This window comes from Prescottella sp. R16 (assembly GCF_030656875.1).
GTDB lineage: Bacteria > Actinomycetota > Actinomycetes > Mycobacteriales > Mycobacteriaceae > Prescottella.
In genome coordinates, this window is the sequence record NZ_CP130943.1 from 1,947,619 (window position 1) to 2,062,961 (window position 115,343).

Consider the following 115,343-nt stretch of genomic DNA (forward strand, 5'->3'; position numbering starts at 1 on the left):
CGGCGCTGCTGCCCGTGCACTGCTGGTTCACCGGCGACGGCTGGGGCTTCTCCGTAGACCCGCAGATCGACGTGTCCGGCGGGGTCGGACCGGCCACCCAGGCGCTCGCGGACGCGTTCGCGTCGAACATCGCCGCGCACCCGGCGGACTGGCACATGCTGCAGCCGCTGTGGCTCGACGATCTGTCCGACGCCCGCCGTGCCCGCATGGAGGCGCCATGAGGATCGGCATGGTCTGCCCGTACTCGTTCGACGTGCCGGGCGGCGTCCAGGCGCACGTCGTCGAGTTGGCGCAGGTGTTCATCGAACGCGGGCACAAGGTCAGCGTCCTGGCGCCCGCGTCGGAGGGCACCGAGCTGCCGGACTTCGTGGTGTCGGCGGGCCGTGCCGTCGCGATCCCCTACAACGGGTCGGTGGCGCGGCTGACGTTCGGACCGGTGTCGTACGCGCGGACCCGGCGCTGGATCGCCGACGGTGACTTCGACGTCCTGCACATCCACGAACCGAACGCGCCGAGCCTGTCGATGCTCGCCATGAAGATCGCGGAGGGGCCGATCGTCGCGACGTTCCACACGTCGACGACGAAATCGTTGGTGCTCAGTACGTTCCAGGGGGTGCTGCAGCCGTATCTGGAGAAGATCAGCGGACGGATCGCGGTGTCCGAGCTGGCCAGGCGCTGGCAGGTGGAATCGCTCGGCTCGGACGCCGTCGAGATCCCCAACGGGGTCGACGTGCCGGCGTTCGCGAACGCGCAGCCGCTGCCCGGGTATCCGCGGGCCGGTAAGACGGTGCTGTTCCTCGGCCGCTACGACGAACCCCGCAAGGGCATGGCCGTTCTGCTCGGGGCGCTGCCCGCGCTCGTCGAGACGTACCCGGACCTCGAGGTTCTCGTCGTCGGCCGCGGTGACGAGGACAAGCTCCGCAAGGACGCCGGACGGTACGCGAAGCACCTGCGGCTGCTCGGCCAGGTCAGTGACGCGGAGAAGGCGTCGGCGCTGCGCAGTGTCGACGCGTACTGTGCCCCCAACCTCGGGGGCGAGAGTTTCGGCATCGTGCTGGTGGAGGCGATGGCGGCCGGCGCCCCCGTCGTGGCCAGTGAGCTCGACGCGTTCCGTCGGGTGCTGCGCGACGGGACCGCGGGCCTGCTGGTGCCGGTCGGGGATTCGGCGGCGCTGGCGTCCGCACTCGACGCCGTCCTCGGTGACGAGGATCGTCGCCGCGCGCTGACCGACGTCGCGAGTGTCGTGGTGAGCGAATACGACTGGCCGGTGGTCGCCGAGCAGATCCTGCGCGTGTACGAGACGGTCACCGTCGGATCGTCCGGGGTCCGTGAGGTGCGGTCGTGACGTTCTCGGCGACGACGATCCTGATCGTCGCGCTGATCGCCGCGGTCGTCGTGGTGATCGGTGCGTGGGCGTACGCGACGGCGAACCGGCTGGACCGGTTGCACGTGCGGTCGGACCTGTCCTGGCAGGCTCTCGACGCCGCCCTGGCCCGCCGGTCGGTGGTGGTGCGGGCGATCGCGTCGGCGATGAACGGTCCGGTGGAGAGTCGGCGGCTGACGGCCCTCGCCGGGCAGGCCGAACGGGCCGACCGGACGCACCGGGAGACGGCGGAGAACGCGCTGTCGGCGGTGCTCGCGAACATCGACACGCACACCCTGCCGCCGCAGCTGGTGGCGGAACTGGCCGACGCGGAGGCCCGGGTACTGATCGCTCGCCGCTTCCACAACGATGCGGTCCGAGACACCCTCGCGTTGCGGACCCGGCGGCCGGTGCGGTGGCTGCATCTGGGCGGTACCGCGCCGCTGCCCACCTACTTCGAGATCGCCGAACGCACCGAGCCGTCGGGGCTGCAGCCCGACGAGGTACGCACGTCCGCCCGCGTCGTCCTGCTCGACCCGCGCGGTCGGGTCCTGCTGCTGCGCGGGCACGATCCGCAGTCCCCGGACGCGCAGTTCTGGTTCACGGTCGGCGGGGCCGTCGAATCGGGGGAGACGCTGCGGGACGCGGCGGTTCGCGAGATCGCCGAAGAAACGGGCCGGACACTGTCTCCCAGCGACTTGCGCGGGCCGCTGTGGCGGCGGGTCGCGATCTTCCCGTTCGCGGGTGACCTGATCCGCTCCGAGGAACTGTTCTTCGCCGTCCGGACCGACGAGTTCGTCCCGCACGGACGGGGTTTCACCGAACTCGAGCAGCGCACCGTCACCGAGCACCGGTGGTGCACGGCGGCGGAGATCCGGGCGATCCAGCAGGGTGGGGAGCCGGTGTACCCGCAGGATCTGGCCGATCTGCTGGGCGAGGCGAACCTCGTGGTCGTCCGGGTCGAGGACCCCGAGGTCCGGGCGATCCGCTGATGTGACCGACGCCATTGCGGTCCGGATATCCGGCACTGGCTATCGGTGCCGTGGCGGCGTCGTCCTAGAATTGCCCATGCGCTGCGGTGCCGAACGGGTCCGTGCGCACAAGATCATCCCCAGCCGGCGAGAACCCAGGAGATTGCTGTGAGCACCCCCGACACCACCCCCACTACCGGCACGGCGCGCGTCAAGCGGGGCATGGCCGAGATGCTCAAGGGCGGCGTCATCATGGACGTGGTCAACGCGGAGCAGGCCAAGATCGCCGAGGACGCCGGCGCTGTCGCCGTCATGGCACTCGAGCGGGTTCCGGCCGACATCCGCGCCCAGGGCGGTGTCTCGCGCATGTCGGATCCGGACATGATCGACGGCATCATCGAGGCCGTGTCGATCCCGGTCATGGCGAAGGCCCGCATCGGCCACTTCGTCGAGGCGCAGATCCTGCAGTCCCTCGGCGTCGACTACATCGACGAGTCCGAGGTCCTCACCCCGGCCGACTTCGAGAACCACATCGACAAGTTCGCGTTCACGGTGCCGTTCGTGTGTGGCGCCACCAACCTCGGCGAGGCGCTGCGCCGCATCAACGAGGGCGCCGCCATGATCCGCTCGAAGGGTGAGGCCGGTACCGGTGACGTCTCCAACGCCACCACCCACATGCGCAAGATCCGCCAGGAGATCCGCCGCCTGACGTCGCTGCCCGAGGACGAGCTGTACGTCGCCGCGAAGGAACTGCAGGCTCCGTACGACCTGGTCGTCGAGGTCGCCAAGGCCGGCAAGCTTCCCGTCACCCTGTTCACCGCCGGTGGCATCGCCACCCCCGCGGACGCGGCGATGATGATGCAGCTCGGCGCCGAGGGCGTGTTCGTCGGCTCCGGCATCTTCAAGTCCGGCAACCCGGCCGAGCGGGCCGCCGCGATCGTCAAGGCCACCACGTTCCACGACGACCCCGACGTCCTCGCGAAGGTCTCGCGTGGTCTCGGTGAGGCCATGGTCGGCATCAACGTCGACGAGATCCCGCAGCCGCACCGTCTCGCCGAGCGCGGCTGGTAATTCGCGTTCACCAGGACGAACAGGCCCACGCTGCAGAAGTCTGCAGCGTGGGCCTGCACTTTGTCGGCAGTGCCGGCGACGAAGTACCGTGGTCCGAAATGTGGTAGTTGCGTCGGGCTGTTCGCGGTGCGCCCGGGGCAGTGCACGATGCAGTGCCCGATCAGACTTCGGGTGACTGTCGCCCGGCGAAAGGACGAGTTGTGGAACAGGTGCCTTCCGGGCTTCCGATAGTCGACATGGCGCTGCTGAACGGCGATCCCGCCGACCGGTCGGCATTCCAGGAGCAACTCCGTCGGGCGACCCACGAGGTGGGATTCTTCTACCTCGTCGGTCACGGGTTCGACCGTGGCACGACGGACCGGTTGTTCGACAGCGCGCGAGCGTTCTTCGCCCTCCCCGAAGAGGACAAACTCGCGGTCGAAATGCTCGGCAGCCCGCAATTTCGCGGATACACCCGCTTCGGCGGTGAGTACACGCAGGGAAGCATCGACTGGCGCGAGCAGATCGATCTCGCGGCCGAGTACGCACCACTCGGGGACGAGCCCGCATATCTTCGACTCGACGGCCCCAATCAGTGGCCTCGGAACCTGCCCGGATTCCGCGAGATCATGACCGACTGGCAACATCGGTGCAGTGCCCTGGGGCTGCGCCTGATGCGCGAATGGGCGAGTTGCCTCGGTGCCCCGGAGGACATCTTCGACGACGCGTTCGCCGATCGCCCGTCCGCATTGATGAAGCTGGTCAGATATCCGGGCCGCGACAGTGCGGAAGACAAGCAGGGAGTCGGTGCGCACAAAGATCCCGGCGTGCTGACGCTGCTGCTCGTCGAGCCGGGCAAGGGCGGCCTCCAGGTCGAGTATCGAGGCTCCTGGATCGATGTCCCTCCGGTCGCCGATGCGTTCGTCGTCAACATCGGAGAGCTGATGGAATATGCCACGGACGGCTATCTCAAGGCGACGATGCACCGAGTCCAATCGCCCGATCCGGGTACCGAACGTCTGTCCGTGCCCTTCTTCTTCAACCCGGCGCTACCGTCGACGATGCCACTGATCGAGTTGCCGGCCGACCTGCGCGCAGATGCGCCCGGGGTGACGGAGGATCCGAACAACCGGATTTCGGGAACGTTCGGCGAGAACCTCCTCAAGGCGCGCCTTCGCGCCCACCCCGACGTGGCTCAGCGCTACCACGCCGATCTATTGACGTGAGCACGCCCGGTCGTCGACGATCCGGAGGCCGGCTTTCGTGCCGTGGAATAAGGGGCCCTCGTCCAGCGTGTCACTCATCGTGTCAGGCTACCGGTCCGGGGCCGTTGCTAGCCTGAGCGCACGTGCAGCGGAAGGAGTTTCGTGTCATGGCGAAGATCGAGGAGATTCTCGAGCTGGAGCGGCTCGAGAAGGACATCTACCGGGGTATCGCGACCGAGACGCTGTTGCCGCGCACGTTCGGTGGGCAGGTCGCCGGGCAGGCGCTGGTGTCCGCCGTCCGGACCGTCGACGAGGACTTCCACGTCCACTCCCTGCACGGCTACTTCCTGCGGCCCGGCAACCCGGTGATGCCGATCGTGTACCTCGTCGACCGGGTCCGGGACGGCCGCTCGTTCGCGACGCGGCGGGTCACCGCCGTGCAGGACGGGCAGGCGATCTTCACGATGTCGGTGTCGTTCCACGTCTTCGACGACGGCATCGAGCACATGGATGCGATGCCGGACGTGCCCGCACCGGAGGAACTGCCGGATGTGGCGAGCCTCGGCGGTGCGGAGCTGCACTGGGAGTTCCGGGAGTGGGCGGACTGGGATCTGCGTTACGTGCCGGCCGACCGGATCGCCCGCAAACCCGGTGTGCCGGTGCAGCAGCAGGTGTGGTTCCGGTCCCGGGAAGCCCTGCCCGACGACCCGGTGTTCCACATCTGCACGCTCGCGTACATGAGCGACATGACGCTGCTGGCGTCGGCGAGCACCATCCACCCGGACACCCCGATCCAGAGCGCGTCCCTCGACCACGCACTGTGGTTCATGCGCCCGTTCCGGGCCGACGACTGGCTGCTCTACGACCAGACGTCGCCGTCCGCCGGATTCGGCCGGGCCCTCACCGAGGGCCGGATCTTCGATCGTCGGGGCAACCTCGTGGCGGCCGTCGTGCAGGAGGGGCTGACGCGGCTGCTGCGCCGGGACTGACGGGCCGCGGCTGATAGCGTTTCCGTCTGTCAACGGCGTCGAACAGTGCAGGAAACATCTCTCGTGACCAATCAACCGACCATCGGCGTACTCGCTCTGCAGGGCGACGTTCGTGAGCATCTCGCGGCACTCGACTCGTCCGGGGCGCGTGCCGTGAGTGTGCGCCGGCAGGCCGAACTCGAGTCCGTCGACGGACTGGTGATCCCGGGCGGCGAGTCGACGACGATGAGCCGACTGCTCACGGTGTTCGACCTCCTCGAACCTCTGCGCGCCCGCCTGAAGGAGGGCCTGCCCGCGTACGGGTCGTGCGCCGGCATGATCCTGCTCGCGAGCGAAGTCCTCGACACCCGGCCCGACGCGGAACACCTCGACGGACTCGACATCACGGTGCGGCGCAACGCGTTCGGACGTCAGGTCGACTCGTTCGAGGCCGATCTGGACTTCGCGGGCGTCGACGGCGGCCCGGTGCGGTCGGTGTTCATCCGGGCACCGTGGGTCGAGCGGGTCGGCCCGGGCGTCGACGTCCTGGCCCGGGTACCGGAAGGCCCCGCCGCGGGCGCCGTGGTGGCGGTGCGGCAGGGCCCGGTGCTGGCGACGTCGTTCCATCCGGAGGTGACCGGCGATCGTCGCGTCCACGGACTGTTCGTGGACATGGTGCGCGGAAACTGACCCGACGGTGCGGGGAACCGTGGTTCCCCGCACCGGGTCACCGGCGTCCGGTCACCACGCGTTCAGCGTGTTGAGGATCTGGCCGCGGGACTTCCACAACTGCTCCGACCAGTAACCCCACGCGTGCGTGCCGCGCGGCGTGAAGTCGTACGTCGCGGGAATGCCGAGACTGTTCAACCGCACCTCGAACGCCTTGGTGTTGGCCAGGGAGATGGTTTCGAGACCCATCGCGGTGGACGTGTTGAACGAGGTGGTCAGGCCCGCGGAACCGGCCGAACCCATCGAGCCGGTGTCGGACGAGCCGAGTGAACCGAGGAACCAGCCGGGGGTGTCGTACTGGCCGGGCAGGCCGCTGCCGGACGAAATGTACATCGACAGCCCGCGCAGCTTGTCGGCGAACACGAACGGATCGTTGCGCATCCAGGCCGGATCCCACGGCGGGCCCCACATGGCGTCCGAGTTGTAGCGGCCGGCGTCGAGCATCGCGATGCGGATCATTTCGCGCATGCCGGGCGCGGACAGGTTGAGGTATCCGGAGTAGGAACCCGCGAACTTGAACTGGTCGCGGTGGTACGCGGCCAGGGTGAGTGCGGCGGATCCGCCCATCGACAGGCCGGTCACCGCATTGTTGGTGCGGGAGACGCCGCGGGTCTCGAGGTAGGCGGGCAGTTCCTGGGTGAGGAACGTCTCCCACTTGTAGGTGATCTGCTGGCCGTTGAAGTTGCTGGGCCCGTACCAGTCCGAGTAGAAACTCGACTCGCCGCCGACCGGCAGCACGAGGGTGATGTTGTCGTTGCGGAACTGGTCGAACGCGTTGGTCTCGAACGACCACGCATTGCGGTCGTCCCGTGCTCGCATGCCGTCGAGCAGATAGAGCGCCGCGTTGCCGCCGCGGGCCGCCCACTGGATCTGGACCTTGATCGGCCCCATGCTCGAATCGACGAACACCTCCTCGTAGCCACCCCACGGCGAGGCCTGGGCGGTTGCGGGCGTGGCAGCCACCGCGAGCCCGGGCGCCAGCAGGGCTGCCGCTCCGAGTCCGGCCAGCCGCTTCTTCCACCGTTCGGTGAAGCCCGGTCTGTGAGTGCGCATTCGTTCGCCTTTCCCCCAACGATGCCGTCGTCCTCGTCGTCTCACGCCCCCGCGCGGCGGACGTCCCGGCCCCGTCGATCTCGATGTCTCGTCAGTTTCGTCTCTGGAAGGGTGCTCTCGCGGACGGCGAGCGTCCGGAGAACACAACAAGTTCTACCCGATCGTGACCTTTCAGGGGAGTCGTGGATTCGGATTCGGTGTGTGGACAGGTAGGATCGATTTTCCGACATGTGTGCAGTGGTACCGCCGTGGGAGTCGTAGTTTCTGTCACGGCACGCTGCAGAAAGGGGCTCCCACGAATGGCCGGTCACTCCAAATGGGCCACCACCAAGCACAAGAAGGCTGCGCTCGACGCCAAGCGCGGCAAGATGTTCGCGAAGCTGATCAAGAACATCGAGGTGGCAGCTCGTATGGGTGGTGGAGATCCGGCGGGTAACCCCACGCTGTTCGACGCCATCCAGAAGGCCAAGAAGAACTCGGTCCCCAACGACAACATCGAACGGGCCCGCAAGCGTGGTGGCGGCGAGGAAGCCGGCGGCGCCGACTGGCAGACCATCATGTACGAGGGCTACGGCCCCAACGGTGTCGCCGTCCTGATCGAGTGCCTCACCGACAACCGCAACCGTGCAGCCGGCGAGGTCCGGACCGCGATGACCCGCAACGGTGGCAACATGGCCGACCCGGGTTCGGTCTCCTACCTGTTCACCCGCAAGGGCGTTGTGGTGCTGGAGAAGAACGACCGCACCGAGGACGACCTGCTCGAGGTCGTGCTCGAGGCGGGTGCCGAGGAGATCAACGACCTCGGCGACACGTTCGAGGTCGTGTGCGAGGCCGGCGACCTGATCCCGGTGCGGACCGCACTGGTCGACGCCGGTGTCGAATACGAATCGGCCGACCCGGACTTCCGGGCGTCGGTCGAGGTCCCCGTCGACGCCGAGGCCGCCCGCAAGGTGTTCAAGCTGGTCGACGCGCTCGAGGATTGCGACGACGTGCAGAACGTCTACACCAACGTCGACATCTCCGACGAGGTGCTCGCGGAACTCGACGCGTAACGAGACCTCGAGCGGTCCGACCGCCGACGAACTCCCGCCGGGGAACGGGTGACCGTTCCCCGGCGGGAGTTCTGCGTTCCACGGTCGGGCCGGCCGCGCGGACGACCCGCGAGTGACCGATGTCACGAACTCTCCCGCCCGGCGGGACGCGTGATGGCCGCGGCCCGGTCCCTGTCCCTAGCGTTCAGCGCACTATCCCGAGAACAGGAGAGTGCCTGTGAGCAACAGTCGAGAGCCGGCCCCCACACCCGCCCGTGACATCACCGTCGACCTGCTCGTCGTCGGGGCCGGGACGGGAATGGCCGCCGCCCTGACCGCGCACGAACTGGGCTTGTCCACGCTCGTCGTGGAGAAGACGAAGTACGTCGGTGGTTCGACCGCACGATCCGGTGGCGCGTTCTGGATTCCCGCGAATCCGGTTCTGCAGGAAGCCGGTGCCGGCGACACCCTCGAACGCGCCCGCACATACGTTCGTTCGGTGGTCGGAGACTCCGCCCCGGACAGCCGCGGCAGCGCGTTCCTCGACCACGGCGCCGCCACCGTCGAGATGCTGCGGCGCACCACGCCGATGCGGTTCTTCTGGGCCGAGGAGTACTCCGACTACCACCCCGAACTGCCCGGCGGATCGGCGCGGGGCCGCACGTGCGAGTGCCTGCCGTTCGACGCCTCCGTGCTCGGCGCCGAACGTGCCCGGCTCCGCCCCGGCGTGATGGAAGCCCCGGTCCCGATGCCGACGACGGGTGCGGACTACAAGTGGATGAACCTCGTCGCGCGGGTGCCGTCCAAGGGGCTGCCGCGGATCGTCAAGCGGGCTGCACAGGGGATCGGTGGCCTCGCCCTGAAGCGGGAGTACACGGCCGGCGGACAGGCCCTCGCCGCCGGACTGTTCGCCGGCGTGCTCGCCGCGAAGATTCCGGTCTGGACCGAGACGTCCCTGACCGGGCTGGTCACCGACGGGGACACCGTGACCGGTGCGGTCGTCGAGCAGAACGGTCGGGAGGTGACCGTGACGGCCCGGCGGGGCGTGATCCTGTCGACCGGCGGCTTCGACCACGACATGGGCATGCGCCACAAGTTCCAGTCGGAGAACCTTGCCGATCACGAGAGCTTCGGAGCGGAGGGCAATACCGGTGACGGCATCCGGATCGCCCAGCAGGTGGGCGCGGACATCGGGCTCATGGACCAGGCCTGGTGGTTCCCGGCCGTCGCCGCGCTGCCGGGCCGGGACCCTCTGGTCATGTTGGCGGAACGGTCGCTGCCGGGCTCGTTCGTCGTCGACCACACCGGTCGCCGGTTCGTCAACGAGTCCACCGACTACATGTCGTTCGGTCAGCGTCTCCTCGAACGCGAACGTGCCGGGGACCCGGTCGAGTCGATGTGGATCGTCTTCGACCAGGCGTACCGCAACAGCTACATCTTCGCGGCCGGGATCTTCCCTCGCCAGCCGCTGCCGCAGTCCTGGTACGACGCCGGTATCGCCCACCGGGCAGCGGATCCGGTGGCGCTCGCCCGCTCGGCCGGACTGCCCGAGGGGGCGTTCGCGGAGACGTTCCGCCGGTTCAACGAGGCCGCGGCGGCCGGTGTCGACACGGACTTCCGGCGTGGTGCCAGCGCCTACGACCGTTACTACGGTGACCCCACGATCACCCCGAACCCGAACCTGCGTCCGCTGACGAAGGGGTCGTACTACGCGGTGAAGATGACGCTCAGCGATCTCGGCACGTGCGGTGGTGTCCGGGCCGACGAGCGCGGTCGAGTGCTCCGGGAGGACGGGAGCACCGTCGCGGGCCTCTACGCGATCGGCAACACGGCGGCCAACGCCTTCGGGAACACCTACCCGGGTGCCGGCGCGACGATCGGGCAGGGACTCGTCTACGGGTACATCGCGGCCCACGACGCCGCGCGGCGCGCCGACTGACCCGGTCGGCCGGGGGTCGTCCGCAGTGCCGGGAGTCGGCGCCGCGGACGGCCTCGTGGCCGGGTGGCGCCGGCGGACGGTAGTCGGGCGGGCAGTGTTCCGGTGGGTGGAATCTCGTGTGGTGATCGGGTCCCCCGGCCCGCGAGCCTCGTCTAAGACAGCTCGACTTACTCGGTGCTGCGGGACGTACGCGGCGCGACGACGAGGGATGGGCGCCACGGTGGCGACTGCGGACCTGGACGTCGCACACCCGTCGTTTAAGACGCTTTGTATTAATCAAGTGCTCGAATGTGCATGCACAAGGAGGCCTGGATGTACCCGACGAAAAGATCGATCATCGGAATCGCCGCACTGCCGTCCGTTCTCACGCCGATCGGTGGGTGCGGTTCGGCGGCATCCGGCGAAGCACAGGCAGGACCGATCGACTCGGCGCTCTCGGGCGAGGAGGTCGCCGCCCTGACCGAGGAGGCGTTCTACTGGGGCCTGAACATCGCCGGCTACTACGAGTTGCGGTACGTGTACACCCAGCTGGAGGGGCAACCCGCCTACCGGGGTGTCAATCGCATGCAGCCGCAGATGAACCTGTTCGACGCGAAGACCCGGTTCGCCACGACGGTCAACGCGTCGACCCTCTACAGCGGCGGTGCTTTCGACACGTCGGCGGAGCCGATCGTGATCGAGACCCCGGCAGTCACCGACGGCCGGTACTGGAGTCTGCAGGCCGGCGATCAGAACGCGGACTACTTCTTCAAGGCGGGCTCCCAGTTCACCGGCAACGACCCGCAGCGGTACGTGATCGTCGGTCCGTCCTGGCGCGGGGACCTTCCGGCCGGCTTCAAGGGCACCGAGATCATCCGCGCGACCTCCGACTCGTTCACCCTCGCGGTCCGGGTCGCGGTGACGACCCGCGACGACGCCGACATGACCGCCGCGCGGGAAACGGTGGCCGGGGTCCACGCCGCGCCGCTGAGCCTGTGGACCGCGAACGGGGGACGGGTACCGCCGCTGGCCGAGCAGCCCGTCGTCAAGGGCGACTACCGCACCTTCCCCCGCATGGACCAGATCTCCGACATCGGCAAATCGATGACCGCGATCGACTACCTGCAGCTGCTGAGCCTGTCGATCAACGATCCGTCGCTCACCCGACGCACCGACTCGGTCAAGGAAACCGAGACGCTCGAGCGGCTCGCGCGTCTCGGTCTGGAGGAAGGGGTGATCTTCGACCCGGCACAGGTCACCGACGAACAGAAGGCGAGCATCGACGAGGGCTTCGCCCGCGCCCGCACAACCGCCAAGAAGGCGTTCGAAGACACCCAGATCGACATGAACGGGTGGAAGCTGCAGTCGAGCCTGTTCTTCGACGATCTCGACTACGTCGCCAAGGCCGGCGCCGACGACGTCGCGTGGGGGACGCCCGTCCCGTACGACTCCCACACCATCGCATACGTTTTCGACGACAGCGAGGGACGCCCGCTCGACGGGAGGAACAACTACACCCTCACCCTCGACACGAACGACCTGCCGCCCACGACGGAGTTCTGGGAACTGCCGGTCTACGACTCGGCCGGGTACTTCATCGACAACCCCGTCGACCGGTACAGCACGACCAGCGAACTACTGAAAGCAGGCGCCTACTCCGTCGTGGACGGCAAGGTCACCTTCTACCTCCAGCCCGACCCTCCGACCGACCCCGAGCAGGCCCGCAACTGGCTGCCCACCTCACGCGACGACGCATTTCGGCTGGCCGCCCGCTTCTACGGTCCGACCACGGGCCTGATCGACGGCACGTACCCGATGCCCGGAATCGTCCGCGTCCGGTAGCCGGGGTCGCCGACCGACTGCGTGTCGGTACCCGCCCGCGCCCACCTCCCGCTATGCTCGAACAACTGTTCGGAAATGGTGTGAGAGGTGGGCGCGTGCGTGTCTTCGGTGTCGACCCGGGCCTGACCCGATGCGGTTTCGGAGTCGTCGACGCCGGCCGGGGCCGGGAGGTGCGGCCGGTGGCGGTCGACGTGATCCGGACGCCGCCGGACATGGAGCTGGCGTCGCGGCTGCTCGGGATCTCGAATGCCGCCGAGGAGTGGCTCGACCGGTACCGGCCCACCGTCGTCGCGGTCGAGCGGGTGTTCTCGCAGCACAACGTGAGCACCGCGATGGGTACGGCGCAGGCGGGCGGGGTGGTGGCCCTGGCGGCCGCCAAACGCGGAATCCCGGTGTGTTTCCACACACCCAGCCAGGTCAAGTCGGCGGTCACCGGCAGCGGCACCGCCGACAAGAAGCAGGTCACCGCGATGGTCACCCGCATCCTCGGACTCGACACCGCACCCAAGCCCGCCGACGCGGCCGACGCCCTCGCGCTCGCGATCTGTCATTGTTGGCGCGCCCCGATGCTCGACCGGATGGCGGCCGCGGAAGCCGCCGCGGCCGAACAGAAACGACGCTACGAGATGCGACTGGCGGCCATGCGCACGCAGGCCGGGAAGGCTGGAACACGGTGAAGGCAGGAATGCGGTGATCGCGTCGGTACGGGGCGAGGTCCTCGACATCGGACTGGACCACGCGGTGCTCGAGGCCGCCGGCGTCGGCTACCGGGTCAACACGACCCCCGCCACGCTCGCGACGCTGCGCCGCGGCGAGGAGTCCCGGCTGCTGACGTCGATGATCGTCCGCGAGGACTCGATGACGCTGTACGGGTTCGCCGACGCCGAGTCCCGCGACCTGTTCGGCCTGCTGCAGACCGTGACCGGAGTCGGCCCGCGGCTCGCGATGGCCGTGCTGTCCGTCCTCGAACCGGATGCGTTGCGGGCGGCGCTCGTGGACGGCAACATCACGGTACTGACCCGGGTGCCCGGCATCGGTAAGCGCGGCGCCGAACGGATGATCGTCGAACTGCGCGACAAGGTCGAGTCGGTGGCGACGGCGACCGGTCTGCCCGGCGCCCCCGGCGGATCGTCGACCGGGTTGCGCGACCAGGTCGTCGAGGCGCTCGTCGGGCTCGGTTTCCGCGCCGATCAGGCGGAGAAGGCCACCGACACCGTCGCCGCCGCCGACCCGGACGCCACCACGTCGGCGCTGCTGCGGTCGGCGCTCGCGCTGCTCGGGAAGACACGATGACCGAGGACTTCGGTGACGAATCCGCGGTCACCGCGGAGTTCGTGCACTCCGACGGCGAGATCGAGGCGAGCCTGCGCCCGAAGTCGTTGTCCGACTTCATCGGTCAACCGCGGGTGCTCGAACAGTTGCAACTCGTGCTCACCGGCGCGAAACTGCGCGGTGGCACCCCCGACCACGTCCTGCTGTCCGGTCCGCCCGGTCTCGGCAAGACGAGCATGGCGATGATCATCGCCGCCGAACTGGGGACGTCGCTGCGGCTCACGTCCGGTCCGGCCCTCGAACGTGCCGGGGACCTGGCCGCGATGCTCAGCAACCTCGTCGAGGGCGACGTGCTGTTCATCGACGAGATCCACCGCATGGCACGGCCGGCGGAGGAGATGCTGTACCTGGCGATGGAGGACTTCCGGGTCGACGTGGTCGTCGGCAAGGGGCCGGGTGCGACGTCGATTCCCCTCGACATCGCCCCGTTCACCCTCGTCGGTGCGACGACCCGGTCCGGTGCGCTCACCGGGCCGCTGCGCGACCGGTTCGGGTTCACCGCCCACATGGACTTCTACGAGCCCGACGAGTTGCAGCGCATCCTGCTGCGGTCGGCCGGGATTCTCGGAGTCGAGCTCGGCGAGGAGGCGAGCGCGGAGATCGCGGGGCGCTCCCGCGGCACCCCGCGCATCGCGAACCGGCTGCTGCGCCGGGTGCGGGACTACGCGGAGGTGCGGGCCGACGGTGTCGTCACCCTCGACATCGCGAGGGCAGCGCTCGAGGTGTACGACGTCGACCCGCTCGGGCTCGACCGGCTGGACCGGGCCGTGCTCGGTGCGCTGGTGCGCAGTTTCGGGGGCGGGCCGGTGGGTGTGTCGACGCTCGCGGTCGCGGTCGGGGAGGAGCCGAGCACCGTCGAGGAGGTGTGCGAACCGTTCCTGGTGCGGGCCGGCATGATCGCCCGCACCCCACGTGGCCGGGTCGCGACCGCCGCCGCCTGGTCCCAGCTGGGGTTGACGCCGCCGCCGGACGCCGCGATCGGGGGGATCGAGGTGCGGGCGCGGGAGCCGCATCCGGGCCTGTTCGACGGTGATGTGCCCGATTGACCGGGTGCCCAATGGCACACTGGAACGGCGTGGCGCCGACCCGGCTCCGCGACGTGGCTCCGTGGCCACACCCGTGTGACGAAAACCGAGGACTGACTTCCTGATGGAGATGCTTTTTCCGCTTCTGATTCTCGTTCTGCTGGTACCGATGTTTCTCGGTATCCGGCGTCAGAAGAAGGAGATGCAGAAGACCGTCCAGTTGCAGGATTCCCTGTCGATCGGTGATCGGGTGATGACGACGGCGGGCCTGCACGCCACCGTCGCCGGTCTCGCCGAGGGAACCGTCGACCTCGAGATCGCGCCCGGTGTCGTCACGACGTGGGCGCGGATGGTCGTGCGCGAGCGCATCACCGACAACGACACGGACGACGACGCCGGGACCACCGATGCGACCGGCACGTCCGGCGATCCGGCCTTCCCTCGCCGCGAGGAGTCCCCGGAGGACACGCAGCGTCGTCTCGACGGCGAATAACGCAGTATCCGCCCTCTCCGGCAGGCCCACAGATCCTGCCGGAGAGGGCGTGTTCACGCGGGGCCCTGCGCGCGTGGACACCGTCATCTGCTAGCTATTGCTAGCTGTTTGCGTCAATCACGAAGAACGCATCGAGGAGACTGACAGACCGTGGCACCTTCGACAGGATCGGTGCACCCAGTGCGCACGCTCACCGTTTTCGCGGTGATCGTCGCGGCACTGTATGCCCTGGTCTTCTTCACCGGAGACAAGTCCCCGACCCCGGAACTGGGTATCGACCTGCAAGGCGGGACACGCGTCACCCTCACCGCCCGCACCCCGGACGGCAGCACCCCCAGCCAGGACAGCCTGCGGCAGGCCCAGCGGATCATCGAGACCCGCGTCAACGGTCTCGGTGTGTCCGGTTCCGAGGTCGTCGTCGACGGCGACAACCTCGTGATCACCGTGCCCGGTGACGACAGTTCGCAGGCCAAGTCGCTGGGGCAGACGGCCCGGCTGTACATCCGCCCGGTCCTCGGCTCGCAGCAGGCGCCCGCACCGGGCAGCGTGCCCGCACCCGAGACGGGGACGCCTGCCGAGGGGACACCCGAACCCGGTTCGCCGGAGGCCGCGGCCGCCGAGATCACCAAGGCGCAGGAGACCCGGCAGAGCCAGGACCCGACCGTGCAGCAGCAGGCGATGGCCGCGCTCGACTGCTCGATCCCGGACCCGTTGCAGGGCAACGACGATCCGGCGCTGCCGCTGGTCGCGTGCTCGACCGACGGCACCACCGTCTACCTGCTCGCCCCGAGCATCATCGACGGTCAGGAGATCTCGGACGCCACGTCCGGATTCAACTCGCAGCAGTCCCGCTACGAGGTGAGCCTGAGCTTCAAGTCCGGTGGTAGCGAGACGTGGGCACAGTTCACGTCGAGCAACATCGGCAAGCAGGCCGCGTTCACGCTCGACTCGAAGGTCGTCAGCGCGCCCGTCGTGCAGGGCGCCACCCCGGTCGGCAGTTCGACGTCGATCACCGGCCAGTTCAACCAGACGCAGGCGCAGGAACTGGCGAACACCCTCAAGTACGGGTCGCTGCCGCTGTCGTTCTCGGCGTCCGAGGCCGAGACCGTGTCCGCGACCCTGGGCCTGGCGTCGCTCGAGGCCGGCCTGATCGCCGGCGCCGTCGGCCTGGTGCTGGTGCTCCTGTACTGCCTGGTCTACTACCGCATGCTCGGCCTGCTGACCGCGCTGTCGCTGATCCTGTCCGGTGTCATGGTGTACGCGGTGATGGTCCTGCTCGGCCGTTACATCGGCTTCACCCTCGACCTCGCGGGCATCGCCGGCCTCATCATCGGTATCGGTATGACCGCCGACTCGTTCGTCGTGTTCTTCGAACGCATCAAGGACGAGATGCGGGAGGGTCGCAGCTTCCGTTCCGCCGTCCCGCGCGGCTGGGCGCGGGCCCGCCGCACCATCCTGTCCGGTAACGCGGTCAGCTTCATCGCCGCCGCGGTGCTGTACGTGCTGGCGATCGGCCAGGTCCGCGGCTTCGCGTTCACCCTCGGCCTCACCACGATCCTCGACGTGGTCGTGGTGTTCCTGGTGACGTGGCCGCTGGTCTACATGGCGTCGAAGTCCAAGTTCTGGTCGAAGCCGGGCATCAACGGTCTCGGCGCCGTCCAGCAGGTGGCGCGGGAACGCAAGCAGGTCGTGGCGTCGGCCACCACCTCGTCCGAGACGGAGGCATGAGCATGACCGAGTCGAACACCTCCGCGACGGTGCTGCCGCACCACAGTTGGCTGCAGCGGCTGTACACCGGCACCGGCGGATTCGAGGTCGTCGGGCGTCGCAAGTTCTACTACTGGCTGACCGGCGTCATCGTCGGCCTGTCGCTGCTGAGCATCGTGGTGCGCGGCTTCACCCTCGGCATCGAGTTCGAGGGCGGTACCCGTATCCAGTTCCCCGCCTCGGACGGGGCGAGCACCTCGCAGGTCGAGACCGTGTACTCCGACGCGCTCGGCACCGACCCGGTGTCGGTGCAGACCGTCGGCTCCGGCGCGAGCGCGTCGGTGGAGATCCGCTCCGAGGCCCTCGACGCGGGCCAGGTGAACACGCTGCAGAACGCGCTGTTCGACGCCTTCCATCCCGCCGACAAGAACGGTGAGGTGTCGAAGAACGCGATCAGTGTCGCCGACGTCAGCGAGACGTGGGGCGGCCAGATCACGCAGAAGGCGCTCCTCGCGCTCGTCGTGTTCCTCGTGATCGTCAGCATCTACATCGCGATCCGCTTCGAGAGGGACATGGCGATCGCGGCGATCGTCTCGCTGTTCTTCGACATGATCGTCACCGCCGGCATCTACTCGATGGTCGGTTTCGAGGTCACCCCGGCCACCGTGATCGGCCTGCTCACCATTCTCGGTTTCTCGCTGTACGACACGGTCGTCGTGTTCGACAAGGTCGAGGAGAACACCCGCGGCATCCTGCACCTGAACCGGCGCACGTACGCCGAGCAGGCGAATCTGGCCGTCAACCAGACTCTGATGCGGTCGATCAACACCACCGTCATCTCGGTCCTGCCGGTGATCGCGCTGATGGTGGTCGCGGTGTGGCTCCTGGGCATCGGCACCCTCAAGGACCTGGCCCTGGTGCAGCTCGTCGGCATCATCGTCGGCGCCTACTCGTCGATCTTCACCGCGACACCACTGCTGGTGTCCATCAAGGAACGCTGGGGGCCGGTGGCCGCACACACCGAGAAGGTGCTCGCCAAGCGGGCCGCGGCCGGTGAGCGGACGGGTACGGCGGCGTCGGCCGCGGCCGCGGCGGCGGTCCGGGCAGCGGCCCCCGTCACCCCGCGACCGGGGGCGACACCGACAGGAAAGCGCAACAAGAAGAGGCACTGAGACGATGACCAGCCCACACCGTCCCCGCCGCCGCGTCCTGCGGGCGTTCGGCGCCCTGACCGCCGCGACGGCGGTCGGGGCGGGCGTCGCCGCCTGCAGCGAACCCGCCGACCAGGTGCCGTCGTTGGGGTACGCGATCGACAACGTCGTGACCACCTACAACGCCAACACGGTGGAGGGGGCGGCCACCGGTACGGCGGCCGCTCTCGGCCGGGTCCTCACCGGCACCAACTACATCGGCCCGTCCGGTGCCCCGGTCGCGGACACCGACTTCGCCACCGCCGGCGTGCTGCCCGGTGACGGGCTGGCCGTGCAGTACCGGGTGTCCCCGGCGGCGGTGTACTCCGACGGGGTCCCGATCTCGTGTGACGACTTCGTGCTCGCGTGGGCGGCCGGCAGCGGACGGTTCACCCGGCCCGGCCCGAACGGGCCGGTGCCGATGTTCGACGCCGCGAGCCACGCCGGGTACGCGGACATCGACCGGGTGGACTGCGCCCCCGGTTCGAAGGAGGTGACGGTCGTGTTCGCCCCCGGCCGGCCCTACCTGGACTGGCGATCGTTGTTCGGGGCGACCGAGTTGATGCCCGCCCACGTTGCGGCGCAGGCCGCGGGCGTTCCGGACCTGGTGGGTGCGATCCGGTCGAACGACACCGACGCGGTCGGCCGGATCGCGGACTTCTGGAACAACGGATGGCAGCTGGTGCCGGGGGAGTTGGACCCGGCGAAGCTGCCGTCGTCGGGCCCCTACCGGATCGACTCGTACACCGTCGAGGACGGTCTCGTGCTCGTCGAGAACGAACGCTGGTGGGGCAACAAGCCGGCCACGTCACGGATCGTGGTGTGGCCCAAGGGCTCCGACGTACAGGCCGGGGTGTCCGACGGTGACATCGAGGTGGTCGACGTCGGTGCCGGTTCGCTCGGCGACCTCGATCTCGGCGGATTCGACGTGACCGGCGAGCCGTCGCGGAGCGTCGAGCAGTTCGTGCTCGGAAAGAACGGCGTGTTCGCGGACGCCGAGGCCCGCCGCGCGTTCGCACTGTGCCTGCCGCGCACACAGTTGTTCGACACGCTCGGCCATCCGGGTTTCGAGGCGGAACAGGGACTCGGGTCCGGTGTCGTCGATTCCCGGATCACGGCCGCGGACTCGCTGTTCTACCGGTCCGCCGTCGACGCCGAGGGCGGTATCTACACAGATCCCGACATCTCCGGCGCGAAAGCGGCGCGGGAGGCGTCCGGCCAGTCCGAGATGACGGTCCGGGTCGGCTATCTCGGCCCCGACGAGCGCCGGGCACAGACCGTGCGCATCGTCGCCGAGTCGTGTGCGGGCGCGGGCATCACCGTCGTCGACGCCGGATCGCCGGGCTTCCGGCCGATCGCGCTCGGCGCGGGCGAGGTGGACGCGGTCCTCGCCGGTACCGGCTCCGCGGCCGGGACGGCCGGGTCGAGTGTGCCGAGCGAGGCGGCGTTCGCGCTGCACACCGGCAACGGAAACAATGCGGGCGGGTTCTCGAACAACCGCTACGACGAGGTCGTCGACAAACTGGCGGTCGACGGGTCCCTCGCGTCCCGGATGGCGCTGTCCGGGGAGGCGGAGGCGATCCTGTGGGACGAGATGCCCACGATCCCACTGTTCGACCAGCCGCGGACCACCGCCCACACGTCGGGCATGCACGGCGTCGTCCCGAACCCGACGAGGTCCGGTGCGGGCTGGAACATGGACCGGTGGATACTGCTCAGATGACGTCCGACAGCGATACCCGCGCCACCGCCCTCGACCGGGCCGGCGGCGCCGTCGCCCGCCTGACCCGCTGGTGCGACGATTTCCCGACACCCGGCGTCCGGTTCGCCGATCTGACACCGGTGTTCGCGGACGGGCCGGGCTACCGGGCGGTGATCGAGGGCCTCGCGGCCGCGGGCGACGGCGCGGACCTCGTTGCGGGCGTCGACGCCCGCGGATTCCTCCTCGGCGGGGGTGTCGCGCTGGAACTGGGATGCGGTGTGCTGGCGGTCCGCAAGGCCGGCAAGCTGCCACCGCCGGTCCACGCACAGAGCTACGCGCTCGAATACGGTGCCGCCACCCTCGAGATCCCGTGCGACGCCCCGGACCTGGACGGCCGGCGGGTGTTCGTCATCGACGACGTGCTCGCCACCGGCGGCACCCTGCTCGCCGCCGCGGAACTGCTGACACGGGCCGGCGCGGACGTCGTGGGCGTCGGGGTCGTTCTCGAGCTCGACGAACTCGGCGGCCGGGACCGGTTCGACCGGTATCCGCTGACGTCGCTCGTCCGGGTCTGAAACGTACAGGGGACTACAGTTGTGGCTGGTGGTGTAGCAACACCACCCGGCCCGAGGGACCGCCCGCAGCGCGGTGGCAGGAGGTGACGGCGTGACCCAGCATCTTGATCGGTCCCAGAACACAGGTTCGGGAGGCACACCGTCGGGCGACAAACCTGCCCCGGTGCCCACATCGGCGTCCCGGCGCGTCCGGGCACGGTTGGCCCGCCGGATCACCGGCGCCCGCAACACCCCGATACGTCCCGTCCTCGAGCCGCTCGTCGCCCTGCACCGCGACGTGTACCCCAAGGCGGACGTCACGGTGCTGCAACGCGCCTACGACGTCGCCGAGCAGCGGCACGCCACCCAGTTCCGCAAGTCCGGTGACCCGTACATCACGCATCCGCTGGCCGTCGCGAACATCCTCGCCGAACTCGGCATGGACACCACGACCCTGGTCGCGGCACTGCTGCACGACACCGTCGAGGACACCGGCTACTCGCTCGAGGAACTGACCGCCGAATTCGGCGAGGAGGTCGCCCACCTCGTCGACGGCGTCACCAAACTCGACAAGGTGGTGCTCGGCTCGGCCGCCGAGGGCGAGACGATCCGCAAGATGATCATCGCGATGGCGCGCGACCCCCGCGTCCTGGTGATCAAGGTCGCCGACCGACTGCACAACATGCGCACGATGCGCTTCCTGCCGCCGGAGAAGCAGGCCCGCAAGGCCCGGGAAACCCTGGAAGTGATTGCGCCGCTGGCCCACCGGCTCGGCATGGCCACGGTCAAATGGGAACTCGAGGACCTCGCGTTCGCGATCCTGCACCCCAAGAAGTACGAGGAGATCGTGCGCCTCGTCGCCGACCGGGCGCCGTCCCGCGACACCTACCTGGCGAAGGTGCGCGCCGAGATCAACGCGACCCTGTCCGCATCACGGATCAGTGCGACCGTCGAGGGCCGGCCCAAGCACTACTGGTCGATCTACCAGAAGATGATCGTCAAGGGCCGCGACTTCGACGACATCCACGACCTCGTCGGCGTGCGGATCCTGTGCGACGAGATCCGCGACTGCTACGCCGCGGTCGGCGTCGTGCACTCGCTGTGGCAGCCGATGGCCGGACGGTTCAAGGACTACATCGCCCAGCCCCGGTACGGGGTGTACCAGTCGCTGCACACCACCGTCATCGGCCCCGAGGGCAAACCGCTCGAGGTGCAGATCCGCACCCGCGACATGCACCGCACCGCCGAGTTCGGCATCGCCGCGCACTGGCGGTACAAGGAAACCAAGGGGCGGCATTCCAGCGACTCCGCCGAGGTCGACGACATGGCGTGGATGCGTCAACTCCTCGACTGGCAGCGGGAGGCCGCCGACCCGGGCGAATTCCTCGAATCGCTGCGCTACGACCTGGCGGTCAAGGAGATCTTCGTGTTCACCCCGAAGGGGGACGTGATCACGCTGCCCTCCGGATCCACCCCCGTCGACTTCGCGTACGCCGTCCACACCGAGGTCGGGCACCGCTGTATCGGCGCCCGTGTCAACGGCCGCCTCGTCGCCCTCGAACGTCGACTCGAGAACGGTGAGGTCGTCGAGGTCTTCACCTCCAAGGCCGCCACCGCCGGACCCAGCCGGGACTGGCAGTCGTTCGTCGTCTCCCCGCGCGCCAAGGCGAAGATCCGGCAGTGGTTCGCGAAGGAACGCCGCGAGGAAGCCCTCGAGAACGGCAAGGACGCCATCGCGAAAGAAGTACGCCGCGGCGGACTTCCGTTGCAGCGCTTGATGAACGCCGAATCCATGACGGCCCTCGCTCACGAACTGCGGTACGCCGACGTCTCCGCGCTCTACACCGCCGTCGGCGAACACAACGTGTCCGCACAGCACGTCGTGCAGCGTCTCGTCGCGCACCTCGGTGGAGTCGGCGCCGTCGAAGAAGAACTCGCCGAACGATCCACCCCGTCGACCATCCCGGTCAGCCGGCCCCGCAGCGGCGACGTCGGTGTCCTGGTCCCCGGGGCCCCCGGTACCGTCGCCAAACTCGCCAAATGCTGCACCCCCGTCCCCGGCGACGACATCATGGGCTTCGTCACCCGCGGCGGCGCCGTCAGCGTGCACCGCACCGACTGCACCAACGCCACCTCCCTGCGCGAGCAGTCCGAACGGATCATCGAGGTGCAGTGGGCGCCGTCCCCGTCATCGGTGTTCCTCGTCGCCATCCAGATCGAAGCTCTCGACCGGCACCGACTCCTCTCGGACGTCACCAAGGCCCTCGCCGACGAGAAGGTCAACATCCTGTCCGCATCCGTCACCACCTCCGGTGACCGTGTCGCGATCAGCAAGTTCACCTTCGAGATGGGCGACCCGAAACATCTCGGCCACGTCCTCAACGTCGTCCGCAACGTCGAAGGCGTCTACGACGTCTACCGCGTCACCTCCGCGGCCTAGCCAGGCCACCCGACCGGGACCTCCGGGCCGGCCGACTCGGGCTCACAGCTGAAGGGACCCTTCGTTCGCTCCAGGCGCACGAAGGGTCCCTTCAGCTGTAGAGGGGGAGTCCGTCCGGTCAGCCCACCGTCGCGGTCTGGACGGTGACGGCAGTGTTGGGGGCGCCGCCGCCGGCGGGGCTGGAGCCGTCGTCGCCGGCTGCGGCGATCTTCTCGACGGTGGCGATGCCGTCGTCGGTCATGGTGCCGAACACGGTGTAGTCCGGGGGGAGGACGGAGTCGGCGTAGACGAGGAAGAACTGGCTGCCGTTGCTGTCGGGGGCGGCGCTGTGGGCCATGGCGACGGTGCCGCGCGGGTAGACGACGGGCTGCTGCAGTGCGGGGTCGCCGGCGGTGTAGGCGGTGGTGGGGTATTCGTTGGCGAAGCGGTAGCCGGGGCCGCCGGTGCCGCTGCCGGACGGGTCGCCGCACTGCAGCATCTGCAGGCCGGGGTTGGTGGACAGGCGGTGGCAGGGGGTGCCGTCGAAGAAGCCCTGCTGCGCGAGGCTGACGAAGCTGGCGACGCTGCAGGGGGCGGCGGCCCGGTCCAGGTCGATGCCGATGGTGCCGGCGTTGGTGGTGAGGTCGACGGTGACGGTGCCCTCGGCGGGGACACCGGTCGCGTTCGGGGCCTGCACGGGCTTGGCGGCCGGTTCGGCTGCCGGGTAGCTACAGTCGACGGTGGGGGTGCCGGCCGGGACGGCGGGCAGGGTGCCGTAGCGGGACAGGTCCAGCTGCGGGGCTTCGGGGGTGGTCCACATGCTCGACGCCGTCGGCGAGGCGGAGTCGCTGTCGGAGTTGTCGTTCGAGCATGCGGTGAGGGCCAGGGCGATGCCGAGTCCGGCCGCTGCGATCGTGGTGGTGCGCTTGTTCATCAGTCCAGCCTCACACTCGTGATGTCGACGGCTTCTGCGGGTTTGCCGTCGGATGCTCCGCCCTCGGCTCCGGTGGCGGCGATCGCGTCGAGCGTCGCGAGCCCGGTCTCGTCGATGGTGCCGAAGACGGTGTACTGCGGCGGCAGCGTCGAGTCGCCGTAGACGAGGAAGAACTGGCTGCCGTTGGTGTTCGCTCCGGCGTTGGCCATGGCCAGGGTGCCGCGCGGGTAGGTGGCGGGCATCTGGGCGGTGATGTCGTCGGCCGCGTACTGGTCGGTGGGGAACTCGTTGGCGAACTGGTAGCCGGGGCCGCCGGCGCCGGTGGCGGACGGGTCACCGCACTGCAGAACCTTCAGCGCGTCGCTCGTGGTGAGCCGGTGGCAGGTGGTGCCGTCGAAGTAGCCCTGCTGGGCGAGGCTGACGAAACTGTTGACGGTGCAGGGGGATTCGGCGTTGTTCAGGGTGAGGCCGATGTTGCCCCGGTTGGTTTCCATCGACGCGCTCACCGTGGCGACGGTGGTGTCGATGCCTTCGGCGCGCGGCGGGGTGTTCGGCTTGGCCGGCTCCCCGGCAGGGGTGTAACTGCAGTTCACGAGGTTCGGCAGGGCCTCGGCGCGAGCGGTGGGCAGGGCGGCGGCGGAGTTGTCCACCGTCGACGTGTCCTCGGATGCGGTGGCCTCCGTCTCGTCGTCACGTCCGGAGAGGGTGACGACGACGGCGCCGACCGCCACGACGACGACCGCGCCGACGATCGATCCGGCGATCGTCATCTGCTTGCGCTTGCGGGCGCGTTCGGCGCGTCGTTCGAGCTGGCGTTCCAGCTTCCGTTTCGCCGCCTCCCGGCGCTGCTGATTGCTCGGCACTGCAGTCGTCCTCCCGTGTGTGTCGTTCGGTATGTGATCCGCCGCTCGGTCGACCGGCGTCTGTGGGCCGCACAAAGTCTCCCATTCCAACCTGAGAAGAGACTGGAAGGGCGAACGCCTAGGCTGTCAGGTGATTCGTCCTCGGTCCCCGACGGTCCCCTGATCGACCCGCACTCTAGGAGCTGACAATCGTGCTCGTCACCGGATTCCCGGCCGGAATGTTCCAGACCAACTGTTACATCCTGGCGCACGACGACGCGTCGGACTGCGTCGTCGTCGACCCCGGACAGGATGCGGCGGAGCCGTTGGCACAGTTCCTCGACCAGCAGGGGCTGACGCCGCGGGCCGTCCTGCTCACCCACGGGCACCTCGATCACACGTGGTCGGTGGCGCCGGTGTGCGAGCGGTACGGCATTCCCGCGTACATCCACCCGGACGACCGGTACATGCTGTCCGATCCGGGCCGCGGCATGGGGCCGGGGATGAAGCAGATCGTCGGGGACGCCGTGTTCCGGGAACCGGCCGAGGTGATCGAACTCGCCGACGGGGACGAGGTCACCGTCGCCGGCATCGACTTCGTCGTCGACCACACGCCCGGCCACACGCAGGGGTCGGTGGTGCTGCGCACCGAGATCACCACCGGCGACGGCCCGCTGCAGATCGCGCTCACCGGCGACACCCTGTTCCAGGGGTCGATCGGCCGATCCGATCTGCCCGGCGGCGATCACGACCAGTTGCTGGCGTCGATCGCGGCCAAGCTGCTGGTCCTCGGCGACGACACCGCGATCCTGCCCGGCCACGGCGGCACCAGCACGATCGGTCACGAACGTGCCGGCAACCCGTTCCTCGTTGGACTGTCCGCGTCCCGGTAAGGAAAAGTAGACACAGTGAGCAAGTCAGGCGTCAGCACCTTTTCGGCCCCCAAGGGCATTCCCGACTACGTTCCGCCGCAGTCCGCGGAGTTCGTCGCCGTGCGCGACGGACTGACCCGCGCCGCCCGGCTGGCCGGTTACGGGCACATCGAACTGCCCATCTTCGAGGACACCGGGCTGTTCGCCCGCGGTGTCGGTGAATCCACCGACGTCGTCTCGAAGGAGATGTACACGTTCGCCGACCGCGGCGACCGGTCGGTGACGTTGCGGCCCGAGGGCACCGCCGGGGTGATGCGCGCGGTGATCGAGCACGGCCTCGACCGCGGTCAGCTGCCGGTGAAACTCAGCTATGCGGGCCCCTTCTTCCGGTACGAGCGCCCGCAGGCGGGCCGCTACCGGCAGCTGCAGCAGGTCGGTGTCGAGGCGATCGGCGTCGACGATCCGGCGCTCGACGCCGAGGTCATCGCGATCGCCGACGCCGGGTTCCGGGGCCTGGGTCTCGACGGGTTCCGGCTCGAGATCACCTCGCTCGGTGACGACACGTGCCGCCCGCAGTATCGGGAACGGTTGCAGGAGTTCCTGTTCGGGCTCGATCTGGACGAGGACACCAAGAAGCGCGCCGAGATCAACCCGCTGCGCGTCCTCGACGACAAGCGCCCGCACGTCAAGGAGATGACGGCGAACGCACCGCTCATGCTCGATCACCTGTCGGAGAGCGCGAAGACGCACTTCGACCGGGTCCTCGCGCACCTGGATGCACTCGGGGTGCCGTACGTGATCAACCCGCGCATGGTCCGCGGCCTCGACTACTACACCAAGACCACGTTCGAGTTCGTGCACGACGGCCTGGGCGCCCAGTCCGGTATCGGCGGCGGCGGCCGCTACGACGGCCTCATGGCGCAGCTCGGCGGTCAGCCGCTGTCCGGGATCGGGTTCGGTCTCGGGGTGGACCGCACGATCCTGGCGCTCGCCGCGGAGGGCAAGTCGGCCGGGAACCCGGCCCGCTGCGAGATCTTCGGGGTGCCGCTCGGCGACGCCGCGAAGAGCGAGATGGTGAAGATCGCGCACGCGCTGCGGGCCGCCGGGATCCGCGTCGACATGGTGTACGGCGACCGCGGCGTCAAGGGGTCGATGAAGGCCGCCGACCGCTCGGGTGCCCGGTTCGCGCTCGTGCTCGGCGACCAGGACCTCGAGGCCGGCACGATCGGCGTGAAGAACCTGGCCGACGGCGAGCAGGTGTCGGTGCCGCTCGCCGACGTCGTCGCGCGGACGGGTGCCCTTCTTGCCGACGCCTGAGCGCGGCAGCGGTGAGCAGTTCCCGCTCGACCTGATCCCGGCGGCCCTGCTGGCGCCGCGGATGCGCCGGGTGGCTCTGGTGTCGGTCCTGATCGGGGTGGTCGTCGGCGCGGTGGTGGCGCTGTTCGCGTCGTTGCCGGTGGCCGCCGCGGTCGGGGTGGTCGTCGGCGCACCGACCGCGGTGTCTGCGCTGCTCGCGGCCCGCCGCCGGATCTGGTTGGACGGCACCGTGCTGCACGCGTCGAACGGTGTCCGGCGCCGGCACCTCGACGTCGCGGGCGCCGCGACGGTCGAGTTCACGGTGCGGACGGCCCGCGTCAGCCAGGTGGTGCTGCGGGTCGGGGACGGCCGCGTCGTGCAGGCGGTGCCGCTCGCGCTGTACACCGCCGACGGCGGCCGGGAACTCGAGGTTCTCGGGCTCCGCAAGCTCGCCGACGCGCTCTCGTCGAGTGAACTGGTGCCGGCGGCTGCGGCCGCGTCGGTGCTGATCGGGCAGTTGCGGGCCGAAGCCCGTGGGGCCGGGCTCGAGGAGCGGCCGCTGTACCGGGCGGTGGTGCTGGTGCGCGACGCCGGTCGGGTGCCGCAGACCACGCTCACCGACCAGGAGGTCGCGGCGCTCGCCGACTGACCGTCCGGTAACTCCCCGGTTGCGGGTTCGGCCGATCGCTGCGCGTGGTCGGTGGCGAGGATTATCGTTCAGACATGGTCGGTCCCTGGCCCGTCCTGGATCGCCGGAACGCGTTCCGGGACGCGGAGGAGCTGCTCCGCGACGGCACGTCGTGCGGAGTGGTGCTGGTCGGGGCCGCCGGAGTCGGCAAGACGACGATGGCGCGGGAGCTGGTCGGGTCCCTGTCCGGGGACGCCCGCTGGATCGTCGGCACCGAGTCCACCCAGAACATTCCGTTGGGGGCGTTCGCGCCGCACCTCGCCCGTACCACGTCCCGTGACCCGGTGGTGGCGTTGCGGGCCGTGCGGGCCGTTCTCGCGGAGGACGGGGCCGCCCCCGACGGCGGTGTCGGGATCGTCGGGGTGGACGACGCCCATCTGCTCGACGACTTCTCCGCCGGGCTCGTCCACCAGCTGGCGGTGGGCCGCGACGCCCGCCTGGTGGTGACGGTCCGCAGCGGCGCGCCCGTACCGGGGGCCGTCGAGGCCCTGTGGAAGGACGGTCTGCTCAGCCCGTTCGTGGTGCAGCCCTTCGCCCGGGAGGAGATGGACCGGGAACTGGTGGCGGTGCTGGGGGCGCCCGTCGAACGGTTCAGTGCGGACGCGTTGTGGGCGGAATCCGAGGGCAACCCGCTGTTCCTGCGGCATCTGGTCGAGAGTGCTCTCGAGGGCGGCGCACTGCGCCGATCCGGTGGCGTATGGCAACTGCGGGGGAGAGCTCGGGTGTCCCCGGCGCTCGCGTCGCTGCTCGATGCCCGGTTCGCCCGCATCCCGAAGGAGGTCCTCGGCGTCGTCGAATATCTCGCGTTCTGCGAACCGCTCGAGCTGGGGGTACTCGACGAACTCGTCGGCCGCCGGCCCATCGAGGACGCCGAACGACTCGACCTGGTGCGGGTGCGGGACGTCGGTGACGCGCCGGTGGTCCGGCTCGCGCATCCACTGTTCGGTGAGGTGGTGCGGGACCGGGCGGGCACCCTGGCCGCGCAGCGCATCAAACGGCGTCTCGTCGAGGTGCTGCGGGAGGCACCCGATCCGGGGGTGGTGACGTCGATGCGGATCGCGGAACTGGCCGTCGAATCGGGGATCGAACCCGACCCGGAGCTGCTGGTCCGCGGTGCCGAGGACGCGATCGCGATGTGCAGCCTCGACCTCGGTGCGCGGCTCGCGACGGTCGCGGTGCGGCGCGGCGCCGGGTTCGACGCGTCGTTCGCGTTGGGACGGGCCCTGATGTGGCAGGGGCGGGGAGATGCCGCGGAGGAGGTGTTCGCGGCCGTCGACCCGGACACGCTGTGCGAGTACGACGTGGCCCGCTGGTTGCTGACCCGGGTCGCGAGCCTCTACCTCGAGGCCGGCCGTCCCCGGGAGGCCGTCGAACTGTTCGAGCGGGAACGCGGACGGATCACCGACCCGATGCTGCGGGTGTCGGTGGTCGCCCTGGACGCGGTGCTGCACCTGTACGACCGGAAGCTGACCGACGCCATCGGCCTGGCCTGGCAGGTGCAGGCGGCGGAGGACGCGCACCCGTGGGCACGGGCGAGCGGCGTGTTCGCCGGGACCGCGGCCCTCACCGCCGCCGGGCGCGGACTCGAGGTCGGCGCCCTCGCGGCATCCGCGTGGGAGGCCATCGAACACGGTGACGGGCTGCTGCGGTTCCACATCGGCTACTTCGAGGTCCTGGCCCTGACGTTCGTGGGCCGGCTCGGGGCGGCGGGGGACGCGGCCGCCCGCTACCGGACCCTGGCCGCCGGGCAACCGAACAGCGCGGCCCTCGCCGACGTCGCGTCCGGGGTGGTCAAGCAGATGCGGGGGCGGCTGACGGAGGCGGCTGCGCACCTGACCGAGGCGCTGGCCGTCCTCGACCGTGACACCCGCTCGGAATGGATGCTGCTGGCCGCGGTGAGCCTGTGTCAGGTGCGGGCCGCGCAGGGCCGGGCCGACGACGCCGCAGCCGCCGTCGCTGTCGCGGAACGGCATTCGGGCCCGGAGCTGGCGTTCTTCGATCCCCTCGTCGACATCGCCCGGGCGTGGGCGGCCGGCGCGGCCGGTGAGGCGTCGGCGGCGGTGCGGGCGGCCCGCCGGGGTGCGGACCGGGCGGCCGCCGCGGGCCAGTACGCGTTCGAGGTCCTGGCACTGGACGTGGCCACGACCTTCGGGGACTACGGGACGGTGCCGCGGCTCGACGAGCTCGTCGCCGTCGTCGACGGCCCGTTCCCGGCCGCAGCCGCTGCCCGCGGCCGGGCCCTGGCTCGATCCGACGGGCCGGCCCTCGACCGGATCGCCGCCGGATTCGAGCGGAGCGATCTGCTGCTGCTCGCCGCCGACACGTACGCGCAGGCCGCGACCGCATACTCGCGGTCCCAGGACCGGCGCGGTGAACTCGCGGCCGCCGCCAAGGCGCACTGGCTGGCGTCCCGGTGCGACGACGCCCACACCCCGGCACTCGCGAAGGCGGCACGACCGCTCCCGCTCACCGACCGGGAACGGGAGATCGCGGTGCTCGTGGGGCGTGGACTGTCGAACAAGGACATCGCCCGCCGGCTCGTCCTGTCGGTCCGCACCGTCGAGGGACACATCTATCGGGCGTGCGAGAAACTGTCGCTCAGTCACCGCCGTGATCTGGCGAAACTCGTGCAGGTTTAGCGGGTGGCGCGGTCCTGCGGCGCAGGATCAGGAAGGTGGCGGCCACGGCGGCGGCGAAGACGAGCAGGTAGCAACTCGAGTAGACGGGGACGAGGAGTTGCGTCGACCAGTGCTGGTAGTGACGGGGGAAGGTGAACAGCCCGATCCCGATGGGGTGATCGGTGCCGTGCAGGGGAGCGCCGTCGTAGTAGTGCCACCACCACGAGAAGGTGGGCACCGCGACGACCATCGGGGCGAGCCAGGCGGCGCGGCGGCCCGAGCAGGCCGCATAGTGCAGGGCGATCACGAGCAGCGGCACGAACCACACCCAGTGGTGGCCCCACGAGAACGGGGACGCGACCGCGGAACCCATACCGGTGAGGACGACGGCCAGCAGCACGTGCCCCCGCCGGTGCGCCACCGCGGCCGCGGCCAGACCGAGCACGGCCAGGACCCCGGCGACCAGGATCCACATCCACGTCGGCGGGGCGAACACCCCGGTCACCGGATCCTGGTAGCGGGTGACGTCGTAGAAGCGCAGCAGTTGGGCCAGCATCCCGTTCGCGGACTGGTTGCCCACCGCATCCACCGGCCCCACCCGTCCGGCGTGCACCACCCGGTCGGTCCAGTACGACCACGAGTCGGCCGGCACGACCGCGAACCCGAGTGCAACGGTCGCGGCGAACGCCACTGCTGTCGTGACGGCGGTACGCCACTGCCGGGTCACGGCGAGGTAGGCGAGGAAGAACAGCGGGGTGAGCTTGATGCCGGCGGCGACACCGGTACCGATGCCGCGCAGCCGGGACCCGGCCGGGCGAGTGAGATCCCACACCACCAGCAGCACCAGGAACACGTTGATCTGACCGAACCAGATGGTGGAGCGGACCGGTTCGAGAGCCGTCGTCGCGACCGCGAGCAGTGTGCTGAGCAACCACGCCCGGGGCCCGAGCCGATAGCCGAGGCTGCGTAGCGACACCGCGATCAGGGCGGTCAGGGCCGCGAACGTCGCCGACCACCACACCAGGTTCGTGAGTGCCTGCGACACCAGCGCGAACGGCGCGAACACGATTGCCGCGAACGGGGTGTACGTGAACTGCATCCCGAACAGGATCGCGTCGTCGTACAGGCCGGTCCGGTGTACGACGGCGTCGCCGCCGGCCCGGTAGATCGCCAGATCCGCGAAATTCTCGAACAGTCCGTAGAACGGGTCGCCGATCGGCAGCGCGTAGATGTGCCACACGACCACCGCGACCGCGGCCACTGCCGCCGCGACGAGCGCCGACGTCCCGATCGTGCGGTCCGGTTCCGGCGGGCCCTGTTCGACGGGGGGTGAGGTCGGGTGCACGGACAACGACGCTACGGGACGTCGGCGCCCGGACCGCGTAGCGAAACCCGTCGAATCGGGCGAGGCGTCCACGCGGTGGGATCCGGATTTGCGCCGACGAGGTGAATGCGTGTTCACTCATTGGTGAACGTTCATTCACCATGGTCGTTCCGGTGGTGCAGATCGCGACCGCCGCCCCCGTTCCAGGTTCGGAGATGATCCGTTGGCCCCCCGTCGCTCGAGTGCTCTGATCACCACCGTCCTGTGCCTGTGCGGCACGCTGGTCTCGCTGCAGCAGACCCTCGTGGTGCCGCTGCTGCCGGACCTCGGGTCGATCCTCGGTGTCAGTGCCGACAATGCGTTCTGGCTGGTCACGATCACCCTGCTCACCGCGGCGGTCGCCACTCCGATCGTGTCCCGGCTCGCCGACATGGTCGGCAAGAAACGCATGATGATCGTGTCGATGCTCGTGATGGTCAGCGGCTCGCTGCTCGCGGCGATCGGCGGCTCGTTCCTCACGGTGCTGATCGGACGCGGCATGCAGGGCTTCGCCTCGTCGCTGATCGCGGTCGGTATCGGCATCCTGCGCGACCAGCTGCCCCGCGAGAAGGTGCCCGCCGCAACCGCACTCATGAGCGCGACCCTCGGGCTGGGCAGCGCGACCGGGCTCCCGCTCTCCGGGTTCATCTACGCGCACCTGGGCTGGCACGCCATCTTCTGGACCTCGGCCGGGGCCGGACTGCTGCTGCTGGCGGCCCTCGTGGTCGTCGTCCCCGAATCCGATGTGCGCTCCCCGGGCCGGTTCGACATCGCCGGTGCCGTCATCCTGTCCGTCGCGCTCACCGCGCTGCTGCTGGGCATCTCGAAGGGCGGGTCGTGGGGATGGGGCAGCGGGCGCACCCTCGGCGCGTTCGCCCTCGCCGCGGTCGTGATCGCAGTCTGGATCCCCTACCAGCTGCGGGTCACCGATCCGATGGTCAACCTGCGGACATCGGTCCGCCGACCCGTGCTGCTCACCAACATCGCGTCGATGATCGTCGGCTTCGCGATGTTCGCGAACCTTCTCGCCACCACACAGCAGCTGCAGGTGCCGGAGATCACCGGCTACGGCCTCGGGCTCAGCGCGATGGTCGCCGGCCTGTGCATGGTGCCGTCGAGCCTGGCGATGGTGGTGTTCTCGCCGGTGTCCGCGAAGATCACCACCCGGTTCGGGGCGCGGATCACCCTCATCACCGGTGCGCTCGTGCTCGCGGCCGCGTACGTCGTGCGGATCAGCTTCAACGACGCGCTCGTCCCGATCGTCCTCGGCGCGATGGCCGTCAACGTGGGCACCGCGATCACCTACTCGGCGATGCCGATCCTCATCATGCAGTCGGTGCCGGTCACCGAGACCGCCGCCTCCAACGGGCTCAACTCGCTGGTGCGTTCGATCGGTACCTCCACCTCGAGCGCCGTGGTGACCGCGTTGCTCACTGCGATGACCGTCGAGGTCGCCGGGCAGCACTTCCCGACGCTGGACGCGTTCCGTACGGTGTTCACGATCGCGTGCGCGATGGCACTGCTCGCGGCCGCAGTCGCCTGGTTCATTCCGCGCACGGCCCGGCCGGTGTCCGAGGCCACGGTCGTCGAGGCGGCCGCCGAGGCACGAGCGGAGACAGTGGCGTGAGCGCAGACAGTGGCGTGAGCCGGGGGCGATGCACCCGCGACATCATCGTCGACGCGGCCCGCACGCTGTTCGCCGAACGCGGCTACACGGCCACCACCATCAAGGACGTCGCCGAACTCGCCGGGTATTCGCCGGCGATGGTGATGAAGATGACCGGGAGCAAGGCCGAGCTGTATGCGGCTGCGGCCCCGGCACTGCCGTCCGCGGCGGACGATCCGCACGTGTGCGAGGACGAATCCGTCGGCTACCGCCTGGTGCGCAACATCGTCGAACGTCGGGACTCCGGCGAGTCGGAGCCGTGGGTGATGATGCCGCTGCTGATCCACGAGGCGCCCGATCGGGCTGCCGCGGCCGCCGATTCCCGCGCCCGGTACGTGCGTGGGATCGCCGCGAAGATCGGCGACGAGACGGCGGAGAAACTGCCGACACAGATGGTCGTCTCGGTGCTCCTCGGCCTGGCCGGCGGCCTGCGCACCGTCGGATTGATGACGCCGGACGAGATCACCGCCGACGCCCTCGTCCGCCGCTACGGCGCCGTCGTGCAGTCCATCGTCGACGGAATCGGCGACGCCTGAACGAGTTCCGCTCAGCGGACCGTTCCGGGACTCGCGCAGACCGATCGGTGCGAACGAGTCGCCGGACGGCCCCGACGTTGCTACCGTCCGATCCGGATCGATTCGACATCGAGAAGGGTGCACGAATGGGTAACGCGAAGCTGTGGTCGAGTGTCCGGCGTGTGATCGTGAGTGCAACAGTGGCGGCGGGCACGACCGCCGGCCTCGTGATCGGAACGAGTTCGACCGCTGCGGCGGCGCCCGCGCTGCCACCCCTGCCACCGATCGGCTCGGCAGAGATCGCCGGCGCACTCGACCAGGTGTCGGGCGTGCTGAACACCGTCAGCGGGGCACTGGATTCCCTGCAGAGTCTGGGCGCCGGATCGAGCTCGGGCCTCGGCAGTCTCGGAAGCCTCGGCAGCGTCGGATTCGGTGGCGTCGTCCGGCCCGCGGCGGGCCCGATCACCACCTATTTCGGGGGCGGCCACATGGGCATCGACATCGCCGCCCCGATGGGTGCGCCGATCCTCGCGGCCGGCAACGGCACGGTGATCGACTCCGGCCCCGCATCCGGTTTCGGGCTGTGGATCCGCATCCGGCACGACGACGGCACGATCACCACGTACGGCCACAACGACCGGAATCTCGTCTCGGTCGGCCAGCGGGTCGCTGCCGGCCAGCGCATCGCCGACGTCGGCAGCCGCGGCAACTCGACCGGCCCGCACCTGCACTTCGAGGTGGACCTGCCCGGCGGCATCAAGACCGACCCCATCGTGTGGCTCGTGACGCACGGGGTACTGATGTTCTGACCGGGCAGGTCCGGCGCGGGGGATCGGGGACGATCCGCGGCGCGTCGGCTCAGTCGGTGACGACGGCGTCGGCCTCGATCTCGATCAGCAGGTCGGCGTCGATGAGGGCACTCACCTCGAGAATCGTGGTGGCAGGCCGGATCTCGCCGAAGACCTCGCCGTGGGCGCGGGCGGCCTCCTCCCACGCCGACATGTCCCGCAGGTACATCCGGGTGCGGATGACATCCGTGAGCGACGCTCCCGCCTCGGTGAGGGAAGCAGCGATCGTCGCGAGCGCGCCGCGGGTCTGCTCCTCGAGCGTCGCGCCCGGGGACGTGGTGCCGGACACCGCGATCTGGTTGCCGATCCGGACGGCGCGCGAGTAGCCGATCTTCGGCTCCCACTCGGAGCCGGACGAGATGTTCTGTCGAGTCATGCGCGAGATTCTGTCAGGGGGCGGTGACCGGTCCCGACGGCAGGCCACCGGATCGAACTGTTGACACGGATTCGCACACGTGTTCGACTGTGGGCATGAGGTGGCAGGGACAGACGCTCGGGGTGGAGGACGGTGCGCTCCCGGGTTTGGAGCGGGCCGGACTCATGCGCAGTGTCCGGACGCCGGAGTTCGACGGGGTCACGTTCCACGAGGTGCTGTGCAAGAGTGCCCTCAATCGGGTTCCGGAGGAGTCGGCGCTGCCGTTCCGCTACACCGTCAACACCTTTCGTGGGTGCACGCACGCCTGCCGGTACTGCTACGCGCGGCCCACACACGAGTACCTCGATCTCGACGCCGGACGCGATTTCGACAGTCAGCTCGTCGTCAAGATGAACGTGGCGGCGGTGCTGCGGCGGGAGCTGGCCCGCAAGTCGTGGAAGCGGGAGCCCGTCGCGCTCGGTACCAACACCGACCCCTATCAGCGGGCGGAGGGCCGGTACCGGTTGATGCCGGCGGTCGTCGGCGCACTCGCCGAGTCGCGGACACCGTTCTCGATCCTCACGAAAGGCACTCTGCTGCAGCGGGATCTGCCGTTGCTGCGGCAGGCCGCCGAGCAGGTGCCGGTCGGGATCGGGGTGTCGCTCGCGATCGGCGACCCGGAACTGCAGAAGGCGATCGAACCGGGCACGCCGTCACCGCGGGCACGGCTCGACCTGATCCGCGCCGTCACGGAGGCAGGGCTGCCGTGCACCGTCATGGTGGCGCCGGTGATGCCGTACCTGACCGACACCACCGCCCACCTCGACGGACTGTTGTCGTCGATCGCCGGCGCCGGCGCGGTCGGGGTGACGATCGTGCCGATGCATCTGCGGGGCAGTACCCGCGGCTGGTTCCTCGAGTGGCTCGCCGCCGAGCATCCCGCGCTGGTGCGTCGCTACCGGCAGTTGTACGGGCGTGGAGCCTATGTCACGCCCGAGTACAAGACCTGGCTGCGGGCCCGGGTCGAGCCGATGGTCGAGAAGTACGGCCTGGTACGGCCTTCCGGGCACCGCAACGTCGGCGGATCGTCGGACGGGAACGAACTCGGGTGCGAGCAGCTCGACCACCGGCCCGCGCTCACGTTGTTCTGACATCGCTCCGGCATCTTCGGGGATGTCGCCCCGGAGTCCGGACGAAACCCGTTCCGGCGGGTAGGTTCTCGGGCAAAGCGATTCTCGGGCAGGCTGCGGTGGCGGGAGGGCGTGATGAGCACGGACGACCGGCCGGTACCGCCCACCGGTGACCCGGACAGGTTCGCGCGGTTCCGATCGCCGCGCGCGGCAGTGGTCTATGTGCTGCTCGCGGTCGCCGTCTACCAGATGTCGGGGTGGGTGTTCCATCACGTCCGCGACTTCCTCGGGTTGTTGTTCCTCGCATGGCTCGCGAGCGTCACCATCGAACCCGTCGTCGACCGGCTCGAGCGGGCCGGGATGCGGCGCGGGGCCGGCACCGGCCTGGTCCTGGCCGGGTTGGCGCTGCTCGCGGCCGGGTTCGTCGCCCTGTTCGGGGCGTTGCTCGCCGACCAGCTCGCGCAACTGGTCGGGGCACTTCCGGACGCACTCACCCGGGTCACCGACTGGGCCAACCGGACGTTCGGCACCGAATTCGCCACCGGCAAGGACCTGATCGACGTCACCCCGGACACGGTGCGGGACTTCGCGGCGAAGTACGCGCCGAGCCTGCTCGGCGTCGTCTCCTCCCTGATCGGGGTGGTGTTCCAGGCCCTGACTCTGCTCCTGTTCGTGTTCTACATGTCGGCGCAGGGGCCGCAGCTGCGGCGGACCATCTCGAGCTGGTTCCCGGCCCGGCAGCAGCAGATCATCGCGACGGTGTGGTCGACCTCGGTCGACAAGGCCGGCGGATACGTGATGTCGCGGCTGATCCTGGCGGCGATCAGCTCGATCGCCACCGGCGTCTTCCTCATGGTGATCGGGGTACCGTACTGGCTTCCGCTCGCGATCTGGACCGGCGTGGTCTCCCAGTTCGTGCCCACGATCGGCACGTATCTGGCGATCGGCCTGCCCGCGCTCATCGCCGCCGCCAACCAGCCGTTCGACGGGGTGTGGGTGATCGTGTTCGGCACCGCCTACCAGCAGGTCGAGAACTATCTGCTGCACCCGAAGATCACGTCCCGGACCGTGTCGATCCACCCGGCCGTCGCGTTCGGTGCCGTCATCGTCGGGGCGTCGCTGTTCGGCCCGATCGGGGCGCTCGTGTCGATCCCGGTGGTCGCGGTGATCCAGGCGCTCGTCGAAACCTACGGGCGCCGATACGAACTCGTCCCCGACCCCGGCAACCCCGAAGCTCCTTCGGCCCCCGGCAACCCTGAAGCCCCCGGAGCCCCGTCCCCGCCGGGCGGCGACGCCGAGTGATCAGCTCGTCTGCCGGTACGGCTCCCGCAGCAGCCGCTTGCTGATCTTGCCCATCGTGGTGCGCCCCAACGATTCCCGGAACTCCACCGTGCGCGGCACCTTGTATCCGGCCAGTTCGGTGCGGCAGTGGGCCCTCAGCTCGCCGGGGTCCGGGGGCGAGACGGGGTCGGCGGGCACCACGAGGGCGTGGACCGATTCGCCCATGTCGGCGTCCGGGATCCCGATCACTGCGACGTCCGCGACCTGTGGGTGCGCGGCGAGGACGTGCTCGATCTCGGCGGGATAGATGTTGACGCCGCCCGAGATGATCAGGTCGGTGTCCCGGTCGGTGATGAACACGAATCCGTCGTCGTCGACGTAGCCGACGTCACCGAGCGTGAACAGGCCGGGACGGATCAGGGCGTCCGACGTCTTGTGTGCGGCACCGAGATACGTGACGCAGCGCCCGTCGCGTTCCTCGAACGCGAGCCGGCCCTCCGCGCCCGGGGGCAGTTCGGTGCCGGCCGCGTCGACGGCGACGGCCCGCACGAACGGGGCCCGCACCCGCCCCACACTGCCCGGACGCTGCAGCCATTCGTCGCTGGTGATGCCGCACAACGGGCCGGATTCGCTGCCACCGTACGAGTCGTACAGGACGGGGCCGAACCAGTCGATCATCGCCCGTTTGACGTCCGGCGGGCACGCAGCGCCGGTGTGGGTCACCCACTCGAGCGAGCTCACGTCGTAGCGGGCCCGGACGTGTTCGGGCAGGGCCAGCAGCCGACGGAAGTGCGTGGGCACCATCAGGGTCGTGGAGATGCGGTGCCGCTGGATCGTCGCGAGGACGGTCTCGGCGTCGAACTTCTCGAGAACGGTGACGGGCCGGCCGGCCGCGACCAGCCGCACCCCGGCGAGCGGGCCGGTGTGATGCAGCGGCCCCACCACGAGATGCCCGGTGCCGCGGGCGAGCGGCAGGTCCTGCATCGAGCGCACGTACTGCTCGACCGTCGTGCACGGTGCGGGGCTGCCGGCGAGCGCGTTGACGCCCTTCGGGGTGCCCGTCGTCCCGGACGTGTAGGACAGGAACGGTTGTGCCGGAACATCACCGGGCGGGGTCTCGTCGGACGCCGTGGCGAGCCACGTGTCCCACTCTGTGGCGAGTCCCGCGCTCCACTCTGTGGCGAGTCCCGCGCTCCGCCAGCCGACGACGAGCGGCACCCCGGCCTGCCGGGCGGCCGCCACTCCGATCTCGGCGTTCTCCGGGCCGACGAACAGTACCCGCGCCCGCGAGTCCTCGAGGATGTAGACGAGTTCGCCGGCCGTCAGGTGGAAGCTCACCGGCACGGGGGAGCAGCCGGCATGGATGATCCCGGCGTGTGCGAGCACGGTCTCGGCGGCGTTGCGGGCGAACACCGCGACCCGGCGCTCCGGCCCGACGTCGACGGCGCGCAACGCGTTCGCCACCCGGTTCACGGTCCGGTCCACGTCGGTCCAGGACAGCTCGACTCGCGCATCGCGCAGCGCCACTTCGCCGGGCGCCTCGCGGTCGCGGTCACGGTGCACGATCGCCACGAAAGACCTCCCGGAACTGTCGGCGAATCTGTTCCGGACCAGGGTAGGGGGCGTGGCTCAGCGCAGTGCCGGGGGACTGTCCAGATTCCGGGCCGAGTAGGTGTCGCAGGCCTGCACCTGTCCGGTCGTGTACCCGGCGAGGAACCATTTCTGCCGCTGCTCCGACGACCCGTGTGTCCAGCCTTCCGGATTCACCCGGGCGCCCGCGGACCGCTGGATCCGGTCGTCACCGACTGCCGACGCGGCGGACAGGGCGTCCCGGATGTCGGTGTCGGTGAGCGGTTTCAGGATCGGTGCGCCGCCGTCCGGGGCCGGCTGGGTCACCGCACGGTTCGCCCAGATCCCGGCATAGCAGTCGGCCTGCAGTTCGGTCCGTACCGCCTGCGATGTCGCACCCTGCGGGTCCCGTTGGGCGCGGCCGATGTCGCCGAGCTGATTCTGGAGGTGGTGCCCGAACTCGTGGGCGACGACGTATTCCTGTGCCAGCGCACCGTCGTTCGCGCCGAACCGGTCCGTGAGCAGCTGGAAGAAACTGGTGTCGAAGTAGGCGGTCGAATCGGCCGGGCAGTAGAACGGGCCGACGTCGGAGGTCGCGTTGCCGCAGCCGGTGTTCACCGCGCCGGAGAACAGGCGCACCGCCGGGGCGTCGTATGCGACCCCGGTCTGTGCGGGCAGCTGGGCCGTCCACACGTCGTCGAGGCTGCCGGCGGTGTAGACGACGCGGCAGTCGACGTCGCGGTTGGCGTCGGCGCCGTTGCGGCACTTCACGGCGAGATCGCCGTCCACGGCGCTGCTTCCGGGGTCGAGGGTCTGATCCGTCGCCCCGGACAGGCCGCCCAGCAGTGAGCCCGGGTCGCCGCCGAGGAGCAGCGCCAGGACGAGGACGATCAGGCCGCCGGCGCCGCCGCCGAGCGCGAGTTTGCCGCCCCGGCCGCCACCGCCGCCGCTCGTGGACACCCGTCCCACATCGACGTGTGCGTTGTCGTGGAAGGTCATCTCTGGCTGCTCCCTGTCCGAATCTGCTGTGCCGGTCGTAACAGCATTCCAGTAATCCGGGCGTGCGTTTCCGATAACCCGAGGTGCCTCCGTAGGATCGCAGCAACAGAAAGTCCGTGCCCCGGGCGCGGACCGATTGCTGTGCCGAACGTTTGTGAAAGGAATCCCGTGCTGCGCACTCACCTGGCCGGCTCGCTACGACCCGAGCACGCCGAGCAGACCGTCACCCTCACCGGCTGGGTGGCCCGGCGGCGTGATCACGGCGGGGTGATCTTCATCGATCTCCGTGACGCGTCCGGTGTGTCCCAGGTCGTGTTCCGCGCGGGTGACGTGCTCGAGCAGGCGCACCGTCTGCGCGCCGAGTACTGCGTCAAGGTCACCGGCAAGGTCGAGGTCCGTCCCGAGGGCAACCAGAACTTCGAGATCCCGACCGGCGCGATCGAGGTCGACGCGACGGAACTCGAGGTCCTCAACGAGAGCGCGCCGCTGCCGTTCCAGCTCGACGACCAGCCGGGCGAGGAGGCGCGTCTCAAGCACCGCTACCTCGACCTGCGGCGTGAGGGCCCGGCGCATGCGATCCGGCTGCGCTCGAAGGTCAACGCCGCGGCCCGGTCCGTGCTCGCGCACCACGAGTTCGTCGAGGTCGAAACCCCGACCCTGACCCGCTCCACCCCGGAGGGCGCCCGCGACTTCCTGGTGCCCGCCCGTCTGCAGCCGGGCAGCTTCTACGCGCTGCCGCAGTCCCCGCAGCTGTTCAAGCAGCTGCTCATGGTCGGTGGCATCGAACGCTACTTCCAGATCGCCCGCTGCTACCGCGACGAGGACTTCCGGGCCGACCGTCAGCCCGAGTTCACGCAGCTCGACATCGAGATGAGCTTCGTGACGCAGGAGGACGTGATCCTCCTCGCCGAGGAGATCCTGCACGCGGTGTGGAAGCTCATCGGCTACGAGATCACCACCCCGATCCCGCGCATGACGTACGCGGAGGCGATGCGCCGCTTCGGTTCCGACAAGCCGGACCTGCGGTTCGGTGTCGAGCTCGTCGAGTGCATGGACTTCTTCAAGGACACCACCTTCCGGGTGTTCCAGGCCGAGTACGTCGGCGCCGTCGTCATGCCGGGTGGCGCGAGCCAGCCGCGCAAGCAGCTCGACGCATGGCAGGAATGGGCCAAGCAGCGCGGCGCCAAGGGGCTCGCGTACGTGCTGGTCGGCGAGGACGGCACCCTCGGCGGCCCGGTCGCGAAGAACCTCACCGACGCCGAGCGCGACGGTCTGGCCGCCCATGTGGGCGCGCAGCCCGGCGACTGCATCTTCTTCGCGGCCGGTGCGACCAAGCCGATGCGCGCGCTGCTCGGTGCCGCCCGCGGCGAGATCGCCCGCAAGCAGAACCTCATCGACCCCGACGCGTGGGAGTTCGTGTGGATCGTCGACGCCCCGCTGTTCGAGCCGGCCGCGGACGCGACCGCGAGCGGTGACGTCGCCCTCGGATACAGCGCGTGGACCGCGGTGCACCACGCGTTCACGTCGCCCAAGCCGGAGTCGATCGACACGTTCGACACCGATCCGGGTTCGGCTCTGGCCTACGCCTACGACATCGTCTGCAACGGCAACGAGATCGGCGGCGGCTCGATCCGTATCCACCGCAAGGACGTCCAGGAGCGGGTCTTCGCGGTGATGGGCATTTCGCACGAGGAGGCCGAGGACAAGTTCGGCTTCCTGCTCGACGCCTTCGCGTACGGCGCGCCCCCGCACGGCGGCATCGCGTTCGGCTGGGACCGCATCACCGCACTGCTCGCGGGCCTCGACTCGATCCGCGAGGTCATCGCGTTCCCGAAGTCCGGTGGCGGTGTGGACCCGCTGACCGACGCCCCCGCGCCGATCACGGAACTGCAGCGCAAGGAATCGGGCATCGACGCCAAGCCGGAACCGGTCGCGGCTGCCGAGTAGTACCCGTCTCGTTTCGGTTACGGCCCCGTCCACGCATCGTCGCGGACGGGGCCGTAATCGATCTGTGACCCGATGTTCGTGCAGGTCAGGGGCGTTCGTCCCGGCAGTCGGGTCGTATATGCCGGGCCGGACGCCGTTCTGCCGGGTAGGTTGAGGAGCGATGACCGCGATATTGACGGAGCCCCTCTCCGAGGTGGTAGCCGCAGCAGAGAAGTTGCTCACCCGCCGGACCGGTGCCACGGTCCGGCTCGTCGACCCGGTCGACCTCGGGGGGAGCGGCCGCACGATCGTGCTCCGGGTACGGGTCGCGGAGAACCCGTTCTCGTTGCCTCGGACGCTCGTTCTCAAGCAGGTCCTGAACCCCGACTCGGCGGCCACCGACGCGGAGCCCGGCCCGGTCGACGTCCCGGTGGACGTGGCGTTCCTGCGGGAGGCCGTCTCCTACCAGTTCGCGACTGCCCTCGCGACCGAGAACCGGCCCGGGGCCGAACTGCTCGCGTACGACTTCGACGAGCGCCTTCTCGTTCTCGGTGATCTCGGCGACTCCACCCCGTTCGCGTCGCTGCTCGACAGCGATGATCCGGACACCGTCACGAACTCGCTGATGGCGATGGCGCAGGCGCTGGGACGCATGCACGCGGCCACCGTCGGCCGCGAAGAGGACTTCACCGCGCTGTTGCGCCGCGCCGAGGTCGCGCACTGCGGCGACGTGGTCGCCGAACAAGCCACGGACGCCCTCGCGACCGTGCCGGCACTGCTCGCCGACCACCTCGGTGTCGAGGTACCGGCCGAGGTGGTCGAGATCGCCGACCGGGCCACGAAGTTGTTCGGCGGCGGCCGGTTCCGGGCGTTCAGCCCGTCGGATCTGTGCCCCGACAACATCATCGTCAACGACGCCGGTGTGCGCTTCCTCGACTACGAGTGGGGCGGCTTCCGGGACGCCACCCTCGATCTCGCGTACGCGCTGGTGTCGTTCCCGGCGTGCCTGTGCAGCGTCGACCTGTCGTACGACCGGGCCCGGGCCATGACCGAGGCGTGGCGCGCCGAGGTGGTCGGCATGTGGCCGGCCCTCGGTGACGACGCGCTGCTCACCGAGCGGGTCCTCGACGCGCAGTTGGTGTGGGTGTGGCTGTCGACGTATCTGTTCCTGCCCGAGGACTATGCGCGGATCGCCGCGGTCCGGGACCACCAGTTGTCCGCACCGCGGGCAGATGTGTTGATCTCCCGGTGGGAGCATCTCGCGGAGTTCGCGGACCGGTCCGGGAACTCCGCGCTCACCGAGCACGCGACCCTCGTCGTCGGCCGGTTGCGCGAGACGCTCGGCTGACCGCTAGTCGCCTGCGGTGGGTGCCGCGCCGCGCAGTAGTAGATCGACGGCCCGATGCAGGTTGTCGCGGGCGACGACACCCAGATCGGGGGAGTCGACGGTCGTCCGTGCTGCTGCCGCGGTCAGGGTGAACACCGCCGACGCGATCGCCGCGACGTCGCGGCGATCGAGACCACCGGGGAGCAGGATGGCCAGCAGGGCGTCGAGCACCGCCTGCTGGTGCGGTCCGACCGCGGGGCGGGTGTGCACCAGATCCAGCATCCAGGGGTGGACGAGGTAGCGGTCGAGCAGTCGGTCCGCCCAGTCCGTCACCGACATCGGCGGCGGTGTGGCGAGCCCGTCGTGGGCGTGGTCGTACATGATCGCGAGCAGATCGTCCTTGCCGTCGACGTACGTGTACAGCGCCATCGCGGTGCATCCGAGGCGGTCTCCGACGGCGCGTAGCGGCACGGTCGCGGATCCGTGTTCGTCGGCCAGGGCCGTCGCGGCGTCCACGATCCCCTTCAGGGAAAGACTGTCGCGGCTCCGGGGCATCCGTTTCCTTACGTTGTAAAGAAATGACTTTACAACGTAATCCGTGCTGGTAGGGGCGTGGCGCTCGATTTCTTATACCCCTAGGGGTATATTCGGCGGCGTTGTTCCGTCCACGTCCCACCCCATCCGATCCGAGGAGATCCCATGTGCCGTGCCGTCACCTGCACCACCTGTTCCAAGACGACGTGGAGTGGCTGCGGCCAACACGTCGACGACGTCATGCGCTCGGTGCCGAAGTCGCGGCAGTGCACGTGCGAGCGGCCCACGAAGCGCGGATTCTTCGCGTCACTGTTCGGTCGGTGAGGCTCGGCGGGAGGCCTAGTAGCGTCGGGGCGTGACTGATTTCTTCGGCGACACGGATCCCGCCGCCGACGCGGGCCTGTTCGAGGCCCCGGCCGCCGAACCGGAGCCGGCCCCGATCCCACCGGCGTCGCCCCGGGCGACCCCCGGCCCCGCACACGACGCCCCCCTCGCGGTCCGGATGCGTCCGGCGGCGCTGTCCGAAGTGGTCGGCCAGCAGCATCTGCTCGGGCCGGGCACGCCGCTGCGCCGGCTCGTCGAGGGATCGGGGGCGTCGTCGGTCCTGCTGTACGGGCCACCCGGCACCGGCAAGACCACGCTCGCGTCGCTGATCTCCGGTGCCACCGGACGCACGTTCGAGTCGCTGTCCGCCCTGTCCGCCGGGGTCAAGGAGGTGCGCGGGGTCATCGAACTGGCCCGGCGTCGGCTCCTGCAGGGCGAGCAGACGGTCCTGTTCATCGACGAGGTGCACCGGTTCTCCAAGACGCAGCAGGACGCGTTGCTCGCCGCGGTCGAGAACCGCATCGTGCTGCTCGTCGCGGCCACCACCGAGAACCCGTCGTTCTCGGTGGTCTCGCCGCTGCTGTCCCGGTCGCTGGTGCTGCAGTTGCAGTCCCTCACCTCCGACGACATCCGCACCGTGATCGAACGCGCCCGCACCGACGAGCGTGGCCTCGGTGGGGCCGTCGACATCGCCGACGACGCGCTCGAGCATCTGGTCCGTCTCGCCTCCGGCGACGCCCGGCGCGCACTGACCGCGCTCGAGGCCGCCGCCGGCACCGCGCTCGACCGCAGCGGCGAGCGTCCCGCCCTCCTCGACCTCGCCACGGTCGAGGCGAGTGTCGACAAGGCCGCCGTCCGCTACGACCGGGACGGCGACCAGCACTACGACGTCATCAGCGCGTTCATCAAGTCGATCCGCGGCTCCGACGTCGACGCCGCCCTGCACTACCTGGCCCGGATGATCACGGCGGGAGAGGACCCACGGTTCATCGCCCGCCGGCTCGTCGTGCACGCCAGCGAGGACATCGGCATGGCCGATCCGACGGCCCTGCAGACGGCGACCGCCGCGGCGCAGGCCGTGCAGCTGATCGGGATGCCCGAGGCGCGGCTCGCGCTGGCGCAGGCCACCATCCATCTCGCGACCGCACCCAAGTCCGGGGCCGTCATCGCCGCGCTCGGTGCCGCGATGGCCGACGTCGCCGCCGGCAGGTCCGGACTCGTGCCCCCGCACCTGCGGGACAACCACTATGCGGGCGCCACCGGACTCGGTAGCGGTATCGGCTACAAGTACCCGCACGAGCACCCGGACGGGGTGCTGCGGCAGCAGTATCCGCCCGACGAGCTCGTCGGCGTCGACTACTACGAACCCACCACGCACGGCGCCGAACGGGAGATCGCCGCCCGCGTCGGGAAGCTCCGCCGGATCGTACGAGGACGCTGACCGTCCCGGCAGGTCACGGACGGGAAACAATCCGCTCGCGCGTGAGCGTTAAGCTTGCCGAAGGCCGATTTGCGCTGCCGGGACGCCCCGGCGGTGGCATCGGCGGACGAATACCGAGCTAGTCAGAGCTATTCAGAGTCATCCGATGGAACACAGGTAAGGACGAACCCAGGTGCAGACCCACGAGATCCGTAGGCGCTTCCTCGACCATTTCGTCAAGGCGGGCCACACCGAGGTGCCCAGCGCCTCGCTGATCTTCGACGATCCGAACCTGCTGTTCGTCAACGCCGGCATGGTGCAGTTCAAGCCGTACTTCCTCGGACAGCAGACCCCGCCGTACGACACCGCGACCAGCGTGCAGAAGTGCGTGCGCACCGGTGACATCGAGAACGTCGGCGTCACCACCCGGCACAACACGTTCTTCCAGATGGCCGGCAACTTCAGCTTCGGCGACTACTTCAAGCGCGGCGCCATCAAGCACGCGTGGTCGCTGCTGACGAACAGCGTCGAGGACGGCGGCTACGGCTTCGACCCCGAACGTCTGTGGGTCACCGTCTACCTCGACGACGACGAGGCCCGCGACATCTGGAAGGAAGAGGCCGGTATCCCCGACGAGCGCATCCAGCGCCGCGGCATGGCCGACAACTACTGGTCGATGGGTGTGCCCGGCCCGTGCGGCCCCTGCTCGGAGATCTACTACGACCGCGGCCCCGAATACGGCGCACCGGGCGGCCCCGAGGCCGACGAGGACCGCTACCTCGAGATCTGGAACCTCGTGTTCATGCAGAACGAGCGCGGCGAGGGCACCGGCAAGGACAACTTCGAGATCCTCGGCCCGCTGCCCAAGCAGAACATCGACACGGGCATGGGCGTCGAGCGTGTCGCGTTCCTGCTGCAGGGCGTCGACAACGTGTACGAGACCGACCTGGTCCGTCCCGTCATCACCAAGGCCGAGGAACTGTCCGGCCGCACGTACGGCACCGACCCCGAGGCGGACGTACGGTTCCGGGTCATCGCGGACCACGCCCGCACCGCCGTCATGCTCATCGCCGACGGCGTCACCCCCGGCAACGAGGGCCGCGGCTACGTGCTGCGACGCCTGCTGCGCCGCATCATCCGCTCCGCGAAGCTGCTCGGCGCCGAGAAGCCCAGCATGGCCGAGTTCGTCACCGTCGTCCGTGACACCATGTCGCCGTCGTACCCGGTCCTCACCACCGACTTCGAGCGCATCCTCGGGATCGCCGTCGGCGAGGAGACCGCGTTCCTGCGCACCCTCGACGCCGGCTCCAAGCGGTTCGAGGCCGAGGCCGGCGAGGTCAAGTCCGCGGGCAAGAAGGTGTTCGGCGGCAACGAGGCGTTCGTCCTGCACGACACCTACGGCTTCCCGATCGACCTCACCCTCGAGATGGCCGCCGAGGCCGGCCTGTCCGTCGACGAGGACGGCTTCCGCACCCTCATGGCCGAGCAGCGCACCCGCGCCAAGCAGGACGCCCAGTCCCGCAAGCACGCGCACGCCGACCTGAGCGTCTACAAGGAGTTCGTCGACCGCGGCGCCACCGAGTTCACCGGCTTCGAGGAGCTGGTGTCCGAGGCGCACGTCCTCGCGCTCGTCTCGAACGGCGTCCGGGTGCCCACCGCCACGGCCGGCCAGGAGATCGAGATCATTCTGGACCGCAGCCCCCTGTACGCGGAGGCCGGCGGCCAGATCGCCGACATCGGCGCCATCACCGCGTCCGGTCTGCGGGTCAAGGTCGACGACGTGCAGAAGATCGCCAAGAAGGTGTGGGTACACAAGTCCACCGTCGAGGAGGGCCAGATCACCGAGGGCGACGTCGTCCTCGTGCAGGTCGACCCGCACTGGCGCAAGGGCGCGACACAGGGCCACTCCGGCACCCACATGGTGCATGCGGCGCTGCGGCAGATCCTCGGACCGAACGCCACCCAGAAGGGCTCGCTCAACAAGCCCGGCTACCTGCGGTTCGACTTCGCGTGGCAGAACCAGCTGTCGGCGCAGCAGCTCACCGAGATCGAGGCCCTCGCCAACGAGGCCGTCGCCGCCAACCACAGTGTCAACACGTTCGTCACCGACCTGGACAAGGCCAAGCAGATGGGTGCGATGGCCCTGTTCGGCGAGAACTACGGCGACGAGGTACGGGTCGTCGAGATCGGCGGACCGTTCTCGATGGAGCTGTGCGGTGGCACCCACGTGCAGACGTCGGCGCAGATCGGTCAGATCACGCTGCTCGGTGAATCGTCCGTCGGTTCCGGTGCCCGCCGCGTCGAGGCGTACGTCGGCCTCGACTCCTACCGCTACCTCGCGAAGGAGCGGGCACTGCTCGCCGGGGTCGCGTCGTCGCTGAAGGTGCCGTCCGAGGAGGTTCCGGCCCGCATCGAGGCCCTCGTCGAACGACTCAAGGTCGCCGAGAAGGAACTCGAGGCCACCAAGGCCGCCGCGGTGCTCGCCGCGGCCGGCAGCTACGTCGACAAGGCGCACCGCATCGGTGACGTGCTCCTCGTCGCCGAACAGGCCCCCGACGGTGTCGGCGGCAACGACCTGCGCGGTCTCGTCACCGACATCCGCGCCCGCTTCGGCACGCAGCCGGCGGTGATCGTGCTGCTCGGCGACGCCGACGGCAAGGTGCCGTTCGTGGTCGCCACCACGCAGGCCGCCCGGGACCTCGGGATCGAGGCCGGCAAGCTCGTGTCCAGCTTCGGCCCGCAGATCGGCGGCCGCGGCGGCGGCAAGGCCGACATGGCGCAGGGCTCCGGCTCCGACGCCACCGGCATCCCCGCTGCCCTCGACGGGGTGCGAGGCCGGGTCGCCGAACTGGTCGGGAACTCCTAGTAGTGCCGCCGGAAGCGCCGGGCCCCGACCGTATCGACAGGTCGGGCCCCGACCATCCGGGTGTCGACGACCCCGGTCGTGGACGCCGCATCGGCATCGACGTCGGCAGTGTGCGGATCGGGGTCGCCTCGTGTGATCCCGACTGCATCCTCGCGACCCCGGTGGAGACCGTCGCCCGATCCAAGGAACGCGGCCCCGACGCGCCGGACATCCGGCGGATTGTCGCCATCGTCGAGGAGTACGAGGCGGTCGAGGTTATCGTCGGACTGCCGCAGACGTTGCGCGGCGAACCGGGCAGGGCCGCGGGCCTCGCATCCGCGTTCGCCCGCCGGCTGCGGCGTGCGATCGACCCCGTTCCGGTGCGGATGGCCGACGAGCGATTCTCGACGGTCACCGCGTCACGCGCGCTGCGCGAGAGCGGGGTCCGCGCCAAGGGGCAGCGGCCGATGATCGATCAGGCCGCCGCCGTGGCGATCTTGCAGGGATGGTTGGACGAGCGGAGTGCAGCGGTGAACGTGACGGACCCGGACGGTAGCGGCCGACCCACGGAGGGCGGCCTGTGACCGACCACCGGCAGCCGACGGGGTACCCCGACTACGAGACACCCCCCGACTACCGGTCGGAGTACGGGTACGAACCGGAGTACGACGACTACCGGTACGACGACGGGTATTCCGACGTCGAACGGCGGGCCCTGCCGACCGAGGTCGGGGTGGTCACCCGGGCGGAGGCCCGGCGGATGCAGGCCGCGGCCCGCCGCAAGCGTCGGGCCCGGGTCATCGGCGTCCTCGCCGGTGCCGTCCTCCTCGGTGGTGTCGGCGCCGCCGGATTCGCGGCCTACGACAAGCTCGTCGGCGGTGACGTCGCCGACTATGCCGGACCGGGCGGCCCCGAGGTCGTCGTGCAGGTCCACGCCGGTGACACCGCGAACCAGATCGCGTCCGCGATGGCCGACAAGGACGTCGTCAAGAGTTCCGCCGCGTTCTATCGGGCGGCGCTGCGCAACGACGCGATCAGTTCGGTGCAGCCCGGCTTCTACTCGATCGCCACACAGATCTCGGGCACCGACGCGGTGTCGGCACTGGTGTCGCCGACGTCGCGGGTCGGGGCGCTGGTGATCTCGGAGGGCCGTCAGCTGCACGACACCCGGGACGTGCAGACCGGGGCGGTGAAGAAGGGCATCTACACGCTCGTCGCCGAGGCCAGCTGCGTCGGCCCCGACGAGGCACCCACGTGCCTGTCCTACTCCGATCTCGAACAGGCCGGTGCGAGTACGGATCTCGAGGCGCTGGGGGTCCCGGCCTGGGCCCGCGCCCGGGTGGAGCACGTCCCGGACCGGGCCCGTCAGCTCGAAGGTCTCATCGCGGCCGGCAGCTGGGACTTCGACCCCACCGAATCCGCCACCGAGGTGCTGCGGCAACTGGTCGGCGCGAGCGCCGCCCGTTACGAGTCGACCGGTCTCGAGACGGCCGGAGCGAACGTCGGACTCGACCCGTACCAGATGCTGATCGTGGCGTCGCTCGTCGAACGCGAAGCGCTGCCGTCCGATTTCGCGAAGGTCGGACGTGTCGTCCTGAACCGGCTCGCGGTCGATCAACCGCTGCAGTTCGATTCGACGGTCAACTACGCGCTCGACGAGACCGAGGTCGCCACCACCGACGAGGACCGGGCCCGCGTCACCCCGTGGAACACGTACGCGATGCCGGGGCTGCCCGCGACACCGATCGCGTCGCCGAGCATCGATGCGCTTCGTGCCGTGGAGAATCCGGCGCCCGGCGACTACCTGTACTTCGTGACGATCGACAAGAAGGGCACCACGCTCTTCACCCGCAGCTACGACGAGCACCTCGCGAACATTCAGCTGGCGCAGCGCAGCGGCATCCTCGACAGTGGACGGTGATCGACGTGTCGGTACATGAGGCCCGGAAAGCCGCGGTGCTGGGCAGCCCCATCGCGCATTCGAAGTCGCCGCTGCTGCACCTGGCCGCGTACCGCGCGCTGGGACTCGACGACTGGACGTACGAGCGCATCGAGTGCACCGGCGAACAGTTGCCGACCCTGGTGTCCGGACTCGGCCCGGACTGGGTGGGACTGTCGGTGACGATGCCCGGCAAGGTCGCGGCCCTCGAGTTCGCGGACGAGCGCACCGCGCGGGCCGTCACGATCGGCTCCGCGAACACCCTCGTCCGCACCGACGCCGGCTGGCGCGCCGACTGCACCGACGTCGACGGTGTCCGCGGCGCCCTCCTCGACGGCGGCCTCGGTGATGTGACCGGGGCGTCGGCCGTCGTGGTCGGGGCCGGTGGCACGGCGCGGCCCGCGTTGGTCGCGCTCGCCGATCTCGGGGTCGCGTCGGTGACGGTCGTGGCCCGCGACGCCGGACGCACCCGCGCCACCCTGGAATGTGCCGAAACGGTGGGACTGGCGGTGCGGCACAGCACATTCGACGATGCCCGGCTCGCCGGGGCGTGCGCGGACGCCGCAGTCCTCGTCAGCACCGTGCCCGCGTCCGGGGCGGCCCCGTACGCCGACGTGATCGGCCGTGCCCCGTTCGTGCTCGACGCGATCTACGACCCGTGGCCGACGCCGCTCGCCGACGCCGTCACCCGCGCCGGCGGCACCGTCGTCGGGGGACTGGCCATGCTCCTCAACCAGGCGTACGGGCAGGTCGAACAGTTCACCGGGATGCCCGCACCCCGCGAGGCGATGGCCGCCGCGATCCGGTAGCCGAGTTCCGCCGCTGCGGGCGGGGGTGTTCGTCCACAGCTCCTCGTTCGTCCACAGGCGAATCCGTCGGCGCAGGTCGGCGGCCGGGTGGGGGTCGTCCGACGTGCCACGCTCGCCGGCATGACATGGATCGTGATCGTCGCGGCTCTCGCCGGCGCCGTGGTGGGGTGCGGGACGCGCCGGCTGCCGGCCCGGTGGACGAGCGGCGCCCCGGCCCCGGCCCCGGCCCACGTGTTCGAGGCCGCGTGTGCGGCGGGTTTCGTGGCCGCCGCCTACCGGGTCGGGCCGTCGGTCCTGTTGGTGCCGGCGTGGGTGCTGGTGTGGTGGATGCTCGCGGCGAGTGTCGTCGACCTGCGGGTGCGGCGTCTGCCGAATGCCCTCACCCTCCCCGGGGCGGCAGCGGCGGTCGCGGTGGCCACCGCGACCGGGCACGGGCGGGCCGCGCTCGCAGGTGCGCTGCTGCTCACCGGAACGTATCTGGTGCTGCACCTGATCGCACCCGCCGCGATGGGTGCCGGGGACGTCAAACTCGCATTCGGGCTCGGCGCCGTGACCGGGGTGGCGGGGGCGTCGGCCTGGCTGGCGGCGGCGGCCCTCGCCCCCGCGATCACCGCTGCCGCCGGTCTCCTGTGCCGTAATCGTGGGGCCGTGGTCGCGCACGGGCCGTCGATGTGCGCGGCCACCGCGGTATCCCTGTGGTGCCTGTGACTTCGGACGTGGAAAGATGCGAGGCGTGTTGCGCTGGATAACTGCTGGAGAGTCCCATGGTCCCGCCCTCGTCGCCATGCTCGAGGGGATGGTCGCCGGCGTCGAGGTGACGTCCGACGACGTTTCGGCGCAGCTCGCGCGCCGCCGTCTCGGCTACGGTCGCGGCGCCCGCATGAAGTTCGAGGCCGACAAGGTCACGATCATCGGTGGTGTGCGGCACGGCCGCACCCTCGGCGGCCCGATCGCTGTCGAGGTCGGTAACACCGAGTGGCCCAAGTGGGAGACGATCATGTCGGCCGACCCGGTCGACGAGGACGAACTCGCCGGTCAGGCCCGCAATGCCCCGCTCACCCGTCCGCGCCCCGGCCACGCCGACTACTCGGGCATGCTCAAGTACGGTTTCGACGACGCCCGCCCCGTCCTCGAGCGGGCCAGTGCCCGCGAGACCGCGGCCCGGGTGGCCGCCGGTACCGTCGCCCGCCAGTTCCTGAAGCAGTTGTTCGGCGTCGAGGTCCTGTCGCACGTCGTGTCCATCGGCGCGTCCGAGCCGTACACCGGTCCGGAGCCGCAGCCCGGCGACCTCGAGGCGATCGACGCCAGCCCGGTGCGGGCTTTTGGCGAGAACGCAGAATCTTCGATGATCGCGGAGATCGAGGCCGCCAAGAAGGACGGCGACACCCTCGGTGGCGTCGTCGAGGTCGTGGTCCACGGCCTGCCCGTCGGGCTCGGCTCGTTCATCAGCGGTGCCGACCGGCTCGACTCGAAGCTGGCCGCGGCCCTCATGGGCATCCAGGCGATCAAGGGTGTCGAGGTCGGCGACGGCTTCGAGACCGCCCGCCGCCGGGGCAGCGCCGCCCACGACGAGATGCGTCCCGGCCCGGACGGCGTCCTGCGGTCCACGAACCGGGCCGGCGGCCTCGAGGGTGGTATGACCAACGGGGAGGCCCTGCGGGTGCGGGCGGCGATGAAGCCGATCTCCACCGTCCCGCGTGCCCTGTCCACCGTCGACATGTCGACCGGTGAGGAAGCCGTCGCCATCCATCAGCGTTCCGACGTGTGCGCGGTCCCGGCTGCGGGTGTCGTCGCCGAGGCGATGGTCGCGCTCGTCGTGGCGCAGGCCGCGCTCGAGAAGTTCGGCGGCGACTCGATCGCCGAGACCCGGTCGAACTTCGAGCGGTACGTCGACGGCATCGCGGCCCGTCCGCCGCGGTGATCGCATGACGCCGCGTGCCGTGCTGATCGGGCCGCCGGGTGCGGGCAAGTCGACCATCGGGCGGCGGCTCGCGCAGGCGCTCGACCTCGAACTGCTCGACACCGACGTCGAGATCGAGCGTCGGGAGGGTCGGACGATCCCGGAGATCTTCGAGGCCGACGGGGAGCCGTACTTCCGGGACGTCGAGGAACGGGTCGTCGCGGACGCGCTCGCGACGCACGACGGTGTCGTCTCGCTCGGTGGTGGGGCGATCCTGTCGCCGCGCACCCGGGAGCGGCTGTCCGGGCACACCGTGGTGTACCTGGAGATCAGTGTCGCGGAAGGACTGAAGCGGACCGGTGCCACGACGGGCCGGCCGCTGCTGACCGGCGGCGATCCCAAGGGCAAGTACCACGCGTTGATGCGGCGTCGCCGGCCGTTGTACCGGCAGGTGGCGACGATCAGGATGCGCACCGACAGCCGGAGCCCGAGCCGGGTGGTCCAGCAGTTGGTGACGAAGTTGACCGGCGAGCCTTTCCCGGATCCTCCGGGGGAGCACAGTCCGGCAGAGCACACAGAAGCGGAGCAGTAGAGCAGTGACCGAACCGGTACGCGTCCAGGTGGCAACAGCCGATCCCTACCCGGTGATCATCGGGCGGGGTCTGCTCGGCGAACTCGTCGAGGAACTCGAGGGCACCCGCACGGTGGCGATCTTCCACCAGCCCCCGCTCGCGGAGACGGCGGAGGCGGTGCGGGCCGCGTTGGCGGAGAAGGGGATCGACGCGCATCGCATCGAGATCCCGGACGCCGAGGACGGCAAGGATCTCGCGGTCGCGGGCTTCTGCTGGGAGGTGCTCGGTCGGATCGGGCTGACCCGCAGCGACGCGATCGTCAGCCTCGGTGGCGGTGCCGCCACCGACCTGGCCGGGTTCGTCGCGGCCACGTGGATGCGGGGTGTGCGGATCGTGCACGTGCCGACGACGCTGCTCGCGATGGTGGATGCCGCGGTCGGCGGCAAGACCGGCATCAACACCGAGGCCGGTAAGAACCTCGTCGGCGCGTTCCACGAGCCGTCCGCGGTGCTCGTCGATCTGGCGACGCTCGAGACGGTGCCGCGCAACGAGATCGTCGCCGGCATGGCCGAGATCATCAAGACCGGTTTCATCGCCGACCCGGTGATCCTCGATCTCATCGAGGCCGATCCGGAGGCCGCGCTCGATCCGGCAGGTACCGTGCTGCCCGAGCTGATCCGCCGTTCCGTCGAGGTCAAGGCGTCCGTTGTGGCCGCCGACCTCAAGGAGTCGAGCCTGCGGGAGATCCTCAACTACGGGCACACCCTCGGGCACGCCGTCGAGCGTCGTGAGCGCTACCGCTGGCGTCACGGTGCGGCGGTGTCCGTCGGACTGGTGTTCGCGGCGGAGCTGGGACGGCTCGCGGGTCGTCTCGACGACGCGACCGCCGACCGGCACCGCACGATCCTCGAGCTGGTCGGGCTGCCCACCACGTACGACGGGGACGCGTTCGCGGACCTGCTGAAGGGCATGCAGACCGACAAGAAGAACCGCAACGGCATGCTGCGGTTCGTGGTGCTCGACGGTCTGGCGAAGCCGGGCCGGCTCGAGGGCCCGGACCCGACCCTGCTCGCGGCCGCCTACTCGGCGATCGCCCGGGACGAGCGCCCGAGCGGCGGGGCGATCCTGCTGTGAGGGTCCAGGTGATCAACGGCCCGAACCTGGGGCGGCTCGGCAAACGCCAGCCCGAGGTGTACGGGTCGACGACGCACGACGACCTCGTCGCCCTGTGTGAGCGGGCCGCGGCCGAACTCGGGATCGAGGTCGTGGTCCGGCAGAGCGATCACGAGGGGGAGCTGCTCGGCTGGATCCACGACGCCGCCGACGCGGGGGAGCCGGTGATCCTCAACGCGGGTGGTCTCACCCACACGTCGGTGGTGTTGCGCGATGCGTGTGCCGAGCTGACGGCCGGGCTGGTGGAACTGCACATCTCGAACGTGCACGCGCGCGAGGAGTTCCGGCACCAGTCGTACCTGAGCCCGATCGCGACCGGCTGCATCGTCGGCCTCGGCGTCGCCGGCTACCCGCTGGCCCTGAGGTTCCTGGCCGAACGCGGCTGACGGGCCGCGAACGACGAAGAGCCCGAGACGGATGCACCGTCTCGGGCTCTTTCTCGTATCGGGTCAGCTGTCGGCGCGGTGCGCACCACCTGCGGTGCCGTCGGCGGTGACCGGAGCGAACACCACGGTGTCGGTGTCGTCGGCGACCGGTCCGGTGTCGGTGTGCGTGCCGGTGTGCTTTGTCGTGTGGTTGTCGCGGCCGGCGACGAACCGGCCGAGTGCGGTACCGATCATGGCGGGGACGAACACCAGCAACACCGTGAACGCGGCACCGGACGTCAGCTCGAAGAACAAGCCGTTGCTGGTGACCGCGATGTCGAAGATCGTGCCGACGAGCCACGATCCGACACCGGCGAGGATGCCGGCGACGAACGCGGCCTTCAGCCACGGCATCGTCAGGTCGACGCCGTCGTCCGGGTCGGAGTGGGCGCGCCGATCACGGATACCGTCGAACGCACCCCACAGGAACGCCGCGAGGATCACGACGACCAGCGAGAACCACCGCATGACGGAGCCCTGTTCGGGCCACTGCGTGACCGCGGCCCCCAGGAATGTGCGCACCACCACGTGTACCAATGCGAGACCGAGGCCTCGTACGACCCACCCATTCATGTGACACAGCGTAACCAGCACGATTCACCGCGTGTGTCCTAACCCACACAAACGCTCCGGAGAGGCGTCGGACACGTCGGGTGCATCCGCCGCAGAGTCCCCGGTGGACGGTAGTTTCGGGGGCATGTCGATCGCCCCGGTGTCCCACCCGACCGCTGCCCGCCGCGAGCGCCTGCGGGCCCTTCTCCGTGACCGCGGACTCGACGCCCTGCTGGTGACCGATCTGCTCAACATCCGCTACCTCACCGGGTTCACCGGATCGAATGCCGCGCTGCTGGTGTCCGCGTCCGACGGACACGGCGCCGAGGACCACACGGTGATCGCCACCGACGGCCGTTACCTCGTGCAGGTGGGGGAGCAGGTGCCGGATCTGCGTGCCGAGATCACCCGGGCGGTCGTCCCGGTGCTGCTGGACCGGGCGGGCGCCGGTCCGATCGGATTCGAGAGTCACGCCGTCACGGTCGATCAGCACGCGGCATGGTCCGCGTCCGCACCCGGCCTGGTGCGGGCGCCGCGCCTGGTCGAGGGCTTGCGGGAAGTCAAGGACGAGGCCGAGATCGAACTGCTGCGGCGGGCGTGCGCGGTCGCGGACCGGGCGCTCGCGGACCTGATCGCGCGTGGTGGCCTGCGCCCCGGGCGGACCGAGAAGGAGGTGGGGCGGGAACTCGAATCGCTCATGCTCGATCACGGCGCCGACGGCATCTCGTTCGAGACGATCGTGGCCGCCGGTCCGAACTCGGCCGTCCCGCACCACCGGCCGACGGGGGCGGTGCTGCGGTCCGGGGACTTCGTCAAACTCGACTTCGGTGCGCAGGTCGGCGGCTACCACTCGGACATGACCCGCACCTATGTGCTCGAGCAGGCCGCGGACTGGCAGCGCGACGTGTACGACGTCGTCGCTCGGGCGCAGGCCGCCGGTCGGGCCGCGCTCGCTCCGGGGGTCCCGGTGGCAGCGGTGGACGCCGCGGCCCGGACGGTGATCGACGACGCCGGTCACGGGGAGCTGTTCCTGCACGGACTCGGCCACGGTGTCGGCCTGGAGATCCACGAAGCACCGGGGATAGGTGCGCTCGGCACCGGTACACTGCTAGCCGGTGCGGTGGTGACCGTCGAGCCGGGCGTGTACTTCTCCGGACGCGGTGGCGTCCGGATCGAGGACACGCTCGTCGTCCGCGATCAGGGGCCCGAGCTCCTCACCCTCACCGGCAAGGACCTCACGATCGTCTGAAGGAGACGCGAACCCAAGTGGCAGATACCAGTGATTTCAAGAACGGACTCGTGCTGAAGATCGAGGGCCAGCTGTGGCAGATCCTCGAATTCCAGCACGTCAAGCCCGGTAAGGGTCCGGCCTTCGTGCGCACGAAGATCAAGAACGTGACCTCCGGTAAGACCGTCGACAAGACCTGGAACGCCGGCGTCAAGGTCGAGACCGCCACCGTCGACCGTCGTGACATGACCTACCTGTACCACGACGGTACGGACTACATCTTCATGGACGGCGAGACCTACGACCAGGTGCCGGTCGGCGAGAGTCTTCTCGGTGACAGCGCGCGCTTCCTGCTCGAGAACATGGAGGTGCAGGTCGCGACCCACGAGGATGTTCCGCTGTTCGTCGAGCTTCCCGTCACCGTCGAGCTCGTGGTCAAGCACACCGATCCGGGTCTGCAGGGCGACCGTTCCACCGGTGGCACCAAGCCGGCGACCCTCGAGACCGACGCCGAGATCCAGGTCCCGCTGTTCATCAACACCGGCGACAAGCTGAAGATCGATTCGCGTGACGGCAACTACCTCGGGCGTGTGAATTCCTGAGTGTCGGGTACGCATAAGAAACTCGGAGCACGCCACAAGGCCCGCAAGCGGGCCGTCGACTTCCTGTTCGAGGCGGAGGCGCGGGACGTCGATCCCGTCGAACTCGCCGAGGATCGGGCGCGTCTGGCTGCGCGGGACGAATCCGTCGCGCCGGTCGCCCCGTACACGGCGACGATCGTCGAGGGGGTTGCCGAGAACCTGGACCGACTGGACCAGGTGATCGAGTCGCACCTGCAGGACTGGACGCTCGAGCGGCTGCCCGCGGTGGACCGGGCGATCCTGCGGATCGCGGTGTGGGAACTGTTCCACGCCACCGACGTCCCTCCGGTCGTCGCGGTCGACGAGGCCGTCGAACTGGCGAAGGAACTGTCCACCGACGAGTCCCCGGGCTTCGTCAACGGCATTCTCGGTCAGGTCGTCCTGGTCGCGCCGCAGGTACGGGCTGCTGCCGCCGCGACGGCGCAGCGGGCGCAGGACGCCGAGAACGGCGCCACCGAGTCCTGACATGACGCCACTGCCGCTCATCCCGCACCGGGGTGGGCGGCAGTGTGCTCTCCACGTCCGGCTCCATCCACCCGGAGTCCGCCGCGAACCGGCCCGCTGCTAGGCTGGTCCGCGTCAGACATCCTTTAACGATCCGTCCAGAGAGGCGGAGAAGGAGGTCGCTGAATGCGCACGTCCGAAGGGTCGTCAGACCTTCCCGCGCATGCTCGCGAACTGCTGTCCCCGGCCGACGTCGGCAGGACCATTGCACGTATCGCCCATCAGATCATCGAGAAGACCGCGCTCGACGCCACGGATGGCTCCGCCCCGCGCGTCGTCCTGATCGGCATTCCCACTCGCGGCACCACGCTCGCCGCCCGCCTCGCCGACAAGATCGAAGAGTTCGCGGGTGTCCGCCCGCCGGTCGGGTCGCTCGACATCACCCTGTACCGCGACGATCTGCGCACCAAACCGCACCGCCCGCTCGAGCGGACGTCCGTCCCCGAGGGCGGTGTCGACAACGCGCTGGTGGTGCTCGTCGACGACGTCCTCTTCTCCGGCCGCACGGTCCGCTCCGCGCTCGATGCGCTGCGGGACCTGGGCCGCCCCCGCGCCGTCCAGCTCGCGGTCCTCGTCGACCGGGGTCATCGTGAGCTGCCGTTGCGCGCCGACTACGTAGGAAAGAACGTGCCCACCGCCCGCACCGAGGCTGTCGACGTGCTGCTCGCCGAGCACGACGGCCGCGACGGTGTGGTGCTGTCGAGTGGGCACGCGGAGGAGAACCACAAGTGAAGCACCTGCTCTCGATCGCGGATCTGACCCGGGATTCGGCCACCGCGCTGCTGGACGACGCGGAACGTTTCGAGCAGGCGCTGCTCGGCCGCGAGGTCAAGAAACTCCCGACGTTGCGGGGACGCACCGTGATGACGGTGTTCTACGAGAACTCCACCCGCACCCGGGTGTCGTTCGAGGTGGCGGGCAAGTGGATGAGCGCGGACGTCATCAACGTCAGCGCGTCCAGTTCGTCGGCGAAGAAGGGCGAGTCGCTGCGCGACACCGCTATGACGCTGCGCGCGGCCGGTGCGGACGCCCTGATCGTCCGCCATCCGGCGTCCGGTGCGGCGCACCAGATCGCCGCGTGGACCGGTGCAGCGGCCTCGAGCAGCACGGACGGTGGACCCTCCATCATCAATGCCGGTGACGGCACCCACGAGCATCCGACGCAGGCCCTGCTCGACGCACTGACGCTGCGGCAGCGGCTCGGCGGCCTCGAGGGCCGGCGGGTCGTGCTGGTCGGCGACATCCTGCACAGCCGGGTGGCGCGGTCGAATGCGCTGCTGCTGTCGCTGCTCGGTGCCGAGGTCGTGCTGGTGGCGCCGCGCACCCTGCTGCCGATCGGTGTGGAGGCGTGGCCGGTGCGGGTGTCGCATTCGCTGGACGCCGAACTGCCCGGTGCGGACGCGGTGATGATGTTGCGCGTGCAGGCCGAGCGCATGAACGGTGGATTCTTCCCGTCGCCGCGCGAGTACTCGATCACCTACGGGCTCAACGAGAAGCGGCTGGGACTGCTTCCCGAACAGGCGGTCGTCCTGCATCCGGGGCCGATGCTGCGCGGCATGGAGATCGCGTCCGCTGTCGCGGATTCACCGAAAACGGCTGTCCTGCAGCAGGTCACGAACGGTGTCCACGTGCGGATGGCGGTCCTGTTCCGGTTGCTGGTGGGAACGGATGAGGTCGCGTGAGCGATCGGGACGCGACAGCGACAACGAACACGACTACGACGAGTAACGAGAAGAAGGTGGCGCCGCACATGTCCGCGAGCGGGAACGTGTTGATCGAGAACGTTCTGGTGTACGGGGAGGGCGAGCCGACCGACGTGCTGATCGGGGACGGGCAGATCCTCGAGATCGGCCCGGGGCTGGCGGCCGCCGGTGCCGTCGAGGTGATCGACGGCGCGGGCCAGATCCTGCTGCCCGGTTTCGTGGACATGCACACGCATCTGCGTGAGCCCGGCCGCGAGGACACCGAGACCATCGACACCGGGTCGGCGGCGGCAGCACTCGGCGGGTACACCGCGGTGTTCGCGATGGCGAACACCAGCCCGGTCGCCGACACCGCGGTGATCACCGACCACGTGTGGCGCCGCGGCCAGGAGGTCGGCCTGGTCGATGTGCACCCGGTCGGTGCCGTCACCGTCGGGCTCGAGGGCAAGCAGCTCGCCGAGATGGCGACGATGGCCGCCGGTGTCGGCAAGGTCAAGGTGTTCTCCGACGACGGCCACTGCGTGTACGACCCGCTGATCATGCGCCGGGCGCTGGAGTACTCGGCGTCGCTGGGTGTGCTGATCGCGCAGCATGCGGAGGAGCCGCGGCTCACCGCCGGTGCGGTCGCGCACGAGGGTCCCACCGCGGCCCGGCTGGGTCTGGCCGGCTGGCCGCGCGCCGCGGAGGAGTCGATCGTGGCGCGGGACGCGCTGCTCGCCCGCGACGCCGGTGCCCGCGTCCACATCTGCCACGCATCGACGGCCGGATCCGTGGAACTCGTGAAGTGGGCCCGCAGTCAGGGCATTGCGATCACCGCGGAGGTCACCCCGCACCACCTGCTGCTCGACGACTCCCGTCTCGAGACGTACGACGCCGTCAACAAGGTCAACCCGCCGCTGCGGGAGGCGTCGGACGTCGCTGCGCTGCGCCGCGGTCTGGCCGAGGGCATCATCGACTGTGTCGCCACCGATCACGCCCCGCATGCGGAGCAGGACAAGTGCTGCGAGTTCGCGCAGGCCCGTCCGGGCATGCTCGGCCTCGAGACGGCGCTGTCGATCGTGGTGGAGACGATGGTGCGTCCCGGCCTGCTGGACTGGCGCGGCGTCGCCCGCGTCATGAGCGAGCGGCCCGCCGAGATCACCGGTCTCGACGACCAGGGCCGTCCGATCGCGGTGGGGGAGCCGGCGAACCTGGTGCTGATCGACCCGGACGCCGAGTGGACGGTACACGGCCCGGCTCTGGCGTCGGTGGCGAACAACACGCCGTACGAGGCGATGACGTTGCCCGCGAAGGTCACGACCACCGTGCTGCGGGGGCGGATCACGGCTCGTGACGGTGTGGTGCGGACACGGGAAGAGGTGCGTTGACGATGGCACGACTCCTGTGGGTGGTCGGCTGCATCGCGGTGTGGGTGCTGCTGGTGTTCCTGATGTACCGCGGTTGGAAGGGTCGGGCGGCCCGCCAGTCCGATCGGATCGGGAAACTGCCCGCGGTTCCGACCGACCTGGGTGAGCAGCTGATCGCGCCGAGCACCGGCCTGTACGTGGGCAGCACGATGGCCCCGAGCTGGCAGGACCGGATCGCGGTGGGCGACATCGGTTTCCGGGCCACCGGTGAACTGAGCCGGTGGACCCGCGGCATCCTCCTCGAACGCGACGGCGCGTCGGCGATCTGGATCCCGAACGAATCGATCCGGGCGATCCGGACCGAGCGGGGGCTCGCCGGGAAGGTGATGACGAAGGACGGGGTCCTGGTGATCCGGTGGGAGTTGCCCACCGGCACCGAGATCGACACGGGATTCCGTGGCGACGACAAGACGATGTACCCGGTATGGGTACGTGAGACAAGCAGTGACGATTCAGCGAATGCGGCGGGCTCTGGTGAGGTCGAGCAGAACGGAGAAGACGCATGAGCGCCTTTGACAGCAATATGGCGGTCCTGGTTCTCGAGGACGGCCGGGTCTTCCGCGGCACCAGCTTCGGTGCGGTGGGACAGACCCTCGGGGAAGCGGTCTTCAGCACCGGCATGACCGGCTACCAGGAGACCCTCACCGACCCCAGCTACCACCGGCAGATCGTGGTGTCGACGGCACCTCAGATCGGCAACACCGGCTGGAACGACGAGGACAACGAGTCGGTCGGGCGGGACGGCGACCCCGCCGGGTCCCGGATCTGGGTGGCCGGCTACGTGGTCCGCGACCCCTCCCGCGTGACCTCCAACTGGCGGGCGACCGGCTCGCTGCAGGACGAACTGGTCCGGCAGGGCGTCGTCGGTATCGCCGGCATCGACACCCGTGCGCTGGTCCGCCACCTGCGCACCCGCGGCTCGATGCGCGCCGGCATCTTCTCCGGTGACGCGCTGGCCGACGTCGACGTCCTGCTCGAGCGGGTCAAGGGCCAGCCGTCGATGCTCGGCCTGAACCTCACCGCCGAGGTCACCACGCCCGGCGGCTACATCATCGAGCCGAAGGGCGAGGTCCGCTACACCGTCGCCGCGATCGACCTGGGTATCAAGTCGAGCACCCCGCAGATGTTCGCCGAGCGCGGTATGCGGGTGCACGTGCTGCCGGCGAAGACGACGCTGCACGACCTGCTCGACCTGAAGGCCGACGGTGTCTTCCTGTCCAACGGCCCCGGTGACCCGGCGACCGCGGACGACACGGTCCACCTGACCAAGGAGATCCTCGGCCAGGGCATCCCGTTGTTCGGCATCTGCTTCGGCAACCAGATCCTCGGCCGCGCGCTGGGACTGAACACCTACAAGATGAAGTTCGGGCACCGGGGCATCAACATCCCCGTCGTCGAGCACGCCACCGGGCGTATCGCGATCACCGCCCAGAACCACGGCTTCGCCCTGGAAGGGGAGGCCGGCCAGGAGTTCGACACCCCGTTCGGCCGCGCCGTCATCAGCCACACCTGCGCCAACGACGGCGCCGTCGAGGGTGTGCGCCTGCTCGACGACCGCGCGTTCTCCGTGCAGTACCACCCCGAGGCCGCGTCCGGCCCGCACGACGCGTCCTACCTGTTCGACCGTTTCGCCAGCCTGCTCGAGGGAGACAAGAACTAATGCCACGTCGTACCGATCTCTCCCACATCCTGGTGATCGGGTCCGGCCCGATCGTCATCGGCCAGGCCTGCGAGTTCGACTACTCGGGCACGCAGGCGTGCCGCGTCCTCCGCGAGGAGGGACTGCGGGTGTCGCTGGTCAACTCCAACCCGGCCACGATCATGACGGACCCCGAGTTCGCCGACTCCACCTACGTCGAGCCGATCACCGCCGACTTCGTCGAGAAGGTCATCGCCCGTGAGAAGGCCAAGGGCACGCCGATCGATGCCGTGCTGGCGACGCTCGGCGGACAGACGGCCCTGAACACCGCGGTCGCACTGCACGAGCAGGGCATCCTGGAGAAGTACGACGTCGAACTGATCGGCGCCGACTTCGACGCGATCCAGCGCGGTGAGGACCGCCAGAAGTTCAAGGACATCGTCGAGAAGTGTGGTGGCGAGTCCGCCCGCTCGCGGGTCTGCTACACGATGGACGAGGTCAAGGCCACCGTTGCCGAACTCGGCTACCCGGTGGTCGTGCGCCCGTCGTTCACCATGGGTGGCCTCGGCTCCGGCATGGCGTACGACGAGGCCGACCTCGAGCGCATCGCCGGCGGCGGCCTGGCCGCGTCGCCCACCGCGAACGTCCTGATCGAGGAGTCCATCCTCGGGTGGAAGGAGTACGAGCTCGAGCTGATGCGCGACGGCCGCGACAACGTCGTGATCGTCTGCTCGATCGAGAACGTCGACCCGGTCGGTGTGCACACCGGCGACTCGGTGACCGTCGCCCCGGCGATGACCCTCACCGACCGCGAATACCAGAAGATGCGCGATCTCTCGATCGACATCCTGCGCGAGGTCGGCGTCGACACCGGTGGCTGCAACATCCAGTTCGCGATGGATCCGCGCGACGGCCGTCTGGTCGTCATCGAGATGAACCCGCGCGTGTCGCGGTCGTCGGCGCTGGCCTCGAAGGCCACCGGCTACCCGATCGCGAAGATGGCCGCCAAGCTGGCCATCGGCTACACCCTCGACGAGATCGTCAACGACATCACCAAGGAGACGCCGGCCTGCTTCGAGCCGACGCTCGACTACGTCGTCGTCAAGGCCCCGCGCTTCGCGTTCGAGAAGTTCCCCGGCGCCGACGGCACGCTGACCACCACGATGAAGTCCGTCGGTGAGGCCATGTCGATCGGCCGCAACTTCACCGAGGCGTTCGGCAAGGTCATGCGCTCGCTGGAGACCAAGCGGGCCGGCTACTGGACCGGGCCCGAGGTCGAGGGCACCTTGGACGAGCTGCTCGAGGCGATCAAGGTCCCGACCGACGGCCGCATGTACCAGATCGCCCAGGCCCTCGAGCTGGGTGCGACGGTCGAGCAGCTGTTCGACGCGACCGCGATCGATCCGTGGTTCCTCGACCAGATGCAGCAGATCGTCGAGCTGGGGGCCACGGTCCGCTCCGCCGACACCTTCGGTGAGACCGAACTGCGGTTCACCAAGCACCACGGCTTCTCCGACCGCCAGATCGCGGCGCTGCGCCCGCAGCAGTTCGACTCCGAGGACGCGGTGCGTGCGCTGCGCACCGAGCTGAACGTGCACCCGGTCTACAAGACCGTCGACACGTGCGCCGCCGAGTTCGAGGCCAAGACCCCGTACCACTACTCGACGTACGAGCTCGATCCCGACGCCGAGACCGAGGTCGCGCCGCAGACCGAGCGCCCCAAGGTCCTCATCCTCGGCTCGGGCCCGAACCGGATCGGCCAGGGCATCGAGTTCGACTACTCGTGTGTGCACGCCGCGCAGACGCTGTCCGAGGCCGGCTACGAGACCGTCATGGTCAACTGCAACCCCGAGACCGTGTCGACCGACTACGACACCGCCGACCGCCTGTACTTCGAGCCGCTGACGTTCGAGGACGTCCTCGAGGTGTACCGCGCCGAGAGCCTGTCCGGCACCGTCGCCGGCGTCATCGTCCAGCTCGGTGGCCAGACCCCGCTCGGCCTGGCCAAGCGCCTCGAGGCGGCCGGTGTGCCGATCGTGGGCACCAGCCCCGAGGCCATCGACCTGGCCGAGGATCGTGGCGAGTTCGGTCGCGTCCTCACCGAGGCCGGCCTGCCCGCGCCGAAGTTCGGCACCGCCACCACGTTCGAGGGGGCGCGCGACATCGCGTCCGGGATCGGCTACCCGGTGCTGGTGCGCCCGTCGTATGTCCTCGGCGGCCGCGGCATGGAGATCGTGTACGACGAGAAGTCGCTGGAGAACTACATCTCCCGTGCCACCGAGATCTCCGACGACCGGCCGGTGCTGGTCGACCGCTTCCTCGAGGACGCGGTGGAGATCGACGTCGACGCCCTGTGCGACGGCGACGAGGTGTACCTCGGCGGCATCATGGAGCACATCGAGGAGGCCGGTATCCACTCCGGCGACTCGGCATGCGCCCTGCCCCCGATCACGCTGGGCCGCACCGATATCGAGAACGTGCGCCGCTCCACCGAGGCGCTCGCGAAGGGTATCGGCGTCAAGGGACTGCTCAACGTGCAGTACGCGCTCAAGGACGACATCCTGTACGTCCTCGAGGCCAACCCGCGTGCGTCGCGGACGGTGCCGTTCGTCTCGAAGGCCACCGCCGTGCAGCTCGCGAAGGCCTGTGCCCGCGTCATGATGGGCGAGTCGATCGCCGATCTGCGTGCCTCGGGCATCCTGCCGGCCGAGGGCGACGGCGGCACCACGCCGGTCGACGCCCCCGTCGCCGTCAAGGAAGCGGTCCTGCCGTTCAACCGGTTCCGTCGCGCCGACGGCACCCGCATCGACACGCTCCTGAGCCCGGAGATGAAGTCCACGGGCGAGGTCATGGGCATCGATGCGGACTTCGGTACCGCGTTCGCGAAGAGCCAGACCGCGTCGTACGGGTCGCTGCCCACCAGCGGCGCCGTGTTCGTCTCGGTCGCCAACAAGGACAAGCGGTCGCTGATCTTCCCGGTCAAGCGGCTCGCCGACCTGGGTTTCCGGATCCTGGCCACCGACGGCACCGCGGACGTGCTGCGCCGCAACGGCATCACGTGCGAGCGGGTGCACAAGCAGTCCGGTGAGGACCTGCCCGAGGGCGCGCGCACCATCGTCGACCAGATCGAGGCCGGTGAGGTCGACATGGTGATCAACACGCCGTACGGCAACTCCGGTCCGCGTGTCGACGGCTACGAGATCCGTGCTGCCGCGGTCGGCAAGTCCGTTCCGTGCATCACCACCGTGCAGGGCGCGTCCGCGGCCGTCCAGGGCATCGAGGCGGCGCTGCGCGGCGACATCGGCGTCCAGTCGCTGCAGGAACTGCACGCCGGGCTGCGTGATGCGGGGGACGACCGGAAATGACGTCCGACACGACGTTCGGGGCGCGGCTGGCCGCGGCGATGCGCCGGCACGGTCCGTTGTGCGTCGGCATCGACCCGCACCCCGAGCTGTTGCAGTCCTGGGGCCTCACCGACGACGTCGACGGGCTCGAGAAGTTCGGTGAGCTGTGCGTCGAGGCGTTCGTGGGCCGGGTCGCGCTCGTCAAGCCGCAGGTCGCGTTCTTCGAGGCGTACGGGTCGGGTGGTGTCGCGGTCCTCGAACGCATCATCGAGGTGTTGCGTGAGGCCGGCACGCTGGTCGTCGCCGACGCCAAGCGCGGTGACATCGGCTCCACGATGAACGCGTATGCCCGCGCGTGGCTCGGTGCCGGGTCGCCGCTCGCATCCGACGCGGTGACGGTGTCTCCGTATCTCGGGTTCGGGTCGTTGAATCCGGTGCTCGAGCTGGCCGAACGCAACCACGGCGGCCTGTTCGTGCTCGCCGCGACCTCCAACCCGGAGGGTGCGCAGGTGCAGCGGTCGGTGACGGCGGACGGCCGGTCCGTCGCCCAGACGATGGTCGACGAGGCCGCCGCCCGCAACGCCGGCGCCGAGGTGCTCGGCTCGGTCGGTGTGGTGGTCGGGGCCACCCTCGCCGACGCCCCGGATCTGAGCGGCCTGCACGGGCCGATCCTCATGCCGGGGGTGGGGGCGCAGGGCGGTACCGCGGACGATGTGCGCCGGCTCGCGGGCGACTGCCTCCACGCCGTCGTGCCCAACGTCTCGCGGGAGGTGCTGCGGGCAGGACCGTCTGTTGCGGCACTGCAGGAGGCCGTCTCGCGGTCCGTGGACTCGTTCGCGTTCCTGCAGGCCTAGAGGTCGGGTGAGGCCGCCACACCCGGCCTCCGTCGTTCCCGGGGGGCGTGGATGTGTGCGGCAGTACAGATTTCGGGAATTTTTTTCGGATCGGGCCGGTACCGCGTCGCAGACTGTGGTCCATGCCACGCTCCGGTGCTGCGCCGAATCGGTCACAGTCTCGATAAATGCAGTTCTACCTGCGGTGATGTCTTCTGCAGGCCTATGGGGTCGGCCGAGGTGCGGGGTCCGGGGGTGCGGCGACGGCAGGAATCGAACGCACCTGCGAATGTGCGCATAACCCACCCGAATCCGGCGTCGACGCCGGGGGGTGGGTTAGCAATCGTCGCCCTGCGTGAGTACGGTCGCTATCGCCCCTGGTTATCCGGGGGATGTGACACTCCCGGGCCACCCGGGTGATGTTGGAATTGCACACGACGAGACGGAGGAACCGTGGCCCTTCCCCAGTTGACCGACGAGCAGCGCGCTGCTGCTCTGGAGAAGGCGGCTGCCGCCCGCAAGGCCCGGGCTGAGCTCAAGGAGCGCCTCAAGCGCGGCGGCACCGACCTCAAGCAGGTCCTGAAGGATGCCGAAGAGGACGAGATCCTCGGCAAGATGAAGGTGTCGGCTCTGCTCGAAGCCCTGCCCAAGGTCGGCAAGGTCAAGGCACAGGAGATCATGACCGAGCTGGAGATCGCTCCGACCCGTCGCCTGCGTGGCCTCGGCGATCGGCAGCGCAAGGCTCTGCTCGCTCGCTTCGACTTCGAGGCCTGAGCAATACGTGACTGCTGACGCACAACAGGTGTCAGGCGGTGCGGCCGCCGCGGGAACGACCGTGAGTGGCGACGCAGTGCGGAGGGGTCGGCTGGTAGTACTGGCCGGCCCCTCGGCCGTCGGCAAGTCCAGCGTCGTCCGGCTGCTGCGTGAGCGCATGCCCGAGGTGGTCTTCAGCGTCTCGGCGACCACGCGTGATCCGCGACCGGGCGAGGTGGACGGCCAGGACTACCACTTCGTGACGCGCGCCGAGTTCGACCGCATGATCGACGCCGGTGAACTGCTCGAGTGGGCGGACATCCACGGCGGACTGCAGCGGTCCGGCACCCCGGCCGGTCCGGTGCACCGGGCCCTCGCCGAAGGCAAGCCGGTCCTGCTCGAGGTCGACCTCGTCGGCGCTCGCTCGGTGCGGGCCGCGATGCCCGAGGCCGTGCTCACGTTCATGGCGCCGCCCAGCTGGGAGGTGCTGGTGTCCCGGCTGACCGGCCGCGGAACCGAACCGGCCGACGTCGTCGAACGCCGGCTGCAGACCGCCGAGGTCGAGTTGGCCGCACAGGACGAGTTCGACACCGTCATCGTCAACGAGGATGTCGGACGGGCGTGCGACGAGTTGGTATCCTTGTTGGTCGGACGTCAGCCGTGACCGGCGTCGTCCCCCTTTTCGGCATTCAATGTGGGACTTCCGAGTCCAGTTCAGGAGTAACCGAGTGAGCAGCACCGAAGCAGCCGTGTCCGACGTCCGTGGCACTCTGCCCGCCTACGACACCCCGCTCGGCATCACCAACCCGCCGATCGACGAGCTGCTCGAGCGCACCTCGTCGAAGTACGCGCTGGTCATCTACTCGGCCAAGCGAGCCCGTCAGATCAACGACTACTACAACCAGCTCGGTGACGGCATCCTCGAATACGTGGGCCCGCTCGTCGAGCCGGGTCTGCAGGAGAAGCCGCTGTCGATCGCGCTGCGCGAGATCCACGCCGATCTGCTCGAGCACACCGAAGGCGAGTGAGCGCCACCGCGCCCGTGTCCGAACGGGAGCCCGGGACACCGCGGCGGATCGTCGTCGGTGTCGGCGGCGGTATCGCCGCCTACAAGAGCTGTGCCCTGATCCGCAGCTTCACCGAGAGCGGACACCGGGTGCGGGTGATCCCCACCGAGGCCGCACTCCGGTTCGTCGGCCGCGCCACGTTCGAGGCACTGTCCGGCAACCCGGTCGACACCGGGGTGTTCGAGGACGTCCCGGAGGTCGCCCACGTGCGCCTCGGCCAGGAGGCCGACCTCGTGGTCATCGCCCCCGCCACCGCCGACCTCATGGCCCGGGCGGTGGCCGGGCGGGCCGACGACCTGCTCACCGCGACCCTGCTGACGGCCCGATGTCCCGTCGTGTTCGCGCCCGCGATGCACACCGAGATGTGGGAGCATCCCGCGACGGTGTCGAACGTCGCGACGTTGCGGGAACGCGGCAACATCGTGATCGAACCCGCGTCCGGCCGGCTCACCGGCAAGGACACCGGGGCGGGACGGCTGCCGGAACCGGAGGAGATCTTCGGTCTGGCGTCGCTGCTGCTCGAGCGTGCGTCCGCGTTGCCGCGGGATCTCGTCGGCCGACGTGTCGTCGTCTCGGCCGGTGGTACCCGCGAACCCCTCGACCCGGTCCGGTACCTCGGTAACCGCAGTTCCGGCAAGCAGGGGTACGCGATCGCCCGGCTGGCGGCGCAGCGCGGTGCCGACGTCACCCTGATCGCCGGCGCGACCGCCGAACTGGCCGATCCGGCCGCGGTGACCGTCGTGCACGTGCGGACGGCGCAGCAGATGCACGACGCCGTCGCGACGCATGCGGCCGGCGCGGACGCGGTGATCATGTCGGCGGCCGTCGCCGATTTCCGGCCCGCCACCGTCGCCACCGACAAGATCAAGAAGGGGGCCGGGGAACCGGACTCCATTCCGTTGATCAAAAACCCTGACATTCTCGCCGGTCTCGTGCAGGCTCGACGGGACGGCACCCTCGCGGCCGACACCGCGATCGTCGGATTCGCGGCCGAGACCGGGGATGCGTCGGGAAGTGTTCTCGACCATGCGCGCACGAAACTGGCGCGCAAGGGCTGCGATCTTCTCGTGGTCAACGCGGTCGGTGACGGCAAGGCGTTCGAGGTCGACCACAACGACGGCTGGCTTCTCGGTGCCGACGGCACCGAGACGGCCATCGAACCGGGATCGAAGTCGCTCATGGCGAGTCGCGTGCTCGACGCGGTCGTCGGACTGCTTCCTGCAGTGTCGAAGTAGCACACGAATCCTCGTGTCACTTCGTGGGACGCGTTCCTGGCACGGGTGTGGTGTGCGGTATTCAATAGAAGTAAGCAGAAACGTAATGGCGTAAGTGTCGAGAGGGAGATCTGTGAGCACGTCCGGCAAGCGGCTATTCACCAGTGAGTCCGTGACCGAGGGTCACCCGGACAAGATCTGTGATGCCATCAGTGACTCCATTCTCGATGCGATGCTCGAGGCCGATCCGCGCAGCCGGGTCGCGGTCGAGACCCTGGTGACGACCGGACAGGTGCACGTCGCGGGCGAGGTCACGACCTCCGCGTACGTCGACATCCCGAAGATCGTGCGCGACGTGGTCCTCGAGATCGGCTACGACTCGTCGGCCAAGGGTTTCGACGGCAACTCGTGTGGCGTCAACATCGCGATCGGTGCGCAGTCGCCGGAGATCGCGCAGGGCGTCGACCACTCGCACGAGGCGCGGGTCGGCGGGGTCACCGACGACGAACTCGATCGGCAGGGTGCCGGTGACCAGGGCCTGATGTTCGGGTACGCGTGCACCGACACGCCGAGCTGATGCCGCTGCCGATCGCGCTCGCGCATCGGTTGTCGCGCCGGCTCACCGAGGTCCGCAAGACCGGGGTGCTGCCGTACCTGCGTCCCGACGGCAAGACCCAGGTCACCATCGAGTACGACGGCGACCGCCCGGTCCGCCTCGACACGGTCGTCATCTCCACGCAGCACGCCGCGGACATCGACCTGGACAATCTGCTGACCCCGGATCTGCGGGAGAAGGTGCTCGGCCACGTGCTGTCCGAGCTCGACATCGACCTGGACACCTCGGATGTGCGCCTGCTGGTCAACCCGACCGGCAAGTTCGTCCTCGGTGGCCCGATGGGCGACGCGGGTCTGACGGGCCGCAAGATCATCGTCGACACGTACGGCGGCATGGCCCGTCACGGCGGCGGCGCGTTCTCGGGCAAGGATCCGTCGAAGGTGGACCGCAGCGCCGCGTACGCGATGCGTTGGGTCGCCAAGAACGCGATCGCGGCCGGACTGGCGGACCGCATCGAGGTGCAGGTCGCGTACGCGATCGGCAAGGCCGCCCCGGTCGGCCTGTTCGTCGAGGCGTTCGGCACCGAGAAGGTCGACGTCGCCACCATCCAGAACGCGATCAGCGAGGTGTTCGATCTGCGTCCGGGTGCGATCATCCGCGACCTGGATCTGCTGCGCCCGATCTACGCGGCCACCGCCGCGTACGGCCACTTCGGCCGCACCGACGTCGATCTGCCGTGGGAGCGCACCGACCGCGCCGAGAAGCTCCGCGCGGCCGCCGGTCTGTAGCCCCGGCCCCGAGAGTCGGCCCCCTGACCGGCACCGAGAAGGCAGCGGCAGCACAGGCGCCCGTGGCGCGCGTGCTGCCGCTGCTTCCGGTTGCGCATCTCGACCGCGAGTTCGACTACCTGATCCCCGCGGACCTCGACGAGCAGGCCCGGCCCGGGGTACGGGTGCGGGTGCGGTTCTCGGGACGCCTCGTCGACGGTTTCCTGCTCGAGCGTCGGGACTCCAGCGAGCATCGCGGACGGTTGGCGTGGCTCGACCGGATCGTGTCCGCCGAACAGGTCCTCACCCCGGAGGTGCGCCGCCTGGTCGACGCCGTCGCCGACCGGTATGCCGGCACCCGCGCGGACGTGCTCCGGTTGGCGATCCCGCCGCGGCACGCCAAGGTCGAGGCCGAGACGCCCGATCCGGTTCCGCCGCCCGAACGTCCGACGGTGGACGCGGACGCGTGGGCGTCGTACGTGCACGGCGGCAACTTCGTCGACGCCCTCGCCGCCGGCCGCAGCCCGCGGGCCGTCTGGCAGGCCCTGCCCGGCGAGGACTGGTGTCTGCGCCTGGCCGAACTCGCCGGGTGGTGGCGTCGTCCGGCCGCGGTGTCGTGCTGGTCGTCCCCGATCAGCGTGACCTCGACCGGCTCGTCGCGGCATGCGAAAACCTGCTCGGCGCACAGCATGTCGTGGGACTCGCCGCCGGGCTGGGGCCGTCCGCACGGTACCGGCGCTGGCTCGCGGCGCTGCGCGGCACCGCCCGCGTCGTCGTCGGCACCCGGGCCTCGGTGTTCGCGCCGACCCCCCCCGACCTCGGCCTGATCGTCGTGTGGGACGACGGCGACTCGAGCCTGTCCGAGCCGCGGTCCCCGTATCCGCACGCGCGGGAGGTGGCACTGCTGCGGGCGCACACTGCCGGATGCGCCGTCGTCGTCGCCGGGCACGCCCGGACCGCGGAAGCACAGGCACTCGTCGAATCCGGGTGGGCGCACGATCTCGTCGCCGCCCGGGACACCGTCCGCGCCCGATCCCCGAAGATCACCGCGCTCGCCGACAGCGATCAGGCCCTCGCCCGCGATCCCGGGGCTCGGGCCGCCCGGCTGCCGGCGATCGCGTTCGCCGCGGCCCGGCAGGCCCTTGCCGCGGGATCGGGTGTGCTGGTGCAGGTTCCGCGCCGCGGCTACGTACCGTCGCTCGCGTGCGCCAAGTGTCGAGCCCCCGCCCGTTGCCGGCGCTGCAACGGCCCCCTCGCACTGCCCGCAGCCGCCGGACCCGACGGGGCCGGCTCCCCGACGTGCAAGTGGTGCGGCGTCGCCGACACGGGCCACCGCTGCCACGCGTGTGGCGCCCCGCCCTGCGGGCCGTCGTCGTCGGGGCCGGCCGCACCGCCGAGGAGCTGGGACGTGCCTTCGCCGGCGTCGCCGTCCACACGTCCGGCGGATCCGACGTCAAGGCCGAGATCGAGGCGGGCCCGAAACTGGTCGTCGCGACCGTCGGCGCCGAACCGGTGATGCCCGGCGGCTACGGCGCCGCGTTGCTGCTCGACGGTTGGGCGCTGCTCGGCCGCGCCGACCTGCGTGCTGCCGAGGAGACGCTGCGCCGGTGGATGACGGCGTCGACGCTGGTCCGTTCCCACCGCGACGGCGGCCAGGTCGTGGTCGTCGCCGATTCCGGGATCCCCACCGTGCAGGCGCTGGTGCGCTGGGACCCGGTGTGGCATGCCCGCGCCCAGCTCGCCGAACGCGCCGAGGTCGGCTTCCCGCCGGCCGTGCACCTGGCCGCCGTCGACGGCACCGCGGTGTCCGTCACCGATCTGCTGGACGCGACCGTCCTGCCCGACGGCGCCGAACTGCTCGGCCCGGTACCGCTGCCGCCGGGGGAGCGGCTGCCGTTCGCGAGCGACGAACCCGAACCCGACGACGTCCAGCGGATGCTCGTCCGGGTGCCGCGCGGCGCCGGCCGCGCGCTGGCCCGGGCGCTCGCCGATGCGCAGGCCGTGCGCAGTGCGAAACGCACGCCGGGGCCGGTGCGGGTGCAGGTCGATCCGTTGCGGATCGGCTAGCCGTGCGGCCCGGGGACCGTCGGCGAGGTCCCCGGGCCGCACGGCTAGCCGATCCGCAACGGATCGACCTGCACCCGCACCGGCCCCGGCGTGCGTTTCGCACTGCGCACGGCCTGCGCATCGGCGAGCGCCCGGGCCAGCGCGCGGCCGGCGCCGCGCGGCACCCGGACGAGCATCCGCTGGACGTCGTCGGGTTCGGGTTCGTCGCTCGCGAACGGCAGCCGCTCCCCCGGCGGCAGCGGTACCGGGCCGAGCAGTTCGGCGCCGTCGGGCAGGACGGTCGCGTCCAGCAGATCGGTGACGGACACCGCGGTGCCGTCGACGGCGGCCAGGTGCACGGCCGGCGGGAAGCCGACCTCGGCGCGTTCGGCGAGCTGGGCGCGGGCATGCCACACCGGGTCCCAGCGCACCAGCGCCTGCACGGTGGGGATCCCGGAATCGGCGACGACCACGACCTGGCCGCCGTCGCGGTGGGAACGGACCAGCGTCGACGCCGTCATCCACCGGCGCAGCGTCTCCTCGGCAGCACGCAGGTCGGCGCGGCCGAGCAGCGCCCAACCGTCGAGCAGCAACGCGGCGCCGTAGCCGCCGGGCATCACCGGTTCGGCGCCGACGGTCGCGACGACCAGTTTCGGGCCCGCCTCGATCTCGGCCTTGACGTCGGATCCGCCGGACGTGTGGACGGCGACGCCGGCGAAGGCACGTCCCAGCTCCTCGGCGGTGCGGCCGGCCCCGACGACGACGGCCCGCAGGGCGCGGGCGCCACACGCGTGGCAGCGGTGGCCCGTGTCGGCGACGCCGCACCACTTGCACGTCGGGGAGCCGGCCCCGTCGGGTCCGGCGGCTGCGGGCAGTGCGAGGGGGCCGTTGCAGCGCCGGCAACGGGCGGGGGCTCGACACTTGGCGCACGCGAGCGACGGTACGTAGCCGCGGCGCGGAACCTGCACCAGCACACCCGATCCCGCGGCAAGGGCCTGCCGGGCCGCGGCGAACGCGATCGCCGGCAGCCGGGCGGCCCGAGCCCCGGGATCGCGGGCGAGGGCCTGATCGCTGTCGGCGAGCGCGGTGATCTTCGGGGATCGGGCGCGGACGGTGTCCCGGGCGGCGACGAGATCGTGCGCCCACCCGGATTCGACGAGTGCCTGTGCTTCCGCGGTCCGGGCGTGCCCGGCGACGACGACGGCGCATCCGGCAGTGTGCGCCCGCAGCAGTGCCACCTCCCGCGCGTGCGGATACGGGGACCGCGGCTCGGACAGGCTCGAGTCGCCGTCGTCCCACACGACGATCAGGCCGAGGTCGGGGGTCGGCGCGAACACCGAGGCCCGGGTGCCGACGACGACGCGGGCGGTGCCGCGCAGCGCCGCGAGCCAGCGCCGGTACCGTGCGGACGGCCCCAGCCCGGCGGCGAGTCCCACGACATGCTGTGCGCCGAGCAGGTTTTCGCATGCCGCGACGAGCCGGTCGAGGTCACGCTGATCGGGGACGACCAGCACGACACCGCGGCCGGACGACGCCACCACCCCGGCGAGTTCGGCCAGGCGCAGACACCAGTCCTCGCCGGGCAGGGCCTGCCAGACGGCCCGCGGGCTGCGGCCGGCGGCGAGGGCGTCGACGAAGTTGCCGCCGTGCACGTACGACGCCCACGCGTCCGCGTCCACCGTCGGACGTTCGGGCGGCGGAACCGGATCGGGCGTCTCGGCCTCGACCTTGGCGTGCCGCGGCGGGATCGCCAACCGGAGCACGTCCGCGCGGGTGCCGGCATACCGGTCGGCGACGGCGTCGACCAGGCGGCGCACCTCCGGGGTGAGGACCTGTTCGGCGGACACGATCCGGTCGAGCCACGCCAACCGTCCGCGATGCTCGCTGGAGTCCCGACGCTCGAGCAGGAAACCGTCGACGAGGCGTCCCGAGAACCGCACCCGCACCCGTACCCCGGGCCGGGCCTGCTCGTCGAGGTCCGCGGGGATCAGGTAGTCGAACTCGCGGTCGAGATGCGCAACCGGAAGCAGCGGCAGCACGCGCGCCACGGGCGCCTGTGCTGCCGCTGCCTTCTCGGTGCCGGTCAGGGGGCCGACTCTCGGGGCCGGGGCTACAGACCGGCGGCCGCGCGGAGCTTCTCGGCGCGGTCGGTGCGCTCCCACGGCAGATCGACGTCGGTGCGGCCGAAGTGGCCGTACGCGGCGGTGGCCGCGTAGATCGGGCGCAGCAGATCCAGGTCGCGGATGATCGCACCCGGACGCAGATCGAACACCTCGCTGATCGCGTTCTGGATGGTGGCGACGTCGACCTTCTCGGTGCCGAACGCCTCGACGAACAGGCCGACCGGGGCGGCCTTGCCGATCGCGTACGCGACCTGCACCTCGATGCGGTCCGCCAGTCCGGCCGCGATCGCGTTCTTGGCGACCCAACGCATCGCGTACGCGGCGCTGCGGTCCACCTTCGACGGATCCTTGCCCGAGAACGCGCCGCCGCCGTGACGGGCCATGCCGCCGTACGTGTCGACGATGATCTTGCGGCCCGTCAGACCCGCGTCGCCCATCGGGCCACCGAGGACGAACTTGCCGGTCGGGTTGACCAGCAGGCGCACATCCGAGGTGTCCAGGTCGATGTCGAGCTCGGACAGCACGTGGCCGAGCACCTTCTCCCGCAGATCCGGGGTCAGCAGATTGTCCAGGTCGATGTCCGCGGCGTGCTGCGTGGAGATGACGACCGTGTCGAGGCGGACCGGGCGGTCGCCGTCGTACTCGATGGTGACCTGGGTCTTGCCGTCGGGACGCAGGTACGGCAGCACCCCGGTCTTGCGGACCTCGGTGAGCCGGCGCGACAACCGATGCGCGAGCGCGATCGGCAGCGGCATCAGCTCGGGCGTGTCGGTGCACGCGTACCCGAACATCAGGCCCTGGTCACCGGCACCCTGCCGATCGAGTTCGTCGTCGGTGACCCCGCCGACCCGCGCCTCGTGCGAGTGGTCGACGCCCTGCGCGATCTCCGGCGACTGCGCACCGATCGCGATGTTGACGCCACACGAGTTGCCGTCGAAACCCTTGGCCGACGAGTCGTAGCCGATCTCGAGGACCACGTCGCGCACGATCTTCGGGATGTCGACGTACGCGGAGGTCGTGACCTCGCCCGCGACGTGCACCTGTCCGGTCGTCACCAGGGTCTCGACCGCGACCCGGCTGCGCGGATCGGCCTCGAGCATCGCATCGAGAATGGAGTCACTGATGGCATCACAGATCTTGTCCGGGTGACCCTCGGTCACGGACTCACTGGTGAATAGCCGCTTGCCGGACGTGCTCACAGATCTCCCTCTCGACACTTACGCCATTACGTTTCTGCTTACTTCTATTGAATACCGCACACCACACCCGTGCCAGGAACGCGTCCCACGAAGTGACACGAGGATTCGTGTGCTACTTCGACACTGCAGGAAGCAGTCCGACGACCGCGTCGAGCACGCGACTCGCCATGAGCGACTTCGATCCCGGTTCGATGGCCGTCTCGGTGCCGTCGGCACCGAGAAGCCAGCCGTCGTTGTGGTCGACCTCGAACGCCTTGCCGTCACCGACCGCGTTGACCACGAGAAGATCGCAGCCCTTGCGCGCCAGTTTCGTGCGCGCATGGTCGAGAACACTTCCCGACGCATCCCCGGTCTCGGCCGCGAATCCGACGATCGCGGTGTCGGCCGCGAGGGTGCCGTCCCGTCGAGCCTGCACGAGACCGGCGAGAATGTCAGGGTTTTTGATCAACGGAATGGAGTCCGGTTCCCCGGCCCCCTTCTTGATCTTGTCGGTGGCGACGGTGGCGGGCCGGAAATCGGCGACGGCCGCCGACATGATCACCGCGTCCGCGCCGGCCGCATGCGTCGCGACGGCGTCGTGCATCTGCTGCGCCGTCCGCACGTGCACGACGGTCACCGCGGCCGGATCGGCCAGTTCGGCGGTCGCGCCGGCGATCAGGGTGACGTCGGCACCGCGCTGCGCCGCCAGCCGGGCGATCGCGTACCCCTGCTTGCCGGAACTGCGGTTACCGAGGTACCGGACCGGGTCGAGGGGTTCGCGGGTACCACCGGCCGAGACGACGACACGTCGGCCGACGAGATCCCGCGGCAACGCGGACGCACGCTCGAGCAGCAGCGACGCCAGACCGAAGATCTCCTCCGGTTCCGGCAGCCGTCCCGCCCCGGTGTCCTTGCCGGTGAGCCGGCCGGACGCGGGTTCGATCACGATGTTGCCGCGTTCCCGCAACGTCGCGACGTTCGACACCGTCGCGGGATGCTCCCACATCTCGGTGTGCATCGCGGGCGCGAACACGACGGGACATCGGGCCGTCAGCAGGGTCGCGGTGAGCAGGTCGTCGGCCCGCCCGGCCACCGCCCGGGCCATGAGGTCGGCGGTGGCGGGGGCGATGACCACGAGGTCGGCCTCCTGGCCGAGGCGCACGTGGGCGACCTCCGGGACGTCCTCGAACACCCCGGTGTCGACCGGGTTGCCGGACAGTGCCTCGAACGTGGCGCGGCCGACGAACCGGAGTGCGGCCTCGGTGGGGATCACCCGCACCCGGTGTCCGCTCTCGGTGAAGCTGCGGATCAGGGCACAGCTCTTGTAGGCGGCGATACCGCCGCCGACACCGACGACGATCCGCCGCGGTGTCCCGGGCTCCCGTTCGGACACGGGCGCGGTGGCGCTCACTCGCCTTCGGTGTGCTCGAGCAGATCGGCGTGGATCTCGCGCAGCGCGATCGACAGCGGCTTCTCCTGCAGACCCGGCTCGACGAGCGGGCCCACGTATTCGAGGATGCCGTCACCGAGCTGGTTGTAGTAGTCGTTGATCTGACGGGCTCGCTTGGCCGAGTAGATGACCAGCGCGTACTTCGACGAGGTGCGCTCGAGCAGCTCGTCGATCGGCGGGTTGGTGATGCCGAGCGGGGTGTCGTAGGCGGGCAGAGTGCCACGGACGTCGGACACGGCTGCTTCGGTGCTGCTCACTCGGTTACTCCTGAACTGGACTCGGAAGTCCCACATTGAATGCCGAAAAGGGGGACGACGCCGGTCACGGCTGACGTCCGACCAACAAGGATACCAACTCGTCGCACGCCCGTCCGACATCCTCGTTGACGATGACGGTGTCGAACTCGTCCTGTGCGGCCAACTCGACCTCGGCGGTCTGCAGCCGGCGTTCGACGACGTCGGCCGGTTCGGTTCCGCGGCCGGTCAGCCGGGACACCAGCACCTCCCAGCTGGGCGGCGCCATGAACGTGAGCACGGCCTCGGGCATCGCGGCCCGCACCGAGCGAGCGCCGACGAGGTCGACCTCGAGCAGGACCGGCTTGCCTTCGGCGAGGGCCCGGTGCACCGGACCGGCCGGGGTGCCGGACCGCTGCAGTCCGCCGTGGATGTCCGCCCACTCGAGCAGTTCACCGGCGTCGATCATGCGGTCGAACTCGGCGCGCGTCACGAAGTGGTAGTCCTGGCCGTCCACCTCGCCCGGTCGCGGATCACGCGTGGTCGCCGAGACGCTGAAGACCACCTCGGGCATGCGCTCACGCAGCAGCCGGACGACGCTGGACTTGCCGACGGCCGAGGGGCCGGCCAGTACTACCAGCCGACCCCTCCGCACTGCGTCGCCACTCACGGTCGTTCCCGCGGCGGCCGCACCGCCTGACACCTGTTGTGCGTCAGCAGTCACGTATTGCTCAGGCCTCGAAGTCGAAGCGAGCGAGCAGAGCCTTGCGCTGCCGATCGCCGAGGCCACGCAGGCGACGGGTCGGAGCGATCTCCAGCTCGGTCATGATCTCCTGTGCCTTGACCTTGCCGACCTTGGGCAGGGCTTCGAGCAGAGCCGACACCTTCATCTTGCCGAGGATCTCGTCCTCTTCGGCATCCTTCAGGACCTGCTTGAGGTCGGTGCCGCCGCGCTTGAGGCGCTCCTTGAGCTCAGCCCGGGCCTTGCGGGCGGCAGCCGCCTTCTCCAGAGCAGCAGCGCGCTGCTCGTCGGTCAACTGGGGAAGGGCCACGGTTCCTCCGTCTCGTCGTGTGCAATTCCAACATCACCCGGGTGGCCCGGGAGTGTCACATCCCCCGGATAACCAGGGGCGATAGCGACCGTACTCACGCAGGGCGACGATTGCTAACCCACCCCCCGGCGTCGACGCCGGATTCGGGTGGGTTATGCGCACATTCGCAGGTGCGTTCGATTCCTGCCGTCGCCGCACCCCCGGACCCCGCACCTCGGCCGACCCCATAGGCCTGCAGAAGACATCACCGCAGGTAGAACTGCATTTATCGAGACTGTGACCGATTCGGCGCAGCACCGGAGCGTGGCATGGACCACAGTCTGCGACGCGGTACCGGCCCGATCCGAAAAAAATTCCCGAAATCTGTACTGCCGCACACATCCACGCCCCCCGGGAACGACGGAGGCCGGGTGTGGCGGCCTCACCCGACCTCTAGGCCTGCAGGAACGCGAACGAGTCCACGGACCGCGAGACGGCCTCCTGCAGTGCCGCAACAGACGGTCCTGCCCGCAGCACCTCCCGCGAGACGTTGGGCACGACGGCGTGGAGGCAGTCGCCCGCGAGCCGGCGCACATCGTCCGCGGTACCGCCCTGCGCCCCCACCCCCGGCATGAGGATCGGCCCGTGCAGGCCGCTCAGATCCGGGGCGTCGGCGAGGGTGGCCCCGACCACCACACCGACCGAGCCGAGCACCTCGGCGCCGGCGTTGCGGGCGGCGGCCTCGTCGACCATCGTCTGGGCGACGGACCGGCCGTCCGCCGTCACCGACCGCTGCACCTGCGCACCCTCCGGGTTGGAGGTCGCGGCGAGCACGAACAGGCCGCCGTGGTTGCGTTCGGCCAGCTCGAGCACCGGATTCAACGACCCGAACCCGAGATACGGAGACACCGTCACCGCGTCGCCGTTGCTGCACCGGGGACCGTCGGCGAGGTCCCCGGGCCGCACGGCTAGCCGATCCGCAACGGATCGACCTGCACCCGCACCGGCCCCGGCGTGCGTTTCGCACTGCGCACGGCCTGCGCATCGGCGAGCGCCCGGGCCAGCGCGCGCCGGCGCCGCGCGGCACCCGGACGAGCATCCGCTGGACGTCGTCGGGTTCGGGTTCGTCGCTCGCGAACGGCAGCCGCTCCCCGGCGGCAGCGGTACCGGGCCGAGCAGTTCGGCGCCGTCGGGCAGGACGGTCGCGTCCAGCAGATCGGTGACGGACACCGCGGTGCCGTCGACGGCGGCCAGGTGCACGGCCGGCGGGAAGCCGACCTCGGCGCGTTCGGCGAGCTGGGCGCGGGCATGCCACACCGGGTCCCAGCGCACCAGCGCCTGCACGGTGGGGATCCCGGAATCGGCGACGACCACGACCTGGCCGCCGTCGCGGTGGGAACGGACCAGCGTCGACGCCGTCATCCACCGGCGCAGCGTCTCCTCGGCAGCACGCAGGTCGGCGCGGCCGAGCAGCGCCCAACCGTCGAGCAGCAACGCGGCGCCGTAGCCGCCGGGCATCACCGGTTCGGCGCCGACGGTCGCGACGACCAGTTTCGGGCCCGCCTCGATCTCGGCCTTGACGTCGGATCCGCCGGACGTGTGGACGGCGACGCCGGCGAAGGCACGTCCCAGCTCCTCGGCGGTGCGGCCGGCCCCGACGACGACGGCCCGCAGGGCGCGGGCGCCACACGCGTGGCAGCGGTGGCCCGTGTCGGCGACGCCGCACCACTTGCACGTCGGGGAGCCGGCCCGTCGGGTCCGGCGGCTGCGGGCAGTGCGAGGGGGCCGTTGCAGCGCCGGCAACGGGCGGGGGCTCGACACTTGGCGCACGCGAGCGACGGTACGTAGCCGCGGCGCGGAACCTGCACCAGCACACCCGATCCCGCGGCAAGGGCCTGCCGGGCCGCGGCGAACGCGATCGCCGGCAGCCGGGCGGCCCGAGCCCCGGGATCGCGGGCGAGGGCCTGATCGCTGTCGGCGAGCGCGGTGATCTTCGGGGATCGGGCGCGGACGGTGTCCCGGGCGGCGACGAGATCGTGCGCCCACCCGGATTCGACGAGTGCCTGTGCTTCCGCGGTCCGGGCGTGCCCGGCGACGACGACGGCGCATCCGGCAGTGTGCGCCCGCAGCAGTGCCACCTCCCGCGCGTGCGGATACGGGGACCGCGGCTCGGACAGGCTCGAGTCGCCGTCGTCCCACACGACGATCAGGCCGAGGTCGGGGGTCGGCGCGAACACCGAGGCCCGGGTGCCGACGACGACGCGGGCGGTGCCGCGCAGCGCCGCGAGCCAGCGCCGGTACCGTGCGGACGGCCCCAGCCCGGCGGCGAGTCCCACGACATGCTGTGCGCCGAGCAGGTTTTCGCATGCCGCGACGAGCCGGTCGAGGTCACGCTGATCGGGGACGACCAGCACGACACCGCGGCCGGACGACGCCACCACCCCGGCGAGTTCGGCCAGGCGCAGACACCAGTCCTCGCCGGGCAGGGCCTGCCAGACGGCCCGCGGGCTGCGGCCGGCGGCGAGGGCGTCGACGAAGTTGCCGCCGTGCACGTACGACGCCCACGCGTCCGCGTCCACCGTCGGACGTTCGGGCGGCGGAACCGGATCGGGCGTCTCGGCCTCGACCTTGGCGTGCCGCGGCGGGATCGCCAACCGGAGCACGTCCGCGCGGGTGCCGGCATACCGGTCGGCGACGGCGTCGACCAGGCGGCGCACCTCCGGGGTGAGGACCTGTTCGGCGGACACGATCCGGTCGAGCCACGCCAACCGTCCGCGATGCTCGCTGGAGTCCCGACGCTCGAGCAGGAAACCGTCGACGAGGCGTCCCGAGAACCGCACCCGCACCCGTACCCCGGGCCGGGCCTGCTCGTCGAGGTCCGCGGGGATCAGGTAGTCGAACTCGCGGTCGAGATGCGCAACCGGAAGCAGCGGCAGCACGCGCGCCACGGGCGCCTGTGCTGCCGCTGCCTTCTCGGTGCCGGTCAGGGGGCCGACTCTCGGGGCCGGGGCTACAGACCGGCGGCCGCGCGGAGCTTCTCGGCGCGGTCGGTGCGCTCCCACGGCAGATCGACGTCGGTGCGGCCGAAGTGGCCGTACGCGGCGGTGGCCGCGTAGATCGGGCGCAGCAGATCCAGGTCGCGGATGATCGCACCCGGACGCAGATCGAACACCTCGCTGATCGCGTTCTGGATGGTGGCGACGTCGACCTTCTCGGTGCCGAACGCCTCGACGAACAGGCCGACCGGGGCGGCCTTGCCGATCGCGTACGCGACCTGCACCTCGATGCGGTCCGCCAGTCCGGCCGCGATCGCGTTCTTGGCGACCCAACGCATCGCGTACGCGGCGCTGCGGTCCACCTTCGACGGATCCTTGCCCGAGAACGCGCCGCCGCCGTGACGGGCCATGCCGCCGTACGTGTCGACGATGATCTTGCGGCCCGTCAGACCCGCGTCGCCCATCGGGCCACCGAGGACGAACTTGCCGGTCGGGTTGACCAGCAGGCGCACATCCGAGGTGTCCAGGTCGATGTCGAGCTCGGACAGCACGTGGCCGAGCACCTTCTCCCGCAGATCCGGGGTCAGCAGATTGTCCAGGTCGATGTCCGCGGCGTGCTGCGTGGAGATGACGACCGTGTCGAGGCGGACCGGGCGGTCGCCGTCGTACTCGATGGTGACCTGGGTCTTGCCGTCGGGACGCAGGTACGGCAGCACCCCGGTCTTGCGGACCTCGGTGAGCCGGCGCGACAACCGATGCGCGAGCGCGATCGGCAGCGGCATCAGCTCGGGCGTGTCGGTGCACGCGTACCCGAACATCAGGCCCTGGTCACCGGCACCCTGCCGATCGAGTTCGTCGTCGGTGACCCCGCCGACCCGCGCCTCGTGCGAGTGGTCGACGCCCTGCGCGATCTCCGGCGACTGCGCACCGATCGCGATGTTGACGCCACACGAGTTGCCGTCGAAACCCTTGGCCGACGAGTCGTAGCCGATCTCGAGGACCACGTCGCGCACGATCTTCGGGATGTCGACGTACGCGGAGGTCGTGACCTCGCCCGCGACGTGCACCTGTCCGGTCGTCACCAGGGTCTCGACCGCGACCCGGCTGCGCGGATCGGCCTCGAGCATCGCATCGAGAATGGAGTCACTGATGGCATCACAGATCTTGTCCGGGTGACCCTCGGTCACGGACTCACTGGTGAATAGCCGCTTGCCGGACGTGCTCACAGATCTCCCTCTCGACACTTACGCCATTACGTTTCTGCTTACTTCTATTGAATACCGCACACCACACCCGTGCCAGGAACGCGTCCCACGAAGTGACACGAGGATTCGTGTGCTACTTCGACACTGCAGGAAGCAGTCCGACGACCGCGTCGAGCACGCGACTCGCCATGAGCGACTTCGATCCCGGTTCGATGGCCGTCTCGGTGCCGTCGGCACCGAGAAGCCAGCCGTCGTTGTGGTCGACCTCGAACGCCTTGCCGTCACCGACCGCGTTGACCACGAGAAGATCGCAGCCCTTGCGCGCCAGTTTCGTGCGCGCATGGTCGAGAACACTTCCCGACGCATCCCCGGTCTCGGCCGCGAATCCGACGATCGCGGTGTCGGCCGCGAGGGTGCCGTCCCGTCGAGCCTGCACGAGACCGGCGAGAATGTCAGGGTTTTTGATCAACGGAATGGAGTCCGGTTCCCCGGCCCCCTTCTTGATCTTGTCGGTGGCGACGGTGGCGGGCCGGAAATCGGCGACGGCCGCCGACATGATCACCGCGTCCGCGCCGGCCGCATGCGTCGCGACGGCGTCGTGCATCTGCTGCGCCGTCCGCACGTGCACGACGGTCACCGCGGCCGGATCGGCCAGTTCGGCGGTCGCGCCGGCGATCAGGGTGACGTCGGCACCGCGCTGCGCCGCCAGCCGGGCGATCGCGTACCCCTGCTTGCCGGAACTGCGGTTACCGAGGTACCGGACCGGGTCGAGGGGTTCGCGGGTACCACCGGCCGAGACGACGACACGTCGGCCGACGAGATCCCGCGGCAACGCGGACGCACGCTCGAGCAGCAGCGACGCCAGACCGAAGATCTCCTCCGGTTCCGGCAGCCGTCCCGCCCCGGTGTCCTTGCCGGTGAGCCGGCCGGACGCGGGTTCGATCACGATGTTGCCGCGTTCCCGCAACGTCGCGACGTTCGACACCGTCGCGGGATGCTCCCACATCTCGGTGTGCATCGCGGGCGCGAACACGACGGGACATCGGGCCGTCAGCAGGGTCGCGGTGAGCAGGTCGTCGGCCCGCCCGGCCACCGCCCGGGCCATGAGGTCGGCGGTGGCGGGGGCGATGACCACGAGGTCGGCCTCCTGGCCGAGGCGCACGTGGGCGACCTCCGGGACGTCCTCGAACACCCCGGTGTCGACCGGGTTGCCGGACAGTGCCTCGAACGTGGCGCGGCCGACGAACCGGAGTGCGGCCTCGGTGGGGATCACCCGCACCCGGTGTCCGCTCTCGGTGAAGCTGCGGATCAGGGCACAGCTCTTGTAGGCGGCGATACCGCCGCCGACACCGACGACGATCCGCCGCGGTGTCCCGGGCTCCCGTTCGGACACGGGCGCGGTGGCGCTCACTCGCCTTCGGTGTGCTCGAGCAGATCGGCGTGGATCTCGCGCAGCGCGATCGACAGCGGCTTCTCCTGCAGACCCGGCTCGACGAGCGGGCCCACGTATTCGAGGATGCCGTCACCGAGCTGGTTGTAGTAGTCGTTGATCTGACGGGCTCGCTTGGCCGAGTAGATGACCAGCGCGTACTTCGACGAGGTGCGCTCGAGCAGCTCGTCGATCGGCGGGTTGGTGATGCCGAGCGGGGTGTCGTAGGCGGGCAGAGTGCCACGGACGTCGGACACGGCTGCTTCGGTGCTGCTCACTCGGTTACTCCTGAACTGGACTCGGAAGTCCCACATTGAATGCCGAAAAGGGGGACGACGCCGGTCACGGCTGACGTCCGACCAACAAGGATACCAACTCGTCGCACGCCCGTCCGACATCCTCGTTGACGATGACGGTGTCGAACTCGTCCTGTGCGGCCAACTCGACCTCGGCGGTCTGCAGCCGGCGTTCGACGACGTCGGCCGGTTCGGTTCCGCGGCCGGTCAGCCGGGACACCAGCACCTCCCAGCTGGGCGGCGCCATGAACGTGAGCACGGCCTCGGGCATCGCGGCCCGCACCGAGCGAGCGCCGACGAGGTCGACCTCGAGCAGGACCGGCTTGCCTTCGGCGAGGGCCCGGTGCACCGGACCGGCCGGGGTGCCGGACCGCTGCAGTCCGCCGTGGATGTCCGCCCACTCGAGCAGTTCACCGGCGTCGATCATGCGGTCGAACTCGGCGCGCGTCACGAAGTGGTAGTCCTGGCCGTCCACCTCGCCCGGTCGCGGATCACGCGTGGTCGCCGAGACGCTGAAGACCACCTCGGGCATGCGCTCACGCAGCAGCCGGACGACGCTGGACTTGCCGACGGCCGAGGGGCCGGCCAGTACTACCAGCCGACCCCTCCGCACTGCGTCGCCACTCACGGTCGTTCCCGCGGCGGCCGCACCGCCTGACACCTGTTGTGCGTCAGCAGTCACGTATTGCTCAGGCCTCGAAGTCGAAGCGAGCGAGCAGAGCCTTGCGCTGCCGATCGCCGAGGCCACGCAGGCGACGGGTCGGAGCGATCTCCAGCTCGGTCATGATCTCCTGTGCCTTGACCTTGCCGACCTTGGGCAGGGCTTCGAGCAGAGCCGACACCTTCATCTTGCCGAGGATCTCGTCCTCTTCGGCATCCTTCAGGACCTGCTTGAGGTCGGTGCCGCCGCGCTTGAGGCGCTCCTTGAGCTCAGCCCGGGCCTTGCGGGCGGCAGCCGCCTTCTCCAGAGCAGCAGCGCGCTGCTCGTCGGTCAACTGGGGAAGGGCCACGGTTCCTCCGTCTCGTCGTGTGCAATTCCAACATCACCCGGGTGGCCCGGGAGTGTCACATCCCCCGGATAACCAGGGGCGATAGCGACCGTACTCACGCAGGGCGACGATTGCTAACCCACCCCCGGCGTCGACGCCGGATTCGGGTGGGTTATGCGCACATTCGCAGGTGCGTTCGATTCCTGCCGTCGCCGCACCCCCGGACCCCGCACCTCGGCCGACCCCATAGGCCTGCAGAAGACATCACCGCAGGTAGAACTGCATTTATCGAGACTGTGACCGATTCGGCGCAGCACCGGAGCGTGGCATGGACCACAGTCTGCGACGCGGTACCGGCCCGATCCGAAAAAAATTCCCGAAATCTGTACTGCCGCACACATCCACGCCCCCCGGGAACGACGGAGGCCGGGTGTGGCGGCCTCACCCGACCTCTAGGCCTGCAGGAACGCGAACGAGTCCACGGACCGCGAGACGGCCTCCTGCAGTGCCGCAACAGACGGTCCTGCCCGCAGCACCTCCCGCGAGACGTTGGGCACGACGGCGTGGAGGCAGTCGCCCGCGAGCCGGCGCACATCGTCCGCGGTACCGCCCTGCGCCCCCACCCCCGGCATGAGGATCGGCCCGTGCAGGCCGCTCAGATCCGGGGCGTCGGCGAGGGTGGCCCCGACCACCACACCGACCGAGCCGAGCACCTCGGCGCCGGCGTTGCGGGCGGCGGCCTCGTCGACCATCGTCTGGGCGACGGACCGGCCGTCCGCCGTCACCGACCGCTGCACCTGCGCACCCTCCGGGTTGGAGGTCGCGGCGAGCACGAACAGGCCGCCGTGGTTGCGTTCGGCCAGCTCGAGCACCGGATTCAACGACCCGAACCCGAGATACGGAGACACCGTCACCGCGTCGGATGCGAGCGGCGACCCGGCACCGAGCCACGCGCGGGCATACGCGTTCATCGTGGAGCCGATGTCACCGCGCTTGGCGTCGGCGACGACCAGCGTGCCGGCCTCACGCAACACCTCGATGATGCGTTCGAGGACCGCGACACCACCCGACCCGTACGCCTCGAAGAACGCGACCTGCGGCTTGACGAGCGCGACCCGGCCCACGAACGCCTCGACGCACAGCTCACCGAACTTCTCGAGCCCGTCGACGTCGTCGGTGAGGCCCCAGGACTGCAACAGCTCGGGGTGCGGGTCGATGCCGACGCACAACGGACCGTGCCGGCGCATCGCCGCGGCCAGCCGCGCCCCGAACGTCGTGTCGGACGTCATTTCCGGTCGTCCCCCGCATCACGCAGCCCGGCGTGCAGTTCCTGCAGCGACTGGACGCCGATGTCGCCGCGCAGCGCCGCCTCGATGCCCTGGACGGCCGCGGACGCGCCCTGCACGGTGGTGATGCACGGAACGGACTTGCCGACCGCGGCAGCACGGATCTCGTAGCCGTCGACACGCGGACCGGAGTTGCCGTACGGCGTGTTGATCACCATGTCGACCTCACCGGCCTCGATCTGGTCGACGATGGTGCGCGCGCCCTCGGGCAGGTCCTCACCGGACTGCTTGTGCACCCGCTCGCACGTGATGCCGTTGCGGCGCAGCACGTCCGCGGTGCCGTCGGTGGCCAGGATCCGGAAACCCAGGTCGGCGAGCCGCTTGACCGGGAAGATCAGCGACCGCTTGTCCTTGTTGGCGACCGAGACGAACACGGCGCCGCTGGTGGGCAGCGACCCGTACGACGCGGTCTGGCTCTTCGCGAACGCGGTACCGAAGTCCGCATCGATGCCCATGACCTCGCCCGTGGACTTCATCTCCGGGCTCAGGAGCGTGTCGATGCGGGTGCCGTCGGCGCGACGGAACCGGTTGAACGGCAGGACCGCTTCCTTGACGGCGACGGGGGCGTCGACCGGCGTGGTGCCGCCGTCGCCCTCGGCCGGCAGGATGCCCGAGGCACGCAGATCGGCGATCGACTCGCCCATCATGACGCGGGCACAGGCCTTCGCGAGCTGCACGGCGGTGGCCTTCGAGACGAACGGCACCGTCCGCGACGCACGCGGGTTGGCCTCGAGGACGTACAGGATGTCGTCCTTGAGCGCGTACTGCACGTTGAGCAGTCCCTTGACGCCGATACCCTTCGCGAGCGCCTCGGTGGAGCGGCGCACGTTCTCGATATCGGTGCGGCCCAGCGTGATCGGGGGCAGGGCGCATGCCGAGTCGCCGGAGTGGATACCGGCCTCCTCGATGTGCTCCATGATGCCGCCGAGGTACACCTCGTCGCCGTCGCACAGGGCGTCGACGTCGATCTCCACCGCGTCCTCGAGGAAGCGGTCGACCAGCACCGGCCGGTCGTCGGAGATCTCGGTGGCACGGGAGATGTAGTTCTCCAGCGACTTCTCGTCGTACACGATCTCCATGCCGCGGCCGCCGAGGACATACGACGGGCGCACCAGCACCGGGTAGCCGATCCCGGACGCGATGTCGCGCGCCCCCTCGAACGTGGTGGCGGTGCCGAACTTCGGCGCGGGCAGGCCGGCCTCGGTGAGGACGCGACCGAACTCGCCACGATCCTCGGCCAGGTCGATGGCCTCGGGGCTGGTGCCCACGATCGGCACACCGGCCGCCTCGAGGCGCTTGGCCAGGCCGAGCGGGGTCTGGCCACCGAGCTGGACGATGACGCCGGCGACGGTGCCGGACAGGCTCTCGGCGCGGTACACCTCGAGGACGTCCTCGAACGTCAGCGGCTCGAAGTACAGGCGGTCGGCGGTGTCGTAGTCGGTCGACACGGTCTCGGGGTTGCAGTTGACCATGACGGTCTCGTAGCCGGCCTCGGACAGCGTCTGCGCGGCGTGCACACACGAGTAGTCGAACTCGATGCCCTGGCCGATCCGGTTCGGGCCCGAGCCGAGGATGAGGACCTTGGGGCGCTCGGTCTGCGGCGCGACCTCGGTCTCGGCGTCGGGATCGAGCTCGTACGTCGAGTAGTGGTACGGGGTCTTGGCCTCGAACTCGGCGGCGCACGTGTCGACGGTCTTGTAGACCGGGTGCACGTTCAGCTCGGTGCGCAGCGCACGCACCGCGTCCTCGGAGTCGAACTGCTGCGGGCGCAGCGCCGCGATCTGGCGGTCGGAGAAGCCGTGGTGCTTGGTGAACCGCAGTTCGGTCTCACCGAAGGTGTCGGCGGAGCGGACCGTGGCCCCCAGCTCGACGATCTGCTGCATCTGGTCGAGGAACCACGGATCGATCGCGGTCGCGTCGAACAGCTGCTCGACCGTCGCACCCAGCTCGAGGGCCTGGGCGATCTGGTACATGCGGCCGTCGGTCGGGACCTTGATCGCCTCGAGCAGCTCGTCCAAGGTGCCCTCGACCTCGGGCCCGGTCCAGTAGCCGGCCCGCTTGGTCTCCAGCGAGCGCATGACCTTGCCGAACGCCTCGGTGAAGTTGCGGCCGATCGACATGGCCTCACCGACGGACTTCATCGTGGTGGTCAGCGTGCCGTCGGCGCCGGGGAACTTCTCGAACGCGAAGCGCGGGGCCTTGACGACGACGTAGTCGAGCGTCGGCTCGAAGCAGGCCGGCGTCTCCTTGGTGATGTCGTTGACGATCTCGTCGAGGGTGTAGCCGATGGCCAGCTTGGCGGCCATCTTCGCGATCGGGTAGCCGGTGGCCTTCGAGGCCAGCGCCGACGACCGCGACACGCGCGGGTTCATCTCGATGACGACCAGACGGCCGTCGCGCGGATCCATCGCGAACTGGATGTTGCAGCCACCGGTGTCGACGCCGACCTCGCGCAGGATGTCGATCGAGAGATCGCGCATCTTCTGGTATTCGCGGTCGGTGAGGGTCATCGCCGGGGCGACGGTCACCGAGTCGCCGGTGTGCACACCGACCGGGTCGACGTTCTCGATCGAGCAGACGATCACGACGTTGTCGCGGCCGTCGCGCATCAGCTCGAGCTCGTACTCCTTCCACCCGAGGATGGACTCCTCGATCAGGACGTTCGCGGTGGGCGACGCGGCCAGGCCGCCGCCGGCGATGCGCTCGAGGTCGGCCTCGTCGTACGCCATGCCGGAGCCGAGGCCACCCATGGTGAACGACGGGCGCACGACCACCGGGTAGCCGAGTTCGGCAACGGTGGCCTTGACCTCGTCCATCGTGTAGCAGACCCGCGAGCGGGCGGACTCGCCACCACACTTCTCGACGATGTCCTTGAACTTCTGGCGGTCCTCACCGCGCTGGATCGCGTCGAAGTCGGCGCCGATCAGTTCGACGTCGTACTTCTCCAGGATGCCCTGCTCGTGCAGTGCGACCGCGGTGTTCAGGGCCGTCTGTCCGCCGAGCGTCGCCAGCACGGCATCGATCGGCGTGCCCTTGGCCTTCTCACGGGCGATGACCTTCTCGACGAAGTCGGCGGTGATCGGCTCGACGTAGGTGGAGTCGGCGAACTCGGGGTCCGTCATGATCGTGGCCGGGTTGGAGTTGACCAGCGACACCCGCAGTCCCTCCTCGCGGAGGACGCGGCACGCCTGCGTGCCCGAGTAGTCGAACTCGCAGGCCTGGCCGATGACGATCGGGCCGGACCCGATCACCAGGATGTGGGAGAGATCGGTACGACGTGGCATTAGTTCTTGTCTCCCTCGAGCAGGCTGGCGAAACGGTCGAACAGGTAGGACGCGTCGTGCGGGCCGGACGCGGCCTCGGGGTGGTACTGCACGGAGAACGCGCGGTCGTCGAGCAGGCGCACACCCTCGACGGCGCCGTCGTTGGCGCAGGTGTGGCTGATGACGGCGCGGCCGAACGGGGTGTCGAACTCCTGGCCGGCCTCCCCTTCCAGGGCGAAGCCGTGGTTCTGGGCGGTGATCGCGATACGCCCGGTGGCGTGCTCGACGACGGGGATGTTGATGCCCCGGTGCCCGAACTTCATCTTGTAGGTGTTCAGTCCCAGCGCGCGGCCGAGGATCTGGTTGCCGAAGCAGATGCCGAACAACGGGATGCCCTGGCCGAGGATCTCCTTGGTCAGGTGGACCGTGTCGTCCGCGGTCGCCGGGTCACCGGGGCCGTTGGACAGGAAGACACCGTCGGCCTTCAGGTCGAGCAGGTCGTGCAGCGTCGTCTTCGCCGGCAGCACGTGCACCCGCATACCGCGCTCGGCGAACATCTGCGGGGTGCTCGACTTGATACCCAGGTCGATCGCGGCGACGGTGTAGCGGACCTCGCCCTTCGGCTCGATGATGTAGCCGCCGGGCGTGGTGACCTCGGCGGTGAGGTTCAGGCCGAGCATCGACGGCTGGCCCTTGACCCGCTCGAGCAGGACGTCGACGTCGGCCAGCGCGTCACCGGAGAAGATGCCGGCGCGCATCGAGCCGCGGGTGCGCAGGTGGCGGACCAGCGCACGGGTGTCGATGCCGGCGATACCGACGACGCCCTGCCGGACCAGTTCGTCCTGCAGCGAGCCGGTCGCCCGCCAGTTGGAGGTCACGCGGGAGGGGTCGCGGACCACGTAGCCGGCCACCCAGATCCGGGACCCGGCGGGGTCGCCGTCCCGCCCGACCGACTCGTTGTCCTCGTCGTTCCAGCCGGTGTTGCCGATCTGAGGTGCCGTCGACACCACGATCTGCCGGTGGTAGCTGGGGTCGGTGAGGGTCTCCTGGTAGCCGGTCATGCCGGTGCTGAAGACCGCTTCCCCGAGGGTCTGTCCCACCGCACCGAAGCTGGTGCCGCGGAAGACCCGGCCGTCCTCGAGAACCAGGACCGCCATATTGCTGTCAAAGGCGCTCATGCGTCTTCTCCGTTCTGCTCGACCTCACCAGAGCCCGCCGCATTCGCTGAATCGTCACTGCTTGTCTCACGTACCCATACCGGGTACATCGTCTTGTCGTCGCCACGGAATCCCGTGTCGATCTCGGTGCCGGTGGGCAACTCCCACCGGATCACCAGGACCCCGTCCTTCGTCATCACCTTCCCGGCGAGCCCCCGCTCGGTCCGGATCGCCCGGATCGATTCGTTCGGGATCCAGATCGCCGACGCGCCGTCGCGTTCGAGGAGGATGCCGCGGGTCCACCGGCTCAGTTCACCGGTGGCCCGGAAACCGATGTCGCCCACCGCGATCCGGTCCTGCCAGCTCGGGGCCATCGTGCTGCCCACGTACAGGCCGGTGCTCGGCGCGATCAGCTGCTCACCCAGGTCGGTCGGAACCGCGGCAGTTTCCCGATCCGATCGGACTGGCGGGCCGCCCGACCCTTCCAACCGCGGTACATCAGGAACACCAGCAGCACCCACACCGCGATGCAGCCGACCACCCACAGGAGTCGTGCCATCGTCAACGCACCTCTTCCCGTGTCCGCACCACACCGTCACGAGCCGTGATCCGCCCCCGCAGCACGGTGGTCGTGACCTTCGCGGGCAACGTCATCGCCTCGTACGGCGTGTTGTTCGCCACCGACGCCAGAGCCGGGCCGTGTACCGTCCACTCGGCGTCCGGGTCGATCAGCACCAGGTTCGCCGGCTCCCCCACCGCGATCGGACGGCCCTGGTCGTCGAGACCGGTGATCTCGGCGGGCCGCTCGCTCATGACGCGGGCGACGCCGCGCCAGTCCAGCAGGCCGGGACGCACCATCGTCTCCACCACGATCGACAGCGCCGTCTCGAGGCCGAGCATGCCCGGACGGGCCTGCGCGAACTCGCAGCACTTGTCCTGCTCCGCATGCGGGGCGTGATCGGTGGCGACACAGTCGATGATGCCCTCGGCCAGACCGCGGCGCAGCGCAGCGACGTCCGACGCCTCCCGCAGCGGCGGGTTGACCTTGTTGACGGCGTCGTACGTCTCGAGACGGGAGTCGTCGAGCAGCAGGTGGTGCGGGGTGACCTCCGCGGTGATCGCAATGCCCTGACTGCGGGCCCACTTCACGAGTTCCACGGATCCGGCCGTCGATGCGTGGCAGATGTGGACGCGGGCACCGGCGTCGCGGGCGAGCAGCGCGTCCCGCGCCACGATCGACTCCTCCGCGGCGCGCGGCCAGCCGGCCAGACCCAGCCGGGCCGCGGTGGGACCCTCGTGCGCGACCGCACCGGCGGTGAGCCGCGGCTCCTCCGCATGCTGCGCGATCAGCACACCCAGCGACGCCGAGTACTCCAGCGCCCGGCGCATGATCAGCGGGTCGTACACGCAGTGGCCGTCGTCGGAGAACACCTTGACCTTGCCGACACCGGCGGCCATCGTCGCCATCTCGGCGAGCTGCTTGCCCTCGAGCCCGACGGTGACGGCACCGACCGGGTGCACATCGACCAGGCCGACCTCCTGGCCGCGGCGCCACACGTGGTCGGTGATCACCGCGGTGTCGGCGACCGGGCTGGTGTTCGCCATCGCGAACACCGCGGTGTACCCGCCGAGTGCTGCCGCCGCCGACCCGGTGTCGATGGTCTCGGTGTCCTCGCGGCCGGGCTCACGCAGATGCGTGTGCATGTCCACGAAACCGGGCAGCAGGATCTGGCCCGCGCCGTCGATCACCTCGACGGCACCGGCGGCCGCCAGCCCCGGGCCGATCTCGAGGATCTGCCCGTCCCCGATCAGCACGTCGGTCGGCTCGCCCTCCCCGTACACCAGAACGTTCTCGATCAACACGTTCCCGCTCGCGGACATGTGCGGCGCCACCTTCTTCTCGTTACTCGTCGTAGTCGTGTTCGTTGTCGCTGTCGCGTCCCGATCGCTCACGCGACCTCATCCGTTCCCACCAGCAACCGGAACAGGACCGCCATCCGCACGTGGACACCGTTCGTGACCTGCTGCAGGACAGCCGTTTCGGTGAATCCGCACGTGGACCGAAAACGGCTGTCCTGCAGCAGGTCACGAACGGTGTCCACGTGCGGATGGCGGTCCTGTTCCGGTTGCTGGTGGGAACGGATGAGGTCGCGTGAGCGATCGGGACGCGACAGCGACAACGAACACGACTACGACGAGTAACGAGAAGAAGGTGGCGCCGCACATGTCCGCGAGCGGGAACGTGTTGATCGAGAACGTTCTGGTGTACGGGGAGGGCGAGCCGACCGACGTGCTGATCGGGGACGGGCGGGCAGATCCTCGAGATCGGCCCGGGGCTGGCGGCCGCCGGTGCCGTCGAGGTGATCGACGGCGCGGGCCAGATCCTGCTGCCCGGTTTCGTGGACATGCACACGCATCTGCGTGAGCCCGGCCGCGAGGACACCGAGACCATCGACACCGGGTCGGCGGCGGCAGCACTCGGCGGGTACACCGCGGTGTTCGCGATGGCGAACACCAGCCCGGTCGCCGACACCGCGGTGATCACCGACCACGTGTGGCGCCGCGGCCAGGAGGTCGGCCTGGTCGATGTGCACCCGGTCGGTGCCGTCACCGTCGGGCTCGAGGGCAAGCAGCTCGCCGAGATGGCGACGATGGCCGCCGGTGTCGGCAAGGTCAAGGTGTTCTCCGACGACGGCCACTGCGTGTACGACCCGCTGATCATGCGCCGGGCGCTGGAGTACTCGGCGTCGCTGGGTGTGCTGATCGCGCAGCATGCGGAGGAGCCGCGGCTCACCGCCGGTGCGGTCGCGCACGAGGGTCCCACCGCGGCCCGGCTGGGTCTGGCCGGCTGGCCGCGCGCCGCGGAGGAGTCGATCGTGGCGCGGGACGCGCTGCTCGCCCGCGACGCCGGTGCCCGCGTCCACATCTGCCACGCATCGACGGCCGGATCCGTGGAACTCGTGAAGTGGGCCCGCAGTCAGGGCATTGCGATCACCGCGGAGGTCACCCCGCACCACCTGCTGCTCGACGACTCCCGTCTCGAGACGTACGACGCCGTCAACAAGGTCAACCCGCCGCTGCGGGAGGCGTCGGACGTCGCTGCGCTGCGCCGCGGTCTGGCCGAGGGCATCATCGACTGTGTCGCCACCGATCACGCCCCGCATGCGGAGCAGGACAAGTGCTGCGAGTTCGCGCAGGCCCGTCCGGGCATGCTCGGCCTCGAGACGGCGCTGTCGATCGTGGTGGAGACGATGGTGCGTCCCGGCCTGCTGGACTGGCGCGGCGTCGCCCGCGTCATGAGCGAGCGGCCCGCCGAGATCACCGGTCTCGACGACCAGGGCCGTCCGATCGCGGTGGGGGAGCCGGCGAACCTGGTGCTGATCGACCCGGACGCCGAGTGGACGGTACACGGCCCGGCTCTGGCGTCGGTGGCGAACAACACGCCGTACGAGGCGATGACGTTGCCCGCGAAGGTCACGACCACCGTGCTGCGGGGGCGGATCACGGCTCGTGACGGTGTGGTGCGGACACGGGAAGAGGTGCGTTGACGATGGCACGACTCCTGTGGGTGGTCGGCTGCATCGCGGTGTGGGTGCTGCTGGTGTTCCTGATGTACCGCGGTTGGAAGGGTCGGGCGGCCCGCCAGTCCGATCGGATCGGGAAACTGCCCGCGGTTCCGACCGACCTGGGTGAGCAGCTGATCGCGCCGAGCACCGGCCTGTACGTGGGCAGCACGATGGCCCCGAGCTGGCAGGACCGGATCGCGGTGGGCGACATCGGTTTCCGGGCCACCGGTGAACTGAGCCGGTGGACCCGCGGCATCCTCCTCGAACGCGACGGCGCGTCGGCGATCTGGATCCCGAACGAATCGATCCGGGCGATCCGGACCGAGCGGGGGCTCGCCGGGAAGGTGATGACGAAGGACGGGGTCCTGGTGATCCGGTGGGAGTTGCCCACCGGCACCGAGATCGACACGGGATTCCGTGGCGACGACAAGACGATGTACCCGGTATGGGTACGTGAGACAAGCAGTGACGATTCAGCGAATGCGGCGGGCTCTGGTGAGGTCGAGCAGAACGGAGAAGACGCATGAGCGCCTTTGACAGCAATATGGCGGTCCTGGTTCTCGAGGACGGCCGGGTCTTCCGCGGCACCAGCTTCGGTGCGGTGGGACAGACCCTCGGGGAAGCGGTCTTCAGCACCGGCATGACCGGCTACCAGGAGACCCTCACCGACCCCAGCTACCACCGGCAGATCGTGGTGTCGACGGCACCTCAGATCGGCAACACCGGCTGGAACGACGAGGACAACGAGTCGGTCGGGCGGGACGGCGACCCCGCCGGGTCCCGGATCTGGGTGGCCGGCTACGTGGTCCGCGACCCCTCCCGCGTGACCTCCAACTGGCGGGCGACCGGCTCGCTGCAGGACGAACTGGTCCGGCAGGGCGTCGTCGGTATCGCCGGCATCGACACCCGTGCGCTGGTCCGCCACCTGCGCACCCGCGGCTCGATGCGCGCCGGCATCTTCTCCGGTGACGCGCTGGCCGACGTCGACGTCCTGCTCGAGCGGGTCAAGGGCCAGCCGTCGATGCTCGGCCTGAACCTCACCGCCGAGGTCACCACGCCCGGCGGCTACATCATCGAGCCGAAGGGCGAGGTCCGCTACACCGTCGCCGCGATCGACCTGGGTATCAAGTCGAGCACCCCGCAGATGTTCGCCGAGCGCGGTATGCGGGTGCACGTGCTGCCGGCGAAGACGACGCTGCACGACCTGCTCGACCTGAAGGCCGACGGTGTCTTCCTGTCCAACGGCCCCGGTGACCCGGCGACCGCGGACGACACGGTCCACCTGACCAAGGAGATCCTCGGCCAGGGCATCCCGTTGTTCGGCATCTGCTTCGGCAACCAGATCCTCGGCCGCGCGCTGGGACTGAACACCTACAAGATGAAGTTCGGGCACCGGGGCATCAACATCCCCGTCGTCGAGCACGCCACCGGGCGTATCGCGATCACCGCCCAGAACCACGGCTTCGCCCTGGAAGGGGAGGCCGGCCAGGAGTTCGACACCCCGTTCGGCCGCGCCGTCATCAGCCACACCTGCGCCAACGACGGCGCCGTCGAGGGTGTGCGCCTGCTCGACGACCGCGCGTTCTCCGTGCAGTACCACCCCGAGGCCGCGTCCGGCCCGCACGACGCGTCCTACCTGTTCGACCGTTTCGCCAGCCTGCTCGAGGGAGACAAGAACTAATGCCACGTCGTACCGATCTCTCCCACATCCTGGTGATCGGGTCCGGCCCGATCGTCATCGGCCAGGCCTGCGAGTTCGACTACTCGGGCACGCAGGCGTGCCGCGTCCTCCGCGAGGAGGGACTGCGGGTGTCGCTGGTCAACTCCAACCCGGCCACGATCATGACGGACCCCGAGTTCGCCGACTCCACCTACGTCGAGCCGATCACCGCCGACTTCGTCGAGAAGGTCATCGCCCGTGAGAAGGCCAAGGGCACGCCGATCGATGCCGTGCTGGCGACGCTCGGCGGACAGACGGCCCTGAACACCGCGGTCGCACTGCACGAGCAGGGCATCCTGGAGAAGTACGACGTCGAACTGATCGGCGCCGACTTCGACGCGATCCAGCGCGGTGAGGACCGCCAGAAGTTCAAGGACATCGTCGAGAAGTGTGGTGGCGAGTCCGCCCGCTCGCGGGTCTGCTACACGATGGACGAGGTCAAGGCCACCGTTGCCGAACTCGGCTACCCGGTGGTCGTGCGCCCGTCGTTCACCATGGGTGGCCTCGGCTCCGGCATGGCGTACGACGAGGCCGACCTCGAGCGCATCGCCGGCGGCGGCCTGGCCGCGTCGCCCACCGCGAACGTCCTGATCGAGGAGTCCATCCTCGGGTGGAAGGAGTACGAGCTCGAGCTGATGCGCGACGGCCGCGACAACGTCGTGATCGTCTGCTCGATCGAGAACGTCGACCCGGTCGGTGTGCACACCGGCGACTCGGTGACCGTCGCCCCGGCGATGACCCTCACCGACCGCGAATACCAGAAGATGCGCGATCTCTCGATCGACATCCTGCGCGAGGTCGGCGTCGACACCGGTGGCTGCAACATCCAGTTCGCGATGGATCCGCGCGACGGCCGTCTGGTCGTCATCGAGATGAACCCGCGCGTGTCGCGGTCGTCGGCGCTGGCCTCGAAGGCCACCGGCTACCCGATCGCGAAGATGGCCGCCAAGCTGGCCATCGGCTACACCCTCGACGAGATCGTCAACGACATCACCAAGGAGACGCCGGCCTGCTTCGAGCCGACGCTCGACTACGTCGTCGTCAAGGCCCCGCGCTTCGCGTTCGAGAAGTTCCCCGGCGCCGACGGCACGCTGACCACCACGATGAAGTCCGTCGGTGAGGCCATGTCGATCGGCCGCAACTTCACCGAGGCGTTCGGCAAGGTCATGCGCTCGCTGGAGACCAAGCGGGCCGGCTACTGGACCGGGCCCGAGGTCGAGGGCACCTTGGACGAGCTGCTCGAGGCGATCAAGGTCCCGACCGACGGCCGCATGTACCAGATCGCCCAGGCCCTCGAGCTGGGTGCGACGGTCGAGCAGCTGTTCGACGCGACCGCGATCGATCCGTGGTTCCTCGACCAGATGCAGCAGATCGTCGAGCTGGGGGCCACGGTCCGCTCCGCCGACACCTTCGGTGAGACCGAACTGCGGTTCACCAAGCACCACGGCTTCTCCGACCGCCAGATCGCGGCGCTGCGCCCGCAGCAGTTCGACTCCGAGGACGCGGTGCGTGCGCTGCGCACCGAGCTGAACGTGCACCCGGTCTACAAGACCGTCGACACGTGCGCCGCCGAGTTCGAGGCCAAGACCCCGTACCACTACTCGACGTACGAGCTCGATCCCGACGCCGAGACCGAGGTCGCGCCGCAGACCGAGCGCCCCAAGGTCCTCATCCTCGGCTCGGGCCCGAACCGGATCGGCCAGGGCATCGAGTTCGACTACTCGTGTGTGCACGCCGCGCAGACGCTGTCCGAGGCCGGCTACGAGACCGTCATGGTCAACTGCAACCCCGAGACCGTGTCGACCGACTACGACACCGCCGACCGCCTGTACTTCGAGCCGCTGACGTTCGAGGACGTCCTCGAGGTGTACCGCGCCGAGAGCCTGTCCGGCACCGTCGCCGGCGTCATCGTCCAGCTCGGTGGCCAGACCCCGCTCGGCCTGGCCAAGCGCCTCGAGGCGGCCGGTGTGCCGATCGTGGGCACCAGCCCCGAGGCCATCGACCTGGCCGAGGATCGTGGCGAGTTCGGTCGCGTCCTCACCGAGGCCGGCCTGCCCGCGCCGAAGTTCGGCACCGCCACCACGTTCGAGGGGGCGCGCGACATCGCGTCCGGGATCGGCTACCCGGTGCTGGTGCGCCCGTCGTATGTCCTCGGCGGCCGCGGCATGGAGATCGTGTACGACGAGAAGTCGCTGGAGAACTACATCTCCCGTGCCACCGAGATCTCCGACGACCGGCCGGTGCTGGTCGACCGCTTCCTCGAGGACGCGGTGGAGATCGACGTCGACGCCCTGTGCGACGGCGACGAGGTGTACCTCGGCGGCATCATGGAGCACATCGAGGAGGCCGGTATCCACTCCGGCGACTCGGCATGCGCCCTGCCCCCGATCACGCTGGGCCGCACCGATATCGAGAACGTGCGCCGCTCCACCGAGGCGCTCGCGAAGGGTATCGGCGTCAAGGGACTGCTCAACGTGCAGTACGCGCTCAAGGACGACATCCTGTACGTCCTCGAGGCCAACCCGCGTGCGTCGCGGACGGTGCCGTTCGTCTCGAAGGCCACCGCCGTGCAGCTCGCGAAGGCCTGTGCCCGCGTCATGATGGGCGAGTCGATCGCCGATCTGCGTGCCTCGGGCATCCTGCCGGCCGAGGGCGACGGCGGCACCACGCCGGTCGACGCCCCCGTCGCCGTCAAGGAAGCGGTCCTGCCGTTCAACCGGTTCCGTCGCGCCGACGGCACCCGCATCGACACGCTCCTGAGCCCGGAGATGAAGTCCACGGGCGAGGTCATGGGCATCGATGCGGACTTCGGTACCGCGTTCGCGAAGAGCCAGACCGCGTCGTACGGGTCGCTGCCCACCAGCGGCGCCGTGTTCGTCTCGGTCGCCAACAAGGACAAGCGGTCGCTGATCTTCCCGGTCAAGCGGCTCGCCGACCTGGGTTTCCGGATCCTGGCCACCGACGGCACCGCGGACGTGCTGCGCCGCAACGGCATCACGTGCGAGCGGGTGCACAAGCAGTCCGGTGAGGACCTGCCCGAGGGCGCGCGCACCATCGTCGACCAGATCGAGGCCGGTGAGGTCGACATGGTGATCAACACGCCGTACGGCAACTCCGGTCCGCGTGTCGACGGCTACGAGATCCGTGCTGCCGCGGTCGGCAAGTCCGTTCCGTGCATCACCACCGTGCAGGGCGCGTCCGCGGCCGTCCAGGGCATCGAGGCGGCGCTGCGCGGCGACATCGGCGTCCAGTCGCTGCAGGAACTGCACGCCGGGCTGCGTGATGCGGGGGACGACCGGAAATGACGTCCGACACGACGTTCGGGGCGCGGCTGGCCGCGGCGATGCGCCGGCACGGTCCGTTGTGCGTCGGCATCGACCCGCACCCCGAGCTGTTGCAGTCCTGGGGCCTCACCGACGACGTCGACGGGCTCGAGAAGTTCGGTGAGCTGTGCGTCGAGGCGTTCGTGGGCCGGGTCGCGCTCGTCAAGCCGCAGGTCGCGTTCTTCGAGGCGTACGGGTCGGGTGGTGTCGCGGTCCTCGAACGCATCATCGAGGTGTTGCGTGAGGCCGGCACGCTGGTCGTCGCCGACGCCAAGCGCGGTGACATCGGCTCCACGATGAACGCGTATGCCCGCGCGTGGCTCGGTGCCGGGTCGCCGCTCGCATCCGACGCGGTGACGGTGTCTCCGTATCTCGGGTTCGGGTCGTTGAATCCGGTGCTCGAGCTGGCCGAACGCAACCACGGCGGCCTGTTCGTGCTCGCCGCGACCTCCAACCCGGAGGGTGCGCAGGTGCAGCGGTCGGTGACGGCGGACGGCCGGTCCGTCGCCCAGACGATGGTCGACGAGGCCGCCGCCCGCAACGCCGGCGCCGAGGTGCTCGGCTCGGTCGGTGTGGTGGTCGGGGCCACCCTCGCCGACGCCCCGGATCTGAGCGGCCTGCACGGGCCGATCCTCATGCCGGGGGTGGGGGCGCAGGGCGGTACCGCGGACGATGTGCGCCGGCTCGCGGGCGACTGCCTCCACGCCGTCGTGCCCAACGTCTCGCGGGAGGTGCTGCGGGCAGGACCGTCTGTTGCGGCACTGCAGGAGGCCGTCTCGCGGTCCGTGGACTCGTTCGCGTTCCTGCAGGCCTAGAGGTCGGGTGAGGCCGCCACACCCGGCCTCCGTCGTTCCCGGGGGGCGTGGATGTGTGCGGCAGTACAGATTTCGGGAATTTTTTTCGGATCGGGCCGGTACCGCGTCGCAGACTGTGGTCCATGCCACGCTCCGGTGCTGCGCCGAATCGGTCACAGTCTCGATAAATGCAGTTCTACCTGCGGTGATGTCTTCTGCAGGCCTATGGGGTCGGCCGAGGTGCGGGGTCCGGGGGTGCGGCGACGGCAGGAATCGAACGCACCTGCGAATGTGCGCATAACCCACCCGAATCCGGCGTCGACGCCGGGGGGTGGGTTAGCAATCGTCGCCCTGCGTGAGTACGGTCGCTATCGCCCCTGGTTATCCGGGGGATGTGACACTCCCGGGCCACCCGGGTGATGTTGGAATTGCACACGACGAGACGGAGGAACCGTGGCCCTTCCCCAGTTGACCGACGAGCAGCGCGCTGCTGCTCTGGAGAAGGCGGCTGCCGCCCGCAAGGCCCGGGCTGAGCTCAAGGAGCGCCTCAAGCGCGGCGGCACCGACCTCAAGCAGGTCCTGAAGGATGCCGAAGAGGACGAGATCCTCGGCAAGATGAAGGTGTCGGCTCTGCTCGAAGCCCTGCCCAAGGTCGGCAAGGTCAAGGCACAGGAGATCATGACCGAGCTGGAGATCGCTCCGACCCGTCGCCTGCGTGGCCTCGGCGATCGGCAGCGCAAGGCTCTGCTCGCTCGCTTCGACTTCGAGGCCTGAGCAATACGTGACTGCTGACGCACAACAGGTGTCAGGCGGTGCGGCCGCCGCGGGAACGACCGTGAGTGGCGACGCAGTGCGGAGGGGTCGGCTGGTAGTACTGGCCGGCCCCTCGGCCGTCGGCAAGTCCAGCGTCGTCCGGCTGCTGCGTGAGCGCATGCCCGAGGTGGTCTTCAGCGTCTCGGCGACCACGCGTGATCCGCGACCGGGCGAGGTGGACGGCCAGGACTACCACTTCGTGACGCGCGCCGAGTTCGACCGCATGATCGACGCCGGTGAACTGCTCGAGTGGGCGGACATCCACGGCGGACTGCAGCGGTCCGGCACCCCGGCCGGTCCGGTGCACCGGGCCCTCGCCGAAGGCAAGCCGGTCCTGCTCGAGGTCGACCTCGTCGGCGCTCGCTCGGTGCGGGCCGCGATGCCCGAGGCCGTGCTCACGTTCATGGCGCCGCCCAGCTGGGAGGTGCTGGTGTCCCGGCTGACCGGCCGCGGAACCGAACCGGCCGACGTCGTCGAACGCCGGCTGCAGACCGCCGAGGTCGAGTTGGCCGCACAGGACGAGTTCGACACCGTCATCGTCAACGAGGATGTCGGACGGGCGTGCGACGAGTTGGTATCCTTGTTGGTCGGACGTCAGCCGTGACCGGCGTCGTCCCCCTTTTCGGCATTCAATGTGGGACTTCCGAGTCCAGTTCAGGAGTAACCGAGTGAGCAGCACCGAAGCAGCCGTGTCCGACGTCCGTGGCACTCTGCCCGCCTACGACACCCCGCTCGGCATCACCAACCCGCCGATCGACGAGCTGCTCGAGCGCACCTCGTCGAAGTACGCGCTGGTCATCTACTCGGCCAAGCGAGCCCGTCAGATCAACGACTACTACAACCAGCTCGGTGACGGCATCCTCGAATACGTGGGCCCGCTCGTCGAGCCGGGTCTGCAGGAGAAGCCGCTGTCGATCGCGCTGCGCGAGATCCACGCCGATCTGCTCGAGCACACCGAAGGCGAGTGAGCGCCACCGCGCCCGTGTCCGAACGGGAGCCCGGGACACCGCGGCGGATCGTCGTCGGTGTCGGCGGCGGTATCGCCGCCTACAAGAGCTGTGCCCTGATCCGCAGCTTCACCGAGAGCGGACACCGGGTGCGGGTGATCCCCACCGAGGCCGCACTCCGGTTCGTCGGCCGCGCCACGTTCGAGGCACTGTCCGGCAACCCGGTCGACACCGGGGTGTTCGAGGACGTCCCGGAGGTCGCCCACGTGCGCCTCGGCCAGGAGGCCGACCTCGTGGTCATCGCCCCCGCCACCGCCGACCTCATGGCCCGGGCGGTGGCCGGGCGGGCCGACGACCTGCTCACCGCGACCCTGCTGACGGCCCGATGTCCCGTCGTGTTCGCGCCCGCGATGCACACCGAGATGTGGGAGCATCCCGCGACGGTGTCGAACGTCGCGACGTTGCGGGAACGCGGCAACATCGTGATCGAACCCGCGTCCGGCCGGCTCACCGGCAAGGACACCGGGGCGGGACGGCTGCCGGAACCGGAGGAGATCTTCGGTCTGGCGTCGCTGCTGCTCGAGCGTGCGTCCGCGTTGCCGCGGGATCTCGTCGGCCGACGTGTCGTCGTCTCGGCCGGTGGTACCCGCGAACCCCTCGACCCGGTCCGGTACCTCGGTAACCGCAGTTCCGGCAAGCAGGGGTACGCGATCGCCCGGCTGGCGGCGCAGCGCGGTGCCGACGTCACCCTGATCGCCGGCGCGACCGCCGAACTGGCCGATCCGGCCGCGGTGACCGTCGTGCACGTGCGGACGGCGCAGCAGATGCACGACGCCGTCGCGACGCATGCGGCCGGCGCGGACGCGGTGATCATGTCGGCGGCCGTCGCCGATTTCCGGCCCGCCACCGTCGCCACCGACAAGATCAAGAAGGGGGCCGGGGAACCGGACTCCATTCCGTTGATCAAAAACCCTGACATTCTCGCCGGTCTCGTGCAGGCTCGACGGGACGGCACCCTCGCGGCCGACACCGCGATCGTCGGATTCGCGGCCGAGACCGGGGATGCGTCGGGAAGTGTTCTCGACCATGCGCGCACGAAACTGGCGCGCAAGGGCTGCGATCTTCTCGTGGTCAACGCGGTCGGTGACGGCAAGGCGTTCGAGGTCGACCACAACGACGGCTGGCTTCTCGGTGCCGACGGCACCGAGACGGCCATCGAACCGGGATCGAAGTCGCTCATGGCGAGTCGCGTGCTCGACGCGGTCGTCGGACTGCTTCCTGCAGTGTCGAAGTAGCACACGAATCCTCGTGTCACTTCGTGGGACGCGTTCCTGGCACGGGTGTGGTGTGCGGTATTCAATAGAAGTAAGCAGAAACGTAATGGCGTAAGTGTCGAGAGGGAGATCTGTGAGCACGTCCGGCAAGCGGCTATTCACCAGTGAGTCCGTGACCGAGGGTCACCCGGACAAGATCTGTGATGCCATCAGTGACTCCATTCTCGATGCGATGCTCGAGGCCGATCCGCGCAGCCGGGTCGCGGTCGAGACCCTGGTGACGACCGGACAGGTGCACGTCGCGGGCGAGGTCACGACCTCCGCGTACGTCGACATCCCGAAGATCGTGCGCGACGTGGTCCTCGAGATCGGCTACGACTCGTCGGCCAAGGGTTTCGACGGCAACTCGTGTGGCGTCAACATCGCGATCGGTGCGCAGTCGCCGGAGATCGCGCAGGGCGTCGACCACTCGCACGAGGCGCGGGTCGGCGGGGTCACCGACGACGAACTCGATCGGCAGGGTGCCGGTGACCAGGGCCTGATGTTCGGGTACGCGTGCACCGACACGCCCGAGCTGATGCCGCTGCCGATCGCGCTCGCGCATCGGTTGTCGCGCCGGCTCACCGAGGTCCGCAAGACCGGGGTGCTGCCGTACCTGCGTCCCGACGGCAAGACCCAGGTCACCATCGAGTACGACGGCGACCGCCCGGTCCGCCTCGACACGGTCGTCATCTCCACGCAGCACGCCGCGGACATCGACCTGGACAATCTGCTGACCCCGGATCTGCGGGAGAAGGTGCTCGGCCACGTGCTGTCCGAGCTCGACATCGACCTGGACACCTCGGATGTGCGCCTGCTGGTCAACCCGACCGGCAAGTTCGTCCTCGGTGGCCCGATGGGCGACGCGGGTCTGACGGGCCGCAAGATCATCGTCGACACGTACGGCGGCATGGCCCGTCACGGCGGCGGCGCGTTCTCGGGCAAGGATCCGTCGAAGGTGGACCGCAGCGCCGCGTACGCGATGCGTTGGGTCGCCAAGAACGCGATCGCGGCCGGACTGGCGGACCGCATCGAGGTGCAGGTCGCGTACGCGATCGGCAAGGCCGCCCCGGTCGGCCTGTTCGTCGAGGCGTTCGGCACCGAGAAGGTCGACGTCGCCACCATCCAGAACGCGATCAGCGAGGTGTTCGATCTGCGTCCGGGTGCGATCATCCGCGACCTGGATCTGCTGCGCCCGATCTACGCGGCCACCGCCGCGTACGGCCACTTCGGCCGCACCGACGTCGATCTGCCGTGGGAGCGCACCGACCGCGCCGAGAAGCTCCGCGCGGCCGCCGGTCTGTAGCCCCGGCCCCGAGAGTCGGCCCCCTGACCGGCACCGAGAAGGCAGCGGCAGCACAGGCGCCCGTGGCGCGCGTGCTGCCGCTGCTTCCGGTTGCGCATCTCGACCGCGAGTTCGACTACCTGATCCCCGCGGACCTCGACGAGCAGGCCCGGCCCGGGGTACGGGTGCGGGTGCGGTTCTCGGGACGCCTCGTCGACGGTTTCCTGCTCGAGCGTCGGGACTCCAGCGAGCATCGCGGACGGTTGGCGTGGCTCGACCGGATCGTGTCCGCCGAACAGGTCCTCACCCCGGAGGTGCGCCGCCTGGTCGACGCCGTCGCCGACCGGTATGCCGGCACCCGCGCGGACGTGCTCCGGTTGGCGATCCCGCCGCGGCACGCCAAGGTCGAGGCCGAGACGCCCGATCCGGTTCCGCCGCCCGAACGTCCGACGGTGGACGCGGACGCGTGGGCGTCGTACGTGCACGGCGGCAACTTCGTCGACGCCCTCGCCGCCGGCCGCAGCCCGCGGGCCGTCTGGCAGGCCCTGCCCGGCGAGGACTGGTGTCTGCGCCTGGCCGAACTCGCCGGGGTGGTGGCGTCGTCCGGCCGCGGTGTCGTGCTGGTCGTCCCCGATCAGCGTGACCTCGACCGGCTCGTCGCGGCATGCGAAAACCTGCTCGGCGCACAGCATGTCGTGGGACTCGCCGCCGGGCTGGGGCCGTCCGCACGGTACCGGCGCTGGCTCGCGGCGCTGCGCGGCACCGCCCGCGTCGTCGTCGGCACCCGGGCCTCGGTGTTCGCGCCGACCCCCGACCTCGGCCTGATCGTCGTGTGGGACGACGGCGACTCGAGCCTGTCCGAGCCGCGGTCCCCGTATCCGCACGCGCGGGAGGTGGCACTGCTGCGGGCGCACACTGCCGGATGCGCCGTCGTCGTCGCCGGGCACGCCCGGACCGCGGAAGCACAGGCACTCGTCGAATCCGGGTGGGCGCACGATCTCGTCGCCGCCCGGGACACCGTCCGCGCCCGATCCCCGAAGATCACCGCGCTCGCCGACAGCGATCAGGCCCTCGCCCGCGATCCCGGGGCTCGGGCCGCCCGGCTGCCGGCGATCGCGTTCGCCGCGGCCCGGCAGGCCCTTGCCGCGGGATCGGGTGTGCTGGTGCAGGTTCCGCGCCGCGGCTACGTACCGTCGCTCGCGTGCGCCAAGTGTCGAGCCCCCGCCCGTTGCCGGCGCTGCAACGGCCCCCTCGCACTGCCCGCAGCCGCCGGACCCGACGGGGCCGGCTCCCCGACGTGCAAGTGGTGCGGCGTCGCCGACACGGGCCACCGCTGCCACGCGTGTGGCGCCCGCGCCCTGCGGGCCGTCGTCGTCGGGGCCGGCCGCACCGCCGAGGAGCTGGGACGTGCCTTCGCCGGCGTCGCCGTCCACACGTCCGGCGGATCCGACGTCAAGGCCGAGATCGAGGCGGGCCCGAAACTGGTCGTCGCGACCGTCGGCGCCGAACCGGTGATGCCCGGCGGCTACGGCGCCGCGTTGCTGCTCGACGGTTGGGCGCTGCTCGGCCGCGCCGACCTGCGTGCTGCCGAGGAGACGCTGCGCCGGTGGATGACGGCGTCGACGCTGGTCCGTTCCCACCGCGACGGCGGCCAGGTCGTGGTCGTCGCCGATTCCGGGATCCCCACCGTGCAGGCGCTGGTGCGCTGGGACCCGGTGTGGCATGCCCGCGCCCAGCTCGCCGAACGCGCCGAGGTCGGCTTCCCGCCGGCCGTGCACCTGGCCGCCGTCGACGGCACCGCGGTGTCCGTCACCGATCTGCTGGACGCGACCGTCCTGCCCGACGGCGCCGAACTGCTCGGCCCGGTACCGCTGCCGCCGGGGGAGCGGCTGCCGTTCGCGAGCGACGAACCCGAACCCGACGACGTCCAGCGGATGCTCGTCCGGGTGCCGCGCGGCGCCGGCCGCGCGCTGGCCCGGGCGCTCGCCGATGCGCAGGCCGTGCGCAGTGCGAAACGCACGCCGGGGCCGGTGCGGGTGCAGGTCGATCCGTTGCGGATCGGCTAGCCGTGCGGCCCGGGGACCTCGCCGACGGTCCCCGGTGCAGCAACGGCCCCCGCGATCCGTGTCACGGGGGCCGGCGCTGCTAGGCCCGGAGGATTCCGGGTTCGCCGTCGAGGAGGGTTCGGGGGATGTCGATGTGGCGGGCCCGGACGAACTCGCCCAGCCCCTTCGCCTGGGTGTCGAGCAGGATGTTCGTCGCGGTGCCTCGGTCGAGCCAGCCGACGACGGTCACCCCGACTGCCCGCAGGTTCGGCAGGTGCCACAGCCGCAGGGGGGTGTCGGCGGGAGCTCGGAGCAGGTCGGTGACGTGCTCCGGAGTCCACCAGCTGCACAGGAATTCGTGGGCCGCGTCCGTGCGTGCCCAGATCCCGAGGGTGGCATTGCCGCCCTTGTCGCCGGATCGGCTGCCGGCGATGCGGCCGAGCGGGGCGGAGATCATGTCGCCGCCGGCCTGTTCGGGTGAACGGGGCGGAACCGCCAGGGGCACGTCGCGGACGGTCTCGGCACGCGCCCGTTCGACCTCTCGTGTCGTGCCGCGGATGGTCACACGTTCACGGACCCGGTCGGCGGGGATCAGCGTGGGCCAGAACAGCTGGCGTTGCCGTGCTCGGGCAGGGGGAGAGGTCAGTGCCATACCGGGATAGCCGCCGAGGAGTAGTTCGACGACGACCCGGGAGAACCGGTTGACCAGGGCCTTGTCCTGGTCGGCGACGGCGACTCGTAGCAGTGCTGTCGCCTCGTCGAGTGAGCGCGGGTCCTCGGCTCCGCCGCCGATGACGTTGACCTCGACGTCGGCGAAGGTCTCTCGGCCTCGGGGGAACTCGGCCCACAACTGGTTCAGCGCGTAATCGACCTTGCGGTCCCGGTCCAGGCCGGTGACGAGCATCGTCATTTCCGTGCTCCACCCGTAGTCGGCCACTGCACCGGCCTTGAGTACGGACGGGATCTGCTCGCCGAAGGCACCCGAGACGCGGACCCGGTCGGTCCCGACCTGTTCGACGACGAGTTCGTCGAGACGGGCGATGACGTCGGGGTTCGCGTATCGGGGGCCGTCGATCTCGTAGAGCAGCTGGGCGGTCACCGTGTCGACGGTGACCATTCCCGCGGTGCCCTCGTGTTTGGTGATCACGACGGAGCCGTCCGGTTCGATCTCGGCGATCGGGAACCCGGGATGGTGGGGGTGACGGTTCTCCGTGAAGAACGCGAAGTTGCCGCCGGTGGCCTGGGCACTGCACTCGATGATGTGGCCGGCGACCACGGCGCCGGCGAGTCGGTCGAGATCGTGTGGCGTCCAGCCGTAATGTGCCGCCGCGGCCGCCACGATCGGGGAGGCGTCGCTGACGCGGCCGGTGACGACGATGTCGGCGCCGTCGCGCAGCGCCTCGACGATGCCCCAGCATCCGAGGTAGGCGTTGACGACTGTCGGAGTGAGCCCGGTGGTGGCGAACGGAGCACCGGAGTCGAGATGGGCTGCGAGCCAGCCCTGCTCCTGCCAGACGGCGAAGCGGTCGGTGATGTCGTCCCCGTCGACGACCGCGATCGTCAGGTCGAGGCCTTGGCGGTCGGCGACGGCCCGGAGTGCGTCCGCGCAGCCGTGGGGGTTCACTCCACCGGCGTTGGCGATGACGGTGATGCCGCGATCGTGACAGGTCGACAGGACGTCGCTCATCTGCTCGACGAACGATGCCGGGTATCCGGCCTCGGGGTCGCGGCCACGTTGCTTGGCCAGGATGCTCATGGTCAGTTCGGCCAGCCAGTCGCCGGTGAGGTAGTCGATCGGACCACCTTCGACCATTTCCTTCGGTCCGGTCCGGCGGTCTCCGAGGAAGCCGCTGCAGTTGGCGATGCGCAGTGTCATGATGCTCCTTGCACTTCAGGGCGCGGGTTAGAGGGCCAGGATGGCCGGGACGGTCAGGATGGCGACGTAGTAGCCCATGAACTGGACGCCGGCATGGATCTTGAGAAAGCGAGTGAGCAGGCCACCGACGAGGGCTACGGTGACCGTGACGAGCACCCCGAGTAGACCGCCTTCCCAGACGGCCACCATCAGGATCAGGCTCACGAACGCGGCGATCACGGTCTCCTGGCCGACCTTGCGCATGATGAAACTCGCGGCGGCCGCCGCGTACCGCATGGCCAGCGGGTAGACGACGATTCCTGCGAGTAGTACGCCGAGCAGACCGAAGACCAGGAATTCCCACGAACTGAGGTAGGTGTGGAGGTTGTTCACGGTCCCGCTCTCGGCGTCCACCGTGAACCGGGGTGGGGCGTTGTAGAGCGGCGCGGCCGGGCCGGCGGACATGGGGCTCAACGGGAGACCGAACGCCACCAACGGGATCAGGGTCTCCCCGAGGTAGGTCGATTCCGTGGTGCCGTTCTTCACCGCGATCGTGGAGGTGAGGCGATGATAGGCGTTCTTGGGGAACCGTTTGACCGCCTCGCCCATGAGCACGGTCATGGCGATGGGGCTGAACACGAACGTGCTCGCCGAGACCGCCGACGCGGCACCGGTCCACGCCACCTGCCGTTTGTCGAGCACCCGGAACGGGTTGGGCAGGTATCGGTGCGAACGATCGTTCGGCCGGGAGAGGTGGTAGGTCTCCTTGCCGTCCCGGCGGGAGCTTTCGCGGCCTGCCGGGGTGAGGATGTTGAACAGGTCGACCACGAGCGGTCCCACCGCGATGCCCAGGAAGTAGACGATCGTCAGTTTCGTGTCGTGCGTCTTCGTGAACGCCTGCAGTCCGAGGATCAGCAGCACGAACGGCACCAGTGCGACCACTCCACCGAGCCGGGCGGGTGAGAAATAAGCGATCACGACGGTGGCGACCAGGAAGATCCACGGTGCGGCCGTCGAGATGGCGTGGGCCAGGGGACTGAGCAGGCCGGCAACGGCAACGGACACCGGAACCGCGATCAACGCGGCGATGAATCCGCCGCTGATCGCCTTGCGCAGTGCGATGTGGGGTACACCGAGTCGACGGAGCCGGTCGGCTTCCTCGAGCAGCGGGATCGCCATCGTGTCACCGGGAATCCCGAGGAGCATGGTCGGCACGGCGTGGGTCATGTGCTTGGAGACCACTGCGGCGATGAAGAAGGCGTACACGCCCACCGGAGGCACACCGAGCAGAACCACCAGCAGGGTCAGCGGCGTGATGGTTGCGGTCTCGTCGGTACCGGACACGAGCCCCAGCAGGCCGAACACGATCGCGCCGATGACGCCCCACAACAGCCCCTGGGGAAGGTCCTGGAGGAACTGTTCAAGCATCGGGGGACTCCTTCCTCGGCGATGTCGGTCGGGTGTACTCGGCGGCCTCGGCTCGTGCGAAGGCGTCGTACAGGTCCAGTTCGCGCATCTCGTCCTGTACTTCGGTGGGCAGGTCCGCCACGCGGCCCAGCCCGCCCTCGTCCTCGGCGATCTCACGCAGGGTTTCGTCGAAGGCGCTCGACTGCCCGGCCGCCTCGGTGGTCACCACTCGTTGCGGTGGGAACAGTCGAGCGCAGATCACCGCGCAGACGATGACGGTGAACAGGCCGACGAGCAGCGAATAGGTGTCCGCCCGACTCCGGTCGTCCATGTTCGACTCCAGCAGCCATCGGGCGACGAGGAACACCACGAGGGTGGTGGGGCAGCTGATCAGCAGCGCCAGCACGAGGTTCCGCAGGGCGACCGTCTCGCCCCACACCTCCGACAGTTGCAGCGATTTGTCAGCTCTGGCCACGGCGGACCTCGGCGAGGATCTCGGCGGCGCGTTCGGCGCGGATCGCCTTCTCGGCGACCATGCGGGCGGAGACACGGTCGATTTCCTTGCCGGTGGCGCCGGCGGTGACGGCGACGTTGCGGGCGTGCAGGCCCATGTGCCCGCGCTGGACGCCTTCGGTGGCCAGCACGCGCAGCCCGGCCACGTTCTGCGCCAGTCCCACGGCGACGATGATCTCCGCGAGTTCCGTGGCGGTGGTGATGTCGAGCATCTTCACTGCCCGCTGGGCGGCGGGGTGCACCTTGGTCGCGCCGCCGACCAGGCCCACGGCCATCGGCACCTCCAGGGATGCGACCAGATTTCCGTCGGCGTCCTTCTCGAACCGGGTCAGGGCGGTGTAGCGGCCGTCGCGGACCGCGTGGGAGTGGAAGCCCGCCTCGACGGCACGGGTGTCGTTGCCGGTCGCCAGGACGACGGCGGTGATGCCGTTGGTGGCTCCCTTGTTGTGGGTCGCCGCCCGGTACGGGTCCACCACCGCCAGCGCTGCGCTGTGCACGATGTCGTCGACGATCTCGGTGCCGCCGAGTTCGTCGGCGGCGAACACGGCGCGCGCACGGGCCAGCCGCAGGTCCGCCTTGTTGCTCAGGATGCGCAGCAGCGGCCGCCCCTGCCCGATCTGCGCAGCCCGCTCGGCGATCGCCTCGGCCATGGTGTTGACGGCGTTCGCGCCCATCGCGTCCCGGACGTCGACGATCAGGTGCAGCACCACATAGGTCTGTCCGGGGGCGTCGACCAGGTGCACCTCGATGTCACGGACCCCGCCGCCCAGCTGGATCAGCATCGGGTCCTGTTCGTTCGCCGCAGCGATCAGTTCGTCGCGGGCCTCGAGGATCCGGACCCGGGCCGCGGCGGGATCGGCGACGTCGACGAGCTGGATCTGGGCTCGCATCAGTGGGGCGGTCGACGAGGTGAAGAATCCGCCCGAGGCCCGAGCGATTCGTGCCGCGTTGCTGGCGGCCGCGATGACCGACGGCTCCTCGGTCGCCATGGGCACGAGGACGTCGCGGCCGTTGATCGTGAAGTTCGCGGCGAATCCGAGCGGGATGCCGAGGACGCCGACGACGTTCTCGACCATGTGGTCGGCGGCGTCGAGGGTCAGGCCCGTCGCCGGGTCCCAGGCGGTCAGGTCCTCGGTGGACAGCGGGCTGTTCCGGACCACCGTCTCCCGTCGTTGTTCGATGGTCAGGTTCTTCAGTCCCGGGATCCGGCTGTTCACCATGTGTGCACCTGCTTCGCTTCTCGTGGGTCGGCAGAGCGCTCGGTGACACGTGAACCGTGACCTGCCGGCGCTCATAGGGCGACGGTAATGACGATCACTCCCGCAGAATATGTGTTGTCAGCACTACTTGGCCGATAATTATGTGGTGAGAGAACACCATGGTGATTCGGACAGTGCGGTGGACGCGACGGCGGCTTTGCTGGACGGACTCGTCGACGGGACCTCCGGGGTGTCCGTCGACGCCCTGCTCGATCGGGCCGGCCGCGCGGCGTCGGCGGCGGCGAGGGGGCGACTGCGGGAGTCGTATCACCGGGTGCGTGACAGAGTGGACACCCTCCGTCGTCGACACGATCAGCTGCGTGACGTGCACGAGGCGACCGGTGAACTCGTGGCGATCCGCAACGTCGACGTGGTGCTCAAGGCCATCACCAGCCGGGCCCGGCGGCTGCTGCGCTGCGACTACGTCTACCTGAGCACTCCGGATCCCGGGGACGAGGGGGCCTTTGCGATTCGCGCCTGGTCCGGCGACCTCACTCCGAGGTTCCGGGGGATCCGGGTGTCACCCGGACACGGTGTCGGAGGGATCGTGTTGCAGACCGGTGAGCCGTTCCAGGTGGACGACTACTCCGCCAGTACGGACTTCGCTCACGAGGCGGATTTCGACGCGATACTGGCGCAGCAGGGCATCACCACACTCCTCGGTGCACCCCTGACCGTCTCGGGGACCACCGTCGGGCTGCTGTTCGCCGCCCGCCGGGATCCGCGACGATTCAGTGACGACGACATCTTTCTGCTCACCTCGCTCGCTACCCATGCCGCGATCGCGCTGCAGAACGCCGAACTGGACGAAAGCGGCGAACGTGCCCGCGACGACCTCTCCCAGGCCGTGGCCGACAGCGAAGGTAAGCGGCGTGCCGCTGCCCGCGACGCCCGGATGCATGTGGAACTGAGTTCGATCGTGCTCGGCGGCGGCGGTGTCGCCGACATCCTCGATGCGGTACGTGCGGAGCTGGGATTCGCCCTGGCATACGTCGACAGGACGAGCGCGACAGGTGCGCTGACCGTGTCCGGTGAGCTCGGTCAGGTCCCCGGGACCGAGTTCCTGGACGTCCCCGGCGGTTCCACACCCAGCCCGGCATTGCGATCGATCCGCGTCGGTACGCAACGGTGGGCGATCGTGGACGTCGCGTCGGTCGGCGGCCTGCTCGGGCATCTGGTGTCGAGAGGGGCGGCCGTCCCCGACCGGGGCGTGGCCTCGATGTTGGAGCGGGCCGGTCAAGCTGTGGCGCTGAGCCAGCTGTCGACACAGGCCCTCGCCGCCGCGGACCGTCGTACCGCGGAGGAACTGGTGACCAAGATCGTGCAGTCGCCGCAGCGGATGACCGACGAGCTGGCCCGTCGGGCGCAGCGCAACGGCATCGACCGTACCGGGCCGACGATGGTCCTGGCCGACACCGCGGATCCGGTTGCCGCCCAGATCGCGGTGGAATGGACCGCCGGGAACGGTGGGCTCGCCGCAGTTCTCGACGACATCCTGGTGGTACTCGCTCCCGCGGGCCTGGTCGAGGCCACGGACCGGCTCGCTCACAAGATTCTCCAGGAGGGCGGGCCGGGCAACGTCGTCGTGGGCCGCGACTCCCGGGGACTGGCGAGTGCGCCCACCGAGTTCACCGAGTCACGGCGAGCACTGGCGCTCGCGCGGGCCCTCGGATACTCGGGGGTGCGCCTGCACGTCGAGCAGTTCGGCATCTTCTCCATGCTCTTCACCGATCCCACCCGAGCCGACCTCGAGGTGTTCGTCCGCGCGCACATCGGACCGTTGGTGGATCACGACGCTCGTCACGGAACGGATCTGGTGCCGACCGCTCTCGCGCTGCTGGAGAACAATCTCAGCCCCAAGGCTGCGGCGGTCGTTCTCGGGGTCCACCCGAACACGGTCAATCAACGCGCGGGACGGATAGATCGGCTGATCCGGCCGGATTGGCGACTGCAGCCGAGAGCGTTCGAGATCCTCGCCGCGCTCAAACTCCGAGCACTGCGGTCTCCCGGACGATGACGTCCGCTGCGTCCTGGGCGAGTGTGCGTGAGCAATCACACGCTCACGCGCATACCCTAGGGGGTATTCTGGTGGCGATGGTCCGGAAACGTGTGAGGAGAGCCGCTGTGACGAAACTGCCGCGTCATGAAGGATGGACGATCGAACGGGTCGTGCCGCTGATGGCCGGGGTGATCACGCTGCTGAGCGTGGTTCTCGCAGCCACCGTCTCGCCGTGGTGGATGCTGCTCACCGGATTCGTGGGCGTCAACCTCGTGTTCTACGCAGCGGTCGGATGGTGCCCCGCCAGCCTGATCATGGCGAAGCTCGGACTCGAGCGTGCCGCCTGCCGGGTGCCCCGCAGCACCGACGGCTCGGTCACAACCAGCGCTGCCGCTTGAAGATGAGATACAGCGTCACCGAGGTTGCGAGCATGAGACCGATCGCGACCGGATACCCGAACCGCCAGTCCAACTCCGGCATGACGTCGAAGTTCATGCCGTAGATTCCGCCGACCAGGGTGGGCGCGAACAGGATCGCGGCCCACGACGAGATCTTCTTGACCTCCTCGCTCTGGTCGAGGCTGGTGAGGGTGAGCCGGCGCATCTCCTCGTTCTGCCGCTGCGCCACCAGCGTCGCGTGCACCGACAGCGCCGTCTGCAGATGGGCGCGGGACGAGTCGACCCGCTCCACGATCCGCAGGGCGTGGTCGAGGACGTCGCGCAGGTGGCGCTGCAGTTCGAGATCGACGTGATACTTGTCCGAACCCCGGCCGAGGGCCTCGAGCATCGCGATCAGCGGGTGCGTCGCCCGCTGGAGATCGATGACCTCCCCCG

The 115,343-nt window shown here is 69.8% G+C and carries 99 protein-coding genes and 5 pseudogenes (2 of these 104 only partly in view); 71 read left to right on the forward strand and 33 right to left on the reverse strand.

Features of this window, described 5'->3' with window-relative positions:
• The 7 genes from Q5696_RS09240 to pdxT all read left to right on the forward strand — a co-directional run.
• Window positions 1-221, forward strand: the 3' portion of a protein-coding gene (locus Q5696_RS09240) for a phosphatidylinositol mannoside acyltransferase (RefSeq protein WP_305095209.1). Its footprint begins 685 nt before the window's first position; the window shows 221 of its 906 coding nt (coding positions 686-906); its start codon lies off the left edge, out of view; it ends in the stop codon at window positions 219-221.
• A complete protein-coding gene (locus tag Q5696_RS09245; RefSeq protein ID WP_305094865.1) occupies window positions 218-1,345 on the forward strand; it encodes a glycosyltransferase family 4 protein in 1,128 nt (375 codons plus the stop codon). The genes Q5696_RS09240 and Q5696_RS09245 overlap by 4 nt, the downstream gene beginning before the upstream one ends.
• Window positions 1,342-2,355: an NUDIX hydrolase gene (locus tag Q5696_RS09250; RefSeq protein WP_305094866.1), complete on the forward strand. Its 1,014-nt coding sequence runs from the start codon at window positions 1,342-1,344 to the stop codon at window positions 2,353-2,355. Before Q5696_RS09245 ends, Q5696_RS09250 begins: the two co-directional genes overlap by 4 nt.
• 147 nt (window positions 2,356-2,502) lie before the next feature.
• The gene (gene pdxS, locus Q5696_RS09255) at window positions 2,503-3,405 is read left to right on the forward strand and encodes a pyridoxal 5'-phosphate synthase lyase subunit PdxS (RefSeq protein ID WP_137724451.1); all 903 of its coding nucleotides are present in this window, start codon (window positions 2,503-2,505) and stop codon (window positions 3,403-3,405) included.
• Window positions 3,406-3,614: 209 nt separating this feature from the next.
• Window positions 3,615-4,610 carry an isopenicillin N synthase family dioxygenase gene (locus tag Q5696_RS09260; protein WP_305095210.1) on the forward strand — a complete coding sequence of 332 codons (996 nt, stop codon included), beginning with the start codon at window positions 3,615-3,617 and terminating at the stop codon, window positions 4,608-4,610.
• Window positions 4,611-4,756: 146 nt separating this feature from the next.
• Entirely contained in the window at window positions 4,757-5,578 is an 822-nt protein-coding gene (locus Q5696_RS09265; RefSeq protein ID WP_305094867.1) for an acyl-CoA thioesterase, read from the forward strand.
• Window positions 5,579-5,641: 63 nt separating this feature from the next.
• On the forward strand, window positions 5,642-6,247 hold the full coding sequence (gene pdxT / locus Q5696_RS09270; RefSeq protein WP_305094868.1) for a pyridoxal 5'-phosphate synthase glutaminase subunit PdxT: 606 nt from the start codon (window positions 5,642-5,644) through the stop codon (window positions 6,245-6,247).
• Window positions 6,248-6,298: 51 nt separating this feature from the next.
• On the opposite strand, the gene Q5696_RS09275 is transcribed toward pdxT, so the two are convergent.
• The gene (locus Q5696_RS09275; RefSeq protein WP_305094869.1) at window positions 6,299-7,339 is read right to left on the reverse strand and encodes an alpha/beta hydrolase; all 1,041 of its coding nucleotides are present in this window, start codon (window positions 7,337-7,339) and stop codon (window positions 6,299-6,301) included.
• 299 nt (window positions 7,340-7,638) lie between these two features.
• Between Q5696_RS09275 and Q5696_RS09280 the strand changes: the two genes are divergently transcribed.
• The 12 genes from Q5696_RS09280 (at window position 7,639) to Q5696_RS09335 (ending at window position 22,573) form a co-directional block, all read left to right on the forward strand.
• Window positions 7,639-8,391, forward strand: a complete 753-nt coding sequence (locus Q5696_RS09280; protein ID WP_305094870.1) for a YebC/PmpR family DNA-binding transcriptional regulator — start codon at window positions 7,639-7,641, stop codon at window positions 8,389-8,391.
• Window positions 8,392-8,608: 217 nt separating this feature from the next.
• Window positions 8,609-10,309, forward strand: a complete 1,701-nt coding sequence (locus Q5696_RS09285; protein ID WP_305094871.1) for a 3-ketosteroid-delta-1-dehydrogenase — start codon at window positions 8,609-8,611, stop codon at window positions 10,307-10,309.
• Between the two features lie 312 nt (window positions 10,310-10,621).
• Entirely contained in the window at window positions 10,622-12,130 is a 1,509-nt protein-coding gene (locus tag Q5696_RS09290; RefSeq protein ID WP_305094872.1) for a DUF1254 domain-containing protein, read from the forward strand.
• Window positions 12,131-12,225: 95 nt separating this feature from the next.
• Complete coding sequence (ruvC, locus tag Q5696_RS09295; RefSeq protein WP_305094873.1) at window positions 12,226-12,807, forward strand: crossover junction endodeoxyribonuclease RuvC; 582 nt, start codon at window positions 12,226-12,228, stop codon at window positions 12,805-12,807.
• 13 nt (window positions 12,808-12,820) lie between these two features.
• Window positions 12,821-13,423: a Holliday junction branch migration protein RuvA gene (gene ruvA, locus Q5696_RS09300; protein WP_305094874.1), complete on the forward strand. Its 603-nt coding sequence runs from the start codon at window positions 12,821-12,823 to the stop codon at window positions 13,421-13,423.
• Entirely contained in the window at window positions 13,420-14,508 is a 1,089-nt protein-coding gene (gene ruvB, locus Q5696_RS09305; RefSeq protein WP_305094875.1) for a Holliday junction branch migration DNA helicase RuvB, read from the forward strand. The genes ruvA and ruvB overlap by 4 nt, the downstream gene beginning before the upstream one ends.
• Before the next feature lie 103 nt (window positions 14,509-14,611).
• A complete protein-coding gene (gene yajC, locus Q5696_RS09310; protein ID WP_305094876.1) occupies window positions 14,612-14,980 on the forward strand; it encodes a preprotein translocase subunit YajC in 369 nt (122 codons plus the stop codon).
• Between the two features lie 150 nt (window positions 14,981-15,130).
• Entirely contained in the window at window positions 15,131-16,708 is a 1,578-nt protein-coding gene (gene secD, locus Q5696_RS09315) for a protein translocase subunit SecD (protein ID WP_305094877.1), read from the forward strand.
• Window positions 16,705-17,859: a protein translocase subunit SecF gene (secF, locus tag Q5696_RS09320; RefSeq protein ID WP_305094878.1), complete on the forward strand. Its 1,155-nt coding sequence runs from the start codon at window positions 16,705-16,707 to the stop codon at window positions 17,857-17,859. The genes secD and secF overlap by 4 nt, the downstream gene beginning before the upstream one ends.
• A gap of 4 nt (window positions 17,860-17,863) precedes the next feature.
• Window positions 17,864-19,600: an ABC transporter substrate-binding protein gene (locus Q5696_RS09325; RefSeq protein WP_305094879.1), complete on the forward strand. Its 1,737-nt coding sequence runs from the start codon at window positions 17,864-17,866 to the stop codon at window positions 19,598-19,600.
• The gene (locus Q5696_RS09330; RefSeq protein ID WP_305094880.1) at window positions 19,597-20,154 is read left to right on the forward strand and encodes an adenine phosphoribosyltransferase; all 558 of its coding nucleotides are present in this window, start codon (window positions 19,597-19,599) and stop codon (window positions 20,152-20,154) included. Before Q5696_RS09325 ends, Q5696_RS09330 begins: the two co-directional genes overlap by 4 nt.
• 91 nt (window positions 20,155-20,245) lie before the next feature.
• The gene (locus Q5696_RS09335; protein ID WP_305094881.1) at window positions 20,246-22,573 is read left to right on the forward strand and encodes a RelA/SpoT family protein; all 2,328 of its coding nucleotides are present in this window, start codon (window positions 20,246-20,248) and stop codon (window positions 22,571-22,573) included.
• Between the two features lie 118 nt (window positions 22,574-22,691).
• On the opposite strand, the gene Q5696_RS09340 is transcribed toward Q5696_RS09335, so the two are convergent.
• Both Q5696_RS09340 and Q5696_RS09345 read right to left on the reverse strand, forming a co-directional pair.
• Window positions 22,692-23,486 carry a peptidylprolyl isomerase gene (locus Q5696_RS09340; protein ID WP_305094882.1) on the reverse strand — a complete coding sequence of 265 codons (795 nt, stop codon included), beginning with the start codon at window positions 23,484-23,486 and terminating at the stop codon, window positions 22,692-22,694.
• Complete coding sequence (locus Q5696_RS09345) at window positions 23,486-24,349, reverse strand: peptidylprolyl isomerase (protein WP_305094883.1); 864 nt, start codon at window positions 24,347-24,349, stop codon at window positions 23,486-23,488. The genes Q5696_RS09340 and Q5696_RS09345 overlap by 1 nt, the downstream gene beginning before the upstream one ends.
• A gap of 191 nt (window positions 24,350-24,540) precedes the next feature.
• Here Q5696_RS09345 and Q5696_RS09350 point away from each other — a divergent pair, with 191 nt between their 5' ends.
• From Q5696_RS09350 to Q5696_RS09365, 4 genes are all read left to right on the forward strand, one after another.
• The gene (locus Q5696_RS09350; RefSeq protein WP_305094884.1) at window positions 24,541-25,221 is read left to right on the forward strand and encodes an MBL fold metallo-hydrolase; all 681 of its coding nucleotides are present in this window, start codon (window positions 24,541-24,543) and stop codon (window positions 25,219-25,221) included.
• Window positions 25,222-25,236: 15 nt separating this feature from the next.
• Window positions 25,237-26,517, forward strand: a complete 1,281-nt coding sequence (gene hisS / locus Q5696_RS09355; protein ID WP_305094885.1) for a histidine--tRNA ligase — start codon at window positions 25,237-25,239, stop codon at window positions 26,515-26,517.
• Complete coding sequence (locus Q5696_RS09360; protein WP_370654889.1) at window positions 26,504-27,145, forward strand: hypothetical protein; 642 nt, start codon at window positions 26,504-26,506, stop codon at window positions 27,143-27,145. Before hisS ends, Q5696_RS09360 begins: the two co-directional genes overlap by 14 nt.
• 74 nt (window positions 27,146-27,219) lie before the next feature.
• Window positions 27,220-29,823 (forward strand): helix-turn-helix transcriptional regulator, encoded by a 2,604-nt coding sequence (locus Q5696_RS09365; RefSeq protein WP_305094886.1) that lies wholly within the window; start codon window positions 27,220-27,222, stop codon window positions 29,821-29,823.
• On the opposite strand, the gene Q5696_RS09370 is transcribed toward Q5696_RS09365, so the two are convergent.
• Window positions 29,783-31,147 (reverse strand): glycosyltransferase 87 family protein, encoded by a 1,365-nt coding sequence (locus tag Q5696_RS09370; protein WP_305094887.1) that lies wholly within the window; start codon window positions 31,145-31,147, stop codon window positions 29,783-29,785. The two genes, Q5696_RS09365 and Q5696_RS09370, sit on opposite strands and share 41 nt — an antisense overlap.
• Before the next feature lie 202 nt (window positions 31,148-31,349).
• On the opposite strand from Q5696_RS09370, the gene Q5696_RS09375 reads away from it, so the two are divergent.
• The 3 genes from Q5696_RS09375 (at window position 31,350) to Q5696_RS21445 (ending at window position 34,155) form a co-directional block, all read left to right on the forward strand.
• Window positions 31,350-32,792 (forward strand): MFS transporter, encoded by a 1,443-nt coding sequence (locus Q5696_RS09375; protein ID WP_305094888.1) that lies wholly within the window; start codon window positions 31,350-31,352, stop codon window positions 32,790-32,792.
• Window positions 32,789-33,367, forward strand: a complete 579-nt coding sequence (locus Q5696_RS09380; RefSeq protein ID WP_305094889.1) for a TetR/AcrR family transcriptional regulator — start codon at window positions 32,789-32,791, stop codon at window positions 33,365-33,367. The genes Q5696_RS09375 and Q5696_RS09380 overlap by 4 nt, the downstream gene beginning before the upstream one ends.
• 125 nt (window positions 33,368-33,492) lie before the next feature.
• On the forward strand, window positions 33,493-34,155 hold the full coding sequence (locus Q5696_RS21445) for a M23 family metallopeptidase (protein ID WP_370654890.1): 663 nt from the start codon (window positions 33,493-33,495) through the stop codon (window positions 34,153-34,155).
• A gap of 49 nt (window positions 34,156-34,204) precedes the next feature.
• Here Q5696_RS21445 and Q5696_RS09390 read toward each other — a convergent pair whose 3' ends face one another.
• The gene (locus Q5696_RS09390) at window positions 34,205-34,570 is read right to left on the reverse strand and encodes a RidA family protein (protein ID WP_305094890.1); all 366 of its coding nucleotides are present in this window, start codon (window positions 34,568-34,570) and stop codon (window positions 34,205-34,207) included.
• Between the two features lie 95 nt (window positions 34,571-34,665).
• On the opposite strand from Q5696_RS09390, the gene Q5696_RS09395 reads away from it, so the two are divergent.
• Both Q5696_RS09395 and Q5696_RS09400 read left to right on the forward strand, forming a co-directional pair.
• Entirely contained in the window at window positions 34,666-35,700 is a 1,035-nt protein-coding gene (locus Q5696_RS09395; protein WP_305094891.1) for an Rv2578c family radical SAM protein, read from the forward strand.
• Between the two features lie 114 nt (window positions 35,701-35,814).
• Window positions 35,815-36,981 (forward strand): AI-2E family transporter, encoded by a 1,167-nt coding sequence (locus tag Q5696_RS09400; protein WP_305094892.1) that lies wholly within the window; start codon window positions 35,815-35,817, stop codon window positions 36,979-36,981.
• On the opposite strand, the gene Q5696_RS09405 is transcribed toward Q5696_RS09400, so the two are convergent.
• Both Q5696_RS09405 and ypfJ read right to left on the reverse strand, forming a co-directional pair.
• On the reverse strand, window positions 36,982-38,532 hold the full coding sequence (locus Q5696_RS09405; RefSeq protein ID WP_305094893.1) for an AMP-binding protein: 1,551 nt from the start codon (window positions 38,530-38,532) through the stop codon (window positions 36,982-36,984). It lies immediately after the preceding gene.
• Between the two features lie 57 nt (window positions 38,533-38,589).
• On the reverse strand, window positions 38,590-39,528 hold the full coding sequence (ypfJ, locus tag Q5696_RS09410) for a KPN_02809 family neutral zinc metallopeptidase (RefSeq protein ID WP_305094894.1): 939 nt from the start codon (window positions 39,526-39,528) through the stop codon (window positions 38,590-38,592).
• Between the two features lie 168 nt (window positions 39,529-39,696).
• Here ypfJ and aspS point away from each other — a divergent pair, with 168 nt between their 5' ends.
• Together aspS and Q5696_RS09420 are read left to right on the forward strand one after the other, a co-directional pair.
• Window positions 39,697-41,475, forward strand: coding sequence for an aspartate--tRNA ligase (gene aspS, locus Q5696_RS09415; RefSeq protein WP_305094895.1), 1,779 nt, complete (start codon window positions 39,697-39,699; stop codon window positions 41,473-41,475).
• Between the two features lie 160 nt (window positions 41,476-41,635).
• Window positions 41,636-42,802, forward strand: coding sequence for a kinase (locus Q5696_RS09420; protein ID WP_305094896.1), 1,167 nt, complete (start codon window positions 41,636-41,638; stop codon window positions 42,800-42,802).
• A gap of 3 nt (window positions 42,803-42,805) precedes the next feature.
• Here Q5696_RS09420 and Q5696_RS09425 read toward each other — a convergent pair whose 3' ends face one another.
• On the reverse strand, window positions 42,806-43,336 hold the full coding sequence (locus Q5696_RS09425) for a TetR/AcrR family transcriptional regulator (protein ID WP_305094897.1): 531 nt from the start codon (window positions 43,334-43,336) through the stop codon (window positions 42,806-42,808).
• Window positions 43,337-43,480: 144 nt separating this feature from the next.
• On the opposite strand from Q5696_RS09425, the gene Q5696_RS21555 reads away from it, so the two are divergent.
• The 11 genes from Q5696_RS21555 to aroQ all read left to right on the forward strand — a co-directional run bounded on the left by Q5696_RS21555 (window position 43,481) and on the right by aroQ (window position 54,683).
• On the forward strand, window positions 43,481-43,639 hold the full coding sequence (locus tag Q5696_RS21555) for a DUF8730 family Cys-rich protein (protein WP_514131062.1): 159 nt from the start codon (window positions 43,481-43,483) through the stop codon (window positions 43,637-43,639).
• A gap of 31 nt (window positions 43,640-43,670) precedes the next feature.
• On the forward strand, window positions 43,671-45,080 hold the full coding sequence (locus tag Q5696_RS09430) for a replication-associated recombination protein A (protein ID WP_305094898.1): 1,410 nt from the start codon (window positions 43,671-43,673) through the stop codon (window positions 45,078-45,080).
• Between the two features lie 172 nt (window positions 45,081-45,252).
• Complete coding sequence (alaS, locus tag Q5696_RS09435) at window positions 45,253-47,925, forward strand: alanine--tRNA ligase (RefSeq protein ID WP_305094899.1); 2,673 nt, start codon at window positions 45,253-45,255, stop codon at window positions 47,923-47,925.
• 32 nt (window positions 47,926-47,957) lie between these two features.
• The gene (ruvX, locus tag Q5696_RS09440) at window positions 47,958-48,488 is read left to right on the forward strand and encodes a Holliday junction resolvase RuvX (RefSeq protein ID WP_305095212.1); all 531 of its coding nucleotides are present in this window, start codon (window positions 47,958-47,960) and stop codon (window positions 48,486-48,488) included.
• On the forward strand, window positions 48,485-49,825 hold the full coding sequence (gene mltG / locus Q5696_RS09445) for an endolytic transglycosylase MltG (protein ID WP_305094900.1): 1,341 nt from the start codon (window positions 48,485-48,487) through the stop codon (window positions 49,823-49,825). The genes ruvX and mltG overlap by 4 nt, the downstream gene beginning before the upstream one ends.
• Window positions 49,822-50,652, forward strand: a complete 831-nt coding sequence (locus tag Q5696_RS09450; RefSeq protein WP_370654891.1) for a shikimate dehydrogenase — start codon at window positions 49,822-49,824, stop codon at window positions 50,650-50,652. Before mltG ends, Q5696_RS09450 begins: the two co-directional genes overlap by 4 nt.
• Window positions 50,653-50,772: 120 nt before the next feature.
• On the forward strand, window positions 50,773-51,360 hold the full coding sequence (locus tag Q5696_RS09455) for a prepilin peptidase (protein ID WP_305094902.1): 588 nt from the start codon (window positions 50,773-50,775) through the stop codon (window positions 51,358-51,360).
• A gap of 25 nt (window positions 51,361-51,385) precedes the next feature.
• Window positions 51,386-52,573, forward strand: a complete 1,188-nt coding sequence (gene aroC, locus Q5696_RS09460) for a chorismate synthase (RefSeq protein ID WP_305094903.1) — start codon at window positions 51,386-51,388, stop codon at window positions 52,571-52,573.
• Window positions 52,574-52,577: 4 nt separating this feature from the next.
• Window positions 52,578-53,144 carry a shikimate kinase gene (locus Q5696_RS09465; protein WP_305094904.1) on the forward strand — a complete coding sequence of 189 codons (567 nt, stop codon included), beginning with the start codon at window positions 52,578-52,580 and terminating at the stop codon, window positions 53,142-53,144.
• 4 nt (window positions 53,145-53,148) lie between these two features.
• A complete protein-coding gene (aroB, locus tag Q5696_RS09470) occupies window positions 53,149-54,258 on the forward strand; it encodes a 3-dehydroquinate synthase (protein WP_305094905.1) in 1,110 nt (369 codons plus the stop codon).
• The gene (gene aroQ, locus Q5696_RS09475; RefSeq protein WP_305094906.1) at window positions 54,255-54,683 is read left to right on the forward strand and encodes a type II 3-dehydroquinate dehydratase; all 429 of its coding nucleotides are present in this window, start codon (window positions 54,255-54,257) and stop codon (window positions 54,681-54,683) included. The genes aroB and aroQ overlap by 4 nt, the downstream gene beginning before the upstream one ends.
• A gap of 63 nt (window positions 54,684-54,746) precedes the next feature.
• Here aroQ and Q5696_RS09480 read toward each other — a convergent pair whose 3' ends face one another.
• Window positions 54,747-55,295, reverse strand: coding sequence for a B-4DMT family transporter (locus tag Q5696_RS09480; RefSeq protein WP_305094907.1), 549 nt, complete (start codon window positions 55,293-55,295; stop codon window positions 54,747-54,749).
• Between the two features lie 124 nt (window positions 55,296-55,419).
• Between Q5696_RS09480 and Q5696_RS09485 the strand changes: the two genes are divergently transcribed.
• From Q5696_RS09485 to Q5696_RS09560, 16 genes and pseudogenes are all read left to right on the forward strand, one after another.
• Complete coding sequence (locus Q5696_RS09485; RefSeq protein ID WP_305094908.1) at window positions 55,420-56,523, forward strand: M24 family metallopeptidase; 1,104 nt, start codon at window positions 55,420-55,422, stop codon at window positions 56,521-56,523.
• 17 nt (window positions 56,524-56,540) lie between these two features.
• A complete protein-coding gene (efp, locus tag Q5696_RS09490) occupies window positions 56,541-57,104 on the forward strand; it encodes an elongation factor P (protein WP_305094909.1) in 564 nt (187 codons plus the stop codon).
• Window positions 57,105-57,608, forward strand: a complete 504-nt coding sequence (nusB, locus tag Q5696_RS09495) for a transcription antitermination factor NusB (RefSeq protein ID WP_305094910.1) — start codon at window positions 57,105-57,107, stop codon at window positions 57,606-57,608.
• Between the two features lie 165 nt (window positions 57,609-57,773).
• Window positions 57,774-58,379 carry a bifunctional pyr operon transcriptional regulator/uracil phosphoribosyltransferase PyrR gene (pyrR, locus tag Q5696_RS09500; RefSeq protein ID WP_305094911.1) on the forward strand — a complete coding sequence of 202 codons (606 nt, stop codon included), beginning with the start codon at window positions 57,774-57,776 and terminating at the stop codon, window positions 58,377-58,379.
• On the forward strand, window positions 58,376-59,329 hold the full coding sequence (locus Q5696_RS09505; RefSeq protein ID WP_305094912.1) for an aspartate carbamoyltransferase catalytic subunit: 954 nt from the start codon (window positions 58,376-58,378) through the stop codon (window positions 59,327-59,329). The genes pyrR and Q5696_RS09505 overlap by 4 nt, the downstream gene beginning before the upstream one ends.
• Window positions 59,330-59,397: 68 nt before the next feature.
• The gene (locus tag Q5696_RS09510) at window positions 59,398-60,717 is read left to right on the forward strand and encodes a dihydroorotase (RefSeq protein WP_305094913.1); all 1,320 of its coding nucleotides are present in this window, start codon (window positions 59,398-59,400) and stop codon (window positions 60,715-60,717) included.
• Window positions 60,718-60,719: 2 nt separating this feature from the next.
• Window positions 60,720-61,262 carry a PH-like domain-containing protein gene (locus Q5696_RS09515; RefSeq protein WP_305094914.1) on the forward strand — a complete coding sequence of 181 codons (543 nt, stop codon included), beginning with the start codon at window positions 60,720-60,722 and terminating at the stop codon, window positions 61,260-61,262.
• The gene (gene carA / locus Q5696_RS09520) at window positions 61,259-62,416 is read left to right on the forward strand and encodes a glutamine-hydrolyzing carbamoyl-phosphate synthase small subunit (protein WP_305094915.1); all 1,158 of its coding nucleotides are present in this window, start codon (window positions 61,259-61,261) and stop codon (window positions 62,414-62,416) included. Before Q5696_RS09515 ends, carA (Q5696_RS09520) begins: the two co-directional genes overlap by 4 nt.
• The gene (gene carB, locus Q5696_RS09525; protein WP_305094916.1) at window positions 62,416-65,760 is read left to right on the forward strand and encodes a carbamoyl-phosphate synthase large subunit; all 3,345 of its coding nucleotides are present in this window, start codon (window positions 62,416-62,418) and stop codon (window positions 65,758-65,760) included. The genes carA (Q5696_RS09520) and carB (Q5696_RS09525) overlap by 1 nt, the downstream gene beginning before the upstream one ends.
• Window positions 65,757-66,593 (forward strand): orotidine-5'-phosphate decarboxylase, encoded by an 837-nt coding sequence (pyrF, locus tag Q5696_RS09530; protein ID WP_305094917.1) that lies wholly within the window; start codon window positions 65,757-65,759, stop codon window positions 66,591-66,593. The genes carB (Q5696_RS09525) and pyrF (Q5696_RS09530) overlap by 4 nt, the downstream gene beginning before the upstream one ends.
• 432 nt (window positions 66,594-67,025) lie before the next feature.
• On the forward strand, window positions 67,026-67,346 hold the full coding sequence (gene mihF, locus Q5696_RS09535) for an integration host factor, actinobacterial type (RefSeq protein WP_007535578.1): 321 nt from the start codon (window positions 67,026-67,028) through the stop codon (window positions 67,344-67,346).
• A gap of 61 nt (window positions 67,347-67,407) precedes the next feature.
• Window positions 67,408-67,989 carry a guanylate kinase gene (gene gmk, locus Q5696_RS09540; RefSeq protein WP_305094918.1) on the forward strand — a complete coding sequence of 194 codons (582 nt, stop codon included), beginning with the start codon at window positions 67,408-67,410 and terminating at the stop codon, window positions 67,987-67,989.
• Between the two features lie 85 nt (window positions 67,990-68,074).
• Window positions 68,075-68,353 (forward strand): DNA-directed RNA polymerase subunit omega, encoded by a 279-nt coding sequence (gene rpoZ, locus Q5696_RS09545; RefSeq protein ID WP_305095213.1) that lies wholly within the window; start codon window positions 68,075-68,077, stop codon window positions 68,351-68,353.
• Window positions 68,350-69,627: a bifunctional phosphopantothenoylcysteine decarboxylase/phosphopantothenate--cysteine ligase CoaBC gene (gene coaBC, locus Q5696_RS09550; RefSeq protein ID WP_305094919.1), complete on the forward strand. Its 1,278-nt coding sequence runs from the start codon at window positions 68,350-68,352 to the stop codon at window positions 69,625-69,627. Before rpoZ (Q5696_RS09545) ends, coaBC (Q5696_RS09550) begins: the two co-directional genes overlap by 4 nt.
• 112 nt (window positions 69,628-69,739) lie before the next feature.
• Window positions 69,740-70,950 (forward strand): annotated as a pseudogene (gene metK / locus Q5696_RS09555) (methionine adenosyltransferase).
• A gap of 23 nt (window positions 70,951-70,973) precedes the next feature.
• Window positions 70,974-72,996: pseudogene (locus Q5696_RS09560) on the forward strand (primosomal protein N').
• Window positions 72,997-73,040: 44 nt separating this feature from the next.
• On the opposite strand, the gene Q5696_RS09565 reads toward Q5696_RS09560, so the two are convergent.
• The 19 genes and pseudogenes from Q5696_RS09565 to Q5696_RS09655 form a co-directional block, all read right to left on the reverse strand.
• Window positions 73,041-75,062, reverse strand: coding sequence for a primosomal protein N' (locus Q5696_RS09565; protein ID WP_370654913.1), 2,022 nt, complete (start codon window positions 75,060-75,062; stop codon window positions 73,041-73,043).
• A 23-nt stretch (window positions 75,063-75,085) separates the two neighbouring features.
• Complete coding sequence (gene metK, locus Q5696_RS09570) at window positions 75,086-76,297, reverse strand: methionine adenosyltransferase (protein ID WP_305094921.1); 1,212 nt, start codon at window positions 76,295-76,297, stop codon at window positions 75,086-75,088.
• Window positions 76,298-76,409: 112 nt separating this feature from the next.
• The gene (gene coaBC, locus Q5696_RS09575; RefSeq protein ID WP_305094919.1) at window positions 76,410-77,687 is read right to left on the reverse strand and encodes a bifunctional phosphopantothenoylcysteine decarboxylase/phosphopantothenate--cysteine ligase CoaBC; all 1,278 of its coding nucleotides are present in this window, start codon (window positions 77,685-77,687) and stop codon (window positions 76,410-76,412) included.
• Window positions 77,684-77,962 carry a DNA-directed RNA polymerase subunit omega gene (gene rpoZ / locus Q5696_RS09580; RefSeq protein WP_305095213.1) on the reverse strand — a complete coding sequence of 93 codons (279 nt, stop codon included), beginning with the start codon at window positions 77,960-77,962 and terminating at the stop codon, window positions 77,684-77,686. Before rpoZ (Q5696_RS09580) ends, coaBC (Q5696_RS09575) begins: the two co-directional genes overlap by 4 nt.
• Window positions 77,963-78,047: 85 nt before the next feature.
• Window positions 78,048-78,629, reverse strand: coding sequence for a guanylate kinase (gene gmk, locus Q5696_RS09585; protein ID WP_305094918.1), 582 nt, complete (start codon window positions 78,627-78,629; stop codon window positions 78,048-78,050).
• Window positions 78,630-78,690: 61 nt separating this feature from the next.
• A complete protein-coding gene (gene mihF, locus Q5696_RS09590; RefSeq protein WP_007535578.1) occupies window positions 78,691-79,011 on the reverse strand; it encodes an integration host factor, actinobacterial type in 321 nt (106 codons plus the stop codon).
• Between the two features lie 432 nt (window positions 79,012-79,443).
• Window positions 79,444-80,508 (reverse strand): orotidine-5'-phosphate decarboxylase, encoded by a 1,065-nt coding sequence (gene pyrF, locus Q5696_RS21560; RefSeq protein WP_514131063.1) that lies wholly within the window; start codon window positions 80,506-80,508, stop codon window positions 79,444-79,446.
• Complete coding sequence (locus Q5696_RS09600; protein ID WP_514131064.1) at window positions 80,508-81,938, reverse strand: primosomal protein N' family DNA-binding protein; 1,431 nt, start codon at window positions 81,936-81,938, stop codon at window positions 80,508-80,510. Before Q5696_RS09600 ends, pyrF (Q5696_RS21560) begins: the two co-directional genes overlap by 1 nt.
• A gap of 62 nt (window positions 81,939-82,000) precedes the next feature.
• A complete protein-coding gene (metK, locus tag Q5696_RS09605) occupies window positions 82,001-83,212 on the reverse strand; it encodes a methionine adenosyltransferase (RefSeq protein ID WP_305094921.1) in 1,212 nt (403 codons plus the stop codon).
• 112 nt (window positions 83,213-83,324) lie between these two features.
• Window positions 83,325-84,602 carry a bifunctional phosphopantothenoylcysteine decarboxylase/phosphopantothenate--cysteine ligase CoaBC gene (coaBC, locus tag Q5696_RS09610; protein WP_305094919.1) on the reverse strand — a complete coding sequence of 426 codons (1,278 nt, stop codon included), beginning with the start codon at window positions 84,600-84,602 and terminating at the stop codon, window positions 83,325-83,327.
• Window positions 84,599-84,877, reverse strand: coding sequence for a DNA-directed RNA polymerase subunit omega (gene rpoZ / locus Q5696_RS09615; RefSeq protein ID WP_305095213.1), 279 nt, complete (start codon window positions 84,875-84,877; stop codon window positions 84,599-84,601). The genes coaBC (Q5696_RS09610) and rpoZ (Q5696_RS09615) overlap by 4 nt, the downstream gene beginning before the upstream one ends.
• Before the next feature lie 85 nt (window positions 84,878-84,962).
• Window positions 84,963-85,544 carry a guanylate kinase gene (gene gmk, locus Q5696_RS09620; protein ID WP_305094918.1) on the reverse strand — a complete coding sequence of 194 codons (582 nt, stop codon included), beginning with the start codon at window positions 85,542-85,544 and terminating at the stop codon, window positions 84,963-84,965.
• A gap of 61 nt (window positions 85,545-85,605) precedes the next feature.
• A complete protein-coding gene (gene mihF, locus Q5696_RS09625; protein WP_007535578.1) occupies window positions 85,606-85,926 on the reverse strand; it encodes an integration host factor, actinobacterial type in 321 nt (106 codons plus the stop codon).
• Between the two features lie 431 nt (window positions 85,927-86,357).
• Window positions 86,358-87,194, reverse strand: a complete 837-nt coding sequence (gene pyrF, locus Q5696_RS09630) for an orotidine-5'-phosphate decarboxylase (protein ID WP_305094917.1) — start codon at window positions 87,192-87,194, stop codon at window positions 86,358-86,360.
• Entirely contained in the window at window positions 87,191-90,535 is a 3,345-nt protein-coding gene (carB, locus tag Q5696_RS09635; RefSeq protein ID WP_305094916.1) for a carbamoyl-phosphate synthase large subunit, read from the reverse strand. Before carB (Q5696_RS09635) ends, pyrF (Q5696_RS09630) begins: the two co-directional genes overlap by 4 nt.
• Complete coding sequence (gene carA / locus Q5696_RS09640) at window positions 90,535-91,692, reverse strand: glutamine-hydrolyzing carbamoyl-phosphate synthase small subunit (protein ID WP_305094915.1); 1,158 nt, start codon at window positions 91,690-91,692, stop codon at window positions 90,535-90,537. The genes carB (Q5696_RS09635) and carA (Q5696_RS09640) overlap by 1 nt, the downstream gene beginning before the upstream one ends.
• A pseudogene (locus Q5696_RS09645) lies at window positions 91,689-92,230 on the reverse strand (PH-like domain-containing protein). The gene carA (Q5696_RS09640) and the pseudogene Q5696_RS09645 overlap by 4 nt, the downstream one beginning before the upstream one ends.
• 2 nt (window positions 92,231-92,232) lie before the next feature.
• Window positions 92,233-93,552: a dihydroorotase gene (locus tag Q5696_RS09650; protein WP_305094913.1), complete on the reverse strand. Its 1,320-nt coding sequence runs from the start codon at window positions 93,550-93,552 to the stop codon at window positions 92,233-92,235.
• A gap of 68 nt (window positions 93,553-93,620) precedes the next feature.
• Complete coding sequence (locus tag Q5696_RS09655) at window positions 93,621-93,773, reverse strand: hypothetical protein (protein ID WP_305095415.1); 153 nt, start codon at window positions 93,771-93,773, stop codon at window positions 93,621-93,623.
• Between Q5696_RS09655 and Q5696_RS21450 the strand changes: the two are divergent.
• The 12 genes and pseudogenes from Q5696_RS21450 to Q5696_RS09710 all read left to right on the forward strand — a co-directional run.
• Window positions 93,723-93,827 (forward strand): annotated as a pseudogene (locus Q5696_RS21450) (aspartate carbamoyltransferase); the annotation flags it as partial. The gene Q5696_RS09655 and the pseudogene Q5696_RS21450 overlap by 51 nt on opposite strands.
• A gap of 68 nt (window positions 93,828-93,895) precedes the next feature.
• Window positions 93,896-95,219, forward strand: a pseudogene (locus tag Q5696_RS09660) (dihydroorotase).
• Window positions 95,220-95,221: 2 nt separating this feature from the next.
• Entirely contained in the window at window positions 95,222-95,764 is a 543-nt protein-coding gene (locus tag Q5696_RS09665; protein WP_305094914.1) for a PH-like domain-containing protein, read from the forward strand.
• Window positions 95,761-96,918, forward strand: coding sequence for a glutamine-hydrolyzing carbamoyl-phosphate synthase small subunit (gene carA / locus Q5696_RS09670; protein WP_305094915.1), 1,158 nt, complete (start codon window positions 95,761-95,763; stop codon window positions 96,916-96,918). The genes Q5696_RS09665 and carA (Q5696_RS09670) overlap by 4 nt, the downstream gene beginning before the upstream one ends.
• A complete protein-coding gene (gene carB, locus Q5696_RS09675; RefSeq protein ID WP_305094916.1) occupies window positions 96,918-100,262 on the forward strand; it encodes a carbamoyl-phosphate synthase large subunit in 3,345 nt (1,114 codons plus the stop codon). The genes carA (Q5696_RS09670) and carB (Q5696_RS09675) overlap by 1 nt, the downstream gene beginning before the upstream one ends.
• A complete protein-coding gene (pyrF, locus tag Q5696_RS09680) occupies window positions 100,259-101,095 on the forward strand; it encodes an orotidine-5'-phosphate decarboxylase (RefSeq protein ID WP_305094917.1) in 837 nt (278 codons plus the stop codon). Before carB (Q5696_RS09675) ends, pyrF (Q5696_RS09680) begins: the two co-directional genes overlap by 4 nt.
• Window positions 101,096-101,527: 432 nt before the next feature.
• Entirely contained in the window at window positions 101,528-101,848 is a 321-nt protein-coding gene (gene mihF / locus Q5696_RS09685; RefSeq protein WP_007535578.1) for an integration host factor, actinobacterial type, read from the forward strand.
• 61 nt (window positions 101,849-101,909) lie between these two features.
• Window positions 101,910-102,491: a guanylate kinase gene (gmk, locus tag Q5696_RS09690; RefSeq protein ID WP_305094918.1), complete on the forward strand. Its 582-nt coding sequence runs from the start codon at window positions 101,910-101,912 to the stop codon at window positions 102,489-102,491.
• An 85-nt stretch (window positions 102,492-102,576) separates the two neighbouring features.
• A complete protein-coding gene (gene rpoZ, locus Q5696_RS09695; RefSeq protein WP_305095213.1) occupies window positions 102,577-102,855 on the forward strand; it encodes a DNA-directed RNA polymerase subunit omega in 279 nt (92 codons plus the stop codon).
• Window positions 102,852-104,129: a bifunctional phosphopantothenoylcysteine decarboxylase/phosphopantothenate--cysteine ligase CoaBC gene (gene coaBC, locus Q5696_RS09700; protein WP_305094919.1), complete on the forward strand. Its 1,278-nt coding sequence runs from the start codon at window positions 102,852-102,854 to the stop codon at window positions 104,127-104,129. Before rpoZ (Q5696_RS09695) ends, coaBC (Q5696_RS09700) begins: the two co-directional genes overlap by 4 nt.
• Window positions 104,130-104,241: 112 nt before the next feature.
• Window positions 104,242-105,453, forward strand: a complete 1,212-nt coding sequence (gene metK / locus Q5696_RS09705; protein WP_305094921.1) for a methionine adenosyltransferase — start codon at window positions 104,242-104,244, stop codon at window positions 105,451-105,453.
• A gap of 23 nt (window positions 105,454-105,476) precedes the next feature.
• A complete protein-coding gene (locus Q5696_RS09710) occupies window positions 105,477-107,498 on the forward strand; it encodes a primosomal protein N' (protein ID WP_370654913.1) in 2,022 nt (673 codons plus the stop codon).
• Between the two features lie 79 nt (window positions 107,499-107,577).
• Here Q5696_RS09710 and Q5696_RS09715 read toward each other — a convergent pair whose 3' ends face one another.
• Genes Q5696_RS09715 through Q5696_RS09730 form a run of 4 tightly spaced genes read right to left on the reverse strand, consistent with a single transcriptional unit; the run spans window position 107,578 to window position 112,547 of the window.
• A complete protein-coding gene (locus tag Q5696_RS09715) occupies window positions 107,578-109,353 on the reverse strand; it encodes an acyclic terpene utilization AtuA family protein (protein WP_305094923.1) in 1,776 nt (591 codons plus the stop codon).
• A 27-nt stretch (window positions 109,354-109,380) separates the two neighbouring features.
• Window positions 109,381-110,760: a tripartite tricarboxylate transporter permease gene (locus Q5696_RS09720; RefSeq protein WP_305094924.1), complete on the reverse strand. Its 1,380-nt coding sequence runs from the start codon at window positions 110,758-110,760 to the stop codon at window positions 109,381-109,383.
• Window positions 110,753-111,214, reverse strand: a complete 462-nt coding sequence (locus tag Q5696_RS09725) for a hypothetical protein (RefSeq protein ID WP_305094925.1) — start codon at window positions 111,212-111,214, stop codon at window positions 110,753-110,755. The genes Q5696_RS09720 and Q5696_RS09725 overlap by 8 nt, the downstream gene beginning before the upstream one ends.
• Window positions 111,201-112,547: a hydroxymethylglutaryl-CoA reductase, degradative gene (locus Q5696_RS09730; protein ID WP_305094926.1), complete on the reverse strand. Its 1,347-nt coding sequence runs from the start codon at window positions 112,545-112,547 to the stop codon at window positions 111,201-111,203. The genes Q5696_RS09725 and Q5696_RS09730 overlap by 14 nt, the downstream gene beginning before the upstream one ends.
• A 70-nt stretch (window positions 112,548-112,617) precedes the next feature.
• Here Q5696_RS09730 and Q5696_RS09735 point away from each other — a divergent pair, with 70 nt between their 5' ends.
• Both Q5696_RS09735 and Q5696_RS09740 read left to right on the forward strand, forming a co-directional pair.
• Window positions 112,618-114,528, forward strand: a complete 1,911-nt coding sequence (locus tag Q5696_RS09735; protein ID WP_305094927.1) for a helix-turn-helix domain-containing protein — start codon at window positions 112,618-112,620, stop codon at window positions 114,526-114,528.
• A gap of 107 nt (window positions 114,529-114,635) precedes the next feature.
• A complete protein-coding gene (locus Q5696_RS09740; RefSeq protein ID WP_305094928.1) occupies window positions 114,636-114,908 on the forward strand; it encodes a YgaP family membrane protein in 273 nt (90 codons plus the stop codon).
• Here Q5696_RS09740 and Q5696_RS09745 read toward each other — a convergent pair.
• Window positions 114,886-115,343, reverse strand: the final stretch of a protein-coding gene (locus Q5696_RS09745) for a magnesium and cobalt transport protein CorA (protein WP_305094929.1). It continues 559 nt past the right edge of the window; 458 of the gene's 1,017 nt are visible here — the last part of the coding sequence; the start codon falls outside the window, past its right edge — the gene reads right to left on this strand; it ends in the stop codon at window positions 114,886-114,888. The two genes, Q5696_RS09740 and Q5696_RS09745, sit on opposite strands and share 23 nt — an antisense overlap.

Excerpts from the sequence above, each read along its gene's own strand:
- Q5696_RS09245 (WP_305094865.1), top strand. The coding sequence starts at position 218 with ATGAGGATCGGCATGGTCTGCCCGTACTCGTTCGACGTGCCGGGCGGC.
- Q5696_RS09265 (WP_305094867.1), top strand. The coding sequence starts at position 4,757 with ATGGCGAAGATCGAGGAGATTCTCGAGCTGGAGCGGCTCGAGAAGGAC.
- Q5696_RS09275 (WP_305094869.1), bottom strand. The coding sequence starts at position 7,339 with ATGCGCACTCACAGACCGGGCTTCACCGAACGGTGGAAGAAGCGGCTG.
- Q5696_RS09280 (WP_305094870.1), top strand. The coding sequence starts at position 7,639 with ATGGCCGGTCACTCCAAATGGGCCACCACCAAGCACAAGAAGGCTGCG.
- Q5696_RS09290 (WP_305094872.1), top strand. The coding sequence starts at position 10,622 with ATGTACCCGACGAAAAGATCGATCATCGGAATCGCCGCACTGCCGTCC.
- ruvB (WP_305094875.1), top strand. The coding sequence starts at position 13,420 with ATGACCGAGGACTTCGGTGACGAATCCGCGGTCACCGCGGAGTTCGTG.
- yajC (WP_305094876.1), top strand. The coding sequence starts at position 14,612 with ATGGAGATGCTTTTTCCGCTTCTGATTCTCGTTCTGCTGGTACCGATG.
- secF (WP_305094878.1), top strand. The coding sequence starts at position 16,705 with ATGAGCATGACCGAGTCGAACACCTCCGCGACGGTGCTGCCGCACCAC.
- Q5696_RS09325 (WP_305094879.1), top strand. The coding sequence starts at position 17,864 with ATGACCAGCCCACACCGTCCCCGCCGCCGCGTCCTGCGGGCGTTCGGC.
- Q5696_RS09330 (WP_305094880.1), top strand. The coding sequence starts at position 19,597 with ATGACGTCCGACAGCGATACCCGCGCCACCGCCCTCGACCGGGCCGGC.
- Q5696_RS09340 (WP_305094882.1), bottom strand. The coding sequence starts at position 23,486 with ATGAACAAGCGCACCACCACGATCGCAGCGGCCGGACTCGGCATCGCC.
- Q5696_RS09365 (WP_305094886.1), top strand. The coding sequence starts at position 27,220 with ATGGTCGGTCCCTGGCCCGTCCTGGATCGCCGGAACGCGTTCCGGGAC.
- Q5696_RS21445 (WP_370654890.1), top strand. The coding sequence starts at position 33,493 with ATGGGTAACGCGAAGCTGTGGTCGAGTGTCCGGCGTGTGATCGTGAGT.
- Q5696_RS09390 (WP_305094890.1), bottom strand. The coding sequence starts at position 34,570 with ATGACTCGACAGAACATCTCGTCCGGCTCCGAGTGGGAGCCGAAGATC.
- Q5696_RS09395 (WP_305094891.1), top strand. The coding sequence starts at position 34,666 with ATGAGGTGGCAGGGACAGACGCTCGGGGTGGAGGACGGTGCGCTCCCG.
- Q5696_RS09400 (WP_305094892.1), top strand. The coding sequence starts at position 35,815 with ATGAGCACGGACGACCGGCCGGTACCGCCCACCGGTGACCCGGACAGG.
- ypfJ (WP_305094894.1), bottom strand. The coding sequence starts at position 39,528 with ATGACCTTCCACGACAACGCACACGTCGATGTGGGACGGGTGTCCACG.
- Q5696_RS09420 (WP_305094896.1), top strand. The coding sequence starts at position 41,636 with ATGACCGCGATATTGACGGAGCCCCTCTCCGAGGTGGTAGCCGCAGCA.
- Q5696_RS09425 (WP_305094897.1), bottom strand. The coding sequence starts at position 43,336 with ATGCCCCGGAGCCGCGACAGTCTTTCCCTGAAGGGGATCGTGGACGCC.
- Q5696_RS21555 (WP_514131062.1), top strand. The coding sequence starts at position 43,481 with ATGTGCCGTGCCGTCACCTGCACCACCTGTTCCAAGACGACGTGGAGT.
- Q5696_RS09455 (WP_305094902.1), top strand. The coding sequence starts at position 50,773 with ATGACATGGATCGTGATCGTCGCGGCTCTCGCCGGCGCCGTGGTGGGG.
- Q5696_RS09465 (WP_305094904.1), top strand. The coding sequence starts at position 52,578 with ATGACGCCGCGTGCCGTGCTGATCGGGCCGCCGGGTGCGGGCAAGTCG.
- Q5696_RS09480 (WP_305094907.1), bottom strand. The coding sequence starts at position 55,295 with ATGAATGGGTGGGTCGTACGAGGCCTCGGTCTCGCATTGGTACACGTG.
- Q5696_RS09485 (WP_305094908.1), top strand. The coding sequence starts at position 55,420 with ATGTCGATCGCCCCGGTGTCCCACCCGACCGCTGCCCGCCGCGAGCGC.
- pyrR (WP_305094911.1), top strand. The coding sequence starts at position 57,774 with ATGCGCACGTCCGAAGGGTCGTCAGACCTTCCCGCGCATGCTCGCGAA.
- Q5696_RS09510 (WP_305094913.1), top strand. The coding sequence starts at position 59,398 with ATGTCCGCGAGCGGGAACGTGTTGATCGAGAACGTTCTGGTGTACGGG.
- Q5696_RS09515 (WP_305094914.1), top strand. The coding sequence starts at position 60,720 with ATGGCACGACTCCTGTGGGTGGTCGGCTGCATCGCGGTGTGGGTGCTG.
- carA (WP_305094915.1), top strand. The coding sequence starts at position 61,259 with ATGAGCGCCTTTGACAGCAATATGGCGGTCCTGGTTCTCGAGGACGGC.
- carB (WP_305094916.1), top strand. The coding sequence starts at position 62,416 with ATGCCACGTCGTACCGATCTCTCCCACATCCTGGTGATCGGGTCCGGC.
- pyrF (WP_305094917.1), top strand. The coding sequence starts at position 65,757 with ATGACGTCCGACACGACGTTCGGGGCGCGGCTGGCCGCGGCGATGCGC.
- pyrF (WP_514131063.1), bottom strand. The coding sequence starts at position 80,508 with ATGCCCGGCGGCTACGGCGCCGCGTTGCTGCTCGACGGTTGGGCGCTG.
- pyrF (WP_305094917.1), bottom strand. The coding sequence starts at position 87,194 with ATGACGTCCGACACGACGTTCGGGGCGCGGCTGGCCGCGGCGATGCGC.
- carB (WP_305094916.1), bottom strand. The coding sequence starts at position 90,535 with ATGCCACGTCGTACCGATCTCTCCCACATCCTGGTGATCGGGTCCGGC.
- carA (WP_305094915.1), bottom strand. The coding sequence starts at position 91,692 with ATGAGCGCCTTTGACAGCAATATGGCGGTCCTGGTTCTCGAGGACGGC.
- Q5696_RS09650 (WP_305094913.1), bottom strand. The coding sequence starts at position 93,552 with ATGTCCGCGAGCGGGAACGTGTTGATCGAGAACGTTCTGGTGTACGGG.
- Q5696_RS09665 (WP_305094914.1), top strand. The coding sequence starts at position 95,222 with ATGGCACGACTCCTGTGGGTGGTCGGCTGCATCGCGGTGTGGGTGCTG.
- carA (WP_305094915.1), top strand. The coding sequence starts at position 95,761 with ATGAGCGCCTTTGACAGCAATATGGCGGTCCTGGTTCTCGAGGACGGC.
- carB (WP_305094916.1), top strand. The coding sequence starts at position 96,918 with ATGCCACGTCGTACCGATCTCTCCCACATCCTGGTGATCGGGTCCGGC.
- pyrF (WP_305094917.1), top strand. The coding sequence starts at position 100,259 with ATGACGTCCGACACGACGTTCGGGGCGCGGCTGGCCGCGGCGATGCGC.
- Q5696_RS09715 (WP_305094923.1), bottom strand. The coding sequence starts at position 109,353 with ATGACACTGCGCATCGCCAACTGCAGCGGCTTCCTCGGAGACCGCCGG.
- Q5696_RS09720 (WP_305094924.1), bottom strand. The coding sequence starts at position 110,760 with ATGCTTGAACAGTTCCTCCAGGACCTTCCCCAGGGGCTGTTGTGGGGC.
- Q5696_RS09730 (WP_305094926.1), bottom strand. The coding sequence starts at position 112,547 with ATGAGCGCCGGCAGGTCACGGTTCACGTGTCACCGAGCGCTCTGCCGA.